At 71.3% G+C, this 113,685-nt stretch carries 102 protein-coding genes and 8 pseudogenes (1 of these 110 only partly in view); 53 read left to right on the forward strand and 57 right to left on the reverse strand.

Annotated features, from left to right (window positions below; genetic code table 11):
- Nucleotides 1–231 (forward strand): hypothetical protein (locus UW392_RS57375; RefSeq protein WP_320783450.1); only part of this gene is annotated, 231 nt, incomplete at its 5' end.
- Between the two features lie 174 nt (nucleotides 232–405).
- Here the strand turns inward: UW392_RS57375 and UW392_RS57380 are convergent.
- Both UW392_RS57380 and UW392_RS57385 read right to left on the reverse strand, forming a co-directional pair.
- A complete protein-coding gene (locus UW392_RS57380) occupies nucleotides 406–1,482 on the reverse strand; it encodes a saccharopine dehydrogenase NADP-binding domain-containing protein (protein WP_320783451.1) in 1,077 nt (358 codons plus the stop codon).
- A 56-nt stretch (nucleotides 1,483–1,538) separates the two neighbouring features.
- The gene (locus UW392_RS57385; RefSeq protein WP_320783452.1) at nucleotides 1,539–2,471 is read right to left on the reverse strand and encodes an NADP-dependent oxidoreductase; all 933 of its coding nucleotides are present in this window, start codon (nucleotides 2,469–2,471) and stop codon (nucleotides 1,539–1,541) included.
- Between the two features lie 115 nt (nucleotides 2,472–2,586).
- Between UW392_RS57385 and UW392_RS57390 the strand changes: the two genes are divergently transcribed.
- Together UW392_RS57390 and UW392_RS57395 are read left to right on the forward strand one after the other, a co-directional pair.
- Nucleotides 2,587–3,207, forward strand: a complete 621-nt coding sequence (locus tag UW392_RS57390) for a helix-turn-helix domain-containing protein (RefSeq protein WP_320783453.1) — start codon at nucleotides 2,587–2,589, stop codon at nucleotides 3,205–3,207.
- A 293-nt stretch (nucleotides 3,208–3,500) separates the two neighbouring features.
- Nucleotides 3,501–3,713: pseudogene (locus UW392_RS57395) on the forward strand (DUF1295 domain-containing protein); the annotation flags it as partial.
- 126 nt (nucleotides 3,714–3,839) lie between these two features.
- On the opposite strand, the gene UW392_RS57400 reads toward UW392_RS57395, so the two are convergent.
- Together UW392_RS57400 and UW392_RS57405 are read right to left on the reverse strand one after the other, a co-directional pair.
- Entirely contained in the window at nucleotides 3,840–5,462 is a 1,623-nt protein-coding gene (locus tag UW392_RS57400) for an MFS transporter (RefSeq protein ID WP_320783454.1), read from the reverse strand.
- 172 nt (nucleotides 5,463–5,634) lie between these two features.
- On the reverse strand, nucleotides 5,635–6,312 hold the full coding sequence (locus tag UW392_RS57405; RefSeq protein ID WP_320783455.1) for a TetR/AcrR family transcriptional regulator: 678 nt from the start codon (nucleotides 6,310–6,312) through the stop codon (nucleotides 5,635–5,637).
- A 445-nt stretch (nucleotides 6,313–6,757) separates the two neighbouring features.
- On the opposite strand from UW392_RS57405, the gene UW392_RS57410 reads away from it, so the two are divergent.
- A complete protein-coding gene (locus UW392_RS57410) occupies nucleotides 6,758–7,519 on the forward strand; it encodes a winged helix-turn-helix domain-containing protein (RefSeq protein ID WP_320783456.1) in 762 nt (253 codons plus the stop codon).
- Between the two features lie 96 nt (nucleotides 7,520–7,615).
- Here UW392_RS57410 and UW392_RS57415 read toward each other — a convergent pair whose 3' ends face one another.
- The gene (locus UW392_RS57415; RefSeq protein WP_320783457.1) at nucleotides 7,616–9,037 is read right to left on the reverse strand and encodes a non-reducing end alpha-L-arabinofuranosidase family hydrolase; all 1,422 of its coding nucleotides are present in this window, start codon (nucleotides 9,035–9,037) and stop codon (nucleotides 7,616–7,618) included.
- A gap of 551 nt (nucleotides 9,038–9,588) precedes the next feature.
- Here UW392_RS57415 and UW392_RS57420 point away from each other — a divergent pair.
- Nucleotides 9,589–11,019 (forward strand): endo-1,4-beta-xylanase, encoded by a 1,431-nt coding sequence (locus UW392_RS57420; protein WP_320783458.1) that lies wholly within the window; start codon nucleotides 9,589–9,591, stop codon nucleotides 11,017–11,019.
- Between the two features lie 42 nt (nucleotides 11,020–11,061).
- On the opposite strand, the gene UW392_RS57425 is transcribed toward UW392_RS57420, so the two are convergent.
- Nucleotides 11,062–11,436, reverse strand: a complete 375-nt coding sequence (locus UW392_RS57425) for a hypothetical protein (RefSeq protein WP_320783459.1) — start codon at nucleotides 11,434–11,436, stop codon at nucleotides 11,062–11,064.
- On the opposite strand from UW392_RS57425, the gene UW392_RS57430 reads away from it, so the two are divergent.
- Together UW392_RS57430 and UW392_RS57435 are read left to right on the forward strand one after the other, a co-directional pair.
- Complete coding sequence (locus UW392_RS57430) at nucleotides 11,429–11,716, forward strand: hypothetical protein (protein ID WP_320783460.1); 288 nt, start codon at nucleotides 11,429–11,431, stop codon at nucleotides 11,714–11,716. The two genes, UW392_RS57425 and UW392_RS57430, sit on opposite strands and share 8 nt — an antisense overlap.
- A gap of 111 nt (nucleotides 11,717–11,827) precedes the next feature.
- Nucleotides 11,828–12,736: a zinc-binding alcohol dehydrogenase family protein gene (locus UW392_RS57435; RefSeq protein ID WP_320783461.1), complete on the forward strand. Its 909-nt coding sequence runs from the start codon at nucleotides 11,828–11,830 to the stop codon at nucleotides 12,734–12,736.
- Between the two features lie 31 nt (nucleotides 12,737–12,767).
- Here the strand turns inward: UW392_RS57435 and UW392_RS57440 are convergent.
- Nucleotides 12,768–13,280 (reverse strand): annotated as a pseudogene (locus UW392_RS57440) (ZIP family metal transporter); the annotation flags it as partial.
- Between the two features lie 167 nt (nucleotides 13,281–13,447).
- Here UW392_RS57440 and UW392_RS57445 point away from each other — a divergent pair.
- On the forward strand, nucleotides 13,448–14,800 hold the full coding sequence (locus UW392_RS57445; RefSeq protein ID WP_320783462.1) for an ABC transporter substrate-binding protein: 1,353 nt from the start codon (nucleotides 13,448–13,450) through the stop codon (nucleotides 14,798–14,800).
- 60 nt (nucleotides 14,801–14,860) lie between these two features.
- Here the strand turns inward: UW392_RS57445 and UW392_RS57450 are convergent.
- A pseudogene (locus UW392_RS57450) lies at nucleotides 14,861–14,965 on the reverse strand (amidohydrolase); the annotation flags it as partial.
- Nucleotides 14,966–15,500: 535 nt separating this feature from the next.
- Here UW392_RS57450 and UW392_RS57455 point away from each other — a divergent pair.
- Complete coding sequence (locus tag UW392_RS57455) at nucleotides 15,501–17,294, forward strand: ATP-binding cassette domain-containing protein (RefSeq protein ID WP_320783463.1); 1,794 nt, start codon at nucleotides 15,501–15,503, stop codon at nucleotides 17,292–17,294.
- Nucleotides 17,295–17,796: 502 nt separating this feature from the next.
- On the opposite strand, the gene leuA is transcribed toward UW392_RS57455, so the two are convergent.
- Nucleotides 17,797–19,596 carry a 2-isopropylmalate synthase gene (gene leuA / locus UW392_RS57460; protein WP_320783464.1) on the reverse strand — a complete coding sequence of 600 codons (1,800 nt, stop codon included), beginning with the start codon at nucleotides 19,594–19,596 and terminating at the stop codon, nucleotides 17,797–17,799.
- Between the two features lie 188 nt (nucleotides 19,597–19,784).
- Here leuA and UW392_RS57465 point away from each other — a divergent pair, with 188 nt between their 5' ends.
- Nucleotides 19,785–20,474 (forward strand): FadR/GntR family transcriptional regulator, encoded by a 690-nt coding sequence (locus UW392_RS57465; protein WP_320783465.1) that lies wholly within the window; start codon nucleotides 19,785–19,787, stop codon nucleotides 20,472–20,474.
- A gap of 451 nt (nucleotides 20,475–20,925) precedes the next feature.
- Here UW392_RS57465 and UW392_RS57470 read toward each other — a convergent pair whose 3' ends face one another.
- The gene (locus tag UW392_RS57470) at nucleotides 20,926–21,936 is read right to left on the reverse strand and encodes a hypothetical protein (RefSeq protein ID WP_320783466.1); all 1,011 of its coding nucleotides are present in this window, start codon (nucleotides 21,934–21,936) and stop codon (nucleotides 20,926–20,928) included.
- A 130-nt stretch (nucleotides 21,937–22,066) separates the two neighbouring features.
- Here UW392_RS57470 and UW392_RS57475 point away from each other — a divergent pair, with 130 nt between their 5' ends.
- Nucleotides 22,067–22,729 (forward strand): TetR/AcrR family transcriptional regulator, encoded by a 663-nt coding sequence (locus UW392_RS57475; RefSeq protein WP_320783467.1) that lies wholly within the window; start codon nucleotides 22,067–22,069, stop codon nucleotides 22,727–22,729.
- 323 nt (nucleotides 22,730–23,052) lie between these two features.
- Nucleotides 23,053–23,391, forward strand: coding sequence for a transposase (locus UW392_RS57480; protein ID WP_320783597.1), 339 nt, complete (start codon nucleotides 23,053–23,055; stop codon nucleotides 23,389–23,391).
- Here UW392_RS57480 and UW392_RS57485 read toward each other — a convergent pair.
- From UW392_RS57485 to UW392_RS57495, 3 genes and pseudogenes are all read right to left on the reverse strand, one after another.
- Nucleotides 23,355–24,281: pseudogene (locus tag UW392_RS57485) on the reverse strand (IS110 family transposase). The gene UW392_RS57480 and the pseudogene UW392_RS57485 overlap by 37 nt on opposite strands.
- A gap of 58 nt (nucleotides 24,282–24,339) precedes the next feature.
- On the reverse strand, nucleotides 24,340–24,732 hold the full coding sequence (locus UW392_RS57490; protein ID WP_414497583.1) for a VOC family protein: 393 nt from the start codon (nucleotides 24,730–24,732) through the stop codon (nucleotides 24,340–24,342).
- Nucleotides 24,733–24,916: 184 nt separating this feature from the next.
- The gene (locus UW392_RS57495) at nucleotides 24,917–25,123 is read right to left on the reverse strand and encodes a hypothetical protein (RefSeq protein ID WP_320783469.1); all 207 of its coding nucleotides are present in this window, start codon (nucleotides 25,121–25,123) and stop codon (nucleotides 24,917–24,919) included.
- A 10-nt stretch (nucleotides 25,124–25,133) separates the two neighbouring features.
- On the opposite strand from UW392_RS57495, the gene UW392_RS57500 reads away from it, so the two are divergent.
- The 3 genes from UW392_RS57500 (at nucleotide 25,134) to UW392_RS57510 (ending at nucleotide 27,510) form a co-directional block, all read left to right on the forward strand.
- Entirely contained in the window at nucleotides 25,134–25,421 is a 288-nt protein-coding gene (locus tag UW392_RS57500) for a DDE-type integrase/transposase/recombinase (protein ID WP_320783470.1), read from the forward strand.
- A gap of 85 nt (nucleotides 25,422–25,506) precedes the next feature.
- Nucleotides 25,507–26,544 carry a DMT family transporter gene (locus UW392_RS57505; RefSeq protein ID WP_320783471.1) on the forward strand — a complete coding sequence of 346 codons (1,038 nt, stop codon included), beginning with the start codon at nucleotides 25,507–25,509 and terminating at the stop codon, nucleotides 26,542–26,544.
- Nucleotides 26,545–26,547: 3 nt separating this feature from the next.
- Nucleotides 26,548–27,510 (forward strand): LysR family transcriptional regulator, encoded by a 963-nt coding sequence (locus tag UW392_RS57510; protein WP_320783472.1) that lies wholly within the window; start codon nucleotides 26,548–26,550, stop codon nucleotides 27,508–27,510.
- A 292-nt stretch (nucleotides 27,511–27,802) separates the two neighbouring features.
- On the opposite strand, the gene UW392_RS57515 is transcribed toward UW392_RS57510, so the two are convergent.
- The 6 genes and pseudogenes from UW392_RS57515 to UW392_RS57540 form a co-directional block, all read right to left on the reverse strand.
- A complete protein-coding gene (locus tag UW392_RS57515) occupies nucleotides 27,803–27,934 on the reverse strand; it encodes a hypothetical protein (protein WP_320783473.1) in 132 nt (43 codons plus the stop codon).
- 26 nt (nucleotides 27,935–27,960) lie between these two features.
- Nucleotides 27,961–28,186, reverse strand: a pseudogene (locus UW392_RS67210) (MFS transporter); the annotation flags it as partial.
- 429 nt (nucleotides 28,187–28,615) lie between these two features.
- Complete coding sequence (dctA, locus tag UW392_RS57525; RefSeq protein ID WP_320783475.1) at nucleotides 28,616–29,986, reverse strand: C4-dicarboxylate transporter DctA; 1,371 nt, start codon at nucleotides 29,984–29,986, stop codon at nucleotides 28,616–28,618.
- A gap of 226 nt (nucleotides 29,987–30,212) precedes the next feature.
- Complete coding sequence (locus tag UW392_RS57530; protein WP_320783476.1) at nucleotides 30,213–31,271, reverse strand: tartrate dehydrogenase; 1,059 nt, start codon at nucleotides 31,269–31,271, stop codon at nucleotides 30,213–30,215.
- Between the two features lie 70 nt (nucleotides 31,272–31,341).
- Nucleotides 31,342–32,232 (reverse strand): LysR family transcriptional regulator, encoded by an 891-nt coding sequence (locus UW392_RS57535; protein ID WP_320783477.1) that lies wholly within the window; start codon nucleotides 32,230–32,232, stop codon nucleotides 31,342–31,344.
- A 119-nt stretch (nucleotides 32,233–32,351) separates the two neighbouring features.
- Nucleotides 32,352–32,744: an AbfB domain-containing protein gene (locus UW392_RS57540; protein ID WP_320783478.1), complete on the reverse strand. Its 393-nt coding sequence runs from the start codon at nucleotides 32,742–32,744 to the stop codon at nucleotides 32,352–32,354.
- 269 nt (nucleotides 32,745–33,013) lie between these two features.
- On the opposite strand from UW392_RS57540, the pseudogene UW392_RS57545 reads away from it, so the two are divergent.
- The 3 genes and pseudogenes from UW392_RS57545 to UW392_RS57555 all read left to right on the forward strand — a co-directional run bounded on the left by UW392_RS57545 (nucleotide 33,014) and on the right by UW392_RS57555 (nucleotide 37,414).
- Nucleotides 33,014–34,697: pseudogene (locus UW392_RS57545) on the forward strand (glycoside hydrolase 43 family protein).
- A 110-nt stretch (nucleotides 34,698–34,807) separates the two neighbouring features.
- Entirely contained in the window at nucleotides 34,808–37,126 is a 2,319-nt protein-coding gene (locus UW392_RS57550) for a beta-L-arabinofuranosidase domain-containing protein (protein ID WP_320783479.1), read from the forward strand.
- Nucleotides 37,127–37,282: 156 nt separating this feature from the next.
- Nucleotides 37,283–37,414: a hypothetical protein gene (locus UW392_RS57555; RefSeq protein WP_320783480.1), complete on the forward strand. Its 132-nt coding sequence runs from the start codon at nucleotides 37,283–37,285 to the stop codon at nucleotides 37,412–37,414.
- A gap of 273 nt (nucleotides 37,415–37,687) precedes the next feature.
- On the opposite strand, the gene UW392_RS57560 is transcribed toward UW392_RS57555, so the two are convergent.
- Both UW392_RS57560 and UW392_RS57565 read right to left on the reverse strand, forming a co-directional pair.
- The gene (locus UW392_RS57560) at nucleotides 37,688–38,962 is read right to left on the reverse strand and encodes an MFS transporter (RefSeq protein ID WP_320783481.1); all 1,275 of its coding nucleotides are present in this window, start codon (nucleotides 38,960–38,962) and stop codon (nucleotides 37,688–37,690) included.
- A 70-nt stretch (nucleotides 38,963–39,032) separates the two neighbouring features.
- The gene (locus UW392_RS57565) at nucleotides 39,033–39,746 is read right to left on the reverse strand and encodes a DUF899 domain-containing protein (protein WP_320783482.1); all 714 of its coding nucleotides are present in this window, start codon (nucleotides 39,744–39,746) and stop codon (nucleotides 39,033–39,035) included.
- A 138-nt stretch (nucleotides 39,747–39,884) separates the two neighbouring features.
- On the opposite strand from UW392_RS57565, the gene UW392_RS57570 reads away from it, so the two are divergent.
- Nucleotides 39,885–40,226 (forward strand): YciI family protein, encoded by a 342-nt coding sequence (locus tag UW392_RS57570; protein ID WP_320783483.1) that lies wholly within the window; start codon nucleotides 39,885–39,887, stop codon nucleotides 40,224–40,226.
- A 137-nt stretch (nucleotides 40,227–40,363) separates the two neighbouring features.
- On the opposite strand, the gene UW392_RS57575 is transcribed toward UW392_RS57570, so the two are convergent.
- Both UW392_RS57575 and UW392_RS57580 read right to left on the reverse strand, forming a co-directional pair.
- Complete coding sequence (locus tag UW392_RS57575) at nucleotides 40,364–41,542, reverse strand: RNA polymerase sigma factor (protein ID WP_320783484.1); 1,179 nt, start codon at nucleotides 41,540–41,542, stop codon at nucleotides 40,364–40,366.
- Between the two features lie 224 nt (nucleotides 41,543–41,766).
- A pseudogene (locus tag UW392_RS57580) lies at nucleotides 41,767–42,150 on the reverse strand (molybdopterin cofactor-binding domain-containing protein); the annotation flags it as partial.
- A gap of 151 nt (nucleotides 42,151–42,301) precedes the next feature.
- Between UW392_RS57580 and UW392_RS57585 the strand changes: the two are divergent.
- From UW392_RS57585 to UW392_RS57595, 3 genes are all read left to right on the forward strand, one after another.
- Nucleotides 42,302–42,712: a hypothetical protein gene (locus tag UW392_RS57585; RefSeq protein ID WP_320783485.1), complete on the forward strand. Its 411-nt coding sequence runs from the start codon at nucleotides 42,302–42,304 to the stop codon at nucleotides 42,710–42,712.
- An 806-nt stretch (nucleotides 42,713–43,518) separates the two neighbouring features.
- Nucleotides 43,519–43,791 carry a hypothetical protein gene (locus UW392_RS57590; RefSeq protein WP_320783486.1) on the forward strand — a complete coding sequence of 91 codons (273 nt, stop codon included), beginning with the start codon at nucleotides 43,519–43,521 and terminating at the stop codon, nucleotides 43,789–43,791.
- 9 nt (nucleotides 43,792–43,800) lie between these two features.
- Nucleotides 43,801–44,442 carry a hypothetical protein gene (locus tag UW392_RS57595; protein WP_320783487.1) on the forward strand — a complete coding sequence of 214 codons (642 nt, stop codon included), beginning with the start codon at nucleotides 43,801–43,803 and terminating at the stop codon, nucleotides 44,440–44,442.
- 14 nt (nucleotides 44,443–44,456) lie between these two features.
- Here UW392_RS57595 and UW392_RS57600 read toward each other — a convergent pair whose 3' ends face one another.
- Entirely contained in the window at nucleotides 44,457–45,398 is a 942-nt protein-coding gene (locus UW392_RS57600; RefSeq protein ID WP_320783488.1) for a hypothetical protein, read from the reverse strand.
- 166 nt (nucleotides 45,399–45,564) lie between these two features.
- Here UW392_RS57600 and UW392_RS57605 point away from each other — a divergent pair, with 166 nt between their 5' ends.
- Nucleotides 45,565–45,924: a hypothetical protein gene (locus tag UW392_RS57605; RefSeq protein WP_320783489.1), complete on the forward strand. Its 360-nt coding sequence runs from the start codon at nucleotides 45,565–45,567 to the stop codon at nucleotides 45,922–45,924.
- Nucleotides 45,925–46,041: 117 nt separating this feature from the next.
- Nucleotides 46,042–46,278: a zinc-binding dehydrogenase gene (locus tag UW392_RS57610; RefSeq protein ID WP_320783598.1), complete on the forward strand. Its 237-nt coding sequence runs from the start codon at nucleotides 46,042–46,044 to the stop codon at nucleotides 46,276–46,278.
- Between the two features lie 368 nt (nucleotides 46,279–46,646).
- Here UW392_RS57610 and UW392_RS57615 read toward each other — a convergent pair whose 3' ends face one another.
- Entirely contained in the window at nucleotides 46,647–46,997 is a 351-nt protein-coding gene (locus tag UW392_RS57615) for a hypothetical protein (RefSeq protein ID WP_320783490.1), read from the reverse strand.
- A gap of 973 nt (nucleotides 46,998–47,970) precedes the next feature.
- Here UW392_RS57615 and UW392_RS57620 point away from each other — a divergent pair.
- A complete protein-coding gene (locus tag UW392_RS57620) occupies nucleotides 47,971–48,948 on the forward strand; it encodes an AraC family transcriptional regulator (protein WP_320783491.1) in 978 nt (325 codons plus the stop codon).
- Here the strand turns inward: UW392_RS57620 and UW392_RS57625 are convergent.
- Nucleotides 48,833–49,858 carry a transposase family protein gene (locus UW392_RS57625; protein ID WP_320783599.1) on the reverse strand — a complete coding sequence of 342 codons (1,026 nt, stop codon included), beginning with the start codon at nucleotides 49,856–49,858 and terminating at the stop codon, nucleotides 48,833–48,835. The two genes, UW392_RS57620 and UW392_RS57625, sit on opposite strands and share 116 nt — an antisense overlap.
- Nucleotides 49,827–50,678 carry an SDR family oxidoreductase gene (locus UW392_RS57630; RefSeq protein WP_320783492.1) on the reverse strand — a complete coding sequence of 284 codons (852 nt, stop codon included), beginning with the start codon at nucleotides 50,676–50,678 and terminating at the stop codon, nucleotides 49,827–49,829. The genes UW392_RS57625 and UW392_RS57630 overlap by 32 nt, the downstream gene beginning before the upstream one ends.
- A gap of 100 nt (nucleotides 50,679–50,778) precedes the next feature.
- Here UW392_RS57630 and UW392_RS57635 point away from each other — a divergent pair, with 100 nt between their 5' ends.
- Nucleotides 50,779–51,354 (forward strand): TetR/AcrR family transcriptional regulator, encoded by a 576-nt coding sequence (locus tag UW392_RS57635; protein ID WP_320783493.1) that lies wholly within the window; start codon nucleotides 50,779–50,781, stop codon nucleotides 51,352–51,354.
- A 131-nt stretch (nucleotides 51,355–51,485) separates the two neighbouring features.
- Here the strand turns inward: UW392_RS57635 and UW392_RS57640 are convergent, their stop codons facing one another.
- The 5 genes and pseudogenes from UW392_RS57640 to UW392_RS57660 all read right to left on the reverse strand — a co-directional run bounded on the left by UW392_RS57640 (nucleotide 51,486) and on the right by UW392_RS57660 (nucleotide 56,107).
- Nucleotides 51,486–52,049: an AAA family ATPase gene (locus tag UW392_RS57640; protein ID WP_320783494.1), complete on the reverse strand. Its 564-nt coding sequence runs from the start codon at nucleotides 52,047–52,049 to the stop codon at nucleotides 51,486–51,488.
- Nucleotides 52,042–52,311: pseudogene (locus UW392_RS57645) on the reverse strand (DUF6042 family protein); the annotation flags it as partial. The pseudogene UW392_RS57645 and the gene UW392_RS57640, both read right to left, overlap by 8 nt.
- Nucleotides 52,312–52,329: 18 nt before the next feature.
- Nucleotides 52,330–54,444 carry a 2OG-Fe(II) oxygenase gene (locus UW392_RS57650; protein ID WP_320783600.1) on the reverse strand — a complete coding sequence of 705 codons (2,115 nt, stop codon included), beginning with the start codon at nucleotides 54,442–54,444 and terminating at the stop codon, nucleotides 52,330–52,332.
- Between the two features lie 6 nt (nucleotides 54,445–54,450).
- Nucleotides 54,451–54,735 carry a hypothetical protein gene (locus UW392_RS57655; protein ID WP_320783495.1) on the reverse strand — a complete coding sequence of 95 codons (285 nt, stop codon included), beginning with the start codon at nucleotides 54,733–54,735 and terminating at the stop codon, nucleotides 54,451–54,453.
- A 472-nt stretch (nucleotides 54,736–55,207) separates the two neighbouring features.
- A complete protein-coding gene (locus UW392_RS57660) occupies nucleotides 55,208–56,107 on the reverse strand; it encodes a LysR family transcriptional regulator (RefSeq protein ID WP_320783496.1) in 900 nt (299 codons plus the stop codon).
- 134 nt (nucleotides 56,108–56,241) lie between these two features.
- Between UW392_RS57660 and UW392_RS57665 the strand changes: the two genes are divergently transcribed.
- A complete protein-coding gene (locus UW392_RS57665) occupies nucleotides 56,242–57,093 on the forward strand; it encodes an inositol monophosphatase family protein (protein ID WP_320783497.1) in 852 nt (283 codons plus the stop codon).
- An 88-nt stretch (nucleotides 57,094–57,181) separates the two neighbouring features.
- Entirely contained in the window at nucleotides 57,182–57,778 is a 597-nt protein-coding gene (locus UW392_RS57670) for an NADPH-dependent F420 reductase (RefSeq protein ID WP_320783498.1), read from the forward strand.
- A 441-nt stretch (nucleotides 57,779–58,219) separates the two neighbouring features.
- Here the strand turns inward: UW392_RS57670 and UW392_RS57675 are convergent, their stop codons facing one another.
- Nucleotides 58,220–59,278 carry an acyl-CoA dehydrogenase family protein gene (locus UW392_RS57675; RefSeq protein WP_320783499.1) on the reverse strand — a complete coding sequence of 353 codons (1,059 nt, stop codon included), beginning with the start codon at nucleotides 59,276–59,278 and terminating at the stop codon, nucleotides 58,220–58,222.
- Nucleotides 59,279–59,372: 94 nt separating this feature from the next.
- On the opposite strand from UW392_RS57675, the gene UW392_RS57680 reads away from it, so the two are divergent.
- Entirely contained in the window at nucleotides 59,373–60,323 is a 951-nt protein-coding gene (locus UW392_RS57680) for an AraC family transcriptional regulator (RefSeq protein WP_320783500.1), read from the forward strand.
- A gap of 399 nt (nucleotides 60,324–60,722) precedes the next feature.
- Here the strand turns inward: UW392_RS57680 and UW392_RS57685 are convergent, their stop codons facing one another.
- The 3 genes from UW392_RS57685 to UW392_RS57695 form a co-directional block, all read right to left on the reverse strand.
- Nucleotides 60,723–62,561, reverse strand: coding sequence for a cholesterol oxidase substrate-binding domain-containing protein (locus UW392_RS57685; protein ID WP_320783501.1), 1,839 nt, complete (start codon nucleotides 62,559–62,561; stop codon nucleotides 60,723–60,725).
- A gap of 76 nt (nucleotides 62,562–62,637) precedes the next feature.
- Nucleotides 62,638–62,841, reverse strand: coding sequence for a hypothetical protein (locus UW392_RS57690; protein ID WP_320783502.1), 204 nt, complete (start codon nucleotides 62,839–62,841; stop codon nucleotides 62,638–62,640).
- 181 nt (nucleotides 62,842–63,022) lie between these two features.
- On the reverse strand, nucleotides 63,023–63,937 hold the full coding sequence (locus tag UW392_RS57695) for a helix-turn-helix transcriptional regulator (RefSeq protein WP_320783503.1): 915 nt from the start codon (nucleotides 63,935–63,937) through the stop codon (nucleotides 63,023–63,025).
- A 316-nt stretch (nucleotides 63,938–64,253) separates the two neighbouring features.
- On the opposite strand from UW392_RS57695, the gene UW392_RS57700 reads away from it, so the two are divergent.
- Nucleotides 64,254–64,721 (forward strand): nuclear transport factor 2 family protein, encoded by a 468-nt coding sequence (locus UW392_RS57700; RefSeq protein WP_320783504.1) that lies wholly within the window; start codon nucleotides 64,254–64,256, stop codon nucleotides 64,719–64,721.
- A 106-nt stretch (nucleotides 64,722–64,827) separates the two neighbouring features.
- Here UW392_RS57700 and UW392_RS57705 read toward each other — a convergent pair whose 3' ends face one another.
- The 5 genes from UW392_RS57705 to UW392_RS57725 all read right to left on the reverse strand — a co-directional run bounded on the left by UW392_RS57705 (nucleotide 64,828) and on the right by UW392_RS57725 (nucleotide 70,181).
- Nucleotides 64,828–65,682 (reverse strand): helix-turn-helix transcriptional regulator, encoded by an 855-nt coding sequence (locus UW392_RS57705; RefSeq protein WP_320783505.1) that lies wholly within the window; start codon nucleotides 65,680–65,682, stop codon nucleotides 64,828–64,830.
- Between the two features lie 162 nt (nucleotides 65,683–65,844).
- Nucleotides 65,845–66,900, reverse strand: a complete 1,056-nt coding sequence (locus tag UW392_RS57710; RefSeq protein WP_320783506.1) for an aldo/keto reductase — start codon at nucleotides 66,898–66,900, stop codon at nucleotides 65,845–65,847.
- A 202-nt stretch (nucleotides 66,901–67,102) separates the two neighbouring features.
- Nucleotides 67,103–68,590 carry an MFS transporter gene (locus UW392_RS57715; protein WP_320783507.1) on the reverse strand — a complete coding sequence of 496 codons (1,488 nt, stop codon included), beginning with the start codon at nucleotides 68,588–68,590 and terminating at the stop codon, nucleotides 67,103–67,105.
- Between the two features lie 213 nt (nucleotides 68,591–68,803).
- Nucleotides 68,804–69,652, reverse strand: a complete 849-nt coding sequence (locus UW392_RS57720) for a helix-turn-helix transcriptional regulator (protein WP_320783508.1) — start codon at nucleotides 69,650–69,652, stop codon at nucleotides 68,804–68,806.
- Nucleotides 69,653–69,713: 61 nt separating this feature from the next.
- Complete coding sequence (locus tag UW392_RS57725; RefSeq protein WP_320783509.1) at nucleotides 69,714–70,181, reverse strand: Rrf2 family transcriptional regulator; 468 nt, start codon at nucleotides 70,179–70,181, stop codon at nucleotides 69,714–69,716.
- 234 nt (nucleotides 70,182–70,415) lie between these two features.
- Here UW392_RS57725 and UW392_RS57730 point away from each other — a divergent pair, with 234 nt between their 5' ends.
- The 11 genes from UW392_RS57730 to UW392_RS57780 all read left to right on the forward strand — a co-directional run bounded on the left by UW392_RS57730 (nucleotide 70,416) and on the right by UW392_RS57780 (nucleotide 78,273).
- Nucleotides 70,416–70,718 (forward strand): hypothetical protein, encoded by a 303-nt coding sequence (locus UW392_RS57730; RefSeq protein WP_320783601.1) that lies wholly within the window; start codon nucleotides 70,416–70,418, stop codon nucleotides 70,716–70,718.
- A 172-nt stretch (nucleotides 70,719–70,890) separates the two neighbouring features.
- Complete coding sequence (locus UW392_RS57735) at nucleotides 70,891–71,346, forward strand: hypothetical protein (RefSeq protein ID WP_320783510.1); 456 nt, start codon at nucleotides 70,891–70,893, stop codon at nucleotides 71,344–71,346.
- 40 nt (nucleotides 71,347–71,386) lie between these two features.
- Nucleotides 71,387–72,304, forward strand: coding sequence for an alpha/beta hydrolase (locus UW392_RS57740; protein ID WP_320783511.1), 918 nt, complete (start codon nucleotides 71,387–71,389; stop codon nucleotides 72,302–72,304).
- A gap of 32 nt (nucleotides 72,305–72,336) precedes the next feature.
- Nucleotides 72,337–72,711, forward strand: a complete 375-nt coding sequence (locus UW392_RS57745) for a VOC family protein (RefSeq protein ID WP_320783512.1) — start codon at nucleotides 72,337–72,339, stop codon at nucleotides 72,709–72,711.
- A 34-nt stretch (nucleotides 72,712–72,745) separates the two neighbouring features.
- A complete protein-coding gene (locus tag UW392_RS57750) occupies nucleotides 72,746–73,717 on the forward strand; it encodes a YafY family protein (RefSeq protein ID WP_320783513.1) in 972 nt (323 codons plus the stop codon).
- 98 nt (nucleotides 73,718–73,815) lie between these two features.
- The gene (locus UW392_RS57755) at nucleotides 73,816–74,859 is read left to right on the forward strand and encodes a saccharopine dehydrogenase family protein (RefSeq protein WP_320783514.1); all 1,044 of its coding nucleotides are present in this window, start codon (nucleotides 73,816–73,818) and stop codon (nucleotides 74,857–74,859) included.
- 27 nt (nucleotides 74,860–74,886) lie between these two features.
- Entirely contained in the window at nucleotides 74,887–75,261 is a 375-nt protein-coding gene (locus UW392_RS57760; protein WP_320783515.1) for a hypothetical protein, read from the forward strand.
- Between the two features lie 289 nt (nucleotides 75,262–75,550).
- Nucleotides 75,551–75,763 (forward strand): hypothetical protein, encoded by a 213-nt coding sequence (locus UW392_RS57765; RefSeq protein WP_320783516.1) that lies wholly within the window; start codon nucleotides 75,551–75,553, stop codon nucleotides 75,761–75,763.
- Nucleotides 75,764–75,838: 75 nt separating this feature from the next.
- Nucleotides 75,839–77,278 (forward strand): GTP-binding protein, encoded by a 1,440-nt coding sequence (locus UW392_RS57770; RefSeq protein WP_320783517.1) that lies wholly within the window; start codon nucleotides 75,839–75,841, stop codon nucleotides 77,276–77,278.
- Nucleotides 77,236–77,823 (forward strand): hypothetical protein, encoded by a 588-nt coding sequence (locus UW392_RS57775; protein WP_320783518.1) that lies wholly within the window; start codon nucleotides 77,236–77,238, stop codon nucleotides 77,821–77,823. The genes UW392_RS57770 and UW392_RS57775 overlap by 43 nt, the downstream gene beginning before the upstream one ends.
- Before the next feature lie 123 nt (nucleotides 77,824–77,946).
- Entirely contained in the window at nucleotides 77,947–78,273 is a 327-nt protein-coding gene (locus UW392_RS57780) for a hypothetical protein (protein ID WP_320783519.1), read from the forward strand.
- Between the two features lie 143 nt (nucleotides 78,274–78,416).
- Here the strand turns inward: UW392_RS57780 and UW392_RS57785 are convergent, their stop codons facing one another.
- From UW392_RS57785 to UW392_RS57835, 11 genes are all read right to left on the reverse strand, one after another.
- A complete protein-coding gene (locus tag UW392_RS57785; protein ID WP_320783602.1) occupies nucleotides 78,417–79,073 on the reverse strand; it encodes a fasciclin domain-containing protein in 657 nt (218 codons plus the stop codon).
- Nucleotides 79,074–79,232: 159 nt separating this feature from the next.
- Entirely contained in the window at nucleotides 79,233–80,852 is a 1,620-nt protein-coding gene (locus UW392_RS57790; RefSeq protein ID WP_320783520.1) for a molybdopterin-dependent oxidoreductase, read from the reverse strand.
- Nucleotides 80,853–81,170: 318 nt separating this feature from the next.
- Nucleotides 81,171–81,908: an anti-sigma factor gene (locus UW392_RS57795; protein ID WP_320783521.1), complete on the reverse strand. Its 738-nt coding sequence runs from the start codon at nucleotides 81,906–81,908 to the stop codon at nucleotides 81,171–81,173.
- Nucleotides 81,905–82,489, reverse strand: coding sequence for a sigma-70 family RNA polymerase sigma factor (locus UW392_RS57800; protein ID WP_320783522.1), 585 nt, complete (start codon nucleotides 82,487–82,489; stop codon nucleotides 81,905–81,907). Before UW392_RS57800 ends, UW392_RS57795 begins: the two co-directional genes overlap by 4 nt.
- Before the next feature lie 420 nt (nucleotides 82,490–82,909).
- Nucleotides 82,910–84,568: an amidohydrolase gene (locus tag UW392_RS57805; protein WP_320783523.1), complete on the reverse strand. Its 1,659-nt coding sequence runs from the start codon at nucleotides 84,566–84,568 to the stop codon at nucleotides 82,910–82,912.
- Nucleotides 84,569–84,633: 65 nt separating this feature from the next.
- Nucleotides 84,634–85,476 carry a mycofactocin-coupled SDR family oxidoreductase gene (locus UW392_RS57810; protein WP_320783524.1) on the reverse strand — a complete coding sequence of 281 codons (843 nt, stop codon included), beginning with the start codon at nucleotides 85,474–85,476 and terminating at the stop codon, nucleotides 84,634–84,636.
- A 226-nt stretch (nucleotides 85,477–85,702) separates the two neighbouring features.
- Nucleotides 85,703–86,920, reverse strand: a complete 1,218-nt coding sequence (locus UW392_RS57815) for a beta-ketoacyl-[acyl-carrier-protein] synthase family protein (protein ID WP_320783525.1) — start codon at nucleotides 86,918–86,920, stop codon at nucleotides 85,703–85,705.
- Nucleotides 86,917–87,270 carry an acyl carrier protein gene (locus UW392_RS57820; protein ID WP_320783526.1) on the reverse strand — a complete coding sequence of 118 codons (354 nt, stop codon included), beginning with the start codon at nucleotides 87,268–87,270 and terminating at the stop codon, nucleotides 86,917–86,919. The genes UW392_RS57815 and UW392_RS57820 overlap by 4 nt, the downstream gene beginning before the upstream one ends.
- A gap of 49 nt (nucleotides 87,271–87,319) precedes the next feature.
- On the reverse strand, nucleotides 87,320–88,468 hold the full coding sequence (locus UW392_RS57825) for an SDR family oxidoreductase (protein WP_320783527.1): 1,149 nt from the start codon (nucleotides 88,466–88,468) through the stop codon (nucleotides 87,320–87,322).
- 271 nt (nucleotides 88,469–88,739) lie between these two features.
- Nucleotides 88,740–90,950: an MMPL family transporter gene (locus UW392_RS57830; RefSeq protein ID WP_320783528.1), complete on the reverse strand. Its 2,211-nt coding sequence runs from the start codon at nucleotides 90,948–90,950 to the stop codon at nucleotides 88,740–88,742.
- Between the two features lie 658 nt (nucleotides 90,951–91,608).
- On the reverse strand, nucleotides 91,609–94,668 hold the full coding sequence (locus UW392_RS57835) for a helix-turn-helix domain-containing protein (RefSeq protein WP_414497582.1): 3,060 nt from the start codon (nucleotides 94,666–94,668) through the stop codon (nucleotides 91,609–91,611).
- Here UW392_RS57835 and UW392_RS57840 point away from each other — a divergent pair.
- From UW392_RS57840 to UW392_RS57895, 12 genes are all read left to right on the forward strand, one after another.
- Complete coding sequence (locus UW392_RS57840) at nucleotides 94,667–94,942, forward strand: hypothetical protein (protein ID WP_320783530.1); 276 nt, start codon at nucleotides 94,667–94,669, stop codon at nucleotides 94,940–94,942. The two genes, UW392_RS57835 and UW392_RS57840, sit on opposite strands and share 2 nt — an antisense overlap.
- 284 nt (nucleotides 94,943–95,226) lie before the next feature.
- Nucleotides 95,227–95,436, forward strand: a complete 210-nt coding sequence (locus UW392_RS57845) for a hypothetical protein (protein WP_320783531.1) — start codon at nucleotides 95,227–95,229, stop codon at nucleotides 95,434–95,436.
- A gap of 484 nt (nucleotides 95,437–95,920) precedes the next feature.
- Entirely contained in the window at nucleotides 95,921–97,153 is a 1,233-nt protein-coding gene (locus UW392_RS57850) for a sensor histidine kinase (RefSeq protein WP_414497584.1), read from the forward strand.
- A 12-nt stretch (nucleotides 97,154–97,165) separates the two neighbouring features.
- Nucleotides 97,166–97,873: a response regulator transcription factor gene (locus UW392_RS57855; protein ID WP_320783533.1), complete on the forward strand. Its 708-nt coding sequence runs from the start codon at nucleotides 97,166–97,168 to the stop codon at nucleotides 97,871–97,873.
- Between the two features lie 133 nt (nucleotides 97,874–98,006).
- Entirely contained in the window at nucleotides 98,007–98,870 is an 864-nt protein-coding gene (locus tag UW392_RS57860; RefSeq protein ID WP_320783534.1) for an ABC transporter ATP-binding protein, read from the forward strand.
- Nucleotides 98,867–101,395 carry an ABC transporter permease gene (locus UW392_RS57865; protein ID WP_320783535.1) on the forward strand — a complete coding sequence of 843 codons (2,529 nt, stop codon included), beginning with the start codon at nucleotides 98,867–98,869 and terminating at the stop codon, nucleotides 101,393–101,395. The genes UW392_RS57860 and UW392_RS57865 overlap by 4 nt, the downstream gene beginning before the upstream one ends.
- Nucleotides 101,396–101,519: 124 nt before the next feature.
- Complete coding sequence (locus UW392_RS57870; protein ID WP_320783536.1) at nucleotides 101,520–102,917, forward strand: MFS transporter; 1,398 nt, start codon at nucleotides 101,520–101,522, stop codon at nucleotides 102,915–102,917.
- Nucleotides 102,914–104,134, forward strand: a complete 1,221-nt coding sequence (locus UW392_RS57875; protein ID WP_320783537.1) for an FAD-dependent monooxygenase — start codon at nucleotides 102,914–102,916, stop codon at nucleotides 104,132–104,134. The genes UW392_RS57870 and UW392_RS57875 overlap by 4 nt, the downstream gene beginning before the upstream one ends.
- A 611-nt stretch (nucleotides 104,135–104,745) precedes the next feature.
- Entirely contained in the window at nucleotides 104,746–105,234 is a 489-nt protein-coding gene (locus tag UW392_RS57880) for a hypothetical protein (protein ID WP_320783538.1), read from the forward strand.
- A 146-nt stretch (nucleotides 105,235–105,380) separates the two neighbouring features.
- Nucleotides 105,381–107,048, forward strand: a complete 1,668-nt coding sequence (locus UW392_RS57885; protein ID WP_320783539.1) for a transposase family protein — start codon at nucleotides 105,381–105,383, stop codon at nucleotides 107,046–107,048.
- Entirely contained in the window at nucleotides 107,045–107,527 is a 483-nt protein-coding gene (locus tag UW392_RS57890; RefSeq protein ID WP_320783540.1) for an NUDIX domain-containing protein, read from the forward strand. Before UW392_RS57885 ends, UW392_RS57890 begins: the two co-directional genes overlap by 4 nt.
- Before the next feature lie 344 nt (nucleotides 107,528–107,871).
- Nucleotides 107,872–108,090 (forward strand): hypothetical protein, encoded by a 219-nt coding sequence (locus UW392_RS57895; RefSeq protein ID WP_320783541.1) that lies wholly within the window; start codon nucleotides 107,872–107,874, stop codon nucleotides 108,088–108,090.
- 108 nt (nucleotides 108,091–108,198) lie between these two features.
- On the opposite strand, the gene UW392_RS57900 is transcribed toward UW392_RS57895, so the two are convergent.
- From UW392_RS57900 to UW392_RS57920, 5 genes are all read right to left on the reverse strand, one after another.
- Nucleotides 108,199–108,822, reverse strand: coding sequence for a hypothetical protein (locus UW392_RS57900; protein WP_320783542.1), 624 nt, complete (start codon nucleotides 108,820–108,822; stop codon nucleotides 108,199–108,201).
- Between the two features lie 261 nt (nucleotides 108,823–109,083).
- Nucleotides 109,084–109,791, reverse strand: coding sequence for a WXG100 family type VII secretion target (locus tag UW392_RS57905; protein WP_320783543.1), 708 nt, complete (start codon nucleotides 109,789–109,791; stop codon nucleotides 109,084–109,086).
- 169 nt (nucleotides 109,792–109,960) lie between these two features.
- Nucleotides 109,961–111,841, reverse strand: coding sequence for an SMI1/KNR4 family protein (locus tag UW392_RS57910; RefSeq protein ID WP_320783544.1), 1,881 nt, complete (start codon nucleotides 111,839–111,841; stop codon nucleotides 109,961–109,963).
- Nucleotides 111,842–111,973: 132 nt separating this feature from the next.
- The gene (locus UW392_RS57915; RefSeq protein ID WP_320783545.1) at nucleotides 111,974–112,987 is read right to left on the reverse strand and encodes a pyridoxal-phosphate dependent enzyme; all 1,014 of its coding nucleotides are present in this window, start codon (nucleotides 112,985–112,987) and stop codon (nucleotides 111,974–111,976) included.
- A gap of 71 nt (nucleotides 112,988–113,058) precedes the next feature.
- Nucleotides 113,059–113,685, reverse strand: partial view of a GHMP kinase gene (locus tag UW392_RS57920; protein WP_320783546.1) — the 3' portion only. It continues 318 nt past the right edge of the window; only the last 627 of its 945 coding nucleotides appear in the window; its start codon lies off the right edge, out of view; its stop codon occupies nucleotides 113,059–113,061.

The raw sequence follows: 113,685 nt of genomic DNA on the forward strand, positions 1-113,685 counted from the left end.
CAGAACCAGGGCAACTCCACCCCGGCCCGCGCGAGCGCCGCGCCGTCCATGAACCTGCCGTTCGCCTCGTCGGACATCGCGAGCATAGGCGCGTACGTCGACGAGTACGACGCCCTCAGCGGCGACGACTACCTCGCCCGCGGCACCAAGAACTTCGCCGGTAACGGCAGGTACACCCTGTCCTCCGAAGACGGCAGCGTGGACATCGACATCACCGTCACCGACCTCTGAGGCCCACTGGGCAAGCCGGGCCGGGACCGCGCGGCCCCGGTGAGCGGGTGGCCCGCCTGCTCACCGGGGCAGCCGGCGCCGGTCCTGGTGCTCCAGTTCGTCAAGGACCCGGTGCTCCAGTTCGTCGAGGACCCGCCGGTCCTGACACGTGACCGGCTTCGGCGGGCGGGCCGGTCACGTGTCAGGGCCGGCCGGGCCGGGCAGCAGGTATGCGGCGCCGCACGATACGGCGAGGGCAGGGCCGAAGAGGGCGGCCGGGGTGTACGCGCCGGGTCGGCCCTCACCGGCCAGCAGCCGCCGGGCGGTCTCCGCGGACACCGCTCCGGTGAACTCCTGCGCGTCGCCCAGGCGCAGCCAGCCCTCTCGGATCTCCCCGTCCGCCCAGGTGACGACGGCGTGCCCCCAGGAGTGGTCACGCGGCCGTTCCTTCGCCTTGACGCGTACCCGTGCGAGGCGGCGCGTGGTGAACGACCGCAGTCGCTCCCACCGCATGAGCGTGCTCACGGCCGGCATCATCGCCCGGACGACGGGCGAGGAAGGTGCCTCGCTGGACGCCGACAGGACATGGCGGGCGCCGCTCGCCCGGTGAGCCGCGAGGAGTTCGCCCAACGGCATGCTCGCCGTGGTCACCTGCGATCCGTCCGGCAGGGTGAGACGCACCGCGTCGCTGAAGATCCGGGCGGGTGCCGGACGGCCGTCGGTGATCCGACGGCCTTCGAGGGCGCCCAAGAGGGAGCCGATCAGGGCTTCGCCGGCAGTGCCTGCCGTCATCGCCATCGAGGGCACCATGTCCACCCGGACTTCAAGCGGTGCGGGACGGCCCGCGCACAGCTTCACCACGACGCTCTCGGTGGCGGTCACTCCGAACCCGGCGCCGGTGACCAGCGTGTGCCCCGCCCCGACGGCCGCGTCGTGCGTCTCGAACGCGGCGGTGAGCGCCGTGACGTCGTTCGCCAGGTCGATGTAATGGCTGCCCGCTCCACGGCAGGCGTCGACGACGTCGGGGGCCGTCGCCGTGAACGGCCCGACCGTGTTGATGACCACGCCGGGCCGTTGCCGCCGTACCTCCGACGCGGCGGCGGCAAGGGAAGGAGCCGGCAGCGTCTCGCTGCCGGTCCGCTCCGCCGCGGCGCGCAGGCGGTTCTCGTCCCGGCCGACGAGGACGGCCGGCAGGCCGCGCAGGGCGAGCTGCGCCGCGATGGTACGGCCGCTGCGCCCGGTGCCGCCGAGTATCCAGATCTGTGCACCCATGCGATGAGCTCCTGTAGTGGGGGAAGCCGAAGCCGGCGGTCGGCCGGAGGCGAGCGTCAGCCGGTCGTGATGATGAGCTTGCCGCCCCTGGGTGTGCCGTCGCGCTCCAGTTCGGTGAGCGCCTCGATGGCCTGGCCGAGCGGCACCGTGCGGGCGATCGGCACCCGCAGGGCGCCCTCTCCGGCGGCGTGCGCGACCTCATCGAGGTCTTCCGGCACGGCCTGGGCGACCAGGACGCGGAAGGGGCCCGGCAGAGCGGCCCTCACGAACGCCGCGGGCGTGGGGTGGAGGCCGACGACACGCCCGCCCGGCTTGAGCATCTGCCTCGCCTCTTTGCCGGACAGCGTGTGGGCGGTGTCGAGGACGATGTCGAATCGCCCGCTGAGCGCCCCCGGGTCGAAGCCGAACCCGACGATCGGGTCGATGCCGAGGTCGCGGGCGTCCTGCACGGCGGTGGCACGGCAACTGCCCGCCACGAGAGCGCCGCGCGCCAGGGCGATCTGAGCGGCGGCCCGGCCGACTCCGCCGAGGCAGCCGTTGATGAACACGTGCTGCCCAGGCTGTAGTTCGCCCTTCTTGGTCAGGGCCTGGAAGGCGGTGAGCCCTACGGTCGGAAGGGCGGCGGCCTCCCCGAAGGAGAGGTTCGCGGGCTTGTGCACGACCGCCTTCTCGTCGGCGACGACCACGTCGCCGAAGGCCCCCGACGCCTTGATCGATGCTCCGCCGAGCACTTCGTCACCGATCCGGAGCCGGGTGACACCCGGTCCGACCGCCTCGACGACGCCCGCGAAATCGTGGCCCAGCCCACGGGGGAAGGTCCGTCCGGTCACCATCTTCATGGCGCCGGCGCGGAGCCCCCGGTCCATCGGATTGGCCGCCGCGGCCCGTACGCGGACCAGTACCTGACCGCTCCTGGGCCGGGCCGGCTCGAACTCCTCCAGCCGCATGACTTCGGGGCCGCCGTACTGGTGGTACTGGATCCGCCGCATAACCGCCTCCACAAGTGATGTCATTCGATGACATCACTCTAGCACTGCTGATGTCACTAGGTGACATCACGCGAGCGACGGCAGGTCACCGGACGGCCTCGCCTACACTCGCGGCATGGGACGGTGGGAACCTGGGGCCAGGGAGCGACTGCGCGAGGCCGCGCTGGAACTGTTCACGGACCGCGGCTACGAGCAGACGACGGTGGCCGACATCGCCCAGCGCGCCGGCGTCACCGCCCGTACCTTCTTCCGGCACTTCGCCGACAAGCGCGAGGTGCTGTTCGACGGCTCGGCCGACCTGGCGAAGCAGGTGCGGGACGTCGTGGAGACGACGCCCCCGACGGCGTCGGCGCTGGACGTCGTCGCCGCCGTACTCGACGCCATTGCCCGGCTCACGGGCGACGACCGCGAACGCGCGCGGGCACGCCAGGCGGTCATCACGGCCAACACCGATCTCCGCGAACGCGAGCTGATCAAACAGGCGGCCCTGACAGCCGCGCTCACCGACGCCCTGCGGCAGCGAGATGTCGCCGACACCGAGGCCGGCCTGGCCGCCGAGATCGGCAGCGCCGTGTTCCGCGTCGCCTTCAGCCAATGGGGCCACGCCACCGACGGCCGCGACCTGCGGGACGTCGTCCGCGAGACCCTGACCCGCCTTCGCCTCCTCACCTCTGCCGAGACCGGCCGGCCCGCCCGCGGCGGAGTCGGCAACGGCTCGATCACCGACCACGCCTGATCGGCCGGTCCCGGGCGACAGATCGCGAACCGACGCGAAACCGCAGGCAGCGGTGACCGGGACCCCGTCGTGCCCGTCCCTGTCGAACCCCGGTCGCCGGCCGGCCGCAAGGCCGTCAGCCGGTCGCGGAACCGGGCGGGCGCCGCAGTACCCCGTCGACACCCCGTCGACCCGGCGTGGCACCGGGTAAGAACTCCTCCGGTTCCGTGCGCAGGGCCGTCTCCGCCCCCGGCAGGATCCACGGGCAGGTGATCAGCTCGTCGAGCGGGATTCGGGTGCGTGCCGCGAGCGGGTACCCGCTGCGCACGGTGTACCTGCTCCAGGACGCACTGGTGTGGCTCCTGTCGCTGCCTGTCCAGACCGCCCAGTACACGGCCGCGCCGCTCGGCCCGCTCGACGTGGCGGGAGCCCTGCTGTGGGCGGCCGGGCCGGCCTTCGAAGCCGGCGGTGACCACCAACTCGCCCGCTGCAAGGCCGATTCCCGCAACCGAGGCCGGGTCATGGACGACCGGCCGGTGAGGCACTTCGTTCTACGAGGGGCCCGCGGCCCGCGACTCACCCGGCTGATCCGGGCGGCGCCCCGGCGGCGACCGTCGGGACGACTCCTTCGACGGGGCCGTCGACGACTCGCCCTACGCCCGGTCGGGCTCGGCGGGCTCCGCCTTCCGCGCGCCGGTGCTCGGTGCGTCGGACGCGTGCGGGTCGGCGGTGCGGCGACGGCCGGGCAGGACCGCGAGGACGATCAGCGTACCGGCGGTCATGATGATGCCGCCGACGAGGCTGGTCCGTGCGACCGCGTGGGCGAAGGACTCGTGGACCGCGCCGACGAGGGCCTGTGCCTGCCGGGCCCCGCCGGCCGGGTCGGCCGCCACCTGCCGGGCGACCGCCAGTCCGCCGCCCACCGAGTCCTGCGCGGTGTCCAGCGCGGCGGCCGGGAGGCTGTCGCCGACCAGGCCGGCCAGCTTGTCCCGGTAGCCCGTGCCGAGCAGCGAACCGAGGACCGCGATACCGAGGGCACCGCCCAGTTCCAGCGCGGTGTCGTTGGCGCCGCCGCCCACCCCCAGCTCGCTCTCGGGGAAGGAACCCATGATCGTGTCCGTGGCCGGGGACACGCTCAGCCCGATCGCGAAGCCCAGCAGGAGCAGCGGCGCCAGGAAGTCACCGTAGGCCGAGTCCGCGTCGATCCGCGTGAGCAGGAAGACGGCCGCGGTACCGACCAGCATGCCGGTGACGACCATTATCTTGATGCCCAGCCTCGGGGCCAGCCTGCCGGTGGCAGCGGCGCCCACGAAGACCGCCCCGGCCAGCGGCAGCAGGCGCACGCCGGTCTCCAGCGGGCCGTAGCCGAGGACGAACTGCAGGTACTGGGTGGCGTAGTAGAGGGCGCCGAACGTGCCGAAGAAGAAGAACAGCACCGCGAGCATGGAGCCGCTGAACGGGCGCTGCGCGAACCTGCGCACGTTCAGCATGGGGTGCGGGTGGCGCAGCTCCCAGGCGACGAAGGCCAGCGAGCCGGCTCCGGCGACCACGGCGGCGGTGACCGGGCCGGTGCCCCAGCCGAAGCGCGGGCCCTCGATGGCCGCGTACACCAGGCAGCCGACGGAGACGATGGACAGCAGGCCGCCCACGTAGTCGATGCGTCCCATGCCCGTCGCCTTCGACGGCGGCACCAGCAGCAGCGCGCCGAGCACGGCCGCGACCGCGATGGGGACGTTGATCAGGAAGGTCGAGCCCCAGGCGTGGTCCTCCAGCAGCCAGCCGGCGACCAGCGGGCCGACGGCGATGGCGAGGCCGGACGTGGCGGTCCAGGCGGTGATCGCCCGAGCCCGCTCGGCCCGCGGGAACATGGCGACCAGCAGCGACAGCGTGGCCGGCATGACCACGGCCGCCCCGACGCCCATCACCGCGCGGGCCGTGATCACCAGGGCCGTCTCGTCGACGAGGCTGCCCATGACCGAGCCGGCCGCGAAGACCACCAGCCCGGTGAGGAGGGCGCCGCGGCGGCTGTACTTGTCGCCGATGGAGCCGAGCACGAGCATCAGCGCGGCGTAGGGCACGGTGTACCCGTCGATGACCCACTGCAGGTCGCTGCTGCTGAGCCCCAGATCCCGGGTCATGGCCGGAGCGGCCACGATCAGGGACGTGTTGGCCATGACGACGATCAGCAGGCTCAGGCACAACACCAGCAGAGCCCACCAGCGCCGTGCGTACGGCCCTGACATCTTCTCGACGGGTGTGGTGACAGCGAGGGGCATCGGGGACTCCAGACGGCGGAACCAGTTAATTGCACATCCGTGGGCAGGTTAGTTTGTTGCCCACCGGTGTGCAAATAGTTCGGGACCTGGCCGGTCACGGGCATGCCGAGCAGCGGATACGGGGAGGGAACGGGGAGGGAACGCTACAAGCGAGGCAGGGAGTCTTCGCCGGTCAGCCGGCGTTCGTCGCCTCGGTGTTCGGCGCCTCGGTGTTCGGCGCCTCGTTCGTCGCCTCGGCGAGCGCCGCGTCGACGACGGTCAGCGCCCGCTTCTCCGGTACGCCGGCCGCGATGAGGGTGACGACCGCCACCCGTGTCCCGGCGTCCTCCAGCGCCCCGGAGTTGACCTCCTCCAGCAGGGCGACGGTCATCGCTTCGAGGCCGGCGCTGAGCACGGCAGGAGCCAGGTGCGTGTGGAAGAGACCGTCCCGCTGCCCCCGCCGCAGGATGGCCGTGGCCTCCTCACGGGCCGGCTTGAGAATGCCGGTGACCCGCTCCTCGCCGAGGTCGTGGCGGGCCAGCGACAGCAGCATCCGGTACCGGTCACCGACGGGCCAGATGGACAGCCAGAAGTAGGCCAGGGCGTGATCCGCCGGCGCCGACCGCCGCACCCCGCGCTCGATCGCCGTCCGGAGACTGTCCGAAGCCTCCTCGGCCAGGGCCTCCAGCAGCGCGGCCCGGCCCGGGAAGTGCCCGAACAGGGTGCGCCGTACGACTCCGGCGGCGCGCGCCAACTCCTCCAGGGTGATGTCCGGGTTCCGGCCGAGTTCGCGGCGGGCCGTGGCCAGGATGCGCGCCCGGTTCGAGCGCGCGTTGCGGCGCTGCGGCTCCCGGGCGACGGGCTTGGACACGGACGACTCCGGTGGACGGTGACGCTGGGCGGTGGGCGGTGGGCGGTGGGAGGTAAGCGGGTGAACGCTGGGCGGTGGGCGGGTGAGCGGGACGGCCGACTGGCGGTTTTCCTATTCTGGCATGCCGGGCCCGTCCGCCACCGGGCGCTGACGGGGCCGCGTGGTCGCCGTCGGCCGGATGGCGATCAGCGGCGCCGGTGCTCCGGCCAGGGCGCAGGCCACCGAGGCGCCGGTGAAGACACCGAGTCCGGTCAGGAACGTCCGGCGGTGGCCTACGCGGTCGGCGAGCGCGAGCCCGGCACCGTGGTCGGTCCCGTGGTCGGACCCGTGGTCGGCCCCGTGCGGACGGCGAGGTGCGTTGCTCTCATGGGGGGGGGATCATCGGAGCCGGACGCTTCGTCGTGGGTCGAAGTGTCGAGGTCGTACGCTGTCGTACGCTGCGGTCATGACGAGCGAGCCGCTCAAGCAGCAGACCGACATCGCCCGCGCCGCCGCGCTGATCGCCGACCCGTCGCGGGCCCTGATGCTCAAGTGCCTGGCCGACGGCCGTGTCCTGCCCGCGAGCGCACTGGCCGGCGAGGCGGGTGTCAGCGCCGCCACCGCCAGCGCGCACCTGGCCAAACTGGTCGAGGGAGACTTCGTCACCGTCAGCCGGCAAGGCCGGCACCGCTACTACCGCCTGGCCGGTCCGGACGTCTCCGCCGCCCTGGAGGCCCTCGCGCTGATCGCCCCGCCCCTGCCCGTCACCTCGCTGAAGCAGAGCAACCGCACCAACGCCCTGCACCTCGCCCGCACCTGCTACGACCACCTGGCCGGACAGCTCGGCACCGGCCTGATGGGCGCGTTGCTCGACCGCGGTGTGCTGACCGGTCACGACGGCGTCCACCGCCCCGTGCAGGCCGTACACGACCGTCCCGCCTCCTACGGACGCGACATCCACTACGTCCTCACCGACAGCGGCCGGGCACAGCTCGGCGAACTGGGTGTCGACACCGACCGGCTGCCACCGCGCCGCCCCGCCGTGCGCTACTGCGTCGACTGGAGCGAGCACCGCCACCACCTGGCCGGCGGGCTCGGCGCCGTACTGACGGCCCGGCTGTTCCAACTGGACTGGATCCGCTGGGGCGCGGCGCCGCGCGTGGTCCGGGTGACCGAGGAGGGGGCCGCGGGTCTGGAACGTTCGCTGGGTCTGGTTCTCGCGCGGTAGCCGATGACGGCCGGGGCGGCACACCGGGCGCCGGACCGTGTGCGGGGGTTGCGGGTTCGGCCCCGACCGCCGCGCGGCCGGGGCCGGGATCGGGGGTCAGCGCCGCAGGGTGAGGACGCCCGGCCGCCACGGCAGTTGGTTGTAGTCCCCGCCCGCGGTGGGGGACTTGCCCTGGTAGAGGAACTGCAGGTTGCACGGGTCGACGGTCATGGTCTGGTCGGGGTTGTCGCGGACCAGGTCACCATGGCTGATGTCATTGGTCCAGGTGGCACCGCTGTTGGCCTTGCCCGCGAAGGGGCTGGACTCGCTCGCGGCCTGCGGGGTCCATGAGCCGCTCAGGCTGGAGGCCGTGAAGGAGCGGAAGTAGCGCCCGTTCGCGCCCATCGCCTCGACGATCATGAGGTACTGGTTCTGGCCCTGCACCTTGTAGACCTGTACGGCCTCGAAGAGGTTGGCCTTCGTGTCACTCATGACCGTCGTGTACGACGTGCCGAAGTTGCCCGGGAAGTTACCGATCGGCATGCTCGCGCGGTAGATCTTGCCGTTGTCACCGGCGAAGAAGAGGTACATGTTCTGCCCGTCGGCGATCAGGGTCTGGTCGATCGGGCCGGTGTCGGACCCGGAGATGCTCCCGGTGAACAGCGGCTGCGGAGCGGACCAGCCGTTGGGGTTGGTGGGGTCGCTCGACGTGCGGTAGATGAAGGGCCAGGCACCCCACTGGTAGGCCAGCACCCAGATGTTCTTGGGCGCGAAGTAGAACAGCGTCGGCGCCACCGCGGCCTGGCTCATCCCGCTCTGGCCGGTCGAGGCCATGTCCGACCAGTTGGTGAAGGGGCCGAACATCATCGAGCCGTATGTCGATCCCGACACGTTCGACGCGTAGACCAGGTGCTTGCCGTTGTAGGTCACGGTGGTGAAGTCCTTCACCGCGGCCCATCCGTTCGCCGGCTGCGCCAGCACACCTGTCGAGGACCACTGGTACGCCGAGGGAAGGGAACATGTGCCTCCCGGTGTTCCGGTCAGGCCGGTCCACTTCTGGTTGCTGCCGCCGTTGCACGTCCACATCTGCACCGCCGTACCGTTGGCCGTGCCGGCGCTCGCGGCCTCCAGACACAGCCCGGACTCCACGCCGACGACCGTGCCGTCCGAGTTCACCCGCCACTGCTGGTTGGCGCCGCCGGAACAGGTCCAGATCTGCACCCGGGTACCGGCCGTGGTGGCATGGCCCGGAACGTCCAGGCACATGTTTCCGTACACGGTGAGCTGGTTGGTGTCCGTCAGCGTCCACTGCTGGTTGGTGCCGCCGCTCCAGCAGTCGTAGAGCTGCAACTGGGTGCCGTCGGTCTGTCCGGCGCCCACCACATCGAGACACCGGTTCGAACCCGCGCCACGCAAGGCGCCGCTGGAGACCGCCTGTGCGGGGACGGCGACGAGCAGCGCCGCCAAGGCGGCCAGGGCCGCGACCAGGGCGGCGAGCACCGCGGACGGATGTCCGCGGCCGAAACTACCTCTGTACATGGGGCATCTCCCTCAACCGTGAGCAGACGGTGCCGATGGGTCTCCATGCCTGAAGTGCGCATGACATGTTCGTAATATCGAACATGTGTCGAAGTGTCGAGCGTCTCGCATCTTAGGGACCCGGTGAACGGCGTCAATACCTCCCGCAAGCATCGCGCCTGTCGTCGCAACCTTTCGACGACCTCGGGCGCGACGCGACACGCCGATCTCGCATGGTGCCAGTACGAACCCGCCACGACCCCATGGATCTTGGAGACGCACCACGACGCCCCACCCCGCCGCCCTGGCGGAAGCCGGACTCCAGCAGGTCCGAATGTTTCGGCTTCTGGACCGAATCGTGCGGCAGGGGTTGACGGGGTTTCTGAGCCTCCTATCATCCAGATTGCTCGAAGGGCGGGCCGCCGCGATCGACTCCCCATCGGCACCACCGCAGGTGCCTACGCCGGCCGGACCGCCCGGTCCGGCGACGGCTTCTCCTTGGTGCGGGCGCCCGCACCGGTGCGACTCCGGTTCTTCCGTACGTCTGTACGTCTACCTTGGAGGCAACAGTCATGGGCTCGTACGCCCTTGCGAGATCCGTCGTCCGCGGGAAGCTCCGCGGCCTGCTGCTGACGCTGATCGCCGGCGTCCTCGGTACGGTCGCCGCGCTGGCCGCACCGCCGCCCGCACACGCCGCCGAGAGCACACTCGGTGCCGCCGCGGCGCAGAGCGGTCGCTACTTCGGCACCGCCATCGCCTCGGGCAAGCTGGGCGACTCGGCGTACACGACGATCGCGAACCGTGAGTTCGACTCGGTGACGGCCGAGAACGAGATGAAGATCGACGCGACTGAACCACAACGCGGACAGTTCAACTTCACCGCCGGTGACCGCGTCTACAACTGGGCCGTGCAGAACGGCAAGCAGGTACGCGGTCACACCCTGGCCTGGCACTCCCAGCAGCCCGGCTGGATGCAGAGCCTCAGCGGCAGCACCCTGCGCCAGGCGATGATCGACCACATCAACGGCGTGATGGGCCACTACAAGGGCAAGATCGCCCAGTGGGACGTCGTGAACGAGGCGTTTGCCGACGGCAGTTCGGGCGCCCGGCGCGACTCCAACCTCCAGCGCACCGGCAACGACTGGATCGAGGTCGCCTTCCGCACCGCGCGCGCCGCCGACCCGGCCGCCAAGCTCTGCTACAACGACTACAACGTCGAGGACTGGACCTGGGCCAAGACCCAGGCCATGTACGCCATGGTCCGCGACTTCAAGCAGCGCGGCGTGCCCATCGACTGCGTCGGCTTCCAGTCACACTTCAACAGCGGCAGCCCCTACAACAGCAACTTCCGCACCACCCTGCAGAGCTTCGCCGCCCTCGGCGTCGACGTGGCCGTCACCGAGCTGGACATCCAGGGCGCCTCGGCGACGACCTATGCCAACGTGACCAACGACTGCCTGGCCGTCCCGCGCTGCCTCGGCATCACCGTCTGGGGTGTGCGCGACACGGACTCCTGGCGCTCGGGGGACACACCGCTGCTGTTCAACGGCGACGGCAGCAAGAAGCCCGCCTACACCGCCGTCCTCGACGCGCTCAACGGCGGTACCTCCACGCCCCCCGCGGACGGCGGACAGATCAAGGGCGTCGGTTCGGGCCGCTGTCTGGACGTGCCCGGTTCCAGTACCACCGACGGCACCCAGCTCCAGCTGTGGGACTGCTACAGCGGCACCAACCAGCAGTGGACCTACACCGACGCCGGCGAGCTGAGGGTCTACGGCAACAAGTGCCTGGACGCCGCCGGCACCGGCAACGGCAGCAGAGTGCAGATCTACAGCTGCTGGGGCGGCGACAACCAGAAGTGGCGCCTCGCCTCCGACGGGTCCATCGTCGGCGTCCAGTCCGGCCTCTGCCTCGACGCCGTCGGGAACGGCACCGCCAACGGCACCCTGATCCAGCTCTACTCCTGCTCGAACGGCGGCAACCAGCACTGGACCCGCACGTGACGAGGCCCCACCGACACCGTCGCCGGAGGTGACGAACGGAAATCAGCGGCCACAGGGGTGCGCCGGCATCGTTCCGGTGCCGGCGGACCCCTGTGGCCGCGTCGACGGCGAGGGACGGCTCCGCGTCGAAGAGGCTGCGGGTGGTGCCCGGTGCCCTACTCCGATGATCTGCTGCGCCGCATCGCCGTGGAGGGCTGAACCGAACGCCTTCCCGGCTACGGCTGGGAGTTCCAGCCGGTCCTCACCACCACGCGCGCCTACGAGGACAGTCACCGCTTCCGCCTGACCATCGAGCCGGCCGCCGTCCTCGAACCCGGCTTCGTCCTCGACCGCGAGGCCCTGTAACACGTCCGTGTGCGACCTCAACAGCCGCTTCCACCAGACGGTGATGTCCTGTAGCCGCAACTCGATGTTCATCGACGTCCTGCACCGCGTCGACCGGCCGCGCCGGCTGATCGAATACCGTCGCTCCCTCAGACGCGACCGAGCGATCATCCGGTGCGCCGAACACGTGCGTATCGCCGACCCGCTGCTCGCCGGGGAACGCCCGCGCGCCGCGCGGGCGATGCGCCGCCACCTCGCCAGCGTGAGCGTCGGGAAGGTGCACGAGGAGTACAGCGCACAGCGACACTTGCATACGCGGGTAATCGCTGGGTGTGGACACAGTTGCCGGTCCGGCTGTCCGGGCGTTTCCTGAGGCCACCCGGCCCACGGCGGTCTCCGTACCGTCGCGTCCAGGCCGGGACCCGACCATGTGAGGAGCCCGGCGATGCGCGCCGCCCGTCTGTACCGGTGGAACGAAGCCCCCGTGATCGAAAACGTTCCCGACCCCGGCCCGGCGGGCGCCGGTGAGGTGACCGTCGCCATGGAGGCCGCTGCCGTCACCCACCTCGACCTCACGCTGACGTCCGGCACGTTCGCCTACCGGCCCGGTCTGCCGTTCGTCCCCGGCACCGCCGGGGCCGGCCGGGTCATCGGCGGAGAAGCCGCGCTGAGGGGCCGCCGCGTCCTCGTCCGCGGGGGCGGCGTCGGTCTGGAACGTCCGGGGACCTGGGCCCAGCGGGTGACGGCCCCCGTCACGGCGGTGCGGAAGGTCCCCGAGGACGTCGACGCGGCCCTGGCCGCGACCTGCTACTCACCCATGACGACCGCCTGGGCGGCTGTCGGACCGCTCGGCGCCGTCCAGGAGGGCGAACGGGTCCTGGTCACCGGAGCCTCCGGCGGCGTCGGGTCCCTGGCCGTGCAGTTGGCCGCCCGTGCCAAGGCCCACGTCCTGGCCCTCGTACGGAACGAGAGGCAAGCCGCGGCCGTTCCCGACGGCGCCCACGAGACCCTCATCGGAAGCGGACCCGAGGCCCTGGCCGCGGCAGCCGCCGACGGCGGCATCGACGTCCTGCTGGACACCGTCGGAGGCGACACGCTCCCGACCTTCCTCCCCGCCCTGCGCCCCGGAAGCCGCGCCGTCCTCATCGGCTACGTCGCCGGCCGGACCCTCACCCTCGACCTGCCCGCCCTGCTGGCCAGGGACGTCACCCTGCTGCCCGTGAACATGGTCCGCCGCCAGGTGCCCGACGACGTCTTCCACCGTCTGCTGAGCGCCCTCGGTGACGGCAGCCTGCGACTGAACACCACCACCCACCCCTTCGACGACCTCCCGCGGGCGATCACCGCCCGCACCCACGGCTCCGTGTCCGGCACCCTCGCCGTCACCATGTGACACCGGCTCGCGCGCGCCGGCTCGGCGGAGGTCAGCTGTGGGACAGGGCGAACGACACGAGAAACCCGCACACGGTGATCATCCCGATCGCCAGACGCGCGTCCTCGAACGCCTCGGGGATCATGGTGTCCGCGACCATCGCGAGGATGGCTCCGGCGGCCACCGCCGTCACGGCCGCGATCACGGCCGGGGAGAACGCTCCGACCACCGTGTAACCCAGTACGGCGGAGACCGTGCTCGCCGCCGCGATCGCCGCCCACACCCCGTAGACGTACGCCTTGCTCCGCCCCGCCCGTTTCATCCCCGCCGAGCTGGACAGTCCCTCGGGCACGTTGCTGATGAACACGGCCGCGACCGTCACGAGACTCACCGCACCGCCGTCCAGCAGGCTCACAGGGAGGCCGCCAGTCACCTGTGAGCGGTCTTCGAGGACATCGAGCAGATCCGGTCCCGCTCCCCCGAGCTGTTCGCCTCCGACACCGGGGCGACGCCGGTACGGCGGAACGTCGTCGTGTGGGAGTGACTCCCCCTGTCGGGCTCCCCTGTCGGGCTCCTTGACCATGGTGAGGGGAGCCGGTAGACATGCCGTCACCGAACGTTTACGTGAACATGACGATGGAGGGCCGGGCTCCGGAGCGGGTCATCTGTACGGCGAGGTACGGCGAGGTACTGCGAGATACGGCAAAGTACGGCGACCTGTGGAGTTAGACCATGCGCACATTCCCCCGCCGCCTGCTGGGCGGCACGGCTCTGCTCTGCGTCCTCGCGCTGGGCGCCGGTGGCTGCGGCGACTCCGACAACTCCGACGGCTCCGGTACGGACCGCGCGGCCGTCTCCGAGGCGGACATCGACGCCGCGCTGGAGAAGGGCGGCGACCTCACCGTCTGGGCCTGGGAGCCCACCCTCAAGCAGGTGGCCGCCGACTTCCAGAAGGAACACCCGCGCGTCAAGGTCAGCCTGGTCAACTCGGGCACCGGCGCCGACCAGTACACGGCGCTGCAGAACGCCATATCGGCGAAGAAGGGCGTCCCCGACGTCGCCCAGATCGAGTACTACGCCATGAGCCAGTACGCGCTGGCCGAGCAGCTCACCGATCTCAGGGAGTTCGGCGCCGACAAGTTGTCCGGCCAGTTCTCCGCCGGCCCCTGGAACGGCGTCCGGACCGGCGGGAAGGGCGTCTGGGGCCTGCCGATGGACTCGGGCCCGATGGCCCTCTACTACAACAAGAAGGTGTTCGACACCTACGGCATCGAAGTACCCGCAACGTGGGACGAGTACGTGGACGCCGCCCGCGCCCTGCACAAGGCGAACCCGAAGGCGTACCTCACCAATGACGCCGGTGAGGCCGGCGCCACCACCAGCTTGCTCTGGCAGGCCGGGTCCCGCCCGTACCAGGCCGACGGCACCCACGTGAAGATCGACTTCTCCGACGCGGGAGCCAAGAAGTACACCGACACCTGGCAGAAGCTGCTCGACGAGAAGCTCCTCGCGCCCATCGTCAGCTGGTCCGAGGAGTGGTACAAGGGTCTCGCCGACGGCACCATCGCGACCCTCGCCACCGGCGCCTGGATGCCGGCGAACTTCACCTCCGGTGTGGGGGACGCCGCCGGTGACTGGCGGGTCGCCCCGCTGCCGCAGTGGCAGGCGGGCGCCGACGCCAGCGCGGAGAACGGCGGCAGCGCCCTCTCGCTGCCCGAACTCGGCGGCGACAAGGCCCTCGCCTACGCGTTCGTCCAGTACGCCAACGCCGGTAAGGGTGTGGCCACCCGCGTCGAGAACGGCGCGTTCCCGGCAACCACCGCGCAGCTCTCCTCCAAGGAGTTCCAGGAGGTCGAGTTCCCTTACTTCGGCGGGCAGCGGGCCAACAAGATATTCGCCGAGTCGGCCGCGAAGGTCGCCGATGACTGGTCCTACCTGCCCTACCAGGTGTACGCCAACTCCGTCTTCAACGACACCGTCGGCAAGGCCTACGTATCGGACACCCCACTGAGCGAGGGGTTGCGGATGTGGCAGGACGCCTCCGTCACGTACGGCAAGGAGCAGGGCTTCACGGTCGAGGAGTGACCTGGTGGTGAGTCCTCGGCCACGTCAGCGCGCAGCCCTGCTCCGAGAGCTGCCGTGAACACCGTCGGTGTCGGACAGGTACCACCGGTCTAGCCGTTCGTCGAGGGGGCAGCCGAAGGGGTGCGGGAAGAGCAGCGCCCCGGTCTCGTCGGCCCGCGCCCACAACCGCCGACTCCGAGGACGCGGCGGCACGGCCCCGCCCCGACGCCCTCCGCCGGCCGGGCCGCCCTCGATGTCCCGCCGGGCCCCACGTCTCCCAGGTCCGGCTGCTGTCCCCGCTGCGGCCGTCGTCCATCCGGCGCACGACATCACGGCCCAGACCTCCGGCCGCCCCCGTCACGAAGGCCACCTTGCCGCACCGGCATTCACCCCGGGTCCCACGCAACACCGATCGTTCGCCCCGGCTGACGGTAGTGGACCAGGTCCCGTTTTTCAGCCACCGATGAACTGCCTCTCGTCCTTGCGCGGCAGGGATCGATGCAACGGGCATGAGCGCATGTGCATGCGCACCAAGGATTCCCGGCCCGACCGAAACACGCGTGTTCGACAGCAGGGCCCGCGTCGTTGAGCCCGGTGCCGTGGCCGCCCCCGGCTTCAGACTTCGACGCGAGGAGAGGTTTCGTTGACCGCGACCACCCGATCCGTGCCGCCACCTCCACCGGCAGAGATCACATACTCGGGACAGTACTCCGTCAACCCGATGGGACAGGCCAGTTTCCGGGGTCTGTGCGCGCGACTCCCGTCCGTCCTGGCGCGGATCGCGGGCATGGCCTGGGCGATCGACCGCGGTGCCGTGCTCGTGCTGATCGGCTGTCAGCTCGCGACCGGGGCGGCGGCCGCCGTCCTCCTGACCGCGACAGCCCGTGCCATGACGTCGATCCTCGGGGCCGGAGCCGTGTCGGACCGGCTGCGCGAGGCGCTGCCGGCCCTGGCCGTCGTCGCGGCGGCGAGCGCGGTCACCCGCACCTCCGTGGCCGTCGCCCGGTACGCCGAGCGGCGTGTCACACCGCGGCTGACCACGGCGATGGACACCGCTCTCGTCGAGGCCGTCTGCCGGGTCGAGGCCGCCGCGTATTCGGGGGACGGCTTCTCCGACCGTCAGGAAGCGGCCGAGATGGGCGTGGCCCGCACCCACGTCATGGTCATGGACGCCCAGCGGTTCATGTCCGCTCTGATCAAACTGGTCACCGCGGGCGTCGTCGTCTCCGTCCTGCACCCGCTGATGCTGCCGCTGCTCCTGCTGGCCGTCGCCCCGGCAGGCGTCGGCGCGGTCCTGACCGCCCGGGTCGACTACGAGGTCCACTACGCGAACATCGCCGACCGCAACATCCGCAGCATGACCCGCTGGTGGGCCACCACACCGAAGTACGGTGACGAGGTCCGCGCCAACGGCATGACCGACTACCTGCTGTACTGGTACCGGGCCCTGTCCGAACGGGTCGACCGGCGCACCGTCGCCGCGGCCCCCCGGACGCTGCGGATCGCGCTGTTGGCGTCCCTGGCGGGCGGGACGTTCCTCGCCGCGACCTGGGGGACGCTCGCCTGGCTGACCGTGACCGGGAGGATCGCACCAGCCGTCGCGGCCACCGCGGTGGTGGCCGTGCAGACCACGCTGGCCGCGCTGGCCCAGCTCGTCATCGAGGGCGCCGCCGTCTTCCACACCAGCCTCTACCTCGGCGACATGCGGACGTTCTTCGACGACGCCGCCGCCCGAGCGCCCGAGCGGGGACCCGCGGCGGTGGAAGCGCCGGTGGCGGAGATCCGGCTGGAGGAGGTCGTCTACCAGTACCCCGGCAAGGACCGTCCCGCGGTGGACAACGTCTCCCTGACCCTGCGGCGCGGTGAGATCCTCGCCGTCGTCGGTGTGAACGGCTCGGGCAAGAGCACCCTGACCCGGTTGATCACCGGTATCTACCTCGCCGACAAGGGCAAGGTGACCTGGAACGGTACCGACCTCGCCCAGGCCGACCCGGCTTCCGTCTGGGCGTGCACCGGACTCGTACCGCAGATCTTCGCCCAGTGGCCCCTGCGGGCCCGGGAGAACGTCACCCTCGGCCAGCCCCGCAGCGACGACGACCGTGCGGTGTGGGAGGCAGTGGACGCGGTCGGCATGCGCGAGGCGGTCGAGGAACTCCCCGCCGGCCTCGACACCCTGCTGGCCAGGGAAGTCTTCGGGGGCAGCGAACTCTCCGGCGGTCAATGGCAGCGTCTGGCCTGCTCCCGGGCACTGTACCGGCGCCCCGCGCTGCTGATCCTGGACGAGCCCACGTCACAGATGGATCCTCGTGGCGAGCACGCCGTCTTCGAGCGGATCAAGTCGATCGCGGCGGACCGGATCACCATCGTCGTGACCCACCGGCTGGAGAACACGAAGATCGCCGACCACATCGTCGTCATGGAGCAGGGCCGCCTCACCGAACAGGGCACCTACGACGATCTCGTCCACGCCGGCGGCACCTTCGCCGATCTCCTGCGGCTGTCGCAGGAACGGTGAGGGCCGGCTTCCGGCGACCGTCCTGTCCACCGCGACCCGCGACCCGCAACCCGCAAGGCTGGCCCGCAACCCGCAAGGCTGGCCCGTGACCAGCAGCCGAACCACCGACCCGTACCGCCACCACCCCACCGAACCGCCTGCTGACTGAACGGGATACGGTCCTCCTCAAGACCGCAGTCGGCTCAACCGTGGGTCCTCAGTACCCAAGTGATACGGACGCCGGATGTCACTGGAGGGCCCCGGTGAGGCAGCCCCGGATGTCTGCTGCCAGGACAGTCATCTGCTCGCCGCCCTCATCGCGGCGGTCACCGTGGCCGGGCAGGGCATCACGTCGTGCGCCTTCGACGGATGGCCGCGGGTCGGGCCGCGGATCGACATGGCCGACGTGGGAACGCGGCCGGCGCATGTCGACCCGGCCCGGACGGTCAGGGGCACCTCGTGCTGGACCGGGTTGCGGTCGTGCGGGGCGTCCACGTCCGGTACGGACAGAACCGGGGTGTGCTCAGGAGGGGATACGCCCGGAGCGGTTGACGGCGGCCATGACCGCGTGGACGGAGGCGGTGAGCACCGAGGTGTCCCAGCCCGCGCCCCAGCGGACCGTGTCGTCGACGCGGCACTCGGCGTAGGCGACGGCGGGGCTGTTCGGTCCGGTGGTGGTGGAGTGTTCGGTGTAGCCGAGGATGTCGACGGTGACGCCGATGCCGCTCAGGGCGTCGGCGAAGGCGGACAGGGGGCCGTTGCCGGTGCCCTCGCAGGGGTGGTCGCGGCCGCCGGTGCGCAGGGTGCAGGTGAACCGGTGTTCCCCGGGGGCGGGTTCGGTGGCGTTCCAGGACTCCAGCGTGACCGGGCCGTTCAGGGCCGGGGCGAGGTAGGTGGTGAGGAACAGCTCCCACAGCTCCTTGTGCGACAGTTCCTCGCCGGTGGAGTCGGTGACCTGCTGCACCGTGCGGGAGAAGTCCGGCCGCATCGCCCGGGGCAGGTCCAGGCCGTGGTGGGTGTGCAGGAGGTGGGCGATGCCGCCCTTGCCGGACTGGGAGTTGATCCGGATGACCTCCTCGTAGGTGCGGCCGATGTCACCGGGGTCGATGGGCAGGTACGGCACCGCCCACGGTGCCTCCTCGGCCGGTACGCCCCGCTCGGCGGCCTGCTTGGCGTGGTGGGCGAGGCCCTTGGAGATGGCGTCCTGGTGGGTGCCGGAGAAGGCGGTGTGCACGAGGTCGCCGCCGTAAGGGTGGCGGGGGTGGACCGGCAGCCGGTTGCAGTACTGCACGACCTCGCGCACCGCGTCGATGTCGGAGAAGTCGATCATCGGGTTGACGCCCTGCGCGTACAGATTCAGCGCCAGGGTCACCAGGTCGACGTTGCCGGTGCGTTCACCGTTGCCGAACAGGCAGCCCTCGACGCGCTGCGCGCCCGCGAGGACGGCGAGTTCGGCGCAGGCGACACCGGTCCCGCGGTCGTTGTGCGGGTGGACCGAGAGGATCACCGCGTCGCGGCGGGCCAGGTTGCGGTCCATGTACTCGATCTGGTCCGCGTAGATGTTGGGGGTGGCGATCTCCACGGTCGCCGGCAGGTTGTGGACCACCGGCCGGTCCGGGCTCGCCTCCCACAGGTCGGACAGGCTGTTGCACACCTCCAGTACGAAGTCCGGCTCGGTGAGGTTGAAGACCTCCGGCGAGAACTCGAACCGGATGTCGGCGCGCGGCCGTTCCTCGACGCGGCGCAGCAGGTGCGTGGCCGCCTCGTGGATCAGCGCGCGCACCTGGGCGCGGGAGCGGCCGAGCACCACGTCGCGCCAGGTGGGCGCGGTCGCGGTGTAGAGGTGGACGAGGGTCCGGGGCAGTCCTTCGACGGAGGCGACGGTCCGGTCGATCAGGTCCTGCCGGGCCGCGGTGAACACGGAGACGGTGACGTCGTCGGGGACGGCGCCGCTCTCCGCCAGGTGCCGGACGAAGTCGAAGTCGGTCTGGCTCGCGGAGGGGTAGCCGACCTCGATCTCCTTGAAGCCCATGGTGACCAGGAGGTCGAACATCCGGCGCTTGCGCTCGGTGTCCATCGGCTCGGCCAGTGCCTGGTTGCCGTCGCGCAGGTCGACGGGGACCCACAGCGGCGCCCGTTCCAGCCGGCGCGACGGCCAGGTGCGGTCCGTCAGCGGCAGGGGCACCCGCTCGTGCGCGGACCGGTAACGGTGGTGCGGCATCGCGCTCGGACGCTGGGGGTTCCAGTGCGGCGCGTCCACCGGGACGTCACCGGCGGGGGTGCGCAGGGTCGGGAACACCGCGCTCTGCGGGGCGGAAGTCATCACAGTACGGAACTACTTTCGTTCGGTCGTACGGAGACCGGCGCAGTCCGAAACCCCGCTGCGGGGTGCCGGTCGCGTCAGGCCCCGCAGCGGCGGCCGAGAAGAAGCTCACGCAGCAGCATGCCGGGTACAGTAGTCACACCTCTGCTCCTCAGACAACCTGAAAGGTGCGGGAAGGTGAACCTCCCATGTCGCTAGGCGCTCTACGCCCCTCCCCCTTGGTCGAACAGGCCACCATCCAGCTGCGCGAGCAGATCACCAGCGGCGAGTGGGCCGTGGGGACCAAGCTCCCCGGCGAGACCACCCTGTCCAAGTCCCTCGGTGTGGGACGCTCGACCGTCCGCGAGGCCCTGCGGGCCCTGGCCGGTGCCGGTCTGGTCCGGGCACGCCAGGGTTCGGGTGTGTTCGTCATCGCGACCGCACCCGAGGAGGACTGGTCCACGCAGCTGCGGCAGGCGGCCATCACCGATGTCTACGAGGTACGTATGCTGGTCGAGGTGGAGGCCGCGCAGTTGGCGGCCCGGCGGCGTACCGACGAAGACATCGCGGCTCTGCGCGAGGCGCTGGCCGTACGCCGGACCGCCGGGGACGCCGGCGACGCCGCGTTCGTCGAGGCCGACATCGCTCTGCACGAGGCGGTGGTCGCCGCTGCGCACAACCCCGTGCTCACCGGCCTGTTCACCCAGTTCGTGCCGGTACTCAAGCAACGGCTCCTCGATCTGATCGAGTTGCTCCACTTGCGCTCCGAAGACGCGCATCACGGCGAGGAGGGCCACGCCGCCCTGGTGAACGCGGTGGCGCGAGGGGACGCCGAGGCCGCCGGCGCCGCGCTGCGCGAGGAACTGGAAGGGACGCTCGCCCTGCTGCACTCCCTGTGACCCCGACACCCCTCGCGAACGGCGGGCATGATGGACAACGGTGGGCATGATGGACGCCGGGCCCTGGATACGCCGCTACCCGCTGCCCGTACCTCCCGCCCTCCCCTGGCAGGTCCTGTCCATCCCCCGCTCGGGCGGCTCCGCCGACTCCTGGGAGCCTCTTGCGGCACGGCTGGTCGCCCTCGCATCGACGGCCGGTGTCCGTCCGCTACCCCGGTCGCGCGGAACGTGGACGGGAACCCCCCGCACACCGACGTGCACATCCTCGCGGACCAAGCGGCCGAGGCGATCACCTCGGTCCGCGAGGGCAGCCCCCTGCTCCTGTTCGGCCACGCACTGGGATGGGTGCGGTTCCTGGCTCATACAAGATCCTCGTGAGCGTTGATCACTTGGCTTTCTGACGGGTTCGCGGCGGGTTCGGCGGATGCCGCTGCCGTCTGCTCGGGATCTGTCACTTCCGATACCGCTGCGCCACGGCCGTGAAGGCGGCCTTGGGTTCCCATTCCATGTCGGGGTAGGTCTGCCCCCGGCGTCCTTCGAGGAGTTTGACGATGCCCAGACCGGCCCGGTCCAAGTCGTCCCTGGGGTCGCCGTCCGGGCGGTGCGGGTAGCCGGGCAAGGCGAACAGGAACACGAACGCGCTGTCCACGCCCTCGGTCTCGAAGATCTCCAGCAGTTCGCTCAGATATGCGGCCTGGCCGGCCTCGTCACGCTCGTACACGCCGTTGAGCCGTACCGGGGCTCTGGTCTTCGGGTCGTGCTCGACCACTTCCAGCACCCGTCCGCCGCGGTCTCCCGCGCCGCGGTAGGCCGCGGTGCCGAACCCGGTGACGGCGAGCGGCTTCGGGCCTTGGGCCAGGGTGCGCACCGCGTCCCGGAACCGGTCGGCGACCTCGGCGGAGCGGATCAGTTCGAACGTCACGAAGTCGAAGGGAGTCCAGTCGACCTGCTCGACCTGGATGGATGCGTAGGTGAGCTTGCCCCGGAAGCGCTCGCGGACCGTGGCCGCGGCGTCGCGGAGGAATGCGTTGATGCGCACGCCGAGTTCGCGTATTGCTTCGGCCCGCCGCTCGGGTTGGCTCATCAGTTGCTCGACCCGGTCCTCGGGGCTGTCTCCGGGCAGGAACCCGCGGTTCATCACGCTCAGCTCGACCCCCGCGACGAACACGACCGTGGCCCCCTGCCGGCGGAGCCGTTCCGCTCGCTCGGCGCAGTCGCGGAAGAGCGTGAGGATCTGCTCCGGATCCAGCTCCAGCGGATAGGGCGAGAACCAGACCTCCAGGCCGAGTTCGGCGGCCACGCCGGCGGCCAGCTCCAGTCGGTCCGGGTCGCCGCCGATGATCTGGACCGCGTCGCAGTGCAGGTCGTCGCGGATGATGGCGAGTTCGCGCCGGACCACCGCAGTCTCGAAGTGCTCGCGGGATATCTCGCCGTGCACGACGAATCCGGTGTCGTAGGTCATTCCTCTTGCTCGCATGGTGACGCCTCTCTGCCCGTCTCGGTCTGCCCGTCTCGGCCGGGACCGAGACTGACAGGAATATTGCGTGCACGCAATATTGCGGGCGCGCAGTTCTGTGTGGGAACCTGGCACCGTGACGACACCGACACCACCACCAGGGCTGCGGGAGCGGAAGAAGCAGGCCACGCGCGAGGCGCTGCGCGAGGCGGCCCTGCGCCTGGCCGTGGAGCGCGGACCGGACCAGGTTCGGGTCGAGGACATCGCCGAAGCGGCCGGGGTCTCGCCTCGCACCTACAACAACTACTTCGCCAGCCGCGAGCAGGCGATCGTCTCCGCAGTCACCGCGGACCGGGAGGCGCGGATCGCGGCGGCGGTCGCGGCCCGGCCCGCAGGAGTGCGCCTGGCCGACGCCGTCACCGAGGCGGTGGTCGAGCAGTACACGAACACCGGAGAGCGCGCACGCGAGGTGCTGCTGCTGATCACCACCCGGACCGCGCTGCGCGACGCGTTCCTCGACACCACCGCCGGCATCGAGCACCCTCTCACCGAGGTGATCGCCGAACGCCTGGGTGACGCCGGAGCACACACGGCCCGCGTCCTCGCGGCAAGCGTGACCGCGGCAGTCCGCATCGCGCTGGAAAGCTGGCTTCGGCCGTCCGGGGCCACAGGGGCCGCAGGGCGTTCCGCCGCCGGAGGACTGGTCGTGCCCTCCGGCTCACTGCCCGACCAGCTCCGCGGGGCGCTGGCCCCGCTCACGCCCGCGTTCGACGCCGCCGAGCAACACACCCAGCCGTGAAGTCGGCCCGACCTGGCATCCGCTGAACAGGCAGTAGACGCGGACCATGCCGATGCACCCCGCCGTCATCGTCCTCGTCCGCCGATTCGACGCTGGCAGCGGGACGGCACCCGGGCGAGGATTCACAGCCGGCTCCGAGCCGAGGTGGACGCGAAGGGCCTGATCACCTGGGACGTCAACGTCGACTCCACCGTCTGCCGAGCCCACCGACACGCCGCCGGGGCTGCGGAAAGGGGAATCTCCAGAGAGAGCCGCCCGGCGGCGTCTTCGTCGAGCCGGCCGACCACGGCCTCGGACGGTCCCGAAACGGCCTGACCAGCACGATTCACTTTGCCGTCGAGCAGCGCCAGAAGCCCCTGCCCGTCGTGATCACAGCTGGACAGCGGGGTGACTCACCGCGGTTCGAGCCCATCCTGGGAGCGATCCGGGTGCCCCGGCTCGGTCTCGTCAGACCGCGCAAGCGGCCTGCCCAGGTACGGGCCGACAGAGCCTACGACTCCCGGGCCAACCGCTTCTACCTGCGCAGACGCGGGATCAAGGCCACCGTTCCAGTGCCCGCGAACCGCGTCCGCAACCGGCGGATGCGCGGCGCACTCGGCAGGCGGCCGCCGAAGTCGATGGCCGGTCAAGCCGCCGCTGTGGCCGAGAGACCGACTTGGTAGCACCGTCCGTCGCGGATAAGGGCCCAGAGAACGTTCGTCGCAGGTGAGGATGCTGATCAACGCGGAGGTGCAGAAGACCCTTCGAAGACCGCGGTGGTAGCGCCGTGACCGGTGCGGGTTGCCGTTGACGCTGCCCGAGTCTCGGGGCGTCGGAGCGACGCCGGCCATGCTGGCCAGCCGGTCGGCGAAGCCATAGGCATTTATGTCGCCAGCCGTCGCGGCAAGTCGCTCGTTGAGGGCTGTCACCTCCTTGGTCAGGGCCTCTGCGCCGCGGACTTTGCGGTTGCGCAGCCAGGTCCCCAGTCGTTTGCGGCCAGTCCGGCGCGGGGCGGAGGGCGTCTGGTAGCCGGTCAGCAGGATCAGCGGGCCGGTGTTGCCCAGGTCCAGTGCCCGCTCCAGGGCGGGAAGAATGCCTCTCAGCCGGCCGCGCAGGCGGTTGATCCGACGAGTGCGGTCGGCGTTGATGTCGGCCCGGCTGCCGGTGAGCACGCCCAGTTCGACGGCGGGCTCGTCGTCCGGCCGTAGCGAGGTCAGGCTCCGGCGCATCCGGGCTTGGTCGGCGATGACGGTGGCGTCCTTGGCGTCGGTCTTGCCGGTGCCGCGGTAGCCGGCGGCGGCACGGTTGACCGCGAGGCCGGGTATGTGGACGAGCTGCCGGCCGTGGTTGAGCAGAAGATTGGTCCACAAGGCCGCTATGCCGTCGGCGACGTCGACCGCCGGACCACGTCCTCATCGATGGCCGGGACGTCGGCGAGCAGTACCAGCAGTTCCGGCTCGTCGTTGAGCACCCGTCGGGACAGCAACCGCTCGCCCTCGGCGTCGAGCACCACGGTGTGGTGCGTCTTGCCGATGTCCGTCCCCGCCCCCGCCCCCGCCCAGATCTGGGCCACCTGTTCCCGTCCGACCCACCAACAAGGTGCGACCGCCTGACACGCCTCCCTGGGAGGCTCAGAGAGTCTCGGAGAACGCCGCACTCCTCGTTCGAACGCTGTTGACCAGACAGAAGGGATGCCCGGCCGGGTCGAGAAGGACGCGAAACCTGTCCGCATCCGGCTGATACTCCGGCTTGCTCGCACCCAGTCCCAGCAGCCAGGTCTCGGCTTCGTCGAAGTCCTCGACCTCGAAGTCGATGTGCAACTGCTGGGGGACCTCCTGGCCGGGCCAGCCAGGAGCCCGGTACCCGTCGACCCTCTGGAAGCCGAGGAAGAACCCGTCCTCCCGGCTCAGGCCGGCAAACTCGCCGTCCGACTTCGGGTGCGGCGCAAAGCCGGTGGCTTCCTGGTAGAACGCGGCCAGAACCAGCGGGTCAGCGCAATCGAGCGTGATCGCGCTCAACTTCATCCGCAGGGGCACGACACCTCCATGTCGACCATGACTGACCCACCAGTGCAGTCGATACGGCTCCCGGGCGACGTGCTGTGCCGCTCTCGCACAGTACTACGCGCACATCGCGGCCGGTGCGTCGTTCCGCATCGAAGCAGGTGCCGCTGCCCGGACCGGGAAGGCAGGTCACCGGCGGCTCCGGTCAGTACTCCCTGATGAAACAGTCGGAGACGTAACCCTCGATCCCGGCGCGGTTGTTGTGGACGTACGTCCACTGGTCCTTGACGCTGCCGTCCGGGCAGGGCACCCATTCCGCGTTGGCCTGCCCGCCCATCCAGGTGTACCCGTCGCCGGGGTTGCCGTGCCCCCGGGCGAACGAGGTGGTGCTGTAACTCTCGTGGATCTTCACGCCGGTCGCGGTGCTCCCAGGCGGGAAGTTCCTCGATCTCGCGACCGTGCTGGACTGCTTCAGCCGCAAGGTCGTCGGCCGGTCCATCGCCTACCGCATGCGCACCAGCCTGGTCGCCGGCGCACTGCAGATGACGACCTCGGCCCGCGGCAGCCTGGACGACGCCGTGTTCCGCTCCGATCACGGAGCCCAGTACGGCTCGCGGGCTCTCGCCAGGCTCTGCGACCAGCTCGGCGTGACCCGGCCGATGGGAGCGGTCGGCACCAGATCACCGCAAGCGGCCCCGACGAATGCCTGAGCCCGACCTCGAATAAGCGCGGCTAATTGATTCTGCCGCAAAGACTAAATGGAACTTTTCATTCCGGGCGAGCATGCTGGACCGCATGCAGCCAAGCCTCATGTCCTCACGCGTCCTCGCCCTGACCGGCACCGTCCTCCTGTGGGCCTCGGCCTTCCCGGCCATCCGGGTCGGGGTCGACGGTCTGGGGGTGCAGGCCCTGTCGTTGCTGCGGATCGTGATCGCTTCTGTTGCCCTGCTGCTGGTGGCGCCGTTCGCGAAGGTCCGCAGGCCCCGGTCCCGTGATCTGCCCTTGGTCGCCTTGTGCGGGGCAACCGGTATCACCGCTTACCAGCTCCTGCTCAACTGGGGCGAGGTGAACGTGGCGGCCGGTACGGCGAGCCTGCTGATCGCGACCGTCCCCGCCTTCAGCGTGCTGCTGGGAAGTCTGTTCCTCACAGAGCGGCTGAGCCGCAACATCGTCCTCGGCAGCGTCGTCGCGCTCGCCGGCGCGGCCATCGTCAGCCTGGCCAGGGGCACCGGCGGGTTCACCGTCTCCGCCCTCGTCGTGCTGGCCGCCGCCGTGGTCCAAGGGATCTACCACGTCGCCACCAAGCCCCTGCTGCGTCGTTACACCGGCCTGGAGGTCACCACCTACGCGATGGTCGCCGGCACGGTCTTCGCCCTGCCGCTGGCCCCTGCCACCTGGCACGCGGCCCTGAAGGCGCCGGCCGATGCCTTGGCCTCCGCGCTCTACCTGGGCCTGCTTCCTTCCGCGCTCGGATTCGTCATCTTCGGCTACGCCGTCGCCCGCCTGCCGCTCGCCACCTCCACCGCCGCCCTCTACCTGGTCGCGCCGGTGACCCTGGTCATCGCCTTCGTCTGGCTGGGCGAGGTACCCCACCTCATCGAGCTGCTGGGCGGAGCGGTCAGCGTCGCGGGAGTGATCATGATCAATCGGCGCAGTCCGGCACAACGCCGCAGCGGAGAGCGGGGAGACGGCCCCGGCCGCCCAGCGGCCGACCAGCGCGTGACCACACACGGCGAGAACACCCGCCGCGGTCCGCACCGCATCGTGGAACCCGCCCCCGTCCCCGCCCCCACCCCCGGCCCGGCCCCCGCCCCCGGCCCGACCAAGGAGTAGACCGTGCTCGATGTACGCCGCCTGCGCATCCTCCAGCACCTCGCCGCGTACGGGACCGTCGCGGCCACCGCGGAGGCTCTGCACCTGACCCCGCCGGCGGTCTCCCAGCACCTCGCCGCCCTGCGGAAGGAGGCCGGCACACCGGTGGTGGAGAAGCGGGGACGCACCCTGCGGCTTACCGCGGCCGGGGAACTGCTGGTGGCCCACGCCGAGATCATCCTCGCCGAACTCGCGGCAGCCGAGTCCGGCCTGGCCGCCCTGCAGAGCGGCCGGCGCGGCATCGTACGGATCACCGCCTTCGCCTCCGCCGCCCGCACTCTCGTCGCGCCTCTGTGGCAACGACTGGCCGACAGCGAGCCCGCCCCGCAGCTGTCGCTGCGACTGTCCGTGCAGGAACCCGACCAAGCCCTCGACGAACTGCACAAGAGCTCCACCGACCTCGCCCTGGTCCACAGCTACACCGTGCTGCCACGCACCTTCCCCGCCGCCTACGAGCAGGCCCTGCTCATGGAGGAACCGGTGCTGCTCGCCCTGCATCCCCGCCAGGCCGGCGAGTGGGGTCTGCGGCCCGGCCAGCCGGTGGACCTGTCCCGCGCGGCAGACCTGCCCTGGCTCACCCCAGGCCCGGAGACCTCCTGCTACGAGATGATCCAACGCGCCTGCGGCACGGCCGGCTTCGTCCCGGACATCAGGACCCGCAGTGGCGACTTCAGCGTGCTGGCGGCCCTGGTCGCCGCGGGAGCGGGCACCGCCCTCATCCCCCGCATGGCACTGCCCGACACCACCGACTCCCTCAGCCTCCACCCCCTGCTCCACCCCGTCTCCCGGTCCGTCTTCACCGTCAGCCGTGCGGGGACCCGCAAACGCCCCGACCTGCGACGCGTACTCCAACTGCTCCACGAACCAGCCGCACCCCCGGCACCGGACAACTCGCATGAACGGTCGAGCAGAGCCAACCCGACCTGATCATTTCCACCGGCAGGCGCAAGGTGCGGGCCCCACCGGCGCTTGCCTTCCAGGCCCCTCGCGCAGGCGATGTCCCGTCCGGCGCCGCCGCAGGTCCACGGTCTTTCGGCCCTCCCGCGAGACGGTGGGCCAGGGCCGGACCGGCGATGCCGGCTCCCGCGAGCAGCACGTTCCGGTGTGTCATGACGCTCCCTTCCGTCTTCCTCGTCATCTCCCGCATCGGGCGGCAGCCCCGGTTGCGGTCCATTCGGGCCGGCCCGGCCGCTCGTCGTGCACGCGCCCCGGCCGGGGCTCACACGGTGAGGTGCTTGTCGGCGCCGGAGCCGTCGGGAACCGTCTCGGCGGTGATGCCGTGCTGCTCGTCTTCGAAGCGGCCCTTCTCGGCGGCAGGAAGGTGACCGCCGAGAGAACCACCAGCGGGCACGCCTGAACTATCAGCTCGCGGTGGAAGCCGCCGATTGCGGTTCCCACCGCGAGGGGCAGGTTGCCCGGCCCCGCCTCACCGGCGGCGAAGTGCCGGCCGATCCGGAGGAACAGGTCAGCACGAGCCGGGTGCCGATGAGCCCGCCGAGAACAAGGCGATGCCGTCGAGCCCGACGGTGAGGGCCGGCTCACGCAGCAGGCCCGGGGCGACCAGCGGAGCGCCGCTCACGGCGGCCGTGCGGCGCTGCTGGAGGGGGCCGTGCCAGACGGCGTTGGACTGGCCGTTCGGGCAGGTCACCCGGCGGCGGTCGTGGTTGATGTGGAAGTCGTCCCGGCCGCACCCGTCGCTCCGGCGGTGCCGGCGGGCTGTCGTGGGTGGTGGCCACGCCCGTCGTCACGTTGGGGCTGCCCGGAGCACAGGTCTCGGTCAGATGAGCGGCCAAGCCCTTCCCTCTGCTGATGTGTCCGTGCCGCGCGTAGCGGGCCGAGGCGTCGCGAGGGGAGATGATCGCCCGGGGCGAGACCGGCAGTCCGGGTCCGGGCACGGCAGCACGCTCCCCTCCGGTGGACGCCCGGGGCCCGGCGGTGGTGACCGCCGGGCCCAGAACTGCGTGCGCATCGGGCGCACGCCGCTCCCGGTTCGGCGCGACACTGTTCCGGGAGACGCGTGTGGATGATGTGGTCAGGCTTTCGTCGGCAACTGCGTCGGGAGGTCGGTCTGCCGGCTGGGCTTCTCGTCCGGTCGGGGAGGTTGCTCGCGGGCGTGCAGAATCCTGTTGACCCGCGCGACGTCCAGGGTTTTCTCCCAGCGGGCGACGACCAGGGTCGCGACGCTGTTGCCGGCCAGGTTGGTCAGGGCGCGGCATTCGGACATGAATTTGTCGATACCGAAGATGAGCATGATGCCGGCGGCGGGGACGGTGCCGACGGTGGAGAGCGTGGCGGCCAGGGCGATGAACCCGGCGCCGGTGATGCCGCCGGAGCCCTTGGAGGTGAGGATCATGACGGCCAGGAGACCGAGCTGCTGGCCGATGCTGAGCGGGGTGTCGGTGGCCTGGGCGATGTAGACGGCGGCGAGGGAGAGGTAGATGGAGCTGCCGTCGAGGTTGAAGGAGTACCCGGTGGGGACGGTCAGGCCGACGATGTCGCGTCGGACACCGAGTCCTTCCAGTTTGGCCATCAGGCGCGGCAGGGCGCTCTCGGAGGAGGAGGTTCCCAGGACGAGGATGAACTCTTCTCGCAGGTAGCGCAGCAACCGGAAGATGTTGATCTTCAGGGCTGCCGTGACCGTGCCGAGGACGACGATGACGAAGAACGCGGACGTCCCGTAGAAGAGCCCGATGAGCCGGCCGAGGCTGGTGAGGGTGGATATGCCGTACTCACCGATGGTGTACGCCATGGCGCCGAAGGCTCCGACCGGAGCGGCGAGCATGACGTAGTGGAGGATCTTGAAGACGACGGCGCTCAGGCGCTGGACGCCGTCGACGATCGGTTCACCGACGGGGCCGACGGCTTTCAGGGCGATGCCGAAGAGGACCGAGAAGAAGATGACCTGGAGGATGTTTCCTTCGGCGAAGGCGCCGACCGCGCTGGTGGGGACGAGGTCGGTGAGGAAGTGCCACCAGTCCTGGTTCTGTCCCTCCTTCACGTACTGGCTCGCGTCGCCCTCCAGGTGGAGGTCACCGGGGTGGGCGTGGACGCCGGCGCCGGGCTGGAAGAGGTTGACGGCGAGGAGCCCGATGAGCAGGGCCGCCAGGGTGCCGGCCTGGAAGTAGAGCAGGGACTTCAGGCCGACGCGGCCGACCCGGCCGAGACTGTCGACGCTGCCGATGCCGGCCACGATGGTCAGGAAGACGATCGGCGTGATCAGCATCTTGATCGCGGCGACGAAGGTGGTGCCGACCGGTTCGAGGGCGGTGCCGGCCTCAGGCCAGAGCCAGCCGGTGAGAACACCGGTGACGATGGCGGTCAGGACCCAGAAGTACAGCTGCCGGTACCAGGGCTTCTTCGGCGCGTCGGTGAGAGGTGACGCGGGCATTGCGGGTGCTGCCATGTCGTTTCTCCTCGTTGAGGAACGGGGCGCAACCGGGACGCGGGCCGGCTCTCCAGGCGCGGGAAGCGGGAGAACCGGCGGAGAGAGCGCGGCTCGGGAAGGGGAAGGCGGCGAGCGCCTGCGGCCGTGGCGGCGTCGTCCGTGCCGCCACGGCGACTGGTTCACAGAGGGCTGCCCCGTCGTGTCGGGGCGGAGCCGGCCTGGGCAGTGGCGTGGCCGACTGTCCCTAGAGCTGTTCGAGGAGTTGGTCGGTGAACTCCGCGGTGGTCGCGGTGCCGCCGAGGTCGGGGGTGCGGACGTCGGTCTTGGCCAGGACGGCGGCGATCGCGTCGGTGATGTCCTTCGCGGCGGCCGGGTGGCCGAGATGGTCCAGCATCATGGCCGCCGACCAGATCGCGCCCAGCGGGTTGGCGATGCCCTGTCCGGCGATGTCGGGGGCGGAGCCGTGGACCGGCTCGAACATGGAGGGGAACTCCCGCTCCGGGTTGAGGTTGGCGGCCGGGGCGATGCCGATGGAGCCGGCGACTGCGGCGGCCAGGTCGCTGAGGATGTCGCCGAACAGGTTGGAGCCGACGACGACGTCGAAGCGGGCCGGGTCGAGGACGAACTTGGCGGCGAGGGCGTCGATGTGCTCCTGGTCCCAGGTCACGTCAGGGAAGTGCGCGCCGCGTTCGGCGACGAGCTGGTCCCAGAACGGCATGGTGTGCACGATGCCGTTGGACTTCGTCGCGGAGGTCAGGCGGCCCCCGCGCCGGCCGGCCAGGTCGAAGGCGTAGTCCAGGACGCGGGTGACACCGGCCCGGGTGAAGACGGCCTCCTGTACGGCCATCTCGTCGTCGAAGCCCCGGTTGAGCCGGCCGCCGACCTCGCTGTACTCGCCCTCGACGTTCTCGCGGACCACGACGAAGTCGACCTCGCCCGCCACCGCGCCGCGCACGGGGCTGTCGATGCCCTCGAAGACACGGATCGGCCGCAGGTTGACGTACTGGCGGAAGGTGCGGCGGATCGGGATCAGCAGTCCCCACAGCGAGACGTGGTCGGGCACCCCGGGGTAGCCGACCGCGCCCAGCAGGATGGCGTCCTTGTCCCGGAGCTGATCGAGGCCGTCGTCGGGCATCATCGCGCCCTCGCGCAGGTACCGCTCGCACGACCAGTCGTCGTAGGAGGTGTAGTCCAGGGTGAAGCCGTGCCGGCGGCCGAGGACGTCGAGGACCTGCTGGGCGGGAGGCAGAACCTCGGCGCCGATCCCGTCGCCGGGGATCAGGGCGATGCGGTGGTTCGTCATGGGGTCGATTGCAGCAGCGTGCCCGGGGTGGCGTCCAAGACGCAGATCCGACCTGCCTTATAAGCGGTGCCTATCGGTCGGACTCGACGTGCGCCCCGGCCGCTGCCAGGAAAGCCGACGACGCGGGAGACAACAGTCCTCGACGGCTGACCAGACCGACACTCAGAGCGGTGGCCGGTTCGATGTCCAGGACGTGGGCGCCGGCCCGCCGTGCCAGGTCCCGCCAGGACTCCGTGACCACCGCCAGTCCGGCACCGGCCAGGACCAGGGGCAACAGGGACACCCGGTGCTCCGTCTCCGCCGCCACGGAGAACTCCACGCCCTGTTCCCGCAGTGAGTCGGTGTAGGCCCGCATCCCGGTTCCGGGCTGGCCCACGATCAGCCGCCGCCCGGACAGTTCCCCGGAACCGACGCTCCGGCGCCCGGCGAGCGGATCACCTGGCGGGACGAGGAGCACGAAGCGCTGCCGCCCGAGGCCGAACGTATCGACCTCCTTGTCCGGCAACGGCCCGGCGCACGCCAGCAGCCCCAGCTCCACCGCTCCGGTGCGCACCGCCTCGATCACGTCGTGTGCGGTGAAGACCGCCTTCACGACCACCACCACACCGGGGTGGCGGTCGCTGAAGGAGCGGATGAGCGTGGTGAGGGGTTCGATCGCCTGGGACGGCATCGACGCCACGTCCAGCCGCCCGGTGCGCAGTTCGTGGACGGACTCGACGCTCGCCCGTGCGGTCTCCAGGCTGCGGACGGCCTCTCGGGCCGGTCCGATCAGCGCCCGGCCCGCCTCCGTCAGCACGGCGCGCCGGCCGATCCGGTGGAAGAGCTCGGTCCCCAGGTCTCGCTCCAGCGTACGGATCGCCTGGGACAGGGAGGGCTGCGAGACGTACAGGACGGCGGCGGCCCGGTTGAAGCCGCCGGAGTCGACGATGGCCAGGAAGTACCGCAGCCGGAGGATGTCCATCAGTGCCGGCCATCACCTTCTATGGATTCTTTCCTGGGCTTGCCCCCTTGACGGTGCCGGCCAGGTCGCCGCAGCCCGAGGTTGACGCAAGCTGCAAGATATACCGCGCTCGGCGGGCGTCATGACTCGGCCCGAGCGGCCCTGGCCTGGAAAGAGGAGCGCGCCGGGATGTCGTCGTCGGTGGCGGTGTCGATGATGACGGTGCCGTCGCGGTAGCTGATGAAGAGGTAGGGGTAGTTGTGGGCGCGCGGTGTTTTTTTCACCGAGCCGGAGGCCGATCCGGGTCGAGGGCAGAAGGTGGCGTCCTGCCGCAGAAGGGCGCTGCCGTCTGGGGTGGGGGACGGTGGCGTGCTGGCTGTGCGTGTCGGTGTCGGGCTGCCCGTGAGGGAAGGGGACACGGCCGGCGGCGCGGCTGCGGTGTGTGCCGGCGGGCTGGGAGTGGGCTGGGCCGGTTCGGGCCACGCGGTGACGGCTGCGGCTGCGGCTGCGGCGAGCAGGGAAAGACACGCCACCGGAAGTCGTCGAATCAGCAGTCGGCCAACAGTCCGGCACGGAAATCGCAGTACGAAGGGTGTTGGCGGCCTTCAAAGGCCGTCTATAGTCCGTGCTTGCCGAAGAGCCGACCAATGTTCGAGATAACGAACGCTGTGAGTGGGTGAGCCGCCCGCGACAACCGGAATCCGCATCCGGCACCGAGGCTGCGTACTCACGTGCGCAGCTGTTCCGGCGGTGTCACCGACCGAGCCGTTCCGCCGAACCCAGCAAGGAGCGTTGACTTGGCATGTCCTGGACCAATCATGGGCGCAGTCGCCGACAGGTACTGGCCACCGCCGCGGGACTGACCGCCGGTACCGCTCCGGCCGGCGCGGCGCCGCGGGCTCATGCCGCCGCGCCACCGACGGGCACGGCTCCGGGCCCCGGGATCGCGGCGGCCTTCGCCGACCCCGTCATCTGGCAGGACTTCGCGGACATCGACATCATCCGGGTCGGCGACGCGTACTACTGCTCCGCCTCGACCATGCACTACTCCCCGGGAGCGCCCGTCCTGCGCTCCTACGACCTGGTCAACTGGGAGTTCGCCGGCCACTCGGTACCGGTACGGGACTCCGGGGCGAAGTACGACCTGAACGGCGCCCGCGGCTACGTCCGGGGCATCTGGGCCTCGTCCCTCACCTACCGCCCGAGCGACAGCACCTTCTACTTGCTGGGCCAGATCGACTTCGCCAAGACCTACCTCTGCACGTCTCCTGCCGCCGAAGGCCCCTGGGCCAGACACGCCGTGATCGACAACGCGTACTACGACGCGGGCCTGCTGGTCGACGACGACACGATGTACGTCGCCCACGGCAACACGACCCTCCACGTGGCCCAGCTCTCGGCGGACGCCAGGACCGAGGTCCGCAACGAGCAGGTCTTCACCACGCCGGCGAGCGTCGGAGTCCTGGAGGGGTCCCGCTTCTACAAGATCAACGGCAGCTACTTCATCTTCGTCACCCGCCCTGCCAACGGCCAGTACATCCTCAAGTCCACCACCGGCCCGTACGGCCCCTACGAGATGAGGCAGCTCCTGCTCGACCTGCCCGGCCCGATCCCCGGAGGCGGCGTTCCCCACCAGGGCGGGATGGTGCGGACCCAGAACGGCGACTGGTACTACAGGGCCTTCGTCGACGCCTACCCCGGCGGGCGGATGCCCGCCCTCGCCCCGGTCACCTGGAGCGCCGACGGCTGGCCCGCCGTCCAACTCGTGGACGGCGCCTGGGGAACCTCCTACCCCGTGCCGAACCTGCCGGCCCCGCCCCGCCCGATCACACCCCTGACCGGCCCCTTCACCGACACCTTCACCGGCCCGGCCCTCGCACCGCGGTGGGAGTGGAACCACAACCCGGACAACGGCAGATGGTCCGCCGGGAACGGGCTGCGGCTGCGGACCGCGACGGTCACCGACGACCTCTACGCGGCCCGCAACACCCTCACCCACCGGATCCAGGGCCCGTCCTCCACCGCCACCATCGTGCTCGACCACCGAGGGATGCGGGAGGCCACCATCGTGCTCGACCACCAAGGGATGCGGGACGGCGACCGGGCCGGCCTCGCCCTGCTGCGGGACTCCTCGGCCTGGATCGGCATCACCCATGACGGCACCACGAAACGCCTGGTCGGTCAGCGACCTCACCATGGACGACAACTGGAACACCACCAGCACCGGCCGCCAGGTCGCGAGCACCGATATCCGCGGCAACCGCGTCTGGCTGCGCGCCACCGCCGACATCCGCCCCGGCACGGGCCGGGAGGGCCACTTCTCCTACAGCACCGACGGCACAACCTTCACCCCGCTCGGCACCGCCCTCGCGCTGAAGAACGACTGGCAGTTCTTCATGGGCTATCGGTTCGCCCTGTTCCACCACGCCACCCGCGCCCTCGGCGGCTCGGTGACTGTCCGGCGGTTCGACCTGACGACGCCGTGACCACGCCTCGGACCGCCTTCCCCACCACCCCCTCCGTCCTCGCTCCCGTCCTCGCTCCCGTCCCCGTCCCCGTCCCCGTCCCCGATCCCCGATCAAGGAACAGGTGAACGATGTCGCGCTCACTCAGCAGACGGCACCTTCTGCAAACCGCCGGAGCCACGGTCGCCGCGTCCGCGGCCGGCCCCCTCGCCGGCGCCCTTCCGGCTCAGGCGGCCGCCCCCGCCGTTCGGGCGGAGGTCGGGGTCTCCGCGTACGCCTTCGCCTTCGGCCAGGTCCGGCTGACCGCGAGCCGGTGGCTGGACAACCAGAACCGTACGGCCGCCTACCTGCGGTTCGTGAACGTGGACCGACTGCTGTACACCTTCCGCGCCAACCACCGGCTCTCCACCGCGGGCGCCGCCCCGAACGGCGGCTGGGACGCTCCCGATTTCCCCTTCCGCAGCCATGTCCAGGGTCATTTCCTCACCGCCTGGGCGCAGCTCCACGCCGTCACCGGGGACACGACCGCCCGCGACAAGGCCCTGTACATGGTGGCGGAGCTGGCCAAGTGCCAGGCCAACAACAGCGCCGCCGGGTTCACCGCCGGTTACCTCTGCGGCTACCCCGAGTCGGACTTCACCGCTCTCGAACAGGGCACCCTCAGCAACGGCAACGTGCCGTACTACACCGTCCACAAGACCCTCGCGGGACTGCTGGACGTATGGCGGCTCCTCGGCAGTACGCAGGCGCGGGACGTCTGCCTCGCCCTGGCGGGCTGGGTCGACACCCGCACCGGCCGGCTCACCGCCGCGCAGACGCAGACGATGCTGGGCGTGGAGTTCGGCGGCATGAACGACGTGCTGTGCGACCTCTACCAGCAGACCGGCGACACCCGTTGGCTCACCGCCGCGCGGCGCTTCGACCACGCCGCCGTCTTCGACCCGCTGGCCGCCGGCGAGGACCGGCTCAACGGGCTGCACGCCAACACCCAGGTCCCCAAGTGGATCGGCGCGCTGCGCGAGTACAAGGCCACCGGCACCACCCGCTACCGGGACATCGCCACCAACGCGTGGAACACGACCGTCGGCACCCACACCTACGCCATCGGCGGCAACAGCCAGGCCGAGCACTTCCGCGCGCCGAACGCGATCGCCTCCTACCTGCGCCAGGACACCTGCGAGAGCTGCAACACGTACAACATGCTCAAGCTCACCCGGGACCTGTTCACCGTCACCCCCGACCGGGCCGAACTCTTCGACTTCTACGAGCGTGCGTGGCTGAACCACATGATCGGCCAGCAGAACCCGGCGGACGCCCACGGCCACGTCACCTACTTCACCCCGCTCAACCCGGGCGGACGGCGCGGGGTGGGCCCGGCCTGGGGCGGCGGCACCTGGAGCACCGACTACGACAGCTTCTGGTGCTGCCAGGGCACCGGCCTGGAGACCCACACCCGGCTGATGGACTCGATCTACTTCCACAACGGCACCACACTCACCGTGAACCTGTTCGTGCCGTCGGTGCTCACTTGGTCCCAGCGCGGTATCACCCTCACCCAGACCACCTCTTTCCCCACCAGTGACACGACCACGCTGACGGTCACCGGCAACGCCGCCGGAACATGGGCGATGCGCATCCGCATCCCCGGCTGGACCACCGCGGCCACGGTCAGCGTCAACGGCGTGGCGCAGAACATCGCCACGACCCCCGGCACCTATGCCACCCTCACCCGTACCTGGAGATCCGGCGACACCGTCACCGTCCGCCTGCCCATGCGGATCGTCCTGCGGCCCACCCCAGACAACGCCGGCACCGAGGCGGTCACCTACGGCCCGGTCGTGCTGGCCGGCGACTACGGCGACCGCGCCCTGAGCACGCTCCCGCTGCTCGACACCGCCACCGTCGCGCGCACCGGCAGCAACTCCCTGGCCTTCACCGCGACCGCGAACGGCTCCACCGTCAGCCTCGGCCCCTTCCACGACGCGCACGGCTTCAACTACACCGTCTACTGGAACACCAGCGGCGTCGCCCCCGCGTACGTGCACCTCGTCAACGCCGCCAGCGGCCTGCTGTTGGGCATCCAGGACATGTCCACCGCCGACGGCGGACTCGTCCTCCAGTGGACCGACAACGGCACCGCCGACCACGACTGGGAGCTGATCGACGACGGAGACGCGGTCCGCGTCCGCAACCTCAACAGCGGCAAGGTCCTCGGCGTCCGGGACATGTCCACCGCCGACGACGCGAGCGTCCTGCAGTGGTCGGACAACGGCACCCAGGACCACCTGTGGACCCTCCTCGACCAGGGCGACGGCACCTACAAGATCCGCAACGTCAACAGCGGCAAACTGCTCGGCATCTCGGGCGGCTCGACCGCCGTCGGCGCCTTCGCCGTCCAGACACCCGACGACGGCACCGCCGACAACAGGTGGCGCATCGCGAACGCCTGACAGGTCACCTCGGCATCGCATACGCCGGACAGCAGGCAGGCAGGGCGGGCCCAGCGGAGCGGTGAGGCACCGGACCCGCTACCTGGCGTTCTGCCAGGCCGCCCAAGCGGGAGCGTCCAATAGACGGCGGGTCCGATGATCAAGGAGACGGCTGAAATGAGCGAGACCATCAGCGAGCACGAGTCGGTGGAGGAACGGCCCCTTTGCTCCCCCGCCGCGCGGCGCAGGCGTTCGTACAGTTCACGCACCCGCCAGCCCGGAGCGATCGAACCGAACATGGATACGTAGCAGTCACACCCAGGAATGGCCGTGGTGGACGCGAGCACAGCAGAGATGGTCAACTCGTCGGACAACGGGTCTCCTTGCTCGTGACCGGCCTCAACAACCACGTCACTACCAAGAGGCCCGTTTCTTCATGTCCACGACCACATGGGCATCCCTGTCCGAAAGATCACCGCACCGCAGACTCCGAACGAGATCCGGTTCGCCACAGCGCACTCAGTCTGCGTCATGAGCTTGTACGCGGACACACGGTGATCAGGCCCGATCGGGTCGGTGTCGTCAGGTTTTCGTGGTGGCCGCCTCGGGGGTCGCCTCGGTGGTTCTGGCGCCAAGGACCACGGCGAGCATCACCGGGATGATCCCGGCGAAGGTCCACGACAGGTCGAACGCGTGGGCAAGCCAGCCGACCAGCGCCGGTCCCGTCAGGACCCCCGCGTAGGTGAAGGTGGTGACCCGGGAGACGGACATGGCGGCGCCCGGTCCCTGGCCGCCTGCGTGGCCAGCCGCGCTGAAGATCAGCGGGACCAGCACCGAGGTACCGATACCCATGACCGCGAAGCCCACCGTGGAGACGGACTGCGAAGGCCCGACGACCACGACGACCAGGCCCAGCACGGTGATCGAACCATTGAGCCGAAAGAGCCTTCGGCTGCCCACCCGCTCCGTCAGCCGGTCACCGACCAGCCGGCCGACCGCTTGGCACAGGGTGAAGGCGGTATAGCCGAGAGCTGCCGCGCTGAACGATGCGCCCCGGCTGTCGTGCAGGAACACCCCGCTCCAACTGGTCACTGCGGCCTCGCAGATCATCAGCGCCAGGCCCATCGCGCCGAGAACCAGGATCCGCCAAGTCCAGCCGCCGCGTCCTCGGGCTTCGGGTCGCTTCGGTCCGGCCGCAGCCCCGCCCTCGCGGTCCGCCGCCGCGGGCAGCAGCCACGCCGAAGCGGCCAGGCCAACGGGCAGCAGCACACCGCCGACCCACAGCAGGTGCCCAGCGGGGGTCACCCCGGCCCGCAGCACCGCCGAGCCGATCAGCGAGCCGAGGACGGCGCTGACGCTCCAGGCCGCATGGCAGCTGTTCATGATCGGCCGCTGCCGGAGGCGTTCAACCACCACCGCGTGGCCGTTCATGGCCACGTCGAGGGTGCCGTGCACGGTGCCCATCACGACCAGAGCGAGGGACAGGCGTACGGCGTCGTGGGCGAGTCCGACCCCGCACAGCGCCAGGGGCAGCAGCCCCAGAGTGCACCGGATCAGGCGCACGCTGCCGAACCGGGCTACGAGCCGCCCGACGAACTGCATGGTGAACAGGGCCGACACCCCGAAGAGCGTCAGGACGAAGCCGAGTTGGGACGACGTGAGCCCCAGGTCTGCCTTCAGCGACGGGATCCGGACGATGTAGCTGGCCAACAACAGCCCGTTGATGAAGAACACCGCGGTGATTGCCCAGCGGGCGCGCACCGCCGCGCCGAGATCCAGGGTGCCGCCCGGTTCCTGTCCGCAGTGGGGCGCGGCGCCTTCCGACCGGGCTGCGACATGGCTGCTCTGTTTCGACATGCTGATTTCCTTGGTGAGGTGAGGTGAGGTGAGGTGAGGAGGCGTGGGGCGGCGAGTTCGCGCCGTGGGCCTACGGCTCGTACCTGTCGTGATGCCGAAGCCACTTGCCCTTCTCACCGGGCGACGGCCGCCCCTGCGGGGTGAGATCGAGGTAGTTGTCGGTCCCGATCAACAGGTCGGTGTCGTCCCCCCACGCCGAGTAGGTGTGGTACACGACGTCCGCGCGCCGGACGAAGACGCTGAGCCCGGACTGCTCGCCCCGGGTCCGCCACTCCTCGCCGCCACGCAGCAGGGCCTCTTTGTCCTGGAAGCCGTACTCGACCGGGGCGACCGCCTCGTCCTGGGTAACGTGGAAGTCGTAGTTGAAGTCGCTGCCGTACGCGGAGTACCAGGGCACGGTCCAGGCCATGCGGGAGCGGAACGCCTCGATCTTCGCGATCGGCGTCCGGGAGACGAGCACGAGCGTCGTGTCACGCGCGTGCAGGTGCGAGCGGTCGCCGACGCTGTCGACCAGGTATGAGCAGAACTTGCAGCCGGCGTCCCAGACCGGGTCGAACATGAAGTGGTAGACGATCAGTTGGCCGCGTCCCTCGAACAGTTCGGGCAGCCGGACCTTGCCATCGGGCCCTTCGAGGACGTATTCCTTGTCGACCTCCACCATCGGCAGCGCCCTGCGTGCCGCGCTGACCTCCGCCAGCACGCGTGTGGCCTCCTCCTCCCGGGCGAGCAGCACCCGTCGGGCCGTGCGCCAGACGTCCCTCGTGACCACCGGCGGTTCACTCATCGTTCTCCTCCTCGTTCAGGTGCCTCGATCGAGGCCTCTGGGAGAAGGTCGGAGCCGATCCCCGGGAGGCGACACCCTGAGATCGGAAACCTTGTTAAGTTCCTGACGACCACTGCCCGCCGGGGAAGCGAGGAGACGATGAAGTATCTGCTGATGGTCTGCGCCGACGAAGCGCTCCGGATGACTCCCGAGGAGGACGCCGCACATCTGGAGGCGGTCGGCGCCTGGGTCCGTGAGATGGAGGACCGGGGCGTACGCGTCATCGGCGACCGTCTCCGTCCGGTCGCCGACGCCGTCTCGGTGCGGGTGCGTCAGGACGAACTGCTGGTGTCCGACGGACCGTTCGCGGAGACCAAGGAGCAGATGGCCGGCTTCGACGTGCTTGAGTGCGCCGACCTGGATGAGGCCGTCGAGATCGCCGCACGACACCCCGGCGCCGCGCACGGGACCGTCGAACTGCGCCCGCTCTGGCAGACCTGACCGGCTCCGGATCAGGCCGTGGTCCCGCACTGCCCCGGGCGGGACACGGGCCGGCCCCCGGCGTCGTCCACCTCAAGGACCGCCGCCCGCGCCTCCAGGTACCGCCGCTCCGACGGGCTGTTCGTACGGGCCGCCGCCTATTGGTAGAAGGACCGCGCGGCCCCGTGCTCCCCGGCCATCTCCAGCATGTGGGCGCGCACCGCCGCCAGCCGGTGCTGCCCCGCGAGCCTGCCGTCGCTCTCCAGGTTCCGGAGCAGATCGAGCGCGGGCCCCGGCCCGTGGACCATGGCGACTGCCACCGCGCGGTTGAGGCGCACCACTGGACTGTCCAAGACACGCAGCAGCATGTCGTACAGGCCGAGAATCTGCGGCCAGTCCGTTTTCTCGGCCCGCGCCGCCTCCGCGTGTACCGCAGCGATCGCGGCCTGGAGCTGGTAGGGCCCGGCGGAGCCGGTGGGCAGGGTGGCGGTGATCAACTCGATGCCTTCCCGGATGGCATCCCGGTCCCAGCTGCCGCGGTCCTGTTCATCGAGCGGAACCGGGGCTCCGTCGGGGGCGGTCCGTGCGTCCCGGCGGGCTTCGGTGAGGAGCATCAGCGCCAGAAGGCCCGCGACCTCGTTCTCCCACGGGCGCAGGCGCCGCACCTCGCGGGTGAGCCGGATCGCCTCACGGGTGAGGTCTCCGCGCTGCAGTTCGGGGCCGGAGTCGGTGGCGTACCCCTCGTTGTAGATCAGGTACAGGACGTGCAGGACCACGCGCAGCCGCGCCGCCCGCTCCGCCTCTGGCGGCAGCCGGAACGGCACCCCGTCGGTCCTGATGCGCTGCTTGGCCCGTGTGATCCGTTGCTTCATCGACGTTTCGGAGGTGAGGAACGCGCGGGCGATCTCCGCCGTGGTCAGCCCGCCCACCGCGCGCAGCGTCAGCGCCGCCTGGGAGACAGGAGAAAGCAAGGGGTGACAGCACAGGAACAACAAGGTCAGTGTGTCGTCCCGCTCGGGCGTCCGTTCCTGGTCGCTGTCCGGGCCCGGGAGCTGGTGGCGGTCGGTCGGCTCCCGCGCGAACGCAGCCAACTCACGTTTTCTGCGGGCCGATTCACTGCGGCGCTGATCGAATAGCCGGCGCCCGGCCACGGTGAGCAGCCAGCCCTGGGGGCGGTCCGGAACGCCCTTCTTCGGCCACTGGACGGCCGCCGCGAGCAACGCCTCCTGCACGGCGTCCTCACAGGTGTCGAAGTCGCCGTACCGGTGCACGAGCGTACCGAGCACCCGCGGCGTCAGCCCGCGCAGCAGTCCGTCGATCTCGTGAGCCGTCGTCATGCCCATATGATGCACCCGACTGACGGCGGAAACGGCATGTTCCACCTTTCGGAGCGCACGTCACGACGGGTGCCTGTGACCCCGACACCAGCGTGTTCGGCAACGGGTGCGCGACGTCCCTTGGCCGCGCGACAGCCCGGTCGGCCCCGGTTCCTCGGCAGCCCAGCCACGCGCATGACACCGAGCGAAGCGAGCGGACCTTGGCGAGAGTACTGCTCGGCTGCTCACTCCGTGGCCTCGTGCTCCCGTAGTCCGAGCCACATTAGGGCCCGGGGCAGCGAGAGTTGAGTGAAGCGGGCACCCGTCGCGTCACGTAACGCGTTGGCGAAGGCGACCGGGTCGAACGAACTTCCGCTTCATCGACTTGGCGCCGAGCGGCCCGGTAGTGCCGGCCGTGTCCGTGCAGGGACCTCGGTGCGCGGGATGGCGGCGTATCGGGCAAGCCGGTAGCGGCGGAAGGCTGCTGTATCGACGTTGCCGTTCTCGTCGATGCGTACGTTCTCGAAGACGGTGGCGCCTGCGCGGCTCCCCTCGACCTGTCCACGGAACTGAATGGGGTTCATGAGCTGCCCCGCCTCGGCGGCGTGCACGCTGCGCAGGATCGGGATACGGCACAGCCGCCGACCGGTTGGTGCAGGGATACGATCACGACGGGATCATCGCGAGGCGGCCCTTCACTTCCGGGTCCACGATGCAGTCGCACTACATGAGTATCGCCTTCCGTGTGATGATCCCTGGCTGACGGAAGAGGGCGGGCGAGTGGACGACCGACGGACGGCCTGGCGGCGGACAGCCGTGCCCATCGCCGTGGGCCTCCTGTTGTCCGGCTGCTATGTCTCCACGGAGTACGGCAAGTATCCGGACGGCAAGTTCGTCCAGAAGACATCACTGGTACGAGAGTGGACCGCCCAGGACGGTGGACTGGTTCTGAGCGACGACGATTCCTTCACTGCGACGGGACTTGTCCTGGAGTACTTCCACTGCTCCGCAGATGGTCTTCGCGAGAAGTCGGGTCGCGGCACATGGAGCATGTCCAAGGGACGCGAGTCGACCTCCGTACTGATCGACTTCGACGACGGTTGCTCCGCCACTCTCTGGACAGGCGAATCCGCAGGGGAGACAGTCCTGTGGGCCCCACAGGCAGAAGACGACACGCTGATCCTTACTTGAAGACACGAGCCTGTGCGACATGCTGCTCCTTGATCGCGAGGAGCGAGCGGCCAGCGCGGGCCGGTGAGGCTGCCCGCGCAGCCGGACACGCTGTTCCGTACCACGAGGGCCCGTACCCCCGGCGCGGGGAGTACGTGCCCTCGCACGGATCCGCCGTCCGGAAGTACCTCGGCGCGGCGGGTGGCACCAGGTTCTGCACATCTCGCTCGTCTTCCTGGAACGGGGCGCCGACCGCCGGGCCACCGCCGACCCCACCGAGTTCGAGCAGTACCAGTCGAGCCGGTCGACGCACACGAGGACCGTCGTCGCGGGCGGCAAGCTCTCCGCCGGGGCCGGCCTCGCGGCCAGTACCGGCGCGAGTTCGTGGAGGGCGACTCCGCTGCCGGCGAGGAACACCTCGCCCGGCGCGGACCGTTGGTGGTCAACCCCGGCAGCCAGGAGGAGCACGCCTCCACCCGGGAGAACGAGGTGCTCCGGGCCGACGCGACCGTCGGCGGCAGCCTCTCCGCCAGCCGGGGCACGAGAAACGTCGACGCCGTCGGCGACATCCACACCACCCGCGTCACCTTGACCGACTCGGTCGAGGACGCCGACGGCGAGACAGTACGAGTACGAGTACCCATGCGGCGGCGCAGGGGCAGCCGCCGTCCGCCGCAGACACCTACCGGTCGGGATTCGACCCCGTCGGCATCACGTTCCGCGGTGCCGACACCACACTCGACGACGCCGCCCGGGAGACCCCGCTGAACGCCGCGTGGCCGCTGGCGTACGCGCTGGCCAACTGGCGTGGCCAAGGCGCCGACGTGATGCCCGTGGTCGAGGTGCGGATGACCGGGGACCCGGCGACGGCCACCGTACGCGGATCCGCCGTCGTGCAGTACCTGAGGGACACCGTCACGGATGCCCTGCACCAGCTGAGGGTCCTCCCGACGCGGGTGAACTTCAAGGTGTGGCCCCCGCACCGGACCGGCGTCCAGGGCCGGGGTGTGTCCGGCGCGGTGGTGCGCCTCGACGAGTCCACCGCCCGGCAGGCCGCGCTGGCCGACCCGCGCGGCATGGAGGCACGCCGCATGACCTAGCCGATGCGGATGCCGGACGACCCGGCCGCGGCACGGGGGCAGTTGCTCGGCCTCGCGCACACCGACCGGCTCGCCCCCATCGCGGGGCCGGCCCCGGAACAGCGGCGCTGGGTCGCCGCCGACCCGGTGACCGTCGACGCGTTCCAGGCCACGCTGGACCCGCCCGAGTCCGTGGAGGTCACCGCCGTCCTGACGGTGGACGTCCCGGCCACCGCCGAGGCGCCGCTGGCCACGGCGTACGAGATGGCACAGGGCGCCGCCCGGATGCTGCACAACCCCTCCGTCACAGCGGAGCTGCTGCGACGCGGCACCCGCCTGGTGGTGATACCGCGGATCGACCGCGACGCCGCGCGGGACCACTCTCCGCCGCGGTGGGGCACGGGCACGCTGGACCACGGCTCCGCGTCCGACGGGCATCCTCTGGTGGTGATGCTCAACGAGGATCTGGTCGTCGGCGGCCGGACCCGGGACGGCGAGGTGGCGTTCGACGACGGCTTCGGGACCACCGTCCACGAGATGGCTCACCTCGTCCACTCCGTGCTCGGGCCCCGGCAGCGGGCACTGGTCACCGCCGCGTTCGACAAGGCACTCAAGGCGGACCGCCGCCGGATGAACCCTTACGCGCCGGCGTGGCAGCTGCCGTCCCGCTGACCCAACGGCCCCCGCTACGCCGTCACCGGCCCCGGCCGGACGGCGGGGGAGCACAACTGCTCCGCCGAGAACGAGTACGAGTTCTTCGCCACCCTCGTCAGCTCCTGGATGGGCGCGAACGTGGGCCAGGACCCGTTCACCGGCCTGCGCCTCAGCAACGGCAACCGGTGGGTGCCAAGCACTACCCCCGCCTCGTGAGCCTGCTGACCGACCTGTTCGGCCCCGGCCACCACGGCAGCCACGAGTTCACCGCCTACCCGGTGAACACGGTCGAGTTGCAGTGCGAGCACCTGCGCGACTTCACCGCCCGGTTGGAGACGGCCGACACCTGGCACCTGGCGCTGACCGAGCATGTGGACCCCCGGGACGCCGACGGACGGCGCCGGGTCCGGGCCGCCTGGGAGGCGTACGACTCGGCCCAGCAGCGGCTGGCGGCGGCCCGGTCGGTCCTGGACGCCTTCAACCGGAGGGCGTCCGGGTCCGCCGCGGCGCTTCCCCCGGAATGGCTGCGCGCCGCGGCGGCCCTGGGCGAGGCCCCCGACCGGGTCGATCAGCCCGAGCAGACCCTGCGATCCCTCAACCTGGACCCCGTCCGACTGGGTGAGGAGTACGACGACCTGGTCCGTGTCTCGGCCCGGTACGGTGCCGCCGAGTGGCGCCCGTCCGGGCCGCTGGGAGACCGGGCGGTGTTCGAGGCCACCGCCGGCGAGGCGCGGCGGGAGCGGACGCCCGATGCCGCCGTGCGGCGCTGGCAGGCCGCGCAGACCGGCCTGGCGGCGGCCCGCGAGGTGATGGACGCGCTGACCGCCGCGCCCGCCGACGCCGCGCAGCGGCAGGGCTGGGGCGCGGCGGCGCAGACCTGGTCCGACGCCCTGGACGCCGTCGACGCCGCGGCGGCCGAACTGCGCGCCCTGGGCACCGGTCCCGACGACCTCGTACCGGAGACCGCCCCGCACGGCACGGAACCCGCCGCTCCCCCGCCGGGCCCACCGCAGAAGAGTCCACCGCGGAAGAGTCCACCGCGGAGGACTCCGTCACGGAGGAGACCCCAGCCCCGGCCTCACCCGCCGCCCCCCGCCGCGCCCGCCGCCCCCCGCCGCGCCCCGCCGCGCCTCGGCGCGCATGTCCATGGCCGACGCCCTGCGCGCCCGGCTACGGGCCGTCGCCGGTCTCGACCCCGGAGCCGAGGACACACCGGAATCCGGCACCGCGCGCGCCGACGCCGGGTCGACCGTGAAGGCGTGGGGCCGCTGGCAGCAGGCCCGGATCTCCCTGGACCGGGCGCTGACCGCGCTCCGCGCGCTGGAGCAGACCGCCGGCGCCCGGCCCGCGGCCGCCCTCGAAGCCGCCGACCTGGCCGTGCCCAGAGCGGGCTGGGAGGTCGACTCCGCCGCCTGGGACCTTCAGGGACGGGGCTTCGACCGCCACCGCCTGGCCGAGGAACTCGCCGCTCTCCTCCGCGACGACCGGCACAGCCCGTAGGCCGCGCCCCCGACGAACGCCGACGACGCCCGCGTCGAGGCGTACGAGCAGCTCGGTGCGCGCTGCATCGGCAGCCGACGCTCCGCGAAGCGACCGGACGCGTCGGTGTCGCTTCATGTGCGAGGGGCGCCGCGCATCCATGTGCGTGCCACCTACCCCCTGGAGGACGTTGGCGCGGCCCACCGCGACGTCGAGTCGGGCCACGGCAGGGGAAAGGTCGTCCTGTCGGTCGGCCGACCGTCCTCCCGTCCGGCATCCATCACATATCGGGATACCTCACTTGGACCGTCCGCCCGACCGCGCTTCCACCGACCACATCCGCCCGGGGCGGACCGCTCCCCCGCCACGTCATGAGCGGGGCTGCGACGCCGCTCTCCGGGGAGGCGGCGGACACGTCGGCGGCCGGCCCGCCGGACGGCGGGCCGGCGGAGCCGGAGGGGTCCGGTCGGGCGGGCACGCTCGTCGCGCTGCTGCTCACCTCCACCCCGGGGGTCATGGCCGGTACGGTGATCTCTCCTGTGGTGGAGGTGATCCGGGGCAGGCCGGGTCAACGACACCGCGGCAGGCCGCGTGGTGACCGCCCGTACGCTGGCCGCGGCCGTCGTCAGCCCACTGGCCGGACGGCTGATCGACCTGCGGGGTGTGCGGTCCCCGCTGCCGTGCGCGGCGGCCGGTTGCCCCCGGACGGGAAAGGGCGGCGTCCCGTCATCGGGCCCGGTCCGTCACGTGCCGCCGTTCGGCCGTGCGCCCCGGGTCGTCAGGGAGGAGATCAGGAAGGACGCGGCGGACGTCCCGGCCAGGCTCCCCACCGTGACCAGCCCCACGCCGACCATGAAGAGGCCGCTGGCGTCGTCCGACCAGTCGCAGAAGGCGGCGATCGCCAGCCCGGCCGTGGTGCCGAGCACGGCGCCCACGAGGTGGTGCCGGGACGCCGCCCAGTAGACCGGCGCCAGCAGGGTCAGCACCAGCCCGATCACCTGCCACGCCTCGTACGGCCCGGTCGTCGTGCCGTCGGGCCGCACGTCACGGTGCTGGTCCCAGCCCAGCCAGGCGGCCCACGCCGCAGCTGCCATCACGGCCGCCACGACGAGGGGCGACGACCGGCGAACGAGATTCAACAGTTTTTGAGGCATGACCCCAGCGTTTCCGCCCCGGCCCCCACCGACCAGCGGACGGGTACTCAGCTCGGCCTGAGTAGGCGACGGCGACCGGAGCTCTGGCGTGACCGGGGCGTTTGACGATGCGGCGGTACCGGGCGCCGAGGAAGGTATCGGTGCGGGAGGCTGCGTTCGCGGTCTCGCCGAGTCCTCCCTTGAGCCAGGGGTTGCCCTGCCCGGCCGGGCCAGCCGTGTTCTTCGCGCCGGACTGGGCCGTCCGCGGACACGACTCGCGAGCGACGCCTTCTTCGGCCATGTCCTCACCCGGAGGCACACCGATCGGCGCTGCGCAGTCGCCGGCCATGATCACGTCGCCGGGCGTCGGGGTGCACCGCCCGCGGGGTCCGGGCGCGCGGTGCACTGTACGAAGGCGCCGGGGTCCGCACCACCCCGGCCGTGGTGGGCTGCGGCCACGGCCTCAGGGCGTGGGCGACGGCGTTCCCGCCCTGCCCGAGTGCCTTCACGCGGACCAGTCTCCTGGCGGGCAACGGCCCCGGTCTGTACGCCGCGACGAAGAGTGCGGGACGATCCGGGCCAGAAAGCGAAAGGCCGCGGGGTGGGATGCGGGGCTGAAGTCTCCCGCGCCGGGAGGACCGGCCGGAGAGGCACGTCACCCGGTGGGTGTGTCCGCTGCGGCCACCGCACCGACACCGGGCGGCCTCGTCCTGTCATCCCTCTGACGTTCCCTCCACGTCGTCAGAGAGAGGGAACGGCCGGTCGACGCCGGCAGTCGCCCGCCGGGGACCGGCCGCCATAGCGCGCCGCGCGCCGGCGGCTGTGCCGGTCAGCGGAATCTCGCACGGCGGCGTGCGGAGTGTGTAGCTTCACACATGGGGGTCTTCCGGCGGCACCGCGCCGGAGCGGCCGATCGGAGGCTGTGGTGGACGTGGTGAGTGCACCGGTGGTCTTCAAGACGACAGAACCGGATACGGCCCGCGAGTTCATCGAGCAGGTCTACCATCAGGCACCGCATCTGCGGATGGTCGGCCCCGGCAGCCGGGGTCCGATCGTCTCGCTCGAACAGGTCACGGCCGGATCGCTGGTCTCCACCCGGGTCGGCCTGGAACCTGAGTTGTCCGTCCAGGTGGACCCCGCCGACGCGTTGACCGTCGAGGTGTTCGACGCGGGCACCGTGGAGTTCTACGCCCGCGGCGACACGACGCGGTACAGGGCCGGTGATGTGGCCGCGGTCACCGGTCCCGGACTCGCCTTCCGCAGCGTCAGCGAGAACGTGCGCGGCCACACCCTCTCCCTGCCCGCACCCGTCCTGGCCCAGGCCGCCGCACTCCCGCCCGAGCGGGCCGGCCCGCCCTGGCAGGTCCTCAGCCCCACCCCTGTCGACGCGCACACGGCACAGCTGTGGCGCGGTGTCAGCTCCTACGTAGTCTCCGTCCTGCACAGCCCCGCCACGGCGGCGAGCACGCTGCTGGTCGCCAACGCCACCCGGCTCCTCGCCCACACCGCCCTCGCCGTCTTCGCCACCACCCTCACCAGCGACCCCGCCCCTGTGCGGGTGGACGGTGCCGACGCGACCCCGGAGACGGTCCGCCGCGCGGTGGCGTTCATCGAAGCGCACGCCGACCAGGACATCGGCCTGACACAGATCGCGGCAGCGGCCAGCGTCACACCACGCGCCATCCAGTACGCCTTCCGCCGCCACCTGGACACCACCCCGCTCGCCCACCTGCGCCGCGTGCGCCTGGCCGCCGCCCACCACGACCTCCTCGCGGCCGACCCGCGCACCTCCACCGTCACCCGGATCGCCGCACGCTGGGGCTTCGCCCACCCCGGCCGTTTCGCCGCCCTCTACCGCGACGCCTACCACACCCCGCCCTCCACCACCCTGAACCCGCGCTGGTACAAGTGAGGTACAGCCAACGGGACGCGGCCGGTCGCGTCATGCAAGACGCTGCCGGGGGCGCACGGCCACTGCCGTTCTGGCCGGCCTCCGGCATCAGACCCCTGCCGGGACGAAGTCCGGCTGCTCCACCATGCCGGCCGAGCCCACGGTGCCGTTGCGGCTCCCGGAAACCGTGGCCGGGACGGCGCGACTGGCCGATGCGACCGCACTCGACGGCGAACCCTTCCGGTGCGGATGCCGCGGGACACCCCTCCCGCTGACGGCCGCGGAACCCTCCGGCGAAGCGCCGGCACGCACCACCAGACGCACGCGGTCCCCGCACCACTGCCAGCCAAGAAGAATTACCTGGCACGCACCTTTCCGGCCAGGATCTGAAATCCGGCGGGGGACGCCCGGCACTGAGGGTTGCCCTTCCTGATCGATTGGCGGGTTCAAGGGCGACGACGGCTCGGACTATGGCGGTGATACGGGTGGTGCCGCAGCGGAACTGTCGCAGGAGCCGCCAGTTCTTGAGGGTGGCCATGGCGCGTTCGCCGAGGCTGCGGATCTTGGCGTGGTCCCGGGTGTGGCGTCGGCACCAGCAGCGCGGGTTCCTGCCCCGGAACGGGACGCGTATGGCGGGGCTCGCACCCTGGTACGCCTTGTCCGCCAGGCGCTTTCTCCACGCCCGTCGCCGGGGGCGCCGGTCCAGCCACCCGTCAGGTCGGAAGAGGCCCAGTGGTTCCTCACTCTCGGATGCGCACTCATCTGCTGGCGACGCCTGATGCGATCGCGTGGGAGCGCCGGCCGAGACGACGTGCCGGACTTCCGGACGTCGAAGTCGCCGAGATGCGTAGGGCCGTGATGGCGGCGAGAAGCCTGACGTGTCGCGCCGGTCGTGCGGATCAGTGGGTGAAGGCGACAGATTCAGCGAGATCCTTCTGAGTCTCGAGCGCGGTGAGACGTTCGGTGAGTGCCGCGTGGATTGCGCTGTAGGTGTCGGATCCGAGAGTCAGGCGCAGTGGCGGGCGCGGGCGGCGGGTGGTGTCGTAAATGGCAGCGGCGAGCTTGGCCGGGTCGCCGGTGAAGACGCTCTCATCTGCGGTCTCCAGGTAGTGCCGGGTCCGGCCGACGGCATTGTCGCGGTAGACGGCCGTTTCGGTGGTGTAACGCAAGGCCGAAGCGAAACCGGTGCGGGTGGCGCCGGGCTCGACCAGCGTGAGGTGAATGTTGAAGTCGGAGACCTCGCGGCTGACGCTCTCGGTGAAGCCCTCCAGCCCCCACTTGCCCGCGTGATAGCAGCTGTGAGTGGGGATGCCGACCTGACCGCCCACGCTGGAGATCTGGATGATCCGGCCACCGCCCTGCTCACGCATCGGCTGCAGGAAGGCACGGGTGATCACCATCGGCGCGAGCAGGAGGACCTCGATCTGGTCGCGCATCTGCTCGACGGTCATCTCCTCGGCGGCGCCCACAACCGCGTATCCGGCATTGTTGACCACGATGTCCACCGGCCCGGACCGGGAAGTCCTGCCGACCACCTCGTCCACGTCGGCCGGCCGCGTGAGGTCGAGAATCTCGACAGTCAGCCGGTCGCCGTACGTCTCGCGCAGGTCTGACAGAGCTGCCGGGCGGCGGACCGTCGCCGTAACACGGTCGCCGTTCCGGAGGGCGTGCTCGGTGAGATGGCGGCCCAGCCCCCCGGAGGCTCCGGTGACGAACCAGTGACGTGAGGTCTTGTCGGAGGGAGTGGGCACGGGGGCTCCTGAAGTAGGGTGCTACCGGAATCCGTTCCGTTTAGAGTTAAGCGGAACGGATTCCGGAAAGCAACTGGAAACCGACACCCAAGGAACCCGCATGCCCGCCACGCCCCGCCGCACCAGGAGTGACGCGCTGCAGAACCGAGAGCGCCTGCTGGAGGTCGCCGCGCAGGCCTTCGCCGAGCAGGGGCTGGACACCGCGCCTGCCGCCATCGCCAAGCAGGCGGGCGTCGGTGTCGGCACGCTCTACCGGCACTTCCCGACTCGGGAAGTCCTCATCGACGCCGCTTACCGGCGCCAACTCACCCAGGTATGTACCGAGGTGAAGGAACTGCTCGCACAGCACCCGGCCGCCGAGGCCACACGCATGTGGATGGAACACTTCATCCGCTACGCCACGGCGAAGAGCGGGATGTCCGAAGCCCTCAACGCGGTCATCGCCTCCGGTATCGATCCATACTCCGACAGCCGCGCACTCCTCACCGACGCTGTCGCCGCCCTTCTCGCGGCCGGCGCTCGAGACGGAAGCCTGCGAACGGACGTCGTCCCGGACGATGTCCTGCTCCTCATGGGTGGCATCGCCTATTCCGTGCAGCACGGAACCAAAGAGCAAGCTCGTCCGCTCGTCGACCTCTTCATGGACGCGCTGACCAAGGACTCGACCGCGAACTGAACCCGACCTCCCCGACCGGCACGCCAACCCGAGCGCGGCCACGGTCGATTAGTCGAGTGGCTCTGTCGGCACTCACGAGGTTCCGGACACATGCCGCGCACCGACTTTCGAGCGCATTCCGTCGAAAGTTCTTAGCGGTCGATCGGGGCAATGCCGTCCAGGCCGGTCTCGGAGAGGATCTGTCGGACCGTGTCGTCCAGGGTGCTGGCGGCGCCGATGACGGTCTCCAGACCGCTGGGGAGCAGGTCCCTCTCTCGGTACCAGTCGCGCAGGTGGCCCTCGTTGACGTGCGCGAGGTACTCGGCATCTGGTTTCGTCGCGTGGCGGAGCACCGTCTCTGCGAAGGGCACGTGGAGGTAGTAGCACCGTGTGACGCCCCGGTGGGCGCGGACCAGGTCCTGGAGCATCGTGGCGTAGCGGTCGGCGTACAGGATGCCTTCGATGACGACGTGGAAGCCGTTGTCGAGGGCGTAGCGGGCGGTGAGGTCGATCAGGCCGATGTTGGCGCCGCCGGGCCGGTCGCGTTCGCGCAGCACGATGCGGCGCAGGTTGTCCTGGGCGACGATGGCGAGGTTGCGGCCGAACTTCTCGCGCAGGGCGGCCGCGACCGAGGACTTGCCCGAGGCGCTGTTGCCGCGGAGCACGATCAGGCGCGTGTCGCTGGTCCCCGCGGTGGCGTGCGCGGTCTCAGTCACCGCGGCTGACCTGGATGCGGTTGTCGTGGAAGTGTTCCCGGCCCATGACCGGGCGGAAGCGGCGGTGGGCCGCCAGGCGCTCCGCGTCGGCCGGTTCCTCGCCGCGCTGGACACGGGCGTCGCCGGATCTCACGAGCTCCGCGACAGCGAGCCGGACGTCGTCGACGTCCTGGCCCGTGGCTGTGGCCGGCCGGTCCAGGGAGGTGAGGGCCTCCGCCGGTTCGCCCAGAGCGCCGGCCAAGTGGTCGATGAGGGGGTCGAGGAGCGGGCCGGTGCGTTCTCAGCCGCATGGCCTGGGCCACTTGTCCCGGAGCCAGGTCAGGTCGGTCTCGGCGCGGGAGCGGGCCGTCTGCTCCCGGGTGAACACCGCGTCCGTTTTGGTGAGTACGAGGGTGTAGGGGCGTCCCTGACGTCGTGTGGTGTGGGAGACGGGCAGGCCGGCGAGGTCGATGCGGCGGTGGAGGTGGCGGCGCTTGTCCTTGGCGAGCGGCCACTCCATGGTCCGGCGGGTGCGGGAGGTGAGGAAGTCGTCCAGGCCGGGGCAGAGTTCGCAGTCGAAGGGGCAGCCGCGGTCCGGGGTGAGGGACCAGTCGTCCGCCGCCCGGACGGGGCGGGCCAGGGCAGCGGTCAGCCGGAGTGTGCAGTGGCCGGCGAGGGACTGGAAGGCGCGGGCAGCCGGGGTGTCGTCGCGGATGCCGGCCGGTCGGCGGGCCGCGGTACGCAGGGACGGGAGCAGGCATTCCAGTACACGGTCCGGTCGGCTGCGTAGAGCGGTAGTGATCATTTCCGCGGTCTCGGGACCGGCCGCGCGCAGGATGTGGGCCAGCGGGGTGCCGAGCCGTTCCATGGCCGCCCGGCGCTCCTCGTCCCGGCCGATGCCGAGCCGGCCGGTGAGCTGCTGCTCGAACGCGCGCCAGGCCCCCTCGGCCAGTGGTGTGGCCACCGCGTCTCCGTCACCGTCCGTACTCCGTAGCGCGGCACTGAGGCCGGGCAGGGTTTCGAGCCAGGCGTCCCGGTCGGCCCCGGTGAAGGCACCGACCGGGCCGAACCAGCTGTCGACGACCCCGCGTGCCCACGTCCGCCCGTACCGTGCGGCCGCTTGTGCGAGACCGGAGGCGTGCCGCTCGTCCAGGGTCTCCACGCCGAAGGGGGCGAGGAGCATCGCGGCGGTGTCCGCTTCCTCCACTCCCGCCGCGACACCCAGAGCCGCGGCGAAGAGATCGGCTGCCGCCGGGCCCGCACCGTGATGGTTCCAGACCGGCGCGAGCGACCGGGCGAGCGTGCGCGCCGACTCCGGCTCCCCGGCGTCCAGGTGCTCCTGGAGTTCCCGCAGGGCTTGCGCGGAGCCTGCTTCGGCACGTGCCGCGAAAGAGTGCTGCCGGGGCCAGAGCACCACCGCGGCCCGCCGGTACCAGCGGTCCAAGGTGTTGCCGTAGTTGCCCATGTAGCCCTCGTACTCGGACCGGTAGGGCTTGAGGTCCTTGTTCGCGGTGGTGGCGCACACCTCGGCGTACGGGACGGGCAGCGAGATCGGCTCACCTCCGGCGTTGTCGGGGCGGGTCCACCAGCCGAGGGTGATCTCGTCGTCGATCAGGTCGGTGAGCTCGTAGTGGGAGAAGTCACCGCTGCGGCGGCGTTCGGCGCCGGGTTCGCCGTCGGGGTCGAGAAGGCACTCGCCTCCGCACTCCTCGTCCTCGCAGTCGTCGAAGTGCTCGACCTCGTCGTAGGAGTCGTAAGCGCTGTAGGGCGGTTGGGCGTCCCAGGTCTCCTTCACCTCCGCGAGGGCGAGGACCGCTTCGCAGCCGGCCTGTCCGGCGGCCTGGCGCAGCAGGCCGGCGCGGGTGGCGTCGACGCCCTTGAGACGGCCCCAGTCCAGGCTGCGCTGGGTGTACTCGTGGTTCAGGAGGTAGACGAGCCGGCCCGGCGGCTCGGGCTCGGTGCGGCCGTAGCCGTAGCCGTAGCGGTCCTCGGCGGGCCGGGTGAAGTGCTCGGTCACGCACCGGGCCAGGTCCGCCACCGGGCCGCCGCCGGCTTCGCCGACCCGACGAACAGGCTCGGCGAGCAGGTTCATGGCGAGGGTGATGCGGTAACCGGAGGTGACGGGCTTGACCTCGTGGCGGCAGTCCGCGTAGAAGGCGGTGAAGGCCAGCCGTTCCCTCGACGCCTTGGACGTGACGGAGCGGCCGGCGTGTTCGACGACGAGTTCTCCGCCGGTGTGGTGCGAGGGCAGCGAGACGATGAGGCTGCCCACCATGGAGTCGTCCTTCTCGGAGTCCTGGTGCGGCAGGAAGAACTGGCCCTTGCCGTAGACGAGCAGCGCGTGCGGTTCGGCCCGCAGGACGGTGGTGGGCGGCAGGCCCAGTGCGGTGCGGACCTGGTCGAGGACACCGCTCAGCGTGCGCTACCAGTCGGGGCCGCCCAGGGTGAACCGGTCCGCAGTGATCTCCCAGGTGTCACGCACGCCAGTGTCGGACAGGGTCCGCTCCCCTCGGCCGAAGCGGGCCTGCCGGGCCTGGGCGATCAGCTTCCTGGTGACCGGGGCACGTACGGGGAGCGGCAGGTCACCGACGCCGTCGACCGTGGCGCGCAGCGCGCGGGCGGGCATCTCGACACGTGTGCAGAAGTCCCCGCGCCGCTCCGAGCTGTCCAACAGCTCCGCCAGTCGCTCCCGTGCCCCCTGCCCCATGACGCGTTCGTCCCTCTACTCAGCGGCATGCCATTTCGTACGTTCCGAGAACCCTAGCGCTGCGGGCAGCCCCCGCGCCCGGATCGCTGAACGCCCTTGACATCCCGCTTGCTCGCGGGGCTCCACGACAGAGGTAATGGGCGATTCCGTGGGGGTGGGTGAGCACAACGAGAGCAACCCGCAGCGGATGCCGCTCGTGTCGGGGCGATGATCACGCTGAGCCGAGGGCGGTACGCGCGGCATCGAGCAAGTCTCGATGCGCACTCCCGTACCGGCCCGGGGAGACGCTCACGTCCAGACAGCGTTCCAGCGCTTCGGCAGCGGAACTTACCCGGTCGGGGCCTTCGAGCTGGACGAGGGTGAGCGCCTCGCCGACGGCGCTCCGAGCGTCACACGCCGCTTGACGCTCCGCTGTGGAGTGACGGCCCTGACGCGTACGGCGGCTGTCACGCGTCTCTCTTCCGTCCACCGGTCACATCGGGGGCATCAAAGCGGTCCGGGCCAGATCGCGCAGCCAGATGTGTGCGGGGTCGGTGTCATAGCGCTGATGCCATGACAGGTACACCGTGACCGGGGGCAGTTCGAACGGCAGTGGGAGCAGAGCCAGACCGAGATCCTCGGCCGTCGCGCGTGTCGTCGCTTCGGGGGCGGTGACGAGGAGATCGGAGCCGCGCACGAACTCGAACGCGGTCTTCTCGGTGGGTGCGGACGCCACTACCCGTCGGGTGAGGCCGAGCCGTGCGAGAGCGTCGTCGAGGGTGTTGCCGAGCCGTCCGCGCCGGGAGACGGTGATGTGCTCGGCCGCGGCGTATCGCGGGGCGGTGACAGCCTCGGCCCGGGTGAGCGGGTGGCCCCGCCGTACGACGACGACGTGCCGGCTCTCGGTCACTCGATCGGCGCGGACGTCAGGCGCGGTCGGGCGGTTCGCGTTCGCCTCCAGGTCGACCTCACCGCGACGCAGACCGGGAGTGTCGATGCTCGATTCCGCGACGAAACGCAGACGCACGCCCGGCGCCTGCTCACGGACGGCCGCGAGAAGCACGGGACCGCCGAGGGCCACGAGTGCGTCGTGCCAGCGGAGTGTGAAGGTGCGTTCGAGCGTGGTCAGGTCGAGGTCGCGGCTCGGCGCCAGGACGCCCTGGACCTGGTGCAGCAATTCGTGCACCTGCGCTTGGACGGCGATCGCGTACGGCGTCGGGGTCATCGTGCGCCCGGTGCGCACCAGGATCTGATCTCCCGTCGTGCGCCGGATCCGGCCGAGGCTGCGACTCATCGCGGGGGCGGTGACGTGAAGACGTGCGGCGGCTCCGGCCACGCTGCCTTCCTCCAGAAGCGCGTCGAGCGCGGCGAGCAGGTTCAGGTCCAGTTGCATGTGAGTCATGCTAGGCGTGATTCACATGCACTTGTGGTTAAGGGTGGGTCCTTCTACCTTCGAGGTGCGGACACGAGGGACACGGTCCTCGTCCGGTCCGCCTCATCACACCCCTCTCAGACGGGAGCACCGCCATGCCCGAGCCGATACGGGCCACCGGCACCGCTGTGACCACCGGTACTCCTGTGACCACTGATTCCGCGTCCGACGCCGACCTGCTGGCGCAGACCGTGATCGTCGTGCGCGCGGCGGCTTCGGCGCTGCGGGAGCGGTTCGGCGAGACGGTCCCCCACCAGACTCGCGAAGAGCTGATGCGCGCGCTCGCCGCCAACGACGACGCGGCTCTCGCCGTCCTTCGCCCCCGTCTCACCCTCCTGCGCCCGGACGCCCGCTTCGTGGAGGACGAACTCGCGGGCGGGGCCCTGCCCGCCGGCGAGTGGTGGGTCCTGGACCCGGCCGAAGGCAATGTCAACCATCTGCACGCTCTGCCGGAGTGGGCGGTGACCGCCACTCTCGTCCGCGACAGCCAGCCGGTCTTCACCGCGGTTCACCTGCCGTTGACCGGAGAGACCTACACCGCTCTCGCCGGCGCCGGCGCCCGGCTCGACGGCCGCCCGCTGCATGTGTCCGGGACCACGGACCTCGGCCTGAGCCTCGTGGCCACCAGCCAGGCCAGACCGGACGAGAACGAGGAGGTCGTGCGGCGCATCGGCTCCTCGATCACCGCGATGCTCCTCGACGCGCTCGTGGTGCGGACCTCCGTGCCCGCCACCCTCCACCTGCTGAACGTGGCCGCGGGCCGGATCGACGCCTTCTGGCAGTTCGCCGGGGCCCGCGCGGACCTGCTTCCCGGGGCGCTGCTCGTCGCCGAGGCCGGCGGGCGGATATCCGATGCCGAGGGCCGTCCCTGGACTCCGGAGAGCGAGAGCTTCCTGGCCGCCGCGCCAGGTGTGCACGCCGAAGCCGTCACCACGCTCTCCCGCTGATTCCCGCTGATTCCTCCTGATTCCCTCTGACTACCACTGACTCCCGCGACAACCGCAAGCACCGCACCACCGGAAGGACCCTTTCGACATGACCCTGATCGCCGTTCTCGGAAGCGGCCGCGTCGGCGGCGGCCTCGCGCAGGCCCTCACCCGGGCCGGGCACGAGGTGTCCGTGGCGAACCGCTCACCGGGCTCTGCCTCCGACGCCGTCCGGACAGCCCACGTCGTCATCAACGCCACTCCGGGCGCCGGCTCGCTGGAGCGGCTCACCGCGCTCCGCCAGGAACTGCGGGGCAAGATCCTGGTAGACGTCTCCAACGCCACCGTGGACGGACCGGACGGACTGCCGGCCGACCTGCTGTATCCGGGCTCAAGCCTCGCGGAGCAGTTGCAGGAGGCTCTCCCCGACACACGCGTCGTCAAGACGCTCAACACGATGCTGTACACGGTGATGACCGCGCCCGCCGCGCTCACCCAGCCACCGACCGCCTTCCTCTCCGGCGCGGACCAGGAGGCCAAGCAGGTCGTACGAGGACTGCTCGCCGACGTCGGCTGGCCGCAGGAGTGGGTCACGGACCTCGGCGGGATCGAGACCGCGCGGGCCACCGAGGCCGCGGTCCTGTTCGTGCCCCACGTGATCCGATCCAGCGGATTCGCACCTTTCGCGATCTCCGTCACCCGCTGATCGAGTAAGGGGTGGTCGGCCCGAGCGGTACGGTGGCGGTCGGCGAGGAACTGCGGTCCGGCCGGCCGGACCCGGCCCGACTCCGTGGTGGTGATGTCGCTGGCGTCGGCCTGGCTCGACGGCGGGCAGCCGGCCGCGTCGGCCTTGTCCTCCAAGGGCTCGGCCGCCCGGCCCACGCTGCGGTGACGCCCTCCTCGTCCTGCTCCAGCACCGTGACCAGGTCCTCGTCCCGGCTTCTCGATGACGCCGCCCGTCCACCCCACTTCCCCGCAAGCGGGAGCACCCCCGTCGTCCGGAGCACCCCCGTCGTCCGGGTGCGGGCATCGGAGGACCAGCTTGTGCCTGACCCCGCCACCAGCGGCCCCGTGACGGGAGCGTGACGTCAGCACGGCCTGGTGCCGCTTGTGCCACAACGGGGCGTCTCAGCGACGAGTGTGTGCGTCAGGGAATCAGGGCGGCGCCGAGGCTTTCGGTGGTGAGGTAGGCGCTGAACGCGGGGTGGCGGCTGCCCACCGCGATGTCGCGCCAGTAGCGCTGGAGGGAGTTGGTCTCGCGGAAACCGGCGGCGCCGTGCAGGTCGAGCATGAGTTCCACGGCGTCCCGGCAGTCCTTGGCAGCGCCGGCCATGTTCGCCCGCAGGTGGGCGCGGTCGAGGTCGGTGAGGTCGTCCCGCGCGCTGTCCCGGGCGATGGTGAGCGCGGTCCGGCCGGCCCGGTCGACCAGGAGCGAGGCGTCGGCCAGCCAGTGCCGGGCACCGGGTGAGTCGCCCATGCGCGTGTAGCTCGTCATGAAGGGTCTGCGGTCGGACCGGAACATGTCCCGCACCACGTCCAGCGCGCCCTGCGCCGCGCCCACGACCGGGGCCAGCAGACACAGTCCGAAGAACAGTTGCTCCTGCGGCTGGGGCGGGCCACTGGGCGTGACCCGGTGGGCGGGGACCAGAAGTCCGTCGGCGACGAGGCGTTGACTGCCCGTGCCGCGCATGCCCGCCATGTGCCAGTTCCGCTCGATGGTCAGGTCCACGAGGGGGATGGCCGCGAGGTGATAGGCGCCGTCGACCATCAGGGCCACGTTCGCCCACTCCGCGGACTCGCAGCCGGAGACGTTGTCCCACTGGCCCGTGACGCGTATCCCTTCCGTCTCACGGACTCCGCGGCCGGTCGGGAGTCCGGAGCCGCAGGCGAGGGCCTCCGGGTCGGCGAAGAACTCCTTGCGGGCGGGGGTGTCGTGGCGCAGGGCGACCATGGTCTTGGACGTGGCGCAGGTACCGGCGGTCCACGCGGCCGACGGACATACGCGTCCCAGCTCGCTCAGACGGCGGACGACCGTCGACGCGTCGGACCACGGTCCGCCGTACTCGATCGGTGTGCGCAGGGCCAGAGACCCGCTGTCCCGCAGAGCGGTGACGCTCGCCGCCGTCAGACGGCCGTGCCGTTCGGTGTCCGCCGCTTCGGCCAGCAGGACCTGGCCGTATTCGTTCACCGGGGAGTTGCTCATCATGCGGAAAGTCAACCCTCGCGGCAGGCGCACGGACATACTGCGTTGACGCGCAGGCATACGATCCGGTGCGCGGGCGGGCTGTTAGCCTCGGCGCGTGGACTTCCTCAGCGACGCGATCGGCAGCATCCGGACCGGTCGGTCCTACGCCCGCCGGGTCACGGAGACAGGCTCCTGGGGCATGCGGTACGACGAGTTCACCGGCAGTGGCTTCCACGTCGTGCTGCGGGGCCGGGGCTGGCTCATCACGGAGGACGCGCCGCCGCGCGCTCTGCGCCCGGGTGATGTCGTGCTCGTCGCGGCCGGCGCGCGGCACGGGCTGAGTCACACACCGTGCGCGCTGCGCGAACTGCCGCCCGCGAGCACGGACGCGCCAGGCCCGTACTCCGGGTTCGCCGACTTCGAGTTCCTCTGCGGCGCCTACCACCTGCGGCGTGGCAGGGCGCACGACTACCTGGCCACGCTGCCGGGCATCGTCGTCACCTCGCCCGAGAAGGGCGCCTCCTGGACGACGTCACTGGCCGAGCTGCTCGTCGCCGACCTGTCCGCACCGGGACCCGGTGCGGACGCGGCCCGCTCGGCGCTGGTGGACCTGCTGCTGGTGCACGTGGTGCGCCAGTGGCTGCGGGACAACGGCACCGTCGAGGGCCCGTACGTCGCCGATCCGGTGATCGCGTCCGCGTTGCGGCACATTCACAGCGCCCCGTACGAGTCCTGGAGCGTCTCCGAACTGAGCGCCGCCGTCGGCATGTCGCGCACCGCCTTCACCCGCCACTTCACCCGGGCGCTCGGCAAGCCGCCCCGGGACTACCTGGCCGGGGTGCGGCTGTCCCGGGCGGCCAGGCTGCTCCGCGAGAGCGACGCGCCGTTGGCGGCCGTCGCGCGCGAACTCGGGTACTCGACCGAGTTCGCCTTCGGCGCCGCCTTCCGCCGGGAGTACGGGATTTCTCCAGGCCGCTTCCGCGACGCCCCGGAGACCGGTGCCCCGGCCGGTGGAGGCGTGAACGGTGACATGCTCGCCGCGGCGGACTCCGCCCGCGGCAGCTGACGGATCACTCACCCCGTCCCCGGACACCACGGCCGGCTGGACCGGCTTCGGCCGGTTGTCAGGGGCGGCGCACCGTACCGGGCGCGGTGTCGCAGGAGCGGCGCACCGTACTGGGCGCGGTCTCGCGGGGCGAGGGGCGGGAGACGGTCACGGAGGTGGGTCGCCCTGCTCACTCGCCGAAGGCCACGCCCCGGCCTACGTGGAGGCGGGCGAACCGCGGTCAAGGGGCGCGGGCGAAGCCCCGAGACGGCTCGGGCAGCCCTGAGTGGTCGTGCGGCGGCACGCTCTCCCAGGTGGCGCCGAGGCGAGCACCAGGTGCCCGCCCTCGCCGGGTGGATCGGCGTCGGCTTCGGTGTCGTCGGTGGTATGCCGGCGCGCGGGCCCGGCACCGCTCGTGGATCAGCGCAGCAGGTTGTCGAGGAAGGGGCTGGACATCACGTGGTGGGGATCGAGCCGCTCCAGGGTCGCGACGGCCTCGTCCCAGCCGGGGCCGCCTCCCGCGCGCAGGGCGGCGGGTACGGTGCGGGCGAGGACGTCCGGGTCGGACCACGCGGAGCTCTCGGTGTAGGCCCAGCCCTTGGACCACTCCACCCGGACCGTCGCCCTGTCCCCGTCCAGCGCGAACAGGAACTGCTCGATCTCCCGGTAGAAGCGGTGCAGGGCGGGTGTGGTCGGCAGGGAGAGGATGTCGATCCACACGGCGGTGTCGGCGTCCGGCCGGTCGGGGCGCGGTCGCAGGGCGGACAGCAGCGGTGGCCGCGCGCCCGGTACGCCGCACACGGACGGGTCCTCCAGGCCGGTCACGCGGATCTCCACCTGGCCGTTGACCGGGTACTCGCCGCGAGCCGCGTACTCGGCGAGCAGCGCGCGGTAGAAGTCGGCGAACCTGCTGACCACCCATTGCAGGTCGGCGCGGCGGACGAGGACGGCATAGCCGTTGGCTGTCTCGCGCAGTGTGGTGGGCCGGATGTACTCCAGCAGGTTGCGGGAGGCGCCCCACAGGTCCGACCGTAGCCCGCCCGCCAGCAGATGGGTGAGGACGTCGGCGGTCAGCACGTCCCGTACGAGGTCGTCGGAGAGCAGGACGTCGGTGATGTCGCCGGTCAGTGCGACCTTGGCCAGCAGGTACTGCACCTGGCCGAAGAGCGGGGCACTCGCCCAGGCCCCGGAGACCAGGGCCCCGGCGAGCCGGGCCACCGGCTCGGGGAGGGAGTCGGAGAACGGGTAGTTGTACGGCTCGTCGACCGCGCGCGAGCCCAGCGGCCGGCGCGGAGTGACGCTCCAGACCTTCAGCCACGGCTTGTCGGTGAAGGCGAACCAGATGGCCTCCGCCCGGCCGGTCCGGTCGACGAACCCGGCCAGGGTCCGCTTCCCGGCCGCGTCTCCGGGGGCGGCGAACAGTTCGGCGGCCGGGATGTCCAGCAGGGACCGGCACCGCAGGTTCTGGTCGGCGCCCATGCGCAGGACGGCCTCGACGACGAGCGAACGGCCGAGGTGGGTGAGGAGTGCGTCGCAGTCGGCTTCCGCCCGGCCGACGGTCCGCAGGACGTAACGCCGGCTTCCCTCGTCCCAGACGACCGCGGTCACTTCCGTGACCAGGTTGCTCAGTGAGCCGTAGCCGTGGCCGGGCGGCGGGTTCTCGCCGACGGCGGGGACGGCCGTACCGTGCGCGCCGATGGCGAGCGCGCCGCCGACCGACAGTTGTCCGGGCGCCGGCGCGGCGGTGACGCCGTGACCGGCCTCGCCGGCGAACGCGAGCAGGTCCTCCAGGGTGGCTCCGGACTGGACCCGGACCTCCGCCGAACCGTCGGAGGCCCGCCGCTCCAGCGACATGGCGGTGAGGTGCGCGGTGGTGTCCAGCAGGACGACCTGGGTCGCGGCGGGCGTGCCGTCGGCCACCGTGAGCGGGGCCCAGCCGTGCCGTTTGCCTTGGGCGCGGACCGTCCAGCCCGCGCCGTGCGCCCAGTTGACGATGTCGAGCACGTCCTGGGGGTGGCGCGGGACGCAGGTCCACAACTCGTCGGTGTGGATCTCGCCGGCCCAGTTCTCGTAGACGCGTCGGTAGAGGTCGGGCCCGGCCGGGAAACCCGGCGGTGCCGGGGGTGCGTCGGCGGCGTAGGCGCCGTCCGGCCGGACCAGTCCGCGCAGCAGCCACACCGCGCCGCCCGCGACGGCCGACGACGCGAGCAGACCGCGCCGCGACAGCCCACCGCCCTGAACCGAGGATTCGCCCGCCATCCCTGAGACCTCCCCCTGTCCCGCCTGGCCCGGCCGCACCGGGCCGGTCGAGTACTCACGCTACCGGGCAACGGGCTCACGGGAACCAGGCGTTGGGGGATTTCGTCGCCGGGCGTGTGATGCGTTCGGTGCGTTCGCGCCACGGCTGTCGTTCGTCCTCCGCAGTGGGGAGTCCGGAGAACATCCTCTGCGGACTCTCGGCATTCGATCGGATGTCCGGCGCCGCCACCGCGAACGCGACACCGGCCGGCAGCATGGCACCCGACAGCGCGACGATCACCGCACCGAGCACGAGCCGTCCCGTCGTACGGTGACCGACGATGGCGGTATCGAGAGTCCTCCACCGCGCGGACGTTGCACTGCGACCGTCAGGGCGCGGGACCGTCAGGGCGCAGGAACGTCAGGGCGCGGGAACGTCACCCGCGGTCCGGCCAGGTCATATGCGGTGCGGGGCGGCCTCCTCAGGCGTCGTCGGCCGTACCACCGTGCGACAGGACTCGTGGTGCGCCGGCTTCGAGGCGACGGGTGAGATCCGCGAACGTGACGTCGATCGACCTGCCGTAGCCGCTCTGCCCCGAGAGCCGTGCGAGGGCCTCCGCGCTCTGTGAGCCCGGAGTCGCGGAGAGCACCAGAAGTTCCAGGCCAGTGGCGCCTCGGACGTCGAACCGCTGATGCGCGAGCCGGAGCAGCCCGACCGCCGGATGCTCGATGACGCGTGAGGTGGTCGGGGCGCCCGTGATGCCTTCGTCGTTCCACAGGGCGCGGAAGGGGGCGCTTGCCTCCAGCAGGCGGTCGACCACCGCGAGAACCTCGGGATGCGGTGGCGAGTAGCTCATGGCCAGGCGCAGGGTGCACACCTCGGCACGCGCCGCGTTGTCCCAGTCGACGTGGAACCGGCGGGCGTCGTCGTCGAGGAAGAGCGCGTCCGTCATGGTGGGGTGTGCGCTCATCGGGGCGAAGAGCGCCGAGGCCGTCGCGTTGGCGGCCAGTACGCGGGACGCGGCGTTCGTCACGAGCGCCGCGGAGTGGGCGAACGCGTCGATGGTCTGCCGCAGTTCGACGCTCACCTCACTGTCGGCGCGCAACGTGGACGGTGACAGGCGGGCGAGGCGGAACAGGTGCTCCCGTCCCTCGGGGCCCAGGTGCAGGGCCGCACTGATCGCCTCGGTCACCTGGGCCGACGGTGTCCGTTCACGGCCCTGCTCCATACGCGCGTAGTAGTCGGCGCTCACGCCGGCGAGAACCGCGACCTCTTCGCGGCGCAGTCCCCGTACGCGCCGGGGTCCGGTGGCGGGCAGTCCCACTCGTTCCGGGGTCAGCCGTGCGCGCTGCGTGCGCAGGAAATCGCCCATCCGGTTGTCGGAGCTGTGGTCCATAGGGGGAGGGTAAAGGCCGTGTGTTCGCGGACGGTACCCGTCAAGGTGGGTGCGCCACACCCTGTTTCCGGGACCGCCGTTCCCAGGAAATACCGCCCAGGTGCATCCGGCCCTTCTTCCGTTCTCGACCGGGCCGCACGATGGTGATCATCGGTGACGCGGTTCCCGACGGAGCCGATCCGAGCATCACCCGTCTCTCACGTCGCCCTGCGCGGGGGGCGAATTTCCCGGGTGGACGAATACATCGACACGCAGCACGCCAACGACGTGCTGTTCCCGCGCCGACTCGACGACAGCAAGCACAGGAGAAGGAAAAATGGCACAGCCCATGGAGCAGACCGACGCCCGTGACGAGGCCGAGATCAGGTCGGTGCTCCTCGGATATGTGGCGGCGCTGGACGGCCGTCGTTTCGAGCTGCTCGCGGACGCGTTCACCGAGGACGCCGAGCTTGAGAACTCCTTCGAGCCCTACATTCCGGGCGGAGAGGCGTTCACCGGCGTGCTGGCCGGCGGCGCGGACGCCATCGCGAAGGCCGTCGGAGGCTTGATGCGAACACTCGACGCGACCCAGCACTTCCTCGGCGCCATCTGGATCGAGCCCGTCGAGGGCGGCGTGCGCACGCGTACACAGGTGATCGCTCACCATCACCGGGGCGGCGGCCACTACCACACCGGTGGCACGTACACGGATCTCTTCGTCCGGACCGAGGACGGCTGGCGCATCGGCCGCCGTGTGCTCCACACCTCGTGGACCACGGGCGACCCGGGCGTCGTCGCCGTGTGAAGGGAAGCGACGAGTCGTGTGGTCGCCTTGGGCTTTCGCACCGTGGGTCGACCGGGTGTTCCACGGTCTGCGCGAGGCGGCCGACGCGCCGACGGTGCCGGGCTGCTCAAGCCGGCACCGTCATCGCCGTGAGAAACGTGAGGGCCTCGGCGTCGCGGCTTCCCGGTGCCGGTACCCCGATGATCAGGCGTTGCCCAGGGACGGCGGGCTCGCCGATCGACCGGAAGGTGAGGGTGAGGCGACCGGTCGCGGGGTGGATCACCGTCGTCGCGCACTCACCGTGCGGACCGGCGCTCTCCGCCCGCTGCCACATGGCGACGAAGTCCGTTGACTGACAGCTGAGTTCATCGATCAGGTCCCTGATGCCGGGGTCGTCGGGGTGGTCCGTGGCGCTCGCTCGCAGAGCGGCGAGACAGGCGTGGGCGACAGACTCCCGGTCGGTGAAATAGGCGGAAGAAGGTGGCCGGGCGAAGAGCGCTCTGAGCGGATTGGGGTCCTTGCCGAGCGGGGACAGCACTGCTCGGGCTGGTGCGTTGGCCGCGAGAAGGTCGAGGCAGGGGCTGAGGATGAAGGCGACGGTGGGGCCGGCCTGTTCCAGCAGCCGTCGCAGCCGGGGGTGCGCCTGGGCGTTCGTCGCGTACGGAGCCAATCCGGGGTTGAGCCCGGCCAGGTGGTACAGCTGCCGGCGGGTGCCGGGGTCCAGTCGCAGTCCCCGGGCCAGCGCCTCGGCGACGGTCACCGAGGGGTGGCGGGCCCGGCCCTGTTCCAGGCGGCTGTAGTAGCCGACGCTGATGCCGGTGAGGACGGCCACCTCCTCGCGGCACAGGCCCGGCGTCCTGCGTCCGCCGTTCCGTGCGGGCAGACCGGCCTCGGCCGGCGTGAGCCCGGAACGGCGGACGCGGAGGAAGTCACCGAGCGCGTTGTCACGGGCCTCACCGAAGCCGGTCCGGAGAGGCGTCACGGGCGGTGGGGCCGGTACGGAAGTCCCGGGCGGTGGGACCGGTACCCGCATGCGCATCGGGACTCCTCTCCGGTGTCTCCGGTGGGACCGATGGGACCGATGGGACCGGTGTCTCCGGTGGGATCGGTGGGATCGGTGGGACGCGACGGTCGGCGGGGCCGGTCAGCGCACGAACGCCCGCGCCTCCACGCCGTTGATGGTGGTGTCGCCCTGCTGGAACCCCACCATGTCGTCGATCAGGTAGTAGGGGTAGTCCAGCGTCGGCGCGGTGAGCGTGTCGAGTTCGGTGATCCGCTGGTCCGGGAGTGTGACGGCCAGGGAGGCGAGGTTGGCGACGAGCTGTCCGTGGGTGCGGGCGCCGACGAGCGTGGAGGTGACCTCGGTGCGCTGCCGCACCCAGGCCAGGGCCACCGCGGCGACCGTGGTGTCCAGTTCCTCGGCGATACGGCCCAGGGCGTCGAGGAGTACGAAGGTGGACTCGGTCAGGTGCGGGGCGGCGTAGGCGGTACGGCCCGAGCCGGGGACCTCGGTGACGGTGCGGGAGTACTTGCCCGACAGCGCCCCGCTCGCCAGCGGGCTCCACGGGGTGACGCCCAGCCCGAACTGCCGGGCCACGCCGAAGGTCTCCCCCTCCACGCTGCGGGCCAGCAGGGAGTACTCGACCTGCAACGCCGCGACGGGTTCGAAGTCACGCAGCGAGGCGAGGGTGGCGGCCTGGGCGACCCACCAGGCGGGGACGTTGGACAGGCCGATCGCGTGGATCTTCCCGGCCCGTACCAGGTCGGTGAGGGTGGAGAGCGTCTCCTCGACGGGGGTGTGCCGATCCCACTGGTGCATCCAGTACAGGTCGACGTGGTCGGTCCCCAGCCTGCGCAGGGACGCGTCGAGCTGGGCGCGGATCGCCTTGCGGCCCGCGCCGCCGGAGTTCGGGTCGGACGGGGCCATGTTGCCGCCGAACTTGGTGGCCAGGACGACACCGTCCCGGCGCCCGGGGCGCTCGGCGAAGTAACGGCCCAGGGTCTCCTCGGACGCGCCGCCGTTGTACATGTTGGCGGTGTCGATGAAGTTGCCGCCGGCGTCCAGGTAGTGGTCGAGCAGGGCGAACGAGGTGTCGGGGCCCGAGCCCCAGCTGCCGTCGTCGAAGTTCATCGCGCCGAAGGCCAGCGGGCTCACGCGCAGACCCGAGCGGCCGAGGGTGCGGTAGGAGGTCAGAGACATGGGTGGTTGTCCTTGGATGTGGAAGGGATGGGGGCGTGCGTACGACGATGCCGGGGGCGGGCAGGGACGCGGAGGTCGAGGCGACGGTGACGATGTGCCCCGAGCCCTACTGCCGCGTCGTGGGCAGCAAGGCCGCGATGCCGCCTCAGGCCCAGGTCACCAGCACGATCTCGCGAGGGGAAGAGGAAGAGGAGGCGGGTGCTCAGGCGGCCGACTCGGAATCCGTGTGCCGGTGCCGGGTGGTGAGACCGATGAGACCGATGAAACCGATGAGACCGGTGAGGGCGACGAGTACGGCCACGGCGGCGAGCACGGCCGCCGCGAGGAAGGCCCTCGGCAGGCCGGGCAGGAAGGCGTCCGGTTCGCCGCCGCCGCTCGCGTGGACCGCGACGATGACGGCGATGCCGAGCGAGCCGCCCACCTGCTGCACCATCTGCAGGAGACCGGAGATCGATCCGCTGTGCCGGGCGGGCACTCCCTCCAGGACCAGCACCGTCCCGGGGGTGAACACGAGGGCGACTCCGACGCTGTGGACCAGCAGGGGGCCCAGGACGTCACGGGCGTACGTGCTGGATCCGTTCAACGCGGCGAACCAGCCGAAGCTGACGCCGACCAGTGCGGTGCCGAGGACCAGCAGCCTGCCCGCCCCGAACCGGCGGACGGCCGGCGGTACGAAGTGGGTGACGGCCAGGATCGTGCCGGTGAGGGGAAGGAAGGCGAGGCCCGCCACCAGGGGGCTCATGCGCAGCTCTCGTTGGTAGTACTGCACCAGCAGGAACAGCAGGGAGAAGTGGACACCGACGATGAGTCCCATCGCGCCCAGCGCGGTGGCGCGCTTGCGGTGGCGGAGCAGTGACAGGTCGAGCAGAGGGAGCGTCGCGCGTCGTTCGACCCCGATGAACACGGCGAGGAGAGCGGCGGCCAGGGCGAAGGTGAGCCACGTCTGTACGGTGGCCCAGCCCGCTTCCGCGGCGTGCACGAAGCCGTACACGAGGCCCAGTGACCCCAGTGTCGCGGTGATCGCCCCTGCTCCGTCCACCGTGCCGCCGGCGGGTCGGTCCTCCTCGACCAGCCGGTGGACGAGGGTGACGACGACGGCGCCGATCGGCAGGTTGATCAGCAGGCCCCATCGCCAGGAGAAGAACGCGGTCAGGGCTCCGCCGAGGATCAGTCCGAAGGACGCGCCGACGGACGAGGCCGCCGTGAACAGGGCCAGGTTGCGGCCGCGGGCGCGTTCGTCCCGGGCGACGGCGGTGAGCAGGGACAGGATGCTCGGTGCCGCGACCGCCGCGCCCATGCCCTGGACCACCCGCGCCACGATCATGACCGTCGCGTCGGGTGCGAGACCGGCGGCCAGTGACGCCAGCGCGAAGAGCGCCGTACCGAGCCCGAACACCCTCACCCGGCCGAGGACATCACCGAGTCTGCCGCCGAGCAGCATGAGTCCGCCGAAGGCGAGGGCGTAGGCGTTGGGTACCCAGGACAGGCCGGCGGCGGAGAAGCCGAGATCCCGTTGGAGCTGAGGGAGGGCGACGGTCACCACCTGGGCATCGAGTTGCAGCATGAGCTGGGTGGCCAGGATCGCGGCGGTGGCCAGGGCGGCGAAGCGCGGTACGCGCACGGCGGAGAGCTGCCCGCCTACCGTCGGTTCCGCGGATGTGTCGACATCACTGCCGGTGTGGACGGACATGAGCTCTCAGGCACCGATCAGCTTCTCGGTCGTGCGCGCGCTCGCGCTGTGGGGACCATGGCAAGTGAACATGCGGAACTGCCCTTCGTGGGTGCGGTGTTCACCCGTCCGGGCGGCCGGGGAACACCTTCACCCTCGTCCCGTGCCACTGTCTCAGGAAGGACGTGGCTGCCTGGGTGCCGCACACCCAGGACCGATCGGCACGGACATGCCTCAGGGACTCACCTTGGTGCGACGGACGCGCTCACACAACATCTCGACGGCGGCCGCGCCGGCACTCCCGGGCTGGGCCACGCCCACCAGCAGCTGCTGGCCCGGGGCGTCATGGACGTCGAAACTCTGGTACGTCAGCTCGATGCGGCCCACCTCGGGCAGTTCGAAGATCTTGTACGCGCGCGCCAGGCTCCCTACCGTCCGGTCCTGCCACAGACGGACGAACTCCGGTGACAGCTCGTGTAGTTCGGTCACCACGGCCGAGATGCCGGGGTCGTCGGGGAAGCGGCCGGCCTGCAGTCGCAGCGCGTCGACCGTCGCCCGCGTCACGATGTCCCACTCGACGAAGACCTCGCGCGCGCGGGGATGCAGGAACAGGACGCGCACCATGTTGGACATCCCCTCGAAGGGGGCGAGCAGCGCGGTGGCGGCGGTGTTCTTCGCCAGGACGTCGAAGGACGGGCTGAGCACGTAGGCGGCGGCCGAGGGGAAGGCGTCCAGCATCCGCAGCAGGGCCGGGTGGACCGTCTCGCGGCTGCCCGCCGAGGTCAGCGCCGGGTGCAGACCGGCCAGCCGGAAGAGGTGCGTGCGCTCGTCGAGTGTCAGCCGCATCGCCCGGCCCACCGCGTCCACGACCTGCGGCGAGGGGTTGCGCTCCCGCCCCTGCTCCAGGCGTGCGTAGTAGTCGGCGCTCACGCCCGCGAGGACGGCGACCTCCTCGCGCCGCAGCCCCTTGACCCGCCGGCTGCCTCCGCCGGCGGGGAAGCCCACGTCACCGGGTTCGGTGCGGGAGCGGTGAGCCCGCAGGAAGGCGCCGAACTCGTTCTGCTTCTGCTGTGGCTGCTGCACTGGGACTCCGGCTTTCTGGCTCGGACGAGGGGCGGGAGCGGGGCGGAGGAGGGGGCGACGTTCAGGTGACCGTAACCGTGACCGGTGCGGACGCGGCGTGGAACGCCAGTGTGTCCCGCAGGACGTCCGCCACTGTGGTGGCCGACAGGGACCGGCACAAGGCCTCGGTCGCCTCCCGGTACACCCCCGACAGGGTGTGCCGGATGCCGAAGCCGACGTAGCACTCCGCGTCGGGGTCGGAGGCGTGGGGACCGAAGACGGGCTCTTCGGGGAGGGCGCGGTAGACGTCCAGGAGGGTGATGTCCTTCGCCGGACGGGCGAGGTTCCAGCCTCCGTTCCGTCCGTGCGTGACCTCCACCAGCCCGCCGTCCTTCAGCTGCCCGAGGCAGCGCCGGATGACGACCGGGTTGGTGTTGACGCTCGTCGCGATGTGCTGGGAGGTGGCGACCTCCTTGTCGGTGCCGCGCCGGTCGTACGCCAGCCATGCCAGGACGTGCACGGCCAGACTCATACGGCTGTTCGCGCTCACGCGGCCTCCCATGTCCTCGACCCGGTTATCTGTAACCGTACTGGTTACACGACGTGCGGCACTGTCGCTTCCAGGGAGTGAGACAGGGAGCGGCACACCTAGGAAGCCGGTGCCTTCCGCGGCCGTCGAGCCCGCCGCACCCTGGACGAAAGCCCGCTCACCGCTCGTACGCAACCGGAAACGAACACGATGACCGAGAACACGAAAACCGCGAACACAATGGCCGTGAACACAATGGCCGAGACCCTCGAAGTGACCACCCTCCGCCCCGCGCCGGGTCACACCGCCTCCGACTTCGTCAGGGCGAACGCCGACATCGACGCCTACCTCCAGCGCCAGCCCGGTTTCCGGTGGCGGAAGATCGTGGCGACCGACGACGGACGTGTCATCGACATCGTCGCCTACGACACTCCGGCGCACGCGCGGGCCGGTGCCGCCGGGATCATGGGCGAGATGGCGGACTCCCCCGTGCACGGCACGATCGACCACGAGTCGGTGGACTGGCAGATCACCACCCCGCTCCACCGGCTCGGCTGAACGGGGACGACGGTCATGCCGTTCGCCGACGAACTGATCGGCCGCCCCGTCGCGCAGGCTTTCGCGCGGGCCGTCCGCGGCGCCGCGCCCCACGCCGGACTCCCCGCCTTGCGCGCGGCCCCACGCCGTGTCGAGGGCCTGTCCCTGCGCAAGCGTGCCGACCTGCTGCGCGATGCCCTGCTGGCTCGACCGTCCCGCACCCACCACCGGACGCCTGGTCCGGCACGGTCTGCGCACGCTCGTCAAGCGAGGCGACCGCGCGGCGCTGGACCTGCTGGGTTTCACCGTCACCACTCTCGACATCGACGGCCCGCACGTCGCTCAGGTCACGGTGCCGGCGGGCGGCAGCGTCCGCTTCACCGCCACCATCGTGAACACGGATGACACATCGGCCCGACTTGTCATCGACTACGTCGTCCACCACCTGAGGGCCGACGGCGGCCACACCGGCAGGACGTTCAAGCTCACGACCCGGACCCTCGCGCCGGGCGAACGGACCGAGATCACCCGCGAACACTCCTTCCGGCCGGTCAGCACTCGCCGCCATCACCCGGGACGGCACGCCGTCTCCCTGCGGATCAACGGCGTCGAATCGGCCCGCGCGGTTTTCGAACTCGCCGCCGAGTGACCCACCCACCCCAGCCCAACGCAACCCGGAGAGCCTCCCCATGACCACGTCCGCCCTGCCCGCCTCCGAGACCCCGCTGAGCGAGGAGTACGACGCCGCCACCCGCGACGACCCGGAGTTCGCCCGCCTGTTCCAGCACCGCTTCACCACGATCGACGGTCTCCAGATGCACTACGTCGTCGGCGGCGACGGCCCTCGCACCATCGTTCTCCTGCACGGCTTCTCGGAGAGCTGGTACGAGTACCGGGCGGTCATGCCCGACCTGCTGCCGGGCCACACGGTCATCGCCGTGGACCTGCCCGGACTGGGCGACACCACCGGTGAGCTGCCCTCGCACGACAAGGTCATCCTCGCCCGCTACGTGCACCGCCTGCTGCTCCGCCTCGGCCACCGCGACCGCGTACAGCTCGTCGCGCACGACTTCGGCAGCGCTGTCGCCTACGCGCTGGCGGCCCAGTGGCCCGAGCAGTTCGCCGGCCTGATGATCATGGATTTCGGTCTCGTCGGCTCCTCACTCACCTTCGACCGGCTCAAGCCGCTCTCCTTCCACTTCTCCTTCTTCCAGCAGGAACCGCTCTTCGAACAGCTCGTCACCGGCCGCGAACGCCTCTTCCTCTCCTACTTCTACGGGCTGCTGGGCGCCCCGGCCCCGCGCCCGAACCTCGACGAGTACACCCGCGTCTACTCCCGTCCCGGCGTCCTGCGCCACGGCTCGCGCTACTACCGGGCATGGCCCCAGGACGAGGCCGACAACCGCCGCCTCATGGCCGAACCGCTCACGATGCCCGTCCACCTCATCGCCCAGGCACAGCTCCTGGACACTTTCCTGACCGCACTCAGGGACGCCGCGCCCCACGCCACGGGCAACCCCGTCGAGGGAGTCGGACACTGGCTTCTGCACGAGGCACCCGAACGGGTGCTCCAGGAGATCAAGACGTTCTACGACTACCAGGACTGACCCTTACCGTCCTGTCACCCGAGGAGCACCCCATGCTGGACCACGTCGAGATCCAGGTCGGCGACCCGGTGAGAAGCGCGGCGTTCTACGACGCGGTACTCACCCCGCTCGGCGCCGGCCGCCGGATCGAACACGAGGGGCGCATCGGATACGGTCCCGCCCGCCCCGCGTTCTGGATCGGCCCGGTCGCCGGACCACCGGCCGGCCCGGCGCGCGAGACCCACCTCGCCTTCACGGCACCGGACCGCGCCGCGGTCGACGCCTTCCACACCGCGGCGGTGGCCCAGGAGGCCGAGGTACTGCACGAGCCGAAGCTGTGGCCGCGGTACCACGACAGTTACTACGCCGTGTTCGTCCGGGACCCCGACGGCAACAACGTGGAGGCCGTCTGCGAGAGCCCCGTCTGATGCCGCCGGCTCCCCGGCTTCCCGGGGACGCGGCGTGATCGCCACGTCCGGCCGTCTGCTGCGGCTGCTGACCCTGCTGTCGAGCCGGCCCACCTGGACCAACGCGGAGCTGGCACGACGGCTGGAGGTCACCGAACGCACCGTCCGCCGGGACGTCGACCGGCTGCGCGAGCTGGGCTACGGCGTGGAATCCGCCCCCGGCCCCGGCGGCGGCTACCGGCTCAGCGCCGGAACCCGGGTGCCTCCCCTCAGCCTCGACGACGACGAGGCGTTCGCGGTGGCCGTCGCCCTGCGCGAAGCGGCCCACGGCACCGTGCTCGGCGGCGACCAGGCGTCCCTGTCGGCCCTGCTGAAGCTCCAGCGGCTGCTGCCCAGACGGATGGCCGCGCGCCTGGCGGACCTCGACGCCGCAGTCGAACACACCCCCCGCGCGCCGGCCGCCGAGGCGTCCCCGGCCGTACTGCTCACCCTTGCCTCGGTCTGCCGCGCCACCGAGCGGACGGAGCTGGCCTATCAGGACATGCACGGCAGGACCACCGTGCGGGAAGTGGACCCGCACCGCCTGGTCTACACCGGTGCCCACTGGTACTTCGTCGCCCGCGACGTGGTCCGCGACGCCTGGCGCACCTTCCGTGCCGACCGGGTCACGGCGGCCCGGCCCACCGGCGTCACGGTCGACCTGCCCGATCCCCCCGACGCCGCCAGGCTGGTCGCCGACACCATCACCCGCACCGGCTACCCCTTCTACGCCAGGGTCCGCCTGCCCCTGCCGATGGAGGAGGCCTTGCGGCTGGTGCCGCCGATCGTGGCGACGCACGAGCCGGAGTCGGCGCACTCCACCATCGTCACCATCGGCGGCTCGGACCCCGACGCGACCGCCGGCTACCTCCTCGGCCTCCGCACCCCCGTGGAGGTCCTCTCCCCGACCCCGGTCCGCGACGCGCTGCTCAGCCGCCTCGACGCGCTGTACCGCGCCAACGCGGACGACCGTCCGCCGACGGTGTGACCACGACACCGCCCCGGCGAGACCAGGACAGAACCCGTCCGGATCTGCTCCTAGCGTGGAGCAAGTCCCCCTCCTTCCCCTCTCCCACGGAGTACTCCATGACAGACCACGGCCGACGACGCTCCCGCCTGCTGATCTACGGGGCCACCGGCTACACGGGCCGCCTGGTCACCGAGCACGCACGCGGCCTGGGCCTCGACCTCATAGTGGCCGGACGCAACCGGCGACGCGTGGACGCCCTGGCCAAGGAAGTGGAAGCGGAAGGCCGCGTCTTCCCGGTCGACGACCCGGTGCTGCTGCGCGAGGGACTGGCCGGCGTCACGGCCGTTCTGAACGTCGCCGGCCCCTTCCGGGTGACGGCCGAACCCCTGATGGACGCCTGCGTCGCCCTCGGCGTGCACTACCTCGACACCACCGCCGAGTACGGCGTCTTCGCCGCGGCCCGGACCCGGGACGCCGCCGCCCGTGCCGCGGGCGTGATGGTCATGTCCGGCACGGGATGGGACGTCGTCCCCAGTGACTGCGTCGCCGCCCACGCCGCCGCGCGGGTCACCGACCCCGTCCGCCTGCGGATCGCCCTGAAGCTGCTGAGCGCCACACCGGAGGAGGCCGCCGGCCTGAATCTCTTCTCCCGCGGCTCCGTCGCCAGCGCGACGGCGGGCCTCGGAGAGGACGTGGGCGCACTGGTACGGGCCGACGGCGAGATAGTCGCACTGCCGGAGCCGAAGAGCGCGGCCTTCGACTTCGGCGACGGCGGCCCGGAGGAGTGCGTACTGGCGCCGATGGGCGACCTGATCACCAGTCACGTCTCCACCGGCGCGCCGTCCATCGAGGTGTACGTGGAGACCGGCCTGCCGCTCCCGGTCGGCCTGGACGTCGACGCCCTGCCCGACGGGCCCACGGCGGCCGAGCGCGAGGTGGGCCGCAGCAAGGTCGTCGCCGAGGCCGTGGGCCGGGACGGCACGGTGGCCCGCGCCCTCATCGACACCCCGACGGGCTACCGCTTCACCCAGCTCTCCGCCGTCGAGATCGCCCGCCGCGTCCTCGCGGGGGCCTACACCCCCGGCTTCCACTCCCCGGCCTCGGCCTACGGTCCCGAACTGGCCCTGTCGGTCGCCGACACCCGTATCACCGACCTGTGAACCACCCTCCCCACCTCCGGAGCCCTCATGACTGAACAGCGATCGTCGTCGTCGCCCGCCCAGGACTCACTCGCCGTGGCACAGGAGCGCACGCTCCGGGTCAGGGCCCTGTACGAAAGGGTCGAGGAACGCGTACTCGGCCGCACCTGGACCCTGCCCGAACTGGCGCTCGGCTTCACCAACGACGCCGCCTACGTGGGCCGACTGGTCCTGGCGGCCGAGGGCACGTGGGACATCGAGGGCGACAAGGACGCCGAGCTCGAACACAAGCTGGCCGAATGCCTCTGGTGGAGTTTCGTACTGGCCGACCGCCTCGGCATCGACGCACCGTCCGCCTTCGAGAACACCATGGCCCGGATCGAGTCCGGACTGCGGCAGACCCTGCGCGGGCTCGACGCCTGACCGACCGGTGCCTGACCGACGTGTCGGCGCGGGCATCTGCCGGCCGCTTCGGGCAGCCGTCACGGCAGGGGCGCGCCCGCACGCCGGCGGCGGATGAGGTATCGGCCGGTACCGGAGAAGTCCGCTGTGCAGGCCGCCGGTACCGCCCGAGTCGATGGCCGCGTCTCTTCGCGGAGACCCGCGGCCGTTCCGCGATGACGGGCGGCAGCGTGGTACGGCGACCGGGCCGTGCCGGACGCCCGCGCCGAGCGCCCCGGGAGGCCGCCCGGCGCTCAGGGCAAGGATCGGGATGCCGCTGCCGGAGGCGACACTCCACCGGGCGATGTCGACGGCCGTCGCCCGGTGGCCGCAGACCGTCCCGGACGGCTTCGGCCAGGTAGGGCTCGTCCTCCACCAAGCCATCGGCCGGCTCCTGTTCTGTTACGGGCTGCACATCACCGGAATCGCGTTGACAGTGCTCGACGGCTTCTCGGAACATCACATCCGACCGGTCGTACCGTGATCAACGAGAGAAACGGACTCCTCATGCGCGAACTCGTGTGCCCCGCCGCCGTCGCCGACCCGCACACGAGGAGCCATGAACCGTCCGTACTCTCCCGCCGCCCACGCACGCCATGACACCGTCTCCGCCGGTCCGCCGCCGGGCGCCCGGCGGCTCAGTCTGGGCGTGGTGGCCCACGTCGATGCCGGCAAGACGAGTCTGACCGAAGCGCTGCTGCACGTCGGCGGTGCCATCGAGCGGACCGGCCGGGTGGACGACGGCACGACGCAGACCGACACGCTGTCCCTGGAACGGCGGCGGGGGATCACGATCCGTTCCGCCGTCGCGGCGTTCGAGATCGGCGGTGTCGCCGTCAACCTCGTCGACACCCCGGGCCATCCTGACTTCATCGCCGAGGTCGACCGCTCGTTGGCGGTCCTCGACGGCGCGGTGCTGGTGCTGTCCGCCGTGGAGGGTGTGCAGGCCCAGACCGTCGTGCTGTACCGGGCGCTGCGTCGCCTGGGCGTTCCCGTGGTCTTCTTCGTCAACAAGATCGACAGGGCCGGTGCCGCGCCCGGGAAAGTCCTGGGGAAGATGCGGAGCCGGCTGAGCCCGGCTCTCGTACCGCTGGGTGATGTGCACGCTGCGGGGACGGCCGCGGCCGAGGCCGTGCCGTGCGCGTGGGAGGACCCGGCAGAGGCCGAGCGGCTGACGGAGTTGCTCGCGGGCCATGACGAGGACCTGCTCACGGACTGGTTCGCCGGGGACCGCCCGGTCGGACCGCGGCGGCTGCGCACGGCCCTGGGACGTCTCACCCGCGCCGGCGCCGTGCATCCGGTGCTGTTCGGATCGGCCAGGACCGGGGCCGGCGTACCGTCCCTGATCGGCTGCGTCACCGAACTGCTGCCCGTGGCGCCCGGCGACGCGCGCACACCGGCGCTGGCGCAGGTCTTCAAGGTCGAGCGGTCACCGGGAGGGCAGCGGATCTGTACGGTGCGGATGCGTGCCGGAACGCTGCGCGTCCGCGACCGGCTGCCGCTCGGCGGCGACCGGCCGTCGGCGACCGTGACGGCCGTGGAGGTCTTCGAACCCGGCGATGCGGTCCGGCGCCCTCGTGCGACGGCCGGCCAGATCGCTCGCCTCGAAGGACTCGACGGCGCTCGGATCGGAGACTGGATCGGCCACCGCCCGGACGCCGCCGCGACGACGGCGGCGGCGGCGCTGCCGCAGCCGGGCTTCGAGACCCGGGTGGTCGCCCGTGATCCCGCCCGGCAGCCGGAGGTGCACCAGGCTCTGGCCGAACTCGCCGACATCGATCCGCTGATCGCCCTGCGGGGCGAGCGGGGCACCGCACGCATCAGCGTCTACGGGGAGGTGCAGCAGGAGGTCCTGGCCGACACGCTGGCGGCGGAGTACGGCATCGACGTCGACTTCCTCGACACCGGCGTGGTCTGCGTCGAACGGCCGTCGGGGTCCGGCAGCGCGGCGCTGCCATGGGCGAGGCCGGCCACCTGTACGGCTACACCCTCGCGGTGACCGTCGAACCCGCCGCGCCCGGCGCAGGCGTCGAACTCATCGTGACAGCGGACCGATTGACCCTGCCGCTGCACGTCTATGGCAACGTCGACGGCTACCGGACCGCGATCCTGGAGTACCTCCACGAGCCTCTGGCGGTCGGCCCGCGCGGATGGCGGGTCACCGACGTCCGGATCAGGGTCACCGGAAGCGGCTACGCTCCGGCGGGCCCACGCGCCGCGGACGTCCGGCGCACCACGGACCTGGCCGTCCGCGCGGCGATCGGCCGGGCCGGCACGACCGTCTGCGAGCCCGTCGACCGCTTCGTCCTCGAGACGCCGGCGGACGAACTCTCCGCGGTGCTGGCCCTGCTGGGCCGCCACGGCGCGGTCCCCGAAACCGTACGGGCCACCGGGCCGCTCGCGGTGATCACCGGAACCCTGCGGAAGGCCGAGGTGCAGGCGGTACGCGCGGGGTTGCACGGCGCGGCGCACGGTGAGGGCCTCCTCGACTCCGCGACCGACCACTACCGGCCCGTGCGGGCCCTCCGCGGGAGGCGGCGGTGAAGCCCTCGGCCCGCCCGGGTCCGGCCCGGCGCGACCCCTCGGCGGCTCGTACGCCGCTTCCTGGTCCGGAACTTCCTGCGGGCCGGGCTGCACCACGGCTGGTGGCTCCTCACCAGCCTGTACATGGCGATCGACGCGGCACTGTCCCCGCCGCAGCTCTTGGTCATCGCCGCCGTGCAGGGTGTGGCGAGCACCGTCTTCGAGGTTCCGGCCGGAGTGGTGTCCGACACCGTCGGCCGCAAGGCGGCGACACAAGCCGAGTACACCGGCGCGACCGTCTGCGCGTTCGGCCTGGCCGGCGTCTCGGGAGCGATGGGGCCGGGGAACACCGTGACCCTGGCCGCGTCACTCTCCGCGGCGAGCGCCGCGGTACTCACCCTGGCCCGGCTCCGCGGCCCCGATCCGACTTCCGCGGCGGACAGCCCACCTGTCAGCGGGCTGTCAGCCTGACGGCGGGCCCGCGGAGCGCCCGCTTCGACCGACGCGGACTCCGTCCGGGCAGCCGGTCGACGCGGGGGTGCCGTCATGGACCGGCGGGACCTCCCTCGCGGCTCACCTCTGTCGCCGCGCTGCTCGGCGGGAGACCGATGCCGTCAGTCCTGGGGCATCAGGACGCTGTCGATGATGTAGACGTTGGCGTTGGCCGTCCTGACGTTGCCGCAGACCACCTTCGCGGAGTCATTGACGGTGTACTCCTCGCCGGAGCCGGAGGTCATGAGCTTCGACTTCTCCAGGGTGTCGTACGAGCCCTTCTCCAGGTCCTCGGGGGCCAGCTTCTGTCCCACGACGTGGTAGGTGAGGATCTTGGTGAGCTGGGCCTTGTCGTTGAGGATCTTGTCCAGGTCGGCCTTCGGAATCTTGGCGAACGCGTCGTCGGTCGGCGCGAACACGGTGATGTCGTCGGCGTTGTTGAGGGTGTCGACCAGACCGGCCTTCTTCACGGCGGTGACCAGCGTGGACAGGGCCGGGTTGTTGGACGCCGCGGTGGCGACCGGGTCCTGGGCCATACCGTCGAAGGAACCCGCGCCGTCCTTCGGTACGGAGGAGCAGGCGGGACCGAACGGCTCGCTCGCGGCGGAGTCGGTGCTGCCGGAACCGGCCATGGAGTCCTCCGACGCGGTCGCCGACGCCTTGCTGGCGGTGTCCGACGCAGCCGAGTCACCGCCGTTGTCGGAACACGCGCTCAGCGCGAGCGGGAGAACGGCCGCCGCGGCGGCGGTCAGGGCGATACGGCGGATACGGGTCTGCATCATGATGTTCCTCCTGTGAACAATGTGGGTTGAATCGGTGCTACTTGGCGGTGGTACTTGGTGATGTGGTTGATGTGGTTGATGCGGACAAGGGAGCCTGCGCGGCGGTTGCCGGCCGGGTGGGGGAAGGAAGTTCCGAGGGGACGGGTCGGGGGCGGGTCACTCGACGGTCACCACGACCGAGTGCCAGCCGCTGGCACCGTCGGGCACGGTCCGGGTGCGCTTCTCGGTCTGTGTCTCGCCGGTGCGGTCCGTGGCCCGCACGGTGAGGGTGTGGCCGCCCTTACGGGCCTGCCACGCGTAGGACCACTGGCGCCAGGTGTCGCGGCTGTCCTCCGCGGCGAGGGTCGCGTCCCGCCAGGGGCCGTCGTCGATCCGGATCTCGACCTTGTCGATGCCGCGGTGCTGGGCCCAGGCGACGCCGGCCACCATGACGGTGCCCGCCCTCGGCCGGGCGAAGGGCTTGGGGGTGTCGATCCGGGACTGGGTCTTGACCGGTGCCTCGCGGGCCCAGTCGCGCTCGACCCAGTACGCGTCGTAGGCGTCGAACGTGGTCAGTTCGAGGTCATCGATCCACTTGCAGGCGGAGACGTATCCGTACAGCCCGGGGACGACCATCCGGACGGGGAAGCCGTGGTCGAAGGGGAGGGGTTCGCCGTTCATGCCGACGGCGAGGAGGGCGTCGCGGCCGTCCATGACGTCCTCGACGGGGGTGCCGATGGTCATGCCGTCCACGGAGCTGGCGACCAGCTGGTCGGCGGGCCCGCCCCGGGACGGCGGCACGACACCGCAGTCGGCCAGCAGGTCGGCCAGGCGTACGCCGATCCAGCGCGCGTTGCCCGCGTAGGGGCCGCCGACCTCGTTGGAGACACAGGTCAGCGTGATGTCCCGCTCGATCAGTTCCCGGCGCAGCAGGTCGTCGTAGGAGAAGGTGCGGGAGCCGCGTGTCCCCGCGCCGTGGACGCGGAGCCGCCAGGTCCCGGCGTCCACCTTGGGCACCACCAGCGCGGTGTCCACCCGGTAGAAGTCCTTGTTCGGGGTGCGGAAGGGGCTGACGCCCGCGACACGGACCTGGGCGCCCCTGGACACGGCGGGAGCGGGTGAGTCCGCGGACGGCAGGTCCAGGCTGTCGCGCGAGGCGACGGCGTCCCGGCCGTTCGCACCGTTCAGGGACCGCCCGAGCGCGCCGGCTCCCGCCGAGGCCACAGCGGTCGCGGCCGCCGCGACGACGAATCCGCGCCGGTCCCAGCCCTGCCCCTGCCCCTGCTCCCGCACGGGCCCCTCCGGGGGTTTCGCCGACGCGCGCCGTGATGTCGGCAGCCGGCCGGTGAGGAAGTACAGGAGCGCGGCTCCGGTGACCGCCCCCACCACTGACGGAAGGGCGTCGGCGAAGCCCGTCGAGTCGGGCCGGGCGGTGGCGGCCATGGCGCCGGCCGCGCCGAGGAGCAGGATCCCCGCGGCACCGGCCCGCCGGTACCGTGTGGCGAGCACACCGACGGCCAGGGCGAGCAGCGCCAGCACGGCGAGGATGCCCGACTGGAGGACGAGTTTGTCGTCCGTGCCGAAGGCGCGGATCGCCCAGTCCTTCACCGCGGCCGGCGTACGGTCGATGGCGGCGCCGCCGACCGCGATCACCGGGCCGGCCTCGGGACGGACCGCCGCGGCGGCCAGTTCGGCGACGGAGAGTGCCGCACAGCCGGCCAGCAGACCGCTCAGCGCGCCCAGCCCGAGGCGTGCCGTCCGTCCCGGCTTCCGTGTCTCCCGCTCTTCGTCGCTCACGTGGATGATCCGGGCCCCGTCGGCGGCCGGATTGGCCCTGGGTGCCGATGATTTCAGTTTTTTCCGGACCAATCCGCGGCTTTGGCGGCTACGGACGGGGGCGCGCGTGCAGATGTCACGTCCCGTTGGACACGTGGCCGTCGTCAGCGCCTGGGTGGCCGGGTTCACCGCCGCCCACGTCCTCGCCCTGACGGCCCCGCTGACGACTGCGCGACTCCCGGACGGGAGGACGAGAGGACGGGAGGACGAGAGGAGGGGGAAATGGGACGGCGGGGGGGCCGGAGGACCGGAAAGCGGGAGAGGGAGGGACGGTCTGGCTCAGGACGGCAGTGTCACCAGCGCCAGAGGCGTGGTGGTGGGCCGGTCCGAACCCCCCGCCGGTTCCACCGTGATCCCCACGGCCGAGGCGGAGTTCGCGGAACCGGCCAGGACGACGGCCTGGTCGGTGCGGTCCGCGTCCATCAGGCCCGCCGATCGCATGGTGCCGTCGACGTCGTACCAGAGCTGGTAGACCTTGCCGCCCGGCGGAGCGGTCAGGTCGGACGCCACCAGGACCGCCCTGTCCCGGGCGGCGGAGACGACGACCCTGGCGTCGTCGAGCGGGACGCGCCGCGAGACCGCGTCGGCCGCACCGAGTACCGCGATCAGTTCGTCCGTCCGCTGCCGGGTCCGCTGCGCCTCGGTCGCGGCGTCCTCGGCCCGGCCGTGCTCCCACACGGCGACGCCGCCGAGCCCGGCGGCCAGTGCCAGGCAGGCGGCCAGCACCAGCCGGGGAGCACGCCGCCGGAACGTGGCGGCCGGCCTGCGCGGACGCGTGCGCGGCGGGGACTGCCGAACCGTGGCGACACGGTGCAGTACCTCCTGCTTCATGCCGGGGCGCGGGGCGACCGCGACCGCCGCCGCGAGCTTCGCGGTGGTGGCGGTGAACTCGGCCACCTCCTCCGTACAGGACCGGCAGGCACTCAAATGCCGCTCGAAGCGTGTGCTCTCGTCCTCCGAGAGGGCGTGCAGGGCGTAGGCGCCGGTGAGGGTGTGCAGGTCGGCGTCGGTGGTCATGCGTTCACTCCCAGGCAGTCACGCAACCGGATCAGCCCGTCGCGCAGACGGGTCTTGACCGTTCCCAGCGGAACGGCCAACTGGGCGGCCACCTCACGGTAGGTGAGCCCCCGGTAGTAGGCGAGCGTGACGGACTGACGCTGCAGTTCCGTGAGTGACCGCAGGCAGCGGCGTACCTGCTCCCGTTCCAGGCGGTTCTCGACCTGCTCGGTCACCTCGTCGTACTCGGGCACCTGGTCCAGCAGCGCCGCCTTGTGGTCCCGGGCCACGGCCGCCTCGACGGAACGGACCCGGTCGATCGCGCGCCGGTGGGCGAGGGTGAGGACCCAGTTGACGACGGTGCCGCGCTCGGGCCGGTACCGGGACGCGGTGCGCCACACCTCCACCAGTACCTCCTGGGCGACCTCCTCGGACTGCGCCACATCACGCAGCACCGCGCGGACCACCCCCAGCACGGGGGCCGCGACGGCGTCGTACAGGGCCGCGAAGGCGTCGCTGTCCCCGCAGGACACCGCTTGCATCAGGGCCTGCAGATCCGGTTGGCGCGCCGGGGCGCGGCCGATGAATACGGGTTCTTCCACCAATTCCGTCCTTGTCCGGGCGAGGCGGTCGGCTGTCGTGATCCGGCGTGACATTCCGTAGCGCCGCGCTGCGGATGCCGGGCGCCGCGCGAACGGCGGGACCCGGGCACCTCTTGTCATACGTCACGCGGGGAATCCGGTCCTGTGAAGCAGCGGGATTGCTCCTGACCACGAGAATTTCCCGCCGCCCGGAGCCGTCGGCCGATGGGGCACGTCGGTGGGGCTCCGACCGGCCGATCCATCCGATCCGGACCCTTTCGCACTGTCTGCGTCCGTCGGACGCCACATGCCCTGTTCGTGCCACGTCATGCACATCGGCGCGCTCTCGGCCGACCGGGCCCCTCCAGACCCTGGCACGCACCCGGCGGTCCTCCGGCACCGAGCCGCACCGTCCCGGGAGTCCGCCGAACCGCGACCGCGTTACTTCGGGCCTTGTCGTCCCTCGGCTTCGAAGACGGTCTCGCCCTCGACCAACACCATCCTCACCTCGGTGGCGTGTACTTGGGTGATCGGTACGTCGAAGGGGTCCCGGTCCACGACGACGACGTCGGCGAGCATGCCCGGCTCGATGCGTCCGACCCGGTGCGCGCTTCCCTCCTGGCGTGCGGCATTGACCGTGAAGAGGCCGAAGGCCTGCTCCAGGGTGATCGCCTGGTCCGGGCCGAAGGAGTCGGCGCCGCCTCCCGGCTCCCGGCGGGTGACGAGGGTCTCGATGGCGGACCACGGATTCACCGACGGCACGACGCACCAGTCCGATCCCGCGACGACCAGCGCGCCGCCTTCCAGCATCTCGCGCACCGGCCACACCCGCCGGATCGCGGCCGGGCCGACGGCGGCCGCGATGTCGGCGCAGATGGGAGAGGGCCGCCACAGATAGGGCGAGACCTCGAACGTGGCTCCGATCCGCGTGGCGCGCACGATGTCGGACTCCGTCACGAACGTGCAGTGCCCCACGTTGTGCATACAGGGACCGGGCCCGTTGGCCGAGCGGGCGGCCTCGACGGCGTCGAGCGCCGCCCTGACCGCCGCGTCACCGGCCGCGTGGAACTTCACGGTGAGGCCCATCCGGTCGAACCGGGTCACCGCCCGGTCCAGGTCCGGCTGCGCGATCGCGAGCATCCCGTGCCGCCCGGCCTCGTCGTCGCGGCCCTCCACCGTGTCCGCGTAGGGCTCGATCATCGCCGCCGTGTGACTGTCCGTCGGCACCCCGTCCAGGAAGATCTTCACGCAGTCGGGGGCGACGCGGGCGCTCGCGCAGAGGTTCCGCATCGCGATCAGGTCGTCGCACCCGGGATCGTACGGGGACCACACCAGGCTCAGGCGCACCCGCTGCCTCACAGCTCCCCGCGCCGCGAGACGGGTGTAGGCGCGTAATTCGGAGCGCGGCCCGGCGGTGAAACCGACCGCGGCCTCGGTGAACGACGTGATCCCGTAGGAGAGCATCTCCCCCAGGGCCCACTCCAGAGCCGCCTCCACCTCCTCGTCGGCGGGTTTGGGTGCCGAGGCCGCGAGCAGCTCGGCGGCGGTCTCGCGCTGTACGCCGTTCGGATCGCCCGCGGTGTCCCGCTCGAAGAGGCCCCCCGGAGGGTCCGGTGTGCCGGGGCCGATTCCCGCGGCCCTGAGTGCCGCGCTGTTGGCCCACGAACTGTGGCCGCTGGTGTCCTCCAGGAGGACGGGACGGTCGGGGGCGATGGCGTCGAGCATGGTCCGGTCCGGGCTGGTGCCGAGCGCGGACGCGTCCCACTGCCCACCGAGGACCCAGGCGCCGGGGGCGGCCCGTGCCACGTGCTCGGCGACGATGCTCAGCGTCCGGGCCAGGTCCGAGCCCTGGGGGACCTTGCAGCGGCGTTCGCGGACCCCGGCGTAGACCGGGTGCACATGCAGGTCGTGCAGGCCCGGCAGGACGGTGCCCCCGGCCAGGTCGATCACCCGGGTGTCCGGTCCCCGCCGTTCGAGCAACTCCACGCCGCCGTCGACGGCCTCGATGACACCGGCGCGTACGGCGAGCCCCTCGGCCCGGCCGGAACCCGTCCTGACCTGCCCACCCACCAGAATCGTGTCCGCGTGACTGTCAGTCATGGGCTGCTCCGTCATGGGCTGCTCCGTCATGGGCTGCCGCACCTCCGGCTCAGCGACTGCACGATTCAGCGGCGGTTGATGAATCCGGCATCGACGGGCAGCGTGACACCGGTGACATAGCGGGCTTCGTCCGAGGCCAGCCACAGGACGGCGTTGGAGACGTCGAGCGGTTCGATCACGTCCACCGGCAGGGCGTTCGGCGCCCCGACGGACAGAATCGGGTCCTGGGCGACGAACTCGGCCATGACGGGGTCGGCGACCATGGGCGTGGCCACGCCGGTGGGGTGTACGGAGTTCACGCGAATGCTGTGCGGGGCGAGGTTGTTGGCGTACGTACGCATCAGCCCGACCAGGCCGTGTTTGGAGGCGGCGTAGCCCAGGCCGCCGTTGCTCGCCCCGCCGATGCCGACCAGCCCGGCGGTGGAGCTGACGATCACGATCGAGCCGCCCTGCCCGGCGTCGACCATGCAGGGGATGGCCGTTTCTATGGTGTGGAAGGTGCCGGAGAGGTTGACGTCGATGGCGTCGTGCCACGCCTGCACCCGGTCCTCCACGAGCAGCGGCGCGATCCCCGCGTTGGCGACCACCACATCGATCCGCCCGAACTCGGCGAGCCCCGCCTCGCAGGCCTCCCGCAGAGCGTCCCGGTCGCGGACGTCCGCCTGCCGCGCCACGACGCGGCGGCCCAGGTCCCGCACCTCCTCGACCGCGTCGCTCAGATCCTTCGGCGCCGACAGCGGGTAGGGCACGGTGTCGACGGACCGGCAGATGTCCACGATGACCAGATCGGCGCCCTCGCCGGCCATCCGTCGCACGACATCACGGCCCAGACCTCCGGCCGCCCCCGTCACGAAGGCCACCTTGCCGCCGAGACGCCCCTGAGCCGGTTCGGCATCCTCATCGGACATGTCACCAGTCCCTGCCAGTCCCTGCCGTACAGAAGCGGGCCGAGCCCGCCGCGCGGAGCCCTCTGGGTGATGTACCGCGCGACGGCTGGCCTGGCCAGGGGCCGGTCGAAAACCCGCACAGCCGACCGGCATCGGCCCTGGTTGCGCGTCACGTGTCAGCGAGGCCGGCCGGAAGGAGGTCCGTACGGAGAACGGTGTGGCTCCTGAGCTGAAATCGAGCTGCTCGTCAGGGTTTGCGCAGGACGATGGCGGCGTTGTGGCCGCCGAAGCCGACGGAGTTGGACAGCACGGCGGACAGGGCGGCGGGGCGGGGTGCGCGGGTGACGATGTCGAGGTCGATCTCGGGGTCGATGGTGTCGAGATTGGCGGTCGGCGGGATGACGCCGTGGTGCAGGGACAGTGCGCTGCAGGCGGCCTCGATCGCGCCGCCTCCGCCGATGGCGTGTCCGAAGACACTCTTGTTGGCGGTGACCGGTGGCGGAGTGCGGAAGACACGGCGCAGGGAGCGGGCTTCGGCGAGGTCGTTGAGGGTGGTGGAGGTGCCGTGGGCGTTGACGTGGTCGATGTCGTCCGCGGAGAGTCCGGCGTCGGTCAGGGCGGCGTGCATGGCGCGGGCGGCGCCTTCTCCGTCGGGATGGGGGGCGACGCAGTGGTGAGCGTCGCTGGTCATGCCCTGCCCGGCGAGTTCGGCGTAGACGGCGGCGTTGCGGGCCTGGGCGTGCTCGGTGCGTTCGAGGACCATGATGCCGGCGCCTTCGCCCAGGACGAAGCCGTCGCGGTCGGTGTCGAAGGGCCGGGACGCTGCGGCCGGGTCGTCGCGGCGGCCGGAGAGGGCGCCCATGCGCCAGAAGGCGACGGCTGCCCAGTGGGAGCGTACCGAGTCGGTGCCGCCGGCGATGACGATGTCGCAGTGGCCGGCGTCGAGGAGCATCTTGGCGGTGCCGAGGGCGGCGGTGCCGGAGGCGCAGACGGTGCTGGGGCACATGGCGGGGCCCCGGGCGCCGAGGTCGAGGCTGACCTCTCCGGCGGCCATGCCGGGCTGGCTGCGGGCGACCAGGCTGGGGGTGACGGCTCCGTACCGGCCTTCGGCGATCTTGTTGTGTTCGGACAGGTGGTCCATGGCGCTGCCGCCGACACCGATGACCACGCCGACCCGGGTGCTGTCCCACTCGGCGGGATACAGTCCGGCGTCGGCGACGGCCTCGCGGGCCGCGATGACGGCGAACTGGATGAAGCGGTCGGTGCGCCAGCGCAGCCCCCGGCCCAGTGAGGCGTTGAGGGGCTCTTGCGGGACGTGGCAGGAGAAGTCGACGGGCAGGCCCCGCAGTTCCGGGTCCGTGGCCGCGGTGGGGGCTGCGGTGAGCAGGTGGTTCCAGGACTGTTTGGCGCCGACACCGGCCGGGGTGACCAGACCGATCCCGGTGATGGCTATCGCGCGGCTCATCGGCGCGGGCCCGTGGTGCCGGCGCGGGCAGGCACACTGTCGTCGGTGACCGGGGCCGGCGCCCCGGCGGAACCCTCCGCCGGGGCGGTCGTGGAGGCGTGGGCCTCGGCCAGGATCCGGGTGATGGTCTGTTCGGTGTCGGCCAGGGTGGACCGGGGCCCGATGCCGGGGATGGTCTCCGGCAGGGACACTCTCTCCTCGTCCTCGATGATGGCCAGCAGTTCCGCCATGGCGAGGGAGTCCATGTTCAGCTCTTCGAAGGTGGCTTCGGGGCGTACCAGGTCCTTGCTGACCTCGAAGTGTTCGTGCAGCAGAACGGGAATGCGCTCTGCGAGCGGCTGGGGCGTCATGCGCTCTCCTTGGTGACGGGGTGAAGAACCGCTGCGGTCGCGGCTTGTGTCATGTGCTGGCCAGCAGCGGGGCGGTGCGCCGTGGGGGGTGGCTCAGGGCGGCTTGGAGGTACGGGGCCTCAAGGGCGGGCGGGGCGGTGACGCCGTCACGCTGTTCGGCCAGGTCCAGGGCGGTGCGCTCGTATCGGCGGCGGTGGTAGCTGTAGCGGTCCGCGCCGGGCAGTGAGGAGATCAGGAGGCTCTCCAGGGCGGTCGGGTCGGGCAGCTCCTCGACGATCCGCAGATCGGTCCAGGACGCCGCGGCGGCCATGGCCGTGAGCCACTGGACGATGGGGGTGTCCACCGGATGGACGACCTGCCGGGTGGTGGTGCCCGGACCGCGGTCGTCGCGGGCCAGACGGAGCATGGCGTCCGCGGCGTACTCCACAGGTATCGCGTTGATCTGTCCGTCGCCGCGGCCGGGCAGCCGGATCAGCAGCCCGCCGCGTGCCGTCAGCGTGAGTCCGAAGCGCTCGGCAAGGCAGTGCGGGCCGCGAGCGGCCAGCCTGCCCAGTCTCAGCCGCAGTGCCGCATACGGGTGACGCGGCCCGCGCGGGACAGGCGGCCGGTCGCTCAGCAGAACGCTGGGGCGCAGCACCAGGGCGCGACGGCCATCGGTGGCCCAGCCGCGGACCAGGTGCTCGGCGTGGTACTTGGATTCCTCGTAGGGCGTCAGGAAGCCGTACGAGGAGTCCAGATCGTTCTCGCCGATCAGGCCGGTGGCGCGGCCGCCCGCGACGAAGGCCGTGCTGATGTGGACGAAGCGCGGCCGTCGGGAGCCGGCCGCGGCCAGGTCGAGCATGTGGCGGGTGCCGTCCACGTTGGCACGGCTGACGACGTCCAGGGGTGCCTCGAGGTCGGTGCGGGCGGCGCTGTGCCAGATTTCGTCGATGCTGTCGGCCAGTTCCTGGAACTCGGCGGCTCGGGCTCCCAGGTGGTCCTGCTCAAGGTCTGCCGGCACGGCCCGCAGCCGACCGGCACGCAAGTGGTCCGCCGCCTCCGGGACGCCGGCGAAGCGGAGGGCCCGCTCCAGACGGTCGGTGGCCGACCACGGTGTGCCGCGCACCAGGGCCAGCACGGTGTCTCCTGCCGACAGCATGCGGGCCATCAGATGGCAGCCGAGGAAGCCGGTCGCCCCGGAGAGTGCGATGGTGGGCATGGAATGAGCACCTTTCTGCCTGGGCCGGTCACCGGTTCATGGCCGTGGTGCCGACCGGACCGGCCGCGGGTGGAGCCGTCTTGAGCCACCGCGACGTGTGCTGCGCAGACTGAAATGTGCTGACATTTCACAAAAAGGGTCGGTGGGGGGCGCCCTGTGGCCATACTGCCGCCGGGCAACGCCCCGCGCATGCGGGATGGCCCGAACGGGAGGTGCCGGCCATGTTCCTGTCCTGACAACGCCGGGCGTTCCCTGTCACCGCGTCACCGCGTCACTGGCGAGTCGAACCGCTTCCGCCATCCGACTGGGGGAGATCGGGCCGGGGGTGCGGAAGCGCGTCGGCGGAGACCGCTGGGAGGGTGGGGCGCAGCCAGGCGGGCGCCCACCAGTTGGCCCGGCCGAACAGGGCCATCAGCGCGGGTACCAGCAGGCCCCGTACCAGGGTGGCGTCCATCAGCGCCGCCAGTGCCAGACCGACACCGATCAGTTTCAGGAAGACCAACTGCGAGGCGGCCAGCGCGCACATCACCACGGTCAGGATGACCGCAGCCCAGGTGAACAGGGAGGCCGTACGGTCCACCCCGCGTACCACCGCCAGGGTGCCCTCCCCGGTGACGCGGTGTTCTTCCACGATGCGCGCCAGCAGGATGATCTCGTAGTCCATCGACACGCCGAAGGCGATACAGAACACCAGCACCGGCAGCAGCACATCGATACTGCCCGTGACGGTGAACTCCCCGACCAGCCACCGCAGATGCCCCTGCTGGAAGATGAGGACGACGGTACCGAACGTCGCGCACAGGCTGAGGGCGTTCAGCAGGAGGGCTTTGAGGGCCAGGACCGGGCGGCGGGTCAGTGCCAGCACCAGGCACAGCAGCGTGACCGCGGTCAGCCCCAGCGCCCATGCCAACCGCGCGGCCAGGGCATCCCGCGCATCGGCCAGCCGTGCCTGCGGACCGCCCACCAGCACCGGGACCGGGGCCGGCAGGCCGCGGACGCGGCGTACCAGGTCCGCACCGGCCGGTGCTGTCGACGGACCGGCCGCGTCGACGCGCAGATACGCTCCGGAGGAGGACACCGGGCGGTCCGTGGGCGGCGCCGGCACCGGGGTGCGCCGGCGGTCATGGTAGGTGCCGGTGGCGGTCCGGACCCGTACTGCGCCGGGCAGGGCGGACACGTCTCGTGCGTAGGCGTCCAGCAGCCGCGCACGCTGCGGTCCGGGCGCGAGGTCCGGCAGCACCACCGTGAGGGCGGTCACGTCGGCGGCTGCCGGATAGTCACGCAGGAAGGTCTCGGTGGCTCGGGCGGCAGGCGCCTCGGGCGGCAGCACCCGGTGATCGGACAGTCCCGACCGCATCTGGGAGAACGGCGACGCCAGCACCGCGAGCAGCATCACCAGGGGCAGGGCGATCCACAGCGGCCGCCGCGTCGCGGTCTCGGCGATCCGTCCCCACCGGCCCAGCTCTCCGTCGCGCCGGCCGGACAGTGTGCTGCGCCAGCGGGCGAGGACATCGAAACGGTCCAGGTGTCCGGTCAGCAGCCCCAGGAGCGCGGGCAGCAGCACCAGGCTGCCGACGAGCGCCGTGAGCGTCACGGCGATGCCGCCCAGGGCGACCGAGCGCAGCAGCGGATGCGGGAAGACCAGCAGGGTCGTCATCGCGCAGGTGACCGTGGCCGCGGAGAAGGCCACCGCCCGGCCCGAGGAGCCCAGCGTGGCCGACAGTGCCGCACCCGGTGCGGTCGGACGGGCCAGTTCCTCCCGGTAGCGGCTGATCAGGAAGAGGCTGTAGTCCAGGGCCAGACCGAACGCGAGTGCCGTACTGATGTTCACCGCGTACACCGACACCTCGGTGACCTCGCTCAGACCGCGCAGCACGGCCCGGGTGCCCAGCACCGTGAAGACGCCCACCACCACCGGGAGCGCGGCCGCCACCGCGGAGCCGAACACGACCAGCAGCAGCCCTGCCGTCACCGGCAGGGCCAGCAGTTCCCCACGCTCGGCGTCACGCTCGGCCTGCGCGGCCACCGCGTCGCGTACCACCGCCTCACCGGCCGCCGACACCCTCACCGCGCCATGCCGGCCGGACAGGCCGGCCACCGCCCGGCGGGCCGGGCCGACCTGGTCCCGCACCCCACTGTCCAGCCATGCCACGATCGCGGCACCCCGCCCGTCACGCGAGCGCAGCCCCGCCGTCCGGTGAGCCGTCCAATAGGACATGGAGCGCTCCACGCCGGGGCGGTGGTTCAGGCGCCGCTCCAGGCGTGCCGCGGCCGCGGTGACAGCCGGGCTGCCGAGCGACTGCCGGGCGTCCACGAGCAGCACGATGTCCGGCGGGTCCGCCTCGAACTGCCGCGCCAGAACAGTGGCCGCCTGCACCGATTCCGCCCCCGGCGGCATCACGCCCTCGCTGAGCCGGCGATCCTCCAGCCCCACCGACCACCAGCCGGTCACCAGCATCGTCAGCCCGAGGACGACGACCACCGTCCAGTGCCGGCGCGCCGCGATAAACCCTCGGCACCCACCCGCGGGCCCCGGCCGGGGCGGTGGTCCGGCACTTCGTGACCCTTCGGAAGGCGACTTCATCGGTCTCCACGGAACAAGAGCGTCCTCCGGCCGACCGGAGCGGCACCGAAGGGTCAACGCGCGGTGGCCCGCGCCGGACCGGCGCGGCCAGACCCGAAGGACGCGAGGCGGTGGGTGCCCGGCAGCCACCTCTCCGCCCTGTCCCGCAGGTGAGTCGTACAGCGGACAGCCTTTCGCCCCCTATGCGCGGTCAACTATTCAGACATAGTTGCATGAGATACCACAAAAGAATGCGATGAGAGTGGCACGTTGCACGTTCACTCGTTCCAGGACGGCGACGCTCAGTACCTTGCCCAGGTAGTACGAGGTCTCCTCGATCGATGCGGCGTCGCCGGCCTTCTCCTGAGGGGTGTGGGACATGATCAGGGCCGGCTGTGGTGGCCGCCTTCGAGCGGACTGCTTCGGTCCGATCGTCGCCGGATTCCTGGCCGACAGCGAGCCGGGCTTCATCCTCGGGTCGGACCTGGCCGACGCGCAGAGCCTTTCAGAGCAGGCCGAGACCGAGCCGGCGGTGACAGATGAGGGCTGCGGCCATGCCGGCGAAGGCAGGGGGAAGTCACCTATGGCGTGGGCAGGGCGGGGTGTAGTCGAGGCGGGGGAAGTGGCGGGCCCATCGGGTACGGCTGATGGTGTCGTGGACGCGGTCGCAGGCGTCGGCGAGCGCCCGGTCGAGGTCGGTGTACCAGATCTGGACGCCGTGGTGGGCGGTCACGGTGAGGAAGGTGTCGTCTGTTTCGAGGTAGCGCACTTCCTTGACCGTCCCGCCGGGGTTCGTGAGGCGGGCCAGAGGAGCGGGACGGGCGCGGTCGGTCACGTCCCAGACGTTCACCGCGCCGTCCACGCCGACGGTCACTGCCGTGCGGCCGTGGGAGGCGAAGGCCACGCTGGTGACGATGTCGGAGTGTCTGGCCAGTTCGCGCGGCTCACGGTACCGGGGGAGATCACTGACGTCCCACAGCTTCGCCGTGCGGTCGTCGCTTCCGCTGACCAGGGTGCGTCCGTCCGGACTGTAGGCGAGGGCGTCGACGAAGTGCGTGTGCCCCTTGAGGACGGCGACGGGGGCGGCGTGACGTGGGTCGGTCACGTCCCAGATGCGGACGTGGTGGTCGTTGGAGCCGGAGGCCAGGGTATTGCCGTCGGGGCTGAAGACCACCGGTTTGACGTCGCCGTGGTGTCCGGTGAGTTTGTCGAGTACGCGGGGGCGGGCCGGGTCGGTGATGTCCCAGAGACGGATGGTGTCGTCGTAGCTGCCGGTGGCGGCCACGCGGCCGTCGTGGCGCACAGCGACGGAGTAGACGAAGCCGGTGTGCTCAGCCGGCCGCTTCGACAGCGCTCTGGGGTGGAGCGGGTCGGTCGCGTCCCACAGCCGGAGCGTGCCGTCGCTGTCCACGCCGAGCAGCGTGCTGCCGTCCGGGGTGAACTGGATCGGGCCCAGGCCGGCTCCGCCGGTGGTGCCGAGCCGGCGGGGCCGGCGTGGATCGCTCATGTCCCACAGGGCGATCTCCGAGCCATCTGCCATGGCCAGCATGCGGCCGTCGGCGGACACAGCCGGTGTGTGCCCGACCAGTTCGGGTCCGGTCGCGTCGCGGCCGGCCGACGTGACGGACAGGGAGCTGAGCAGCGCGTTGCGCGTACGGTCCTGCGGAGTCTGCCGGTAGGCGGCCAGCGCCACCTGGACCGCCAGTGACGGATCGTGCGGGCTGAGACGGACGGCTTCGTCGGCGGCCCGCAGCGCTACGGCCTCGTTGCGCTGCTGGGTGACGGTGCTCCGCGCCCGTACGGCGAAACCGGCGGCGGTCACAGCGCACACCAGCAGGACCACCAGGGTTCCGGCCAACTGGCGCAGACGGCGCAGACGGAGGCGGTCGCGCTGGTGCGACTGCCGGGCCGCCGACTCACTGGCGTCGAGGAAGGCGTGTTCCCGGGCGGTCAGTGTCTGTGGCGGGAGATCCTTCACCGCGTCGAGACGGACCCCCCGGTACAGGCTGTCGGGGTCGTGGTCGAGGGACTCCCACAGTGTGGTGGCCTCGGTGAGCGCACGGTGCAGACGTACGTGGCCGCGGTCCTCGTCCAGCCAGTTGCTGAGCCGGCTCCAGCAGCGGATCAGCATTTCGTGGGCGAGTTCCACATGGTCGCCGTCGGCTGTCAGCAGCCTGGCCCGGGTCGCCTCCTCAAGGACGAACCCGGTGTCGGAACCGCTGTCCAGTTCCCGCCGCGGCACACGGCGTTTGGTGTCCTCGGTGCCCTCGCCCAGCGCGACGAGCCGCAGGAACACCTGTCGCGCGGCTTCCTGCCGATCGCTGCTCAGTGCGTGGTAGAACTTCTCGGCGGTCTGGGTGAGCGCGTCCTCGAAGCCGCCCGCCGCGCGGTAGCCGGCCAGCGTGAGGGCGTTGCCCCGCCGTCGCTTCCAGGTCTCCAGCAGGGCGTGCGAGAGCAGGGGCAGCGCGCCGGGCCGGCCGTGGGCGTCGGCCATGAGGGTCGTCAGCAGGGCGCTTTCGACGGTGAGCCGGGAGCGGGCGGCCGGCTGGACGACCGCCGACCGCAGTTCCTCGGCCGTCATCGGACCGACGGGACGGTGGGCGTGGGGAAGAACCTCGACGAGGCACGGCAGCCGCGTGCAGTGCGTGTAGAAGTCGGACCGCACGGCGATGGCGACCCGTGTGCGGCTGTCGGGGGCCTGCGCCGCGTGCACGAGCGCGGCGACGAACCGCTCCCGTTCCCGCACGTCACGGCAGACGGTGAACACTTCCTCGAACTGGTCCACGACCACGAGCAGTTCGTCCGCCGAGGCGTCCGCCTCCCGCTGCCCGGCGAGGATTTGCCGCGCCGTCCGGTGGAAGGTGCGCGGCTCGGCTGTCAGGGCGGCGTGGAGCGGGCCGGGAGCGGTGCCGGCGCGGGCCGCCAGCCGGACGGCGCACTCCTCCAGCGGATGCGGGCCAGGTGTGAAGACCAACGAGACGACGCCAGGAAAAGCGGGAAGCACACCTGCGCGCAGCACCGACGACTTACCGGATCCGGATGCCCCGAACAACACGAGAAGACGTTTTTCCTGCAAGTGTTCGACGAGTGCACCGGTGAGTTTCTCACGCCCGAAGAAGAATCCGGCGTCGGCCTCCTCGAAAGCGATCAAGCCAGCGTAGGGAGGTCTGGCCGTGTTCTTCTTCTGGTCCTCCGCACCGGCCCGCGCAGCGTCTGTCCCCGCGCACGCGTCAGCCGTCGATTGCCAGAACAGCTTCCACTGTCGCTCGTCGCCACCGCAGGCACGGACGTAGGCGAGGGTGACGTCCCAGCTGGGCAGTTGACGCCCTGCCGCGGCCGAGGACAGCGTCGCGATCCCGTAGTGCGTTCTCCTCGCGAGGTCCCGGTAGGTGGGCCGGCCGGCTTGTTCCCGCAGTCTCCGTAAACGCGCCGCGAATTCGAACAGAGGACCGCCGTCCGGGTCCAGAGGACTTTCTCCTCGTGGCACACTCCCACCCCTCCCCGGGTCACACGCATTGTTCGGCATCTGTTTGTTCAGCACCGGACGACCCGAATTGAACAACAGATTAGCGGCTACAAACGGTGCATCAGGTCCCGCACCGAGGACCGGACAACGAACGGAAAAGAGGAAGCTCATGAAGACTCGTGTACGGGCGGTTCTGCCCGCGCTCCTGGTCTCCGCCCTGGCCGTGCTCGGCGTGGGCACGGCCGTGCCCGCCGTCGCCGCCCAGACCTCGTCCTCCTCCCAGCAGTCGCCGGCCGAGGGACAGGACGTCTACCGCGGCTGGTACCTCTCCAAGGAGAGCTGCCGTGACGCCGGCGACGCCGGCATCACGCGCGGACACTGGGACAACTACAGCTGCGCCCCGGGCAAGGGCGGATTGCTGCACCACCTGTGGTCCAACCGCTGATTCCCTGACCGCCCGGCGGTCCGGTAACGGGGGGCGGGAGGCGGTACGCACGACAGCGCGTACCGCCTCCTACGAGCCTTGAATCACCCACGCGAGGCGAGCGGGGACTGACCGCCGTGCCCGGATTCGCTCGCCGCGGCCCTTGACGGTGCTGCTACCACGTTCACACCCGCCTCCGTGTCTCAAGGTCCCCGGCCTCACCGACGCCGGTCTCACCAACCGGTTCCGTACGTTCCGTACGCGGGCCACCGATGCCGATGCGGACGTACTCCTACGGAGGAAACATGAGACTCATCTGGCTGGCCGTGATCAGCGCGCTCCCCCTCATGGTGGTGTCCAGGCCGCACACGCCGCGTACCGTTCCGACAGAGCAGATCGCCGACTGGCTGCTCGCGCTCGCCGCCTTGGTCGCCGTCGCCGCTGTGTTCATCGGCCTGGATCTGCTGCTCCGCTGTGTGACCCGCCCCGCGAACAGCGACGGACCTGACGGCTGACCCCTCACTCGGTGTCCCGCGAGGCCCGACCTCAAACCCAGGTGCCGTCCCATTCGGCGTGCACCGCCCGGATCCGCCCGGCCGGCGCGGCATCGTCCCGCTCACGGGCGGTCCGCGCCGCACGGCCGGTCCGCCACTTGTAGAAGCTGGAGCGGGTCACCTCCAGTGCCTGTCACAACCGCTGCACGCCCCAAGGGTGGTGGTGGTCCTCCATGAAACGGCAGCGGTTCACCAGTTCATCCCGGCGGGGCCCGCTCGGCCCGCACCCAGTTGCGCAGCGCCTCCCTGCTGATTCCCAGGAAGACCCGCTGCCGCGATCTCGGCATCCCGTGTACGCGGAACCGCCCTCGTCGGCTCCCGCCGTCAGGCCCCGCGGCACATGTACGGAGTGGGAGAACCGCCGCATACCGACATAGGAGGAGGCGACGCCTTGCGCCACTCCGGACGCCGTCGCGGCGCACATAAGCTGGTGCGCATGACCTCAGTGGAGGAGGACCGCCCGCGCGCACTGCTCGCGGGGGCTTCGCGGCGATGGGTGCGGCTGCTGCCGTGGGCCGTGGCGTTCGTGCTGTGCGTCGCCCTGCTGCCCACGACCATCGTGGTCCTCACCGCCGACTACGGCCTGACCGGAGGCGTCGCCGCCGGGTTGGCCGTCGCGCAGGCCGCGCCGCTGCTGCTCGCCGTCGTACGGCCGCTGCGGGCCTGGTACGTGGTCTTCGTCGCGGACGTCGCCGGGGCGCTCGCCCTGCTCACCGTCGACTTCCAGGAGCGGCTGCTGTGGCCGTTCCCGCCCATGGAGATCGTCGGGTACGTCGGCCTCTGCCTCGCCCTGGGGCTGCGCGAGCGGCGCCGGACACTGCTGCTGGTGTGGCTGGCCACGGCCGCCGCGAACGTGGCCCTGGGGTTCGTCGCGCCCCATGGCTTCGGCGCCATGAGCCTGCTGTTCACCATCCTCGGGGGCGTCGCGCTCCTGCTGGGCGGTGTGCTGCGCGAGCGGTCCGAGGTGCAGCGCAGGCTGGTCGAGCAGGAGACGATCAGCGAGGCCGAACGTGGCCGGCGGACGCTGCTGGAGGAGCGCGCCCGGATCGCCCGCGAGCTGCACGACGTGGTGGCACACCACATGTCCGTCATCACGGTGCAGGCGGACACCGCGGAGTACCGCCTCGACAGGCTGCCGCCGGACGTGCGGGAGGAGTTCACGTCCATCGCGGCGACCGCGCGCGAGTCGCTCGGCGAGATGCGACGCCTCCTCGGCGTGCTGCGCAGCGAGGAGGCGCACGGCGAGCTCGTGCCCCAGCCGGGCCTGGCGCAGATCGGGCAGCTGGTGGAAGTCACGGCGAGGGCCCGCGGGCCGGTGGAGTTCACCCCTTGCGACGTCGAGGTGCCCGAGGCGGTCGGCCTGTCCGCGTACCGGATCGTCCAGGAGGCTCTCTCGAACGTCGTGCGGCACGCGCCGGGTGCCCGTACGCAGGTGTCGCTGTCGCTGTCGGTGACGGAGACGGAGACGGAGTCCGATCCGCGGGGCGGTGCGCGGCTCACCGTCCTGGTCGTCAACGGACCGCCGCCCCAGCCGTCCGACGGGCCGCTGGAGGTGGGCGGCACCGGGCACGGCCTCGTCGGCATGCGCGAGCGGGTGCGGCTCGTCGGCGGCAGCCTCGACACGGGGCCGCTGCCGGACGGCGGCTTCCGGGTCGCCGCCCAACTTCCCCTCGACTGAGAAGGACTTCACGTGACTACGCGCGTCATCATCGTCGACGACCAGGCCATGGTGCGGGCCGGCTTCGCCGCCCTGCTGGCCGCCCAGAGCGACATCGACGTGGTGGGCGAGGCCCCCGACGGCGCGCAGGGCGTCGAGCTGAGCCGGCGTACCCACCCGGACGTCGTGCTGATGGACGTGCGGATGCCCGAGATGGACGGGCTGGAGGCCACACGCCGCATTCTGGAGCCGGCACCCGGTGGTGGGGGCACCTCCCACGCCCTTCAGGCAGTGGGGGAACACCGGCCGCGCGTCCTGATGCTCACCACCTTCGACGTCGACGACTACGTCTACGAGGCGCTCCGGGCGGGCGCGAGCGGCTTCCTGCTCAAGGATGCGCCGCCGGCCGACCTCATCGCGGCGGTCCGCGTCGTGGCCTCGGGCGACGCGCTGCTCGCCCCTTCCGTGACGCGCCGCCTCATCGCGGACTTCGCCAAGCAGCGTCCCGCCGTCCGGGGCAAGCCCGCGCTGCGGCTCAAGGGCCTGACGGAACGCGAGACCGAGGTCCTCACGCTGGTGGCCCGCGGACAGTCGAACGGGGAGATCGCGCAGACGCTGGTGCTGGCTGAGCAGACGGTGAAGACGCACGTCAGCCGCGTCCTGACCAAGCTCGACCTGCGCGACCGCGCCCAAGCGGTGGTCTTCGCCTACGAGTCGGGGCTGGTCGCTCCGGGTGAGTAGGACCGCCCCGCCCCTCCTCCACCCCCTACCGCGGTAGCACCCCCACATTGGCTCCCCGGTATGACGCCCGGCGCCCAGCCGTCCCCGCACTCTTCACCCGTCACAGAAAGTGCACATGAGAGGGAGACGGGACATGAGGCTACGCAGGAGCAAGCGGCAGAAGGCGGACGACCGGCCGGAGGCGGACGACCGGCCGGAGGCGGACAACCGGCCCGAGGTTCCGGCCGCCACGCCCGGTCTCGCCGTCGAACTGCGCGACGTCCGGCGGCAGTACGGCCGCGGGGCGGGCACGGTGCACGCCCTCGCGGGCATCGACCTCGCCCTGCCGCGCGGCACGTTCACCGCGGTCATGGGCCCGTCCGGGTCCGGCAAGTCCACCTTCCTGCAGTGCGCCGCCGGGCTCGACCGGCCGACGACGGGATCCGTGCGCCTCGGCGGCACGGAGATCACCGGCATGAGCGAGAACGAACTCACCGAGCTGCGCCGCGGCCGACTCGGCTTCGTCTTCCAGGCGTTCAACCTGCTGCCGTCGCTGACCGTGGAGCAGAACGTGCTGCTGCCCATGCGTCTGGCCGGGCAGCGCCAGGACCGGCGCCAGGCGCTGGCGGTACTCGCCCGGGTCGGACTCGCCGACAAGGCGAAGCGCCGGCCCGGGGAGCTCTCCGGCGGTCAGCAGCAACGCGTGGCCGTCGCCCGCGCCCTGGTCACCGGCCCCGACGTGATCTTCGCGGACGAACCCACCGGCGCCCTCGACACCGGCACCGCCGCCGAGGTTCTCGGCCTGCTGCGCGACGCGGTGGACGCTCTGGGTGCCACCGTCGTCATGGTCACCCACGACCCGGCCGCGGCCGCCTGGGCCGACCGTGTGCTGTTCCTCGCCGACGGCGCCTTCGCCGACCACCTGGAGCGCGGTTCGGCGGAGCGGATCGCGGCACGGATGGCCGTGCTCACCTCGCGCGCCTCCCGCTCCGGTGCGATGGCGGGGGTGGCGGCATGAGGCGCCCCAACGGACTCGCCCGTGAGGCCGTCCGCTTCAGACCCGCGTCGTTCGCGGGAACCTTCCTCGCGCTGCTGATGTCCGCACTGATCGTCTCGGCCTGCGGAATCCTGCTCGAGACCGGCCTGCGCGCCTCCGTGCCGCCGGAACGGTACGCGAACGCGCCGGTCGTCGCGGCGGCGGACCAGAACGAGTACGTCGTCACCGGCAGCGGCGAGGACCGCGAGAAGGAGGCGACGCCCCTGCCGGACACGGCACGGATGGATGCCGCGCTGGCGGCGAAGGCCGCCGGGGCGCCGGGTGCGGCCACCGCCGTCGCGGACTTCACCTTCCCGGTGCGCGCGACGGACGCCGGCGCCCGTGCGCTGACTGTTCCGGGCGGTGTGCTCACCGCGCACGGATGGGGCTCGCACACCTTCACCGGCACCTCGCTGGCCAGCGGCTCCGCACCCCGCGAGGGAGAAGTCGTCCTCGACGCGGGAACGGCCCGCGCCGCGCACGCCGCGGTCGGCGACACCGTCGTACTGGAGACCGCCGCCGGCCGGCAGGACTTCCGCGTCGCCGGCGTCGCCGAGGCCGGCCCCGCGGAGACCGCCCGCGACTCCGGCGACGCGGCCCTGACCTGGTTCGCCGACACCCAGGCCCCCGTGCTCGCCGGGCATCCCGGCAAGGCCGACGCCGTCGTCGTGCTGGCGGAGGACGGCACCGGCGCCGACACCCTCGCCGGCGCCGTGAAGCAGGCCCTGGCCGGCTCTGGCGTCCAGGTCCGCACCGGCGACGACCGCGGTGCCGTCGAGGACCCGGGCCTCGGGTACGCCAAGGTGACTCTCTTCGGAATCGGCGGCTCCTTCGGCTCCATCGCCGCCATCGTCGCGGTCTTCACGGCCGCCGGGACCGTCGCGCTCTCGGTCCGTCAGCGGGCCCGCGAGTTCGCCCTGCTGCGCGCCGTCGGCGCCACCCCGCGGCAGGTCCGCCGCGCGGTCGCCTCCGAAGCACTGCTCGTCGCGCCGCTCGCCGGGATCATCGGCTGCCTGCCCGGCATCGGGCTCGCCCACTGGTGGTTCGGGCAGCTCCAGGACCGGGACGCCGTCCCGCGCGCCGTGGACCTGCACGTCTCCGGGCTTCCGCTGCTCGCGGCCGTCGTCATGGGGCTGCTCACCGCGCTCGGCGCAGGCTGGGCGGCCGGGCGCCGGCCCGCCAGGACCAAGCCCGGACAGGCGCTGTCTGACGCGTCGGTGGAGCGGCTGCGGACCGGTCCGGCCCGTACCCTCCTCGGCGTCGGCGCCCTCGTCGGCGGCGCGATCCTCACCGGCGTGTCCGCCCGCTCCGCCGGGGACGACGCGGCCGGCGCCGCCCTCGGCGTCGTCATGCTCTTCATGCTCGCCGTCGGGCTGCTCGGCCCGCTGGTGGCACGGCTGTGCGCCGGCCTGTTCAGCCTCCCGCTGCGCGGCGCGGGCCCGTCCGCCGAGCTCGCGGCCGCCAACTCCCGTGCCAACGCCCGCCGTCTCGCCTCCGCGATCACCCCGATCGTGCTCGCCGTGGCGTTCTCCTCGACCCTCGTGTTCATGCACACGAGCGAGACCCACGCCGCCGGCAAGCAGCTGCGCGCGGGCATCACCGCGGACCACGTGGTGACGGACCCGGCCGGGCTCCCCGTGGACGCGGCGGCACGCGCCGCCCGCGCGCCGGGCGTGAAGGCGGCCGTCGGGCTGCTGAACACGCAGGTGCTGGTGCCGACCGGCTCCGGCGAGTTCAAGTCGCTCCAGGGCGCGGCCGCCCAGGGCGTCACCGGCTCCGGCGCCGAACTGGCGAAGGTGCAGGACCTGGACGTACGCGACGGCAGCCTCGACCGGCTCGGCGAGGGGCGTATCGCCATCGACAAGACCCTGGCGGCCTCGGCGGACGCCGGTGTCGGCGACCGGCTCCCGCTCTACCTCCCCGACGGGACGGCAGTCAGCCCCGAGATCGTCGCGGTCTACGGCCGCGGCCTCGGCCTGGCCACGGTGACCATGGACCGGGCGTCCCTGGCCGGGCACGTCACCTCGGGCTTCGACAGCACGCTTCTGGTACGGGGCGGCTCGGCGGAGTCACTCACCGCCCTGGGCGAGGTCACCGACGCCTCCGGCCACGCCACCGAGCAGAACCGCGACGCGAAGCTGGGCGCCTGGATGAACAACACCATGGCCGCGGTCCTCGGTGGGTTCGCCGCCGTCGCCGCGGTGAACACCCTGGTGATGACGGTCCTGGACCGTCGCCGCGAGCTGGGCATGCTCCGCCTCGTCGGCGCCACCCGGCGTCAGGTGATGACGATGCTCCGCTGGGAGGGGCTGCTGGTCGCCGTGGTGGGCCTGGTCCTCGGCTCCGCGATCGCCGCGGCCACGCTGATCCCGATGATGAGCGGCGTGACCGGTGACATGCCGTACGTGCCCCCGCTGGTGTACGGATGCTTCGCGTTCGCCGCCGTCGGCCTGGCCCTGTCGGCGGTCACACTGCCGGCCCGGGTCGCGCTGCGCCGCTGGTCCTAGCCCGTCCGGGGCGGCGGCCGGCATCGCATCGGCCCCCGTACCCGGCTCTCACGCAGCGCCACATGCCGTGCCCCCCCCCGCTGCCCCTTTCTCAACTCACCCGGTAATGACGGAAAGGACACTCATGACCACGACCCTGGCTCCCCCGGTCCCCATCGGGAAGGCCGCTGTCGGAGCCCTCGGTCTGCTGGCGCTGTCCACCGGCGCTCTGGAGTCGGTGGTGTCACCGACGATCCCGCTCCTGGAACGCGAACTGGACATGAGCCAGTCCGAAGGGGCGCTGCTCAGCATCGTGCTCCTCATCACCGGGGCACTCATCACGCCGTTGGCAGGCAAGTTCGGCGACCGCTACGGCGGGAAACGGGTCCTGATCCGGCTGATGGCGGTCGTCGCGGTCGGCGGCACGGTGTCCGCCCTGGCCACGAACCTGCCCGTGCTGCTGCTCGGGCAGGTGCTGCAAGGGGCGATGGTGGGCGCGCTTCCCCTGTCGTTCATCGTCGTGCGCAAGAACCTGCCCCCGGGAGAGTCGAAGGTCGCCATCGGGGTGGTCAGCGGACTCTTCGTCGGGGGAGGCATGGTCGGCATGCTGTCGGCCGGGCCGGTGGCGGAAGAGCTCTCCCGGCACTGGATGTTCGCACTGCCCACGATCGCGGTCATCGGGGCCACCCTGCTCGTGAACAGGCTCATGCCGTCCGACCGGCCGGGCGGGTCGGACGACGCCGGCATCGACTGGCCCGGCCTGCTGCTCCTGAGCGGGATGCTGGTCACGCTCATGCTCGTCCTCGCCCTGGCGCCCGAAGCGGCCTCGCGACCACTCGTACTCGGCGCCCTCGTCGTGTTACTGGCCGTCTTCGTCACCGGCTGGGTGTCCGTCGAACGGCGTGCGGCCTCTCCGATGATCGATCTGCACATGCTGGCACGGCCCGCGATCTGGAAGGCGTGTGCGCTGACATTCGTGATCTGCCTCGGCACCTCGATGGCGGTCTATCTCGTTCCGCAACTGCTCGACGAGCGCGGCGACGGGTACGGATTCAGCGCCGGCGCCACCGAGATCGGCTTCTTCCTGCTGCCCGGCGCCGTCGCCGCGACGCTGGCCGGGCCGCTGGGCGGTATCGGGGACCGGCGTTTCGGCTCGCGCGCCGTGGTCGACACCGGGGTCGTCATGATGGCCGTCTCCCTGGTCGTCCTGGCGGCCGTGCACACCGAAGTCTGGCACGTCGTCGTCGGCAAGGCGCTGATCGCGCTGGCCAACGGCCTGTGCGTCACGGCGATGATGACCAGCACCGCCACGGCCGTCGATGCCGAGGACACCGGCATCGCCACCAGCCTGATCCTGGTGAGCCGCGTACTCGGCTATGCCGTGGGCGGGCAGCTCGGTGGTGCGCTCCTCACCGCCGCGACCCCTTCCGGGTCGGAGGTCGCGGCCGAATCGGCCTACGTCACCGGTTTCGTCATAGCCGGCGTCGTCACGTCGCTGGCCCTGTTCGTCACTCGCACCATGCCCAAAGGAGTCAAGGAATGACCCTCACCGATCAGCTGACGGATGTCCGCAGCACGCCCAGGCGCAAGGTCCTGATATCCGGGGCCAGCATCGCGGGGCCCGCCCTCGCGTTTTGGCTGAACCGCTGCGGATACGCGGTCACGGTCGTGGAGAAGGCGCCCACCCTGCGCGGGGGTGGCTATCCCGTCGACGTGCGCGGCACCGCACTGGAAGTCGTCCGGAGGATGGGGATCCTGCCGCGGCTGCGGGACGCGCACATCGACCTGCGGCGGCTGACCTTCCTCGACGCGGACGGCAGCGAGGTGACCTCCCTGCACCCGCATGCCGTCACCGGCGGCGTCGCGGGACGGGACCTGGAGGTACGGCGCGGGGATCTGACGGAAGCGCTGTACACGGCGGTCCGTGACGACGTGGAGTTCCTGTTCAACGACTCCATCGACACCCTCGACCAGAGCGACCACGGGGTCGACGTCACCTTCCGCGGGGGCGGCAGCCGTACGTTCGACATGGTGTTCGGCGCGGACGGCATGCACTCGCGCACCCGGGAGATGCTGTTCGGCCCCGAGAAGCAGTTCCACCACTACCTCGGCTACTGCTTCGCTGTGTTCACCATGCGCAACACCCTCGGGCTCTCCCACGAGACCGTGATGTGGAACGCCCCGGGCAGGGCCGCGGCACTCTACGCCGTGGGGGACGACGACGAGGCGCACGCCTTCCTGAACTTCGCCCGGCCGGAGCCGCCCATGGACGCGTTCCGGAACCCGCGGGCCCAACGCGACCTGGTCACCGAGGTCTTCGCCGACGCGGGATGGGAGGTCCCGGGCATGCTGGCCGCCCTGCGCGAGGCGGATGACCTGTTCTTCGACGGGGTCAGCCAGATCCGCATGCCCCGCTGGTCCAGCGGCAGGGTCGCGCTGGTCGGCGACGCCGCGTACGCGCCCTCGTTCCTCACCGGACAGGGCACCAGCCTCGCGCTCGTCGGCGCGTACATGCTCGCCGGCTGCCTCGCGGACCGGGGTCACGGTGCGGGCTTCGCCGCCTACGAACGCCACACCCGGCAGTTCGTGACCGCGAACCAGTCGCTGGTCAGCCAGGGTGGCGCCACCCTCTTCCCCACCACCGCCCAGGCCCTGGAGCAGCGCAACGAACGACTGCGCGGCCTCAGCGCCATGCCCCCGGCGAAGGGAGAACCGGCTCATTCGGCGCTCACCCTGCTCGACTCCCCGCGCCCGGCGTGACCGCCGAGCCGGGTCGGGCCCTGCTGGCTGATGGAACTCCATCCGGAACGAGTCGAGCCGTTCCGACACCGGCCCGTGTCATGTCGTCAGCGCGGGTCGACGCGCGGCCGTAGCGGGCGATCGTCTTGTCCGGCTGTTTCTCGTCGGCAGCCTCGACGAGCTCGCGCCAAGTTGATCTTGCAGCAGAACGGTCGTTCTTCGGCACCTCTCATGGGGCGCCGCCGGTGTCCTGACTACCTGGCCGGACCGCGCGGCAACAGGCTGAAGCGCGCCCTGCGCCGTGGTCGGGGCTGTGCCCGGACGTGGTCGCCTCATGGTCGGCCGACCACGCTATAGGCCCCACCGTGGCGGTCCGTCCCAGCCTGGAGCTGCCATCCGGGCGGGGGCGGGTGTCGTACGCCCCAGGTGACGCCCTCAAGCAGCGGCGGCGACCGGGTGGACACCGCGCTGCTGCACACCGGCCCGGCCGGTCCCGGGGAAGGCCTCCACCATGACGACGTCGACCCTGCCCGAACCGATACTCACCACGGCCCTGGACAGCCCTGACCTTCCCGCCAGGAACACGGCCGAGTGCAAGTGGGAGTCCGGCCGACTCGCCTTCGCCCGGCAGCATGACCGGCTCAGGCGGCGCGGCCGCCACGGTGAGCGCGACGATCGAGCGACGGATGCGACTGACCGAGCGGGCCGCGCTGCTGCGCAAGGAACTGGCGGAGATCGACGCTGAGCTGGGCCGGCTGGAGGCGGCCGAGGTGGTGTTCGGTCAGTGGTCCGAGGCGACGGACGGAGGACGGCGGTCGTCGGGCACCGTGGAGCCGGAGCCGGAGCCGGAGCGCGCCGCGGCTGGGCCGGGTGCGGGCGGGATGCGGTTGGTACCGGACCGTGTCGAGGGGATGGGGCTGGGGGGACCTGCCCTCGGAGTACCAGCGGATCATGGAGATCGTGGCCGGAGCGGACGGCCCGTGATGGCGAAAGACGTCACGATGGCACTGGGCCGGGAACGCACACCGGGCAAGGTCGAGCCGGTCCGCGGCCGGCTGCGCAGACTCGCCGACCGGGACTGGCTGAAGCGAACCGGATCGGGGCGCTATCTGCCGCGCTGACCGACGGGGCGGCGGACCGGCCGGTTCCCGCCGCAACGCGAGAGCCCCCGACGGGGGTTGGTTCGCGTGCGAAGACTCACCGCGGGCGGCGCAAGCAACTCGGCACCCGCTGGTGCAAAGTCACCCCGGGAACCCAGGCGATCGTCGTGCTCGCCGTGCTCCGTCACGACCAGCGGCTTCGCGACATGGCCGGTGGCAACGAGGTCTCATCCTCCTCCACCGTGCGCCGCTGGGTCCTGGAGGTTGTGGACCTGCTCGCTGCCCGCGCCCCGCGTCTGGACCGCGCCCCGAAAAAGATCGCCCGCCGGGGCGGTGCGGTGGTCCTGCTGGACGGCACTCTCGTGCGCACCCACCGCCGCACCGGGCCGGACAACCGCAAGAACTACAACGGGAAACACAAGGCCCATGGTCTGCTCGTCCTCGCGCTGACCGACGAGAAGGGAAACCTGATCTGGACCTCCTCCGCCCGCCCCGGCCGGGCTAGCGAGATCACCGCCGCCCGCCACGACCACATCACCAGGCATCTGCGTGAGGCCGGTCTCGGCGCCCTGGCCGACCTCGGCTTCGTCGGACTCGACGACCCCGACGATGCTCCGGTCATCATCACCGGCCGCAAGGCGACCCGCTCCCACCGCCTCACCAACGCTGAAAAGGAGGCAAACCAGCTGGTCAGCCACGAACGCGCCGCCGTCGAGCACGGCTTCGCGAACCTGAAGACCTGGCGCATTCTGACCAAGGTCCGCATGAACGTCCAGCACGCCACCACGCTGCTACGAGCCCTGCTCGTTCTGGCGAACCACGAAGTCCAGCGGTGGCAGACGATCACCCGACGGCGATCACTCTGCTGCCAGCACGAGGACTGCATCACGGACTCACACCAGTACCTCGACCTGCGAGTTCACGATGAAACGCTCTCATTGCTCCTCACCCGCCTGCCGACTGCCACCGACGGACGGGCCCTCGACGTCGGGTGCGGCACCGGCGAGCTCGCCGCCCACCTGTCCTCGTCCGGCTGTGCCGTGGACGCCGTCGACTGGTCCGAGACCGCCCTCGCCGACGCCCGCGCCCGCCATGGTGACGCCGCTCGCTGGCTCCGTCTCGACATCGAGGAAGACTACGGAGGCTCACTGCACCCAGGCGGCTACGACCTGATCACCCTGCGGTTCGTCGCCCCCTTCCTCAGGTCCCTCGACCGCACCCTGGACGCGCTGGGCCGTCGGCCGCGCCCTGGTGGCGCCCTCGTGCTCATCACGCCGCTAGCCTCCGCCATCCCCGACGAACGGCGCGGTGTCACCCTCGCTGAGGACGAGCTCGCACGCCTGCGAAACCGATGGGCGGGTTCGGAGCGGCACGACGCCAAAGGACTGGTCCTCCTCGTCCTGCGACGGCCGAGCCAGGACGAGACCCCACCGCACGTCGCAGCCCGGCGCACGCCGTCGAGCGCGCACCACTTCCACCTCACGGGTCGCCACTACGGGCAGCTGGAAGCGGGACGCAAGACGATCGAGGCACGCGTCGCCACCTCGGAGAGGCCGGCCGTCGAGGCCGGGGACACCGTCGTCTTCCACGACCGGAGCAGTGACCGCGAACTGGACATCATCGTGAAGCGGACCACCTGGTACGCCTCCTTCGAGGACCTGCTCGGCGCGGAGGATCCCGCCCGTATCGACCCGGACCGACCACCCGACGGACTGCTCGTCGAGCTCCGCGGCGATCTCTGCGGTATCCACCCGCCGGCCGAGGAGGCGCTCGGCGCCGTCGCCATCGAGTTCGACCACCGCCCCCCGCACGGCCCGGCCGCTCCATGCCGATGACGCCCTCGCAGTACGCGCGGACCGTTCCCCATCACACGGTGTACGGCTGCCTGTACGTCCGTGACGAGCGCGACCGGCCTGTACAGCTGCGCTCGGTCTACGGACACCGGTCCTGGCAGTTCCCGGGCGGCAACCTGGAACCGCCAGGAGAAGACCCGCTTCGCACCGCCCGGCGCGAAGCGCTGGGAGAGACCGGCCTCGAACTTGGCCTGGACACGCCGAGGCTGCTCCTGACGCACTTCGTGCACGCAGGGGCCGGGGCGCCCCTCAACAAGATGGGTCTCGTCTTCGACGGCGGTCGGCTCGACGCGGACCAGCTCGGCCGGATCCGCCTCGATCCCGCCGAGCACGACATGTGGGCCGTCCACGCTCTCGCCGACTGGCGGCCGCTGATGGCCCCGCGGGCCTTCGCCCATCTCGAGGCCGTCGAACAGGCCAGGCGCGGTGAGGCCCCCGCCTACCTCATCACCCACACATGATCCGCGTCGCGCCGTCCACCGAGGAGACACCGTGTCCGTCGAGGGCACCAACACCCAGGCCTGGACCGTCTACGGCCGGCGCCAGCTGACCTGTGCCTGCGTGCCGCCCGTTGCCGACCGAATGTCCTGGACGCCCGGGGAGGGGGTCGGCCCGGGTGCCGAGATCCTCGGCGGCATCACCGGCCGACGTGTCCTCGACATCGGATCCGGGGCCGGCCACCACGCCGTACATCTCGCACGGGCCCACGGCGCCCGCCTGACCGGAATCGGGCTCTTCCCCACCCAGCACGAACGCGCCGCCTCCGCCCACGCCGGCGTTCAGGGCGTCGCGTTCAAGGACGGGGATGTGGCCGACCGAGTACCTGGCCGAGGCCGAGACGTTCGACGCCACGTACGCCATCGGCACCCTGGCGTTCATCGACCCGCACCGCGCGCTCCTTGCGCTGCGCGACGATTCCCCCCTGCCGACCCGGATATGGGTTCTGGCACCGCAGCTGTGGGAGTACCTGCTCACCGAGTACGGCGAGGACACCGGCACACCCTCGACGGCTACCCAGCAGTGAAGCCGGAGAGCGTCGAAAGGGCCCTCGAACGCCGCGGTCAGGAGGCAGGGCCGGGAGTATCCGATGTGCCTGCCGCCCGCCCGCGCACTGAGCGGAGCCGTCGGCGTCTCAGCATACGGGCAGGGCGTCGACCAGGGTCCTCCACCCGGGTCCCTGTGTTCGTACGTCGTACCAGGACCCGTCCCGGAAGTGCCACCGCAGTGTGGCCCGCTGCTCGGTGTGGGTGTCCCAGGCAGCGAACTCCACGCCGGTCAGCTCGTCGCGGGAGACCGACCAGGCGACTTCCGCCGCGTGTGCGCCGACGTGGAGCAGACAGATCCGCCGCTGACCGACAGCGAGGACGCGATCCCCGTGGACGTACATGGCGATCCCGAGGCCCCCGGCGGCACTGTCCCATCCCCCCGCGAACCTCTTGTTGCGCCGGCGCTTCTCCTTGCCCCGGCAGAGCCACATGAGCCCTTTGACAGGGGCCAGGAGCAGCCGGCCGAGGAAGTCCAGCGGGGCGGTCAGCCAGGCGATGAACTGAGCCGACGACACCAGTGCCCGCTGTCCGGCGGACAGGTGGGGACGACGCCCGGCAGCGGAGGGTACGCGGGAGCGCCGGGGCCTCGGCGGCTTGGGAGCCTGGGCGTGGCGCACCACGGGCTGGAGGTGGGCAGCGGGCTCCCCCTGAAGCGCTGTCGTCACCAGTTCCAGTTCCTGGTGCGCGGAGTTCGTCCTGGCCGCTGTCATGCAGGCCCTCCCGTGTTCCGTGTTCCGTGTTCCGTCACCAGCGACGCGGGTCATCCGAAGTCCTCCCGCACTTTGCGCAGAGTAGTCGTCTTGGCGCCGTGGCCATACGCTGATCGAAGCTCTGCGACTGCGGGCGCTGGTCGTAGGCTGTCGGTTTCTCGGGTGCCACGCCGGGGGCTCCGCTGGGCCCGTACTCGGTGTACGCCTGCTGGATCGGCTCGCCCACATCCTGGCCGACGATCGGAGTGACGATTCCCTTCTTCACCCCGCGTTCGGCCGCCTGGTAAGCCACGTACTGTGCCAGGTCGGCCTGGTTGCCGGCCTCGATGCCGTCGACCTTGCCGCGGGTTTCGGGCCAGGCCCATACGGTAGGCGTCCTCGGCCTTCTTCTTGCCCGCGCCCGGCTTCTTCAACTCGGTCGCGAGCTTTTCGGCCCGGCTCGATAGCCCTGAGGCTCAGCGCCTTCTGGGCGACGCCTGCCGCCATGATCAGCGGTCCGATCGCCGCCGCGGCGCCAGCTGTCAGCAGGGAGAGGATCGCCGTCGTCGCCGCCACTGTCACTACCGTCTCGATGATCTCGACGATGAGGTCGATCATGAGCTGCTCGGCGGTGGCACAGGCCTCCGCGGCCGTTTCGAGGAGCGTGGCGATGGTGTCCATGTCCTCGGCCTCGCCGTCCAAGGCCTTCTCAAACGCCAGCGACTTCGCCCGGAACGCGTCGGCGGCCTCACCGCTCCACTGCGTGAGGAGCGTCGTCCGCTCGGCTTGCAGATCCTGTACGACACCTTGCAGATCCCGGGCCGCCTGACGGTACTCGGCGGCCGTCTCCATGAGCTTCTCGTTGTCGCCGCTGACCTTTTCCAGATCGTCCTCGAGACCGAACTGCTTGATGATCCCGCGGACGATCTGGTCCATGGTGTCAGAGAACGGCCCGCTGAAGCTGATGCCGAGGCGGCTGAAGACATCCATGGTCACGCGCCCCCGAAGCCAGCGGTGATGCTCTGCTCATTGCCGTCGTAGCGGTCCGCGGTCGACCGTGTGGCATCGACGATCTGCTAGAGGGCATCGGCCGCGTCCGCCAGGTCCTTGATCCCGTCCTGCTGCCTGGCGTCGTCGCTCTGTACGTCGAAGCCTTGACTCATGGGGTCCCTCGTGACCAACGGTGTGGTCGAGTCCAGGAGCGGGTGGTGAACGTGTGCAGTCGCCCGTTCGTGATCGCATGGCGCGGCACATGGACACCGAACTCACCGGCCACCGCTGCCAACAGCGGCCGTTCCGCGTCGGCCGCGTTCTCCAGGGCGACGCCGAAGAAGCGGCTCGGATCCAGCGCCTGCGGTATGTCCCCGTGGCGCTGGATCTCTCCGTCCGCGTAGCTGAAGGCGTACTGCTCGGCGCCGTCCCGTGCCACCGAGACGTGGAAGAACGGCTCCCCGTGCCATGCTCTGAGGCCACTCCACACCACTACCGCGCGGGTACCCGCACTGGCCGCGGAGGCGGGGGAGACGAACCGCTGACGGCTGAACGCTGCGGGCTCGCCGTCGAAGGCGAAGCTCCAGCCGGTACCGGCCCGGCCGACCGCCATGAGAGCCCTGTCGTCGTAGGACGAGGACTCTCTCCGGTTGTGCGACAACCTGTGTCTGGCGTCCCAGTGGGTCATGGGTTCGTTCAGTGCCGTGTCCTCCCCGTCCGCCAGACGGGGAGACAGCTCCTGCGGCTCCACCCCCTCCACCAGGACGAGCCGGTAGGACGTGCGGTTGTTGCCCGGATCGGGCTCCGCGAGCCACGCCAGGCCACCGGGGTCGAGGCCGGCCGTCGGAGTCGGTGCCTCGCCCGCCTGCCCGCCCCTCGGCGTGGACAGCAGCTCGCGTCCGCGCTCGGAAGTCAGCAGCGGCCCGAGCAAAGGATCGGCCACCCATCCCAGCGGGGCCAGAAGATCCGGTCCCAGCGGTTCCCACAGCGGCAGGGCATCCACCAGCGTCCGCCACGCCCCATCGGTGTCCCCCCACCGAGCCAGCTCCCGCGCCCGCTCGACCGCCTCCCCGAACGGCCCGGCCGCCGCGTACCGGTACGTGCCGCCGCGCACCCGCTCCAGCGTCGCGTAGGCCAGTGACACCAGGTCTTCGTCGGCGCCCCGCAGATGACCCGTCAGCGTGGAGTCGTCCCGGTACGAGTGCGCCGCGTGCTCCGCGACCAGCGGCGGCAGCAGCTCGGCCGCGTACCGCGGGTTCGTCACCAGGCCGTCGAAGTACACCGTGTAGGTCTGTCCGAGCAGACGCCGTATCTGGTCGCCCAGCCCCGCGGCCCGTGGCCGGCCGTACGCCTTGGCCTCGTCCAGCACCTTTTCGGCCTGTTCCCAGCCGCCGCGCAGTGCCTCCAGCCGGGCCTCCTCCACCGCGGCGTCCAGCATCCGCGTCGTGTCGTTGACGAACTCCGGCTCCCCGTCGCCCGGGTGCGCCCGCAGACTGTGGAACTCGCGGTGCATGTCCCGCATGAACGCGGCGAAGTCCGCGTGCCGCGCGGGTGGCGCGGCCCGCCAGCCGGCCCATGTGTACACGGGCCACTCGCCGTCCTCGTCCACATCCTCGGGGTCCATCAGGACGTACATGGCGTCCGACTCGACGTCAAGCTGCAACCCCCGCCGCCAGAGATCCGCCTCCCGCCGTTCCTCCGGCCCCGCGTCCTCGTCCAGGTACACCTCGAAGACGTCCGCGAGTCCCGACTCGTCGTTGTGCCAGCGTGCGTGAGCGCTTCCCGCCAGCAGCGACACGAATCCCCCGGCGTGCTGCCACCCGTCGCTGATTTCAAGGAACTCCCGGTACGAGGGAGGCATCCGCCGGCCCAGACGCTTCTCCATGGCCGTGATCCGCTCCTCGGACGCGGCCGGGAAACCCAGCCACCGCGCCCGCCGGGCGGCGTTGTCGTCCTCGCTCGCTGCCATGTCGTTCGGCGGGCGATCCGCCCATTCGCCGCTCCACTTGAGCAGAAAGGACCGCCAGTCGAATGGTGAGTTCTTCGCCATGCTCCGATGCTGTCACCCACCACTGACAGAGCCCCGCTGTTCGCTGCGCGGCGGCTCGCTCACGTCACCCGGGATGCCGTGAGCGAGCCCGTTGTCGTACCGCTGGCTCAGCGTAGGGCGCGCGCTCGCGGTCTACCTGAGGACCGCCGCCTCAGGCGCCGGCGACCCGTTCCAGCTCATTCGTGACCATGGAAGGGCCAGTTCGTCCGTGTCGCTCACCGGGAGGGGTTTCAGATCCTCGATGCGGACCGCTTCACGGTGTCTGGCGAAGACGGTGTCGGTGTAGCGGTGGCCGGTGTCCGCGGCGATGAAGAGGGCGGTGCGGTCGGGGGCTTCGCGGTGTTCCCAGTGGGCGACGAGGTGGGCGGCGCCGGTGGAGAGGCCGGCGAAGACGGCGTGCCGGCGCAGGAGGTCGACGCTTCCGGCGAGGGCGGCGTCGAAGGCGAGCCAGTGCACGGCGTCGTAGAGCTCATGGCGGACGTTGCCGAAGGGGATGGAACTGCCGATGCCGGCGATGATGATCTCGGGGTCGGCGACGTGTTCGCTGCCGAAGGTGACGCTGCCGTAGGGCTGGACGCCGACGAGTCGCACGTCGACGGAGCGTTTGCGCAGATAGTGGGCGAGGGCGCCGGTGGAGGCCCCCGAGCCCACGCCGCCGACGAGCGTCAAGGGACCCCCGCCCGTCTCCGTGAAGACGCGTTCGGCGACGGCCTCGTAGCCTAGGTAGTGGACGTCGTCGTGGTACTGGCGCATCCAGTGGTAGTCGGGGTGGTCGCGCAGGATCTCCCGGACGCGGGCGACGCGGCGGCTCTGGTCCAGTTTGAGGTCGGTGCTGGGCGGCATCTGCTCCAGGTGGGCGCCGAGTACGTCGAGCTGGACGCGCAGGGTGTGGTCCACGGTGGTGGAGCCGACGATGTGACAGCGCATGCCGTACCGGTGGCAGGCGAGGGCGAGGGCATAGGCGTAGATGCCGCTGGAGCTGTCGATGAGGGTGTCACCGCGCCGGACGGTTCCGGTGTCGAGCAGGTGGCGTACGGCGGCCAGGGCGGAGACGACCTTCATCGTCTCGAACCGCAGGCAGACGACGCCGTCGTCGAGACGTATCAGGTCCGGGCGGCCGACGGCTTCCGAGATGTGTGCGTCCACGGGAACTCCTCGCTGATGTCGCTGGGCTCGCTGATGTCGCTGGTGACGCTGGTGACGCTGGTGGGAGACGCTCAGGTGGTGAAGGTCCGGGTCGGCGCGCAGCCTTCGCGTGACAGGGCGCGGGTGCAGCGGCGCAGCCTGTCGCGCAGGCCGGGGGTACGGGGGTCGAAGAGGATGCCGGCGACGTTGCCGCTGTGGGCGACCTGCACGCCTACGGCTCCCGTGCGGTCGGCGATGCCGGTGAGGGTGGGGAACTCCTTGTGCCGCAGGACGCGTTGGCGCAGACGGGCGCTGGCGGTGCTGACCCGGCCGAGCAGCGCGGTGTCGGCGTCGGCCACCGCACGGCAGAGCATGCGGCGCAGGTGTGCGTAGGCGGCGAGGTCGTCGTCGTGGTGGGGGGTCGGGAGGTCGGGGAGGGAGAGGGTGTCGACGGGGGCGCCGCCGGCGAGCAGGCAGCCGACCACCACGGCCGGCGGCAGCGCGGAGCCCAGGACTTCCAGGACACGGCCCTCCCGTTGCGCGAAGAGCAGCGGTCCCGAGCCGTGCATGAGCGGGTCACTGGCGCCCTCCGCGCGCACCGCGATCCGCGCGATGGTCTCCGGTGGCAGACGCAGGCCCCAGGAGTCGGCGACCGCCCGCACGGTGGCGATGACGTCGCTGGTGGAGGAGCCCATGCCGAGGCCGACGGGAAGGTCCCC

The sequence above is a fragment of the Streptomyces sp. CRN 30 genome, from assembly GCF_034105845.1.

Bases quoted from the DNA above. Each gene is read 5' to 3' on its own strand.
- UW392_RS57535 (WP_320783477.1), bottom strand. From the start codon at position 32,232: ATGGACATCCTCCGGCTGCGGTACTTCCTGGCCATCGTCGACTCCGGC.
- UW392_RS57780 (WP_320783519.1), top strand. From the start codon at position 77,947: ATGGCGATCGACGCGGCACTGTCCCCGCCGCAGCTCTTGGTCATCGCC.
- UW392_RS57655 (WP_320783495.1), bottom strand. From the start codon at position 54,735: ATGGGGCAGGGGGCACGGGAGCGACTGGCGGAGCTGTTGGACAGCTCG.
- UW392_RS57420 (WP_320783458.1), top strand. From the start codon at position 9,589: ATGGGCTCGTACGCCCTTGCGAGATCCGTCGTCCGCGGGAAGCTCCGC.
- UW392_RS57910 (WP_320783544.1), bottom strand. From the start codon at position 111,841: ATGGCGAAGAACTCACCATTCGACTGGCGGTCCTTTCTGCTCAAGTGG.
- UW392_RS57820 (WP_320783526.1), bottom strand. From the start codon at position 87,270: ATGACGCCCCAGCCGCTCGCAGAGCGCATTCCCGTTCTGCTGCACGAA.
- UW392_RS57700 (WP_320783504.1), top strand. From the start codon at position 64,254: ATGGCACAGCCCATGGAGCAGACCGACGCCCGTGACGAGGCCGAGATC.
- UW392_RS57555 (WP_320783480.1), top strand. From the start codon at position 37,283: ATGAGCGAGACCATCAGCGAGCACGAGTCGGTGGAGGAACGGCCCCTT.
- UW392_RS57765 (WP_320783516.1), top strand. From the start codon at position 75,551: ATGCCGCTGCCGGAGGCGACACTCCACCGGGCGATGTCGACGGCCGTC.
- UW392_RS57730 (WP_320783601.1), top strand. From the start codon at position 70,416: ATGGCCGAGACCCTCGAAGTGACCACCCTCCGCCCCGCGCCGGGTCAC.
- UW392_RS57670 (WP_320783498.1), top strand. From the start codon at position 57,182: ATGACCCTGATCGCCGTTCTCGGAAGCGGCCGCGTCGGCGGCGGCCTC.
- UW392_RS57865 (WP_320783535.1), top strand. From the start codon at position 98,867: ATGAGGCGCCCCAACGGACTCGCCCGTGAGGCCGTCCGCTTCAGACCC.
- UW392_RS57900 (WP_320783542.1), bottom strand. From the start codon at position 108,822: ATGACAGCGGCCAGGACGAACTCCGCGCACCAGGAACTGGAACTGGTG.
- UW392_RS57840 (WP_320783530.1), top strand. From the start codon at position 94,667: ATGAAGACTCGTGTACGGGCGGTTCTGCCCGCGCTCCTGGTCTCCGCC.
- UW392_RS57785 (WP_320783602.1), bottom strand. From the start codon at position 79,073: ATGCAGACCCGTATCCGCCGTATCGCCCTGACCGCCGCCGCGGCGGCC.
- UW392_RS57805 (WP_320783523.1), bottom strand. From the start codon at position 84,568: ATGACTGACAGTCACGCGGACACGATTCTGGTGGGTGGGCAGGTCAGG.
- UW392_RS57845 (WP_320783531.1), top strand. From the start codon at position 95,227: ATGAGACTCATCTGGCTGGCCGTGATCAGCGCGCTCCCCCTCATGGTG.
- dctA (WP_320783475.1), bottom strand. From the start codon at position 29,986: ATGGCAGCACCCGCAATGCCCGCGTCACCTCTCACCGACGCGCCGAAG.
- UW392_RS57505 (WP_320783471.1), top strand. From the start codon at position 25,507: ATGCAGCCAAGCCTCATGTCCTCACGCGTCCTCGCCCTGACCGGCACC.
- UW392_RS57860 (WP_320783534.1), top strand. From the start codon at position 98,007: ATGAGGCTACGCAGGAGCAAGCGGCAGAAGGCGGACGACCGGCCGGAG.
- UW392_RS57905 (WP_320783543.1), bottom strand. From the start codon at position 109,791: ATGGATGTCTTCAGCCGCCTCGGCATCAGCTTCAGCGGGCCGTTCTCT.
- UW392_RS57530 (WP_320783476.1), bottom strand. From the start codon at position 31,271: ATGACGAACCACCGCATCGCCCTGATCCCCGGCGACGGGATCGGCGCC.
- UW392_RS57685 (WP_320783501.1), bottom strand. From the start codon at position 62,561: ATGGCGGGCGAATCCTCGGTTCAGGGCGGTGGGCTGTCGCGGCGCGGT.
- UW392_RS57890 (WP_320783540.1), top strand. From the start codon at position 107,045: ATGACGCCCTCGCAGTACGCGCGGACCGTTCCCCATCACACGGTGTAC.
- UW392_RS57465 (WP_320783465.1), top strand. From the start codon at position 19,785: ATGTCGCTAGGCGCTCTACGCCCCTCCCCCTTGGTCGAACAGGCCACC.
- UW392_RS57565 (WP_320783482.1), bottom strand. From the start codon at position 39,746: ATGAGTGAACCGCCGGTGGTCACGAGGGACGTCTGGCGCACGGCCCGA.
- UW392_RS57815 (WP_320783525.1), bottom strand. From the start codon at position 86,920: ATGAGCCGCGCGATAGCCATCACCGGGATCGGTCTGGTCACCCCGGCC.
- UW392_RS57775 (WP_320783518.1), top strand. From the start codon at position 77,236: ATGGGCGAGGCCGGCCACCTGTACGGCTACACCCTCGCGGTGACCGTC.
- UW392_RS57675 (WP_320783499.1), bottom strand. From the start codon at position 59,278: ATGATGAGCAACTCCCCGGTGAACGAATACGGCCAGGTCCTGCTGGCC.
- UW392_RS57695 (WP_320783503.1), bottom strand. From the start codon at position 63,937: ATGGACCACAGCTCCGACAACCGGATGGGCGATTTCCTGCGCACGCAG.
- UW392_RS57550 (WP_320783479.1), top strand. From the start codon at position 34,808: ATGTCGCGCTCACTCAGCAGACGGCACCTTCTGCAAACCGCCGGAGCC.
- UW392_RS57390 (WP_320783453.1), top strand. From the start codon at position 2,587: ATGGGACGGTGGGAACCTGGGGCCAGGGAGCGACTGCGCGAGGCCGCG.
- UW392_RS57895 (WP_320783541.1), top strand. From the start codon at position 107,872: ATGTGGCCGACCGAGTACCTGGCCGAGGCCGAGACGTTCGACGCCACG.
- leuA (WP_320783464.1), bottom strand. From the start codon at position 19,596: ATGACTTCCGCCCCGCAGAGCGCGGTGTTCCCGACCCTGCGCACCCCC.
- UW392_RS57710 (WP_320783506.1), bottom strand. From the start codon at position 66,900: ATGTCTCTGACCTCCTACCGCACCCTCGGCCGCTCGGGTCTGCGCGTG.
- UW392_RS57795 (WP_320783521.1), bottom strand. From the start codon at position 81,908: ATGACCACCGACGCCGACCTGCACACCCTCACCGGCGCCTACGCCCTG.
- UW392_RS57745 (WP_320783512.1), top strand. From the start codon at position 72,337: ATGCTGGACCACGTCGAGATCCAGGTCGGCGACCCGGTGAGAAGCGCG.
- UW392_RS57385 (WP_320783452.1), bottom strand. From the start codon at position 2,471: ATGCGGCGGATCCAGTACCACCAGTACGGCGGCCCCGAAGTCATGCGG.
- UW392_RS57660 (WP_320783496.1), bottom strand. From the start codon at position 56,107: ATGCAACTGGACCTGAACCTGCTCGCCGCGCTCGACGCGCTTCTGGAG.
- UW392_RS57595 (WP_320783487.1), top strand. From the start codon at position 43,801: ATGCCGGACGACCCGGCCGCGGCACGGGGGCAGTTGCTCGGCCTCGCG.
- UW392_RS57455 (WP_320783463.1), top strand. From the start codon at position 15,501: ATGGGACAGGCCAGTTTCCGGGGTCTGTGCGCGCGACTCCCGTCCGTC.
- UW392_RS57575 (WP_320783484.1), bottom strand. From the start codon at position 41,542: ATGACGACGGCTCACGAGATCGACGGACTGCTGCGCGGGCTGACGCCG.
- UW392_RS57490 (WP_414497583.1), bottom strand. From the start codon at position 24,732: ATGAAGTTGAGCGCGATCACGCTCGATTGCGCTGACCCGCTGGTTCTG.
- UW392_RS57880 (WP_320783538.1), top strand. From the start codon at position 104,746: ATGACCGGCTCAGGCGGCGCGGCCGCCACGGTGAGCGCGACGATCGAG.
- UW392_RS57560 (WP_320783481.1), bottom strand. From the start codon at position 38,962: ATGTCGAAACAGAGCAGCCATGTCGCAGCCCGGTCGGAAGGCGCCGCG.
- UW392_RS57870 (WP_320783536.1), top strand. From the start codon at position 101,520: ATGACCACGACCCTGGCTCCCCCGGTCCCCATCGGGAAGGCCGCTGTC.
- UW392_RS57605 (WP_320783489.1), top strand. From the start codon at position 45,565: ATGTCCATGGCCGACGCCCTGCGCGCCCGGCTACGGGCCGTCGCCGGT.
- UW392_RS57825 (WP_320783527.1), bottom strand. From the start codon at position 88,468: ATGCCCACCATCGCACTCTCCGGGGCGACCGGCTTCCTCGGCTGCCAT.
- UW392_RS57470 (WP_320783466.1), bottom strand. From the start codon at position 21,936: ATGACCTACGACACCGGATTCGTCGTGCACGGCGAGATATCCCGCGAG.
- UW392_RS57755 (WP_320783514.1), top strand. From the start codon at position 73,816: ATGACAGACCACGGCCGACGACGCTCCCGCCTGCTGATCTACGGGGCC.
- UW392_RS57380 (WP_320783451.1), bottom strand. From the start codon at position 1,482: ATGGGTGCACAGATCTGGATACTCGGCGGCACCGGGCGCAGCGGCCGT.
- UW392_RS57665 (WP_320783497.1), top strand. From the start codon at position 56,242: ATGCCCGAGCCGATACGGGCCACCGGCACCGCTGTGACCACCGGTACT.
- UW392_RS57735 (WP_320783510.1), top strand. From the start codon at position 70,891: ATGCCCTGCTGGCTCGACCGTCCCGCACCCACCACCGGACGCCTGGTC.
- UW392_RS57715 (WP_320783507.1), bottom strand. From the start codon at position 68,590: ATGTCCGTCCACACCGGCAGTGATGTCGACACATCCGCGGAACCGACG.
- UW392_RS57615 (WP_320783490.1), bottom strand. From the start codon at position 46,997: ATGGCAGCTGCGGCGTGGGCCGCCTGGCTGGGCTGGGACCAGCACCGT.
- UW392_RS57590 (WP_320783486.1), top strand. From the start codon at position 43,519: ATGCCCGTGGTCGAGGTGCGGATGACCGGGGACCCGGCGACGGCCACC.
- UW392_RS57430 (WP_320783460.1), top strand. From the start codon at position 11,429: ATGTTCATCGACGTCCTGCACCGCGTCGACCGGCCGCGCCGGCTGATC.
- UW392_RS57810 (WP_320783524.1), bottom strand. From the start codon at position 85,476: ATGTCCGATGAGGATGCCGAACCGGCTCAGGGGCGTCTCGGCGGCAAG.
- UW392_RS57410 (WP_320783456.1), top strand. From the start codon at position 6,758: ATGACGAGCGAGCCGCTCAAGCAGCAGACCGACATCGCCCGCGCCGCC.
- UW392_RS57570 (WP_320783483.1), top strand. From the start codon at position 39,885: ATGAAGTATCTGCTGATGGTCTGCGCCGACGAAGCGCTCCGGATGACT.
- UW392_RS57445 (WP_320783462.1), top strand. From the start codon at position 13,448: ATGCGCACATTCCCCCGCCGCCTGCTGGGCGGCACGGCTCTGCTCTGC.
- UW392_RS57875 (WP_320783537.1), top strand. From the start codon at position 102,914: ATGACCCTCACCGATCAGCTGACGGATGTCCGCAGCACGCCCAGGCGC.
- UW392_RS57760 (WP_320783515.1), top strand. From the start codon at position 74,887: ATGACTGAACAGCGATCGTCGTCGTCGCCCGCCCAGGACTCACTCGCC.
- UW392_RS57835 (WP_414497582.1), bottom strand. From the start codon at position 94,668: ATGAGCTTCCTCTTTTCCGTTCGTTGTCCGGTCCTCGGTGCGGGACCT.
- UW392_RS57415 (WP_320783457.1), bottom strand. From the start codon at position 9,037: ATGTACAGAGGTAGTTTCGGCCGCGGACATCCGTCCGCGGTGCTCGCC.
- UW392_RS57425 (WP_320783459.1), bottom strand. From the start codon at position 11,436: ATGAACATCGAGTTGCGGCTACAGGACATCACCGTCTGGTGGAAGCGG.
- UW392_RS57400 (WP_320783454.1), bottom strand. From the start codon at position 5,462: ATGCCCCTCGCTGTCACCACACCCGTCGAGAAGATGTCAGGGCCGTAC.
- UW392_RS57770 (WP_320783517.1), top strand. From the start codon at position 75,839: ATGAACCGTCCGTACTCTCCCGCCGCCCACGCACGCCATGACACCGTC.
- UW392_RS57635 (WP_320783493.1), top strand. From the start codon at position 50,779: ATGCCCGCCACGCCCCGCCGCACCAGGAGTGACGCGCTGCAGAACCGA.
- UW392_RS57740 (WP_320783511.1), top strand. From the start codon at position 71,387: ATGACCACGTCCGCCCTGCCCGCCTCCGAGACCCCGCTGAGCGAGGAG.